Below are 115,343 nucleotides of genomic sequence, written 5' to 3'. Positions count from 1 at the left end.
TCCAGGCGGGGGAGGTGGTGCAACATAAGAAAATGCAGCAGAAGCGACTGCTGACTGATTTTCAGAATTGACCACCGCAACATCCACTGTTTTTTCTGTTGTCGATGCAGGAACCCTTCCTCTTAGCTCGCCCCCTGAATAATAAATTGTTTGGACCGGCTGGTTATCCATATGAATAACTGAGGAGCTAGTATAATTGGATCCTTTTACGACAATAAAATAGCCTCCGTCAAGGTTACCCTCTTTGGGAGTCACTGATGTTATTGTCGGAGCAGGAGGTGGTGGCGGAGCCAAATAAGTAAACGCATCAGCAGCAACGTACTCCTGTCCATCAGCATTGACAACTTTGATGTCCACGCTTTTTGAAATTGACGATGCTGGGACAGTCAATCTTATCTCTGTGCTAGAATAGTATGTTGATTGGACAAGCACATCGTCTAAATAAAGCTTTGCGGTTGAGTCAAAATTAGTTCCATAAATTCTAATAATATATCCACCTTGCATTGCTCCCTCATTTGGAGTTACAGATGTGATTGTTGGAGCTGCCTTAGGTGGTGGGGCTAAATAAGTAAAAGCTTTAGGTGCAATAGCTTCTTCACCGCTTGTATTCAATACCTTTACATCAACCACTCCACTTATACTAGATGCCGGAACAGTGGCACGTAGTTCAGTGCTGCTGTAAAATAGAGTCGCTGCTTTAACGTTATTTATAAACACCGACGAAGTACCTTCAAAATTAGTACCTTTTATCGTAACGATATACCCACCTTGCATAGTTCCTTCATTTGGAGTCACGCTACTTATAGTAGGGGTAGGCGGAGGCGGCGGACTCAAGTATTCAAAGGCTTGTGGTAATGTAGATTCTCTACCGAATTTATCTACAACTTTAACATCTACTTTACCTGGGATATTCGATTTTGGAGTAGTAAACGTTAATTCCGTACCACTATTAGATTTAATATCAACTCTTACAGAATCCAAATATAGTTCGGTAATTCCAATTAAATTAGAGCCCGTTACTTTTACCAAAGTTCCTCCGCTTTGAGGCCCTTCAACTGGAGTTAAACCATTGATCTCTGGTGGAGCCGGGAGAACATAAGTGAATGCATCAACTATAGCATCTTCTTGTCCATCAGGATTTACTACCTTTACATCAACCGTATCTGCGTTCTGCCACTGTGGAGTTCTTACTTTCAGTTGATTTCCACTATAGAAAATAACATTTTGTAGCTGTATGTCGTCAAAATAAACCTTTGCACCATTCTGAAAATACTCGCCTCTAATATCAAGCGTGAGGTTCCCGGTTACTTCACCTTTGTCAGGTGAAACACTTTCAATTACCGGCTTAGGATAAACATATTGATACCCGTAATCCAATACCGCTTCTTGACCATCAGGATTTACAACCTTCACCTTGACGGATTCCGCTTTGGCCCAACTAGGGGTTGTGACTGAAATTTCAGTATCCGAAACAAACTCAGAGGTAATCAATGTGTTGTTAAAATAAACTTTTGCCCCATTAATAAAATGGTTACCGTATATTGCTACACTTTCATTCCCTAGCGTTAGTCCTTGATTTGGGGATAAGCTTTCGACTTTAGGTCCAGGCACATAAGAAAACGCCTGATCCGCAGTTACAACCGTTTCATCTGGATTTGTTATTGTCACATCTACGGTTTGAACCGAAGCAGATGGAGGCGTATTGACCACTATTTGCTTCGATGTTGTAGAGACTACCGTTCCTGCTTGATCACCAAACTTAATTTCAGCTCCTGGAAGGAAAAAGTCCCCGGTTATTACGACTCTAGTTCCGCCCGCTAATGGACCGATATTCGGGGTAATGGAGGTCAGAACCGGATTAGCAACGTACTTGTAACCCGCTGTCGCAAACTGCCCATCCGCATTTGTTACTTTAATCGTAGTATCACCTTGGACACCTTTTGGAGCCGTAACAATCAGTTGGGTCGAATCGATATATTGAATATTTGTTGCTGAATTTGATCCAAACACAACTGTTGGATTTGGCCTAAAATGCTGACCAGAAATAACTACACTCTCCCCACCGTCGATTAACCCTCTATCCTTTACAACTGAAGTGATCTCAGGGGCAGGATACGATACTTTAATGGAAGGATGCGGAACACTAAACTGATGTGGGGCTCCGGCGTAATCCTTGTAAGTTACATTTATATCTTCTGCTCCAGTGGAAATATTCCCCGTTTTCCCACCAGTTTTATGGCGAATTTTGTAGGTCAAAGTCAACGTTTGTTCTTTTAATTCATTAAATTTGAATGTGATAGTATTTCCGTTGACTACAGGTTGAGGAATATTATGAGAATAAGAATCTGGGACAATTTCAAATTCTGAACCTACACTATCGGTTACAGTTACATCGTAAGCACTGGCTACCCCTATCTCATCAACAATGGCTTCATATATCTCTGCAAGTCCAACCGATCCCAATACAAAATGATGATGGTGAGCTGTTGTAGCCATTTCTTTCATTAACTGGTTTGGAGCGCTTGAATCTGGATTTTCATTTACTTTTAATAAGGCAATCGTATAAAATACAATTTCTTCACTTTTAGCTAAGTTTGCTTGCTCCAAGGCTTTTAACCGGGCATTTTCCACAGGGGCAGGCTCTGTTGCTTCCCCGTCAGTCAAAAGAAGTATAACCGGTTGGGCATCTGGTCGATGATTGCTTAAAAGCTCCCGCGATTTAGCAATAGCGCTTGTTGTATTTGTTCCTCCGCTAGCACGAATACCGTCGATGTAGCTTTTTAATTCATCCGGATTGTTAGAAAGATCCTTAAACTTAACATCGCTAGCAAAATCAACGATTCCGATTCGGTGTTTCGAAAAATCCACCAAGTCTATAAACCCTTTTGCGGCAGCTTTAGCGTTAGCCATTTTATCTTCGCCATTATTGTTACTTGGCAGCATACTACCGGAGCGGTCAATAATAAGTATAACATCATTTGGTTTCACAAAACTTGTGTCCCCAGAGCCTGTTACATTAAGTTGGACGTCTGTTTCACCACCCTCGAGGATTTCAGTGGGATTTACTGTTTTAGTAACCTTAACAGCCTCTGGATATCCCGCAGCTTGTGAACTAATGGGAAATTGCGTCCAAATTAGTACTGCTGCCAAAAGTATGTAAATATACTTGGCCAATGACCATTTCATTTAGCGAGCCTCCTTTTTTCTTCACTTTTTATAATCCACGAAAAAAGCATCCATTCTTTCATAATCGGATACTTTTCCGTATTGACTGGATGCATTTTTCTTTCTATTAAACTTAGTAAATTCCTCACCTAAGCCCTCTTTTTCTGATAGAATCATGCTAACGATTTGTTCATGCAACGTTTTGATCTCGATCAATTTCCCTCGGTCATGCTGTATGTTCCCCCGCTGTTGCAGTTGCGAAAAGAGAGCATCAATTTCACCGGCATTTGCCTCATAATTTTCAAATTTCGGTTCTCTTAATACCTCTTTATACAAATGTATAAGACGATCTTCAAGCGACTGGGATTCTTTCGAACTAACCATCCTCTAATTCCCTTTCCCGCTCTTCACTAAGAGAACCGCTTGTTTCCATGTCTCAAGCATCCCTTTAGCAAAATCAAGAGTCTCATCCAACAACGTCTCATCTCTATTTATGATAAATTGAGCTAAATAGTTATTGTAGAAGAGGTATAACTCCTTTAAGTTTTGAGAAATTTCATACTGCAGATCCAACGTTATAATCAATTCGTTAAAAATGCTCCTCACCTTGTGCAATACTTCGACCATTCTTTCATAGTTGCCTTGGGCGTATAGCTGCTTTGCCTTCAGTAATGACCTTACCGTTTCCTGATATAGCAAAAGAGTCAACTCTCCCGGACTCGCCGTTTCAACCTGAACTTTCAAGTATTGCAGTTGTTGTGCATTTTGCATGTCCAATCTCTCCATAGTTCTTTTTAATTGGGCTTAGAGTTCAAATCAACCGCCGAGTTGTGAAACTAGCCATGAGCTTTGTGAGTTCATTTTCTGAATGGCCTGCTCCATAGCGGCAAATTTTTTGTAATACCGAGTTTCAATATCCTTTAATTTTCGTTCCAAATCGGATTCCTTGTCGCCTAACTGCTTTAACTCTCGACCAAGTACACTGTCGTCAATAGCTTCAATAGATCCGCTACCAATTTTTTTAGTAAATTTATTAAGCTGGGCCGTAACTTCCTCATAAAGTCTATCAGCAAACCCCAGCTCTTGCCTTCTTTTCTTGATGTTTTCCGGGGTATCCGCGGGTGTATCCGAAGATTGTGTAAATAGTTGCTTCACTTCATCAAAACGGTTGTTTATCGCGTCTTGAAGTTTTGCTTCATCAATCTCCAGCTTACCGTTCTCTCTATAATCCTTTTTTACAGTGATACCAATCTGAGATAACATTTTCAATTGATCCCCGGTCGGTGTATCTAGCGGCAAATTTAAAGCCGATCGAAGAGATGAAAGTGTACCCGTGAGTAGATTGTCATTGTACAGCGTTCCGGCACGCGCCTTATTCTCCCACAATTCAATTTCCTTTTCGGACAAACTGCTTTTTTCTTCAGAAGTTAGAGGCTCATAATCGCGATTTTTTTTCGTTGTTGCAGCGGTTGAAAACAAATCAACAATTTCATTGTATTTTTCAACGAAATTTTTGATTTTATCTGCAATCCCGGATCGGTCAGTAGTGGCACTTATTGTTGCTTGTCCGCTTCCCCGGAGAGTTACTTGAACCCCATTGATCGAAACATTATTGGTGCTAGACTTAATTACATTACTTCCATTCACGGTATACTCCGCGTCCTCACCCGTTTTAGAAAGTTGAGCAGCGTCTAGGTTAAACACTTGCGCTAAAGCGTTTGTTGTTCCCTGCGGGGTTATCTCAATTTTCGAGGAAGAACCCGTTGTCGTAGAACTCAGATACAGTACGCCAGAGCTTTGATCAAAACTTGCTTTAACGCCCGTCGTTTTCGAGTTATTATTAATATCTTTTACAATAGAATCCAAAGTCGAGGTACCCGCCGTAATGGTAATATTAGCCGAACCGCTCGCCCCTGTGATGGTAACAGTCCCACCTGTTGTGACCGGATCCGAAGAGGATTGGGAGACTTTATTCCCGACAATCGTCGCTGAAGAAGCCAATTTAGTCACCGATATTGTACTTGTACTCGGATTAGCCCCTCCTGATATAATGTCCAGTACGCCGGTATTCGAAGAAGTAGCCTTTACGGTTTCAAAATTAGATTCAAAACGCAATCCATCTACAGCACTTCGAAAGGATAACAAAGCAGTATTCATTGATCGATACTCTTCCCGTTTCCAAAGTGTGTACTGTTTCTGTTTCAATACCTTGTCCAACGGCATTCGTTCGGCTCTCATTAAGTCCTTAATCAATGAGTCCGTATCAAGTGTACCGCTAAAGCCCGTTATCCTTATAGGTCCATTTATCCCCGCCATAACGCACCTCCCTACATTTTCTCGTCCACGAACACTCCAACTTGAAGACACATGTTATACACCATATCTAATAGTTTCTCCGGCGGAATTTCGCGAATAACTTTATTAGTTTCATTTTCAACGACAGTAACCATAATGGTATTCGTCTTCTCATGCAACTTCACCTGAATATGGGTCCCCATATCAGATAGCTTCTTGTTTAATTTATCCATAAGCTCAGGAACTGTATATTCTTCCTTGTTCTTGCCGCTTACCTGCTCTGATTGACTTGAAATTGCGGAGGTAAGATTATCATTTATCCCAGGGACCTGGAATGGAAATGAAGAGTTCGGTCCAACCTTCATTAGAGCCTCCAGTTCACATCAAAAATGGTTCTATAGTAAAAAAGCCGACCGGTTTCCCGGCCGGCTTAATGTAAAGATTAACGAAGCAATTGCAGAACGCCTTGAGGCTGTTGATTCGCTTGAGCCAACATCGCTGTTGCAGCTTGCTGAAGAATATTGTTCTTCGTGAATTCGGACATTTCTTTTGCCATATCAACGTCACGAATACGAGATTCAGCAGCTTGCAGATTCTCGGAAGTCGTTCCGAGGTTATTGATCGTGTGTTCCAAACGGTTTTGAACAGCACCGAGGTCAGAACGAATCGCAGAAACCGAGTTAATAGCAGCTTGAACGGAAGCCAAGTTTGCAGCAGCTGTCGAGTTCATTTCTGCAGATCCTTGCAAGTCAGTCAGACCGGCAATATCCAAAGAAGTTGCAAGAGCAGCTTGCAGATCAAGAGTGATCGTTTCTCCGCCGTTAGCACCCACTTGGAAAATCACGGAGCTTGTAGAGCCATCAAGCAATTTTTTAGTGTTGAATTGAGTTTGCGAAGCAATCGAACCAATTTGCTCAGTAAGTTGAGCAATTTCCGAGTCGATTTTAGCAGCATCTGTTGTTGTCAATACTTCGTTCGCACCCTGTACATACAACTCAGCCATACGTTGCAGCATCGCATGAGTCTCGTTCAGTGCACCTTCAGCTGTTTGGATCAGGGAAATACCGTCCAAAGCATTCTTGGAAGCTTGCTCCAAACCACGGATCTGATTGCGCATTTTCTCGGAGATTGCCAGACCAGCAGCATCGTCAGCTGCACGGTTGATTCTGTAACCGGAAGACAATTTCTCCAGAGATTTGCCTTGTTGTGTGTTGTTGAAAGACAATTGGCGTTGCGTGTTGTAAGAGCTGATATTGTGGTTAATACGCATGATAAAATTCCTCCTTGGAATGTGTTGGTGATTCGCATCCATGCTTCACCCATTTGTGATCGAGACCATAGCGTTCGGCCGTCACTGCTACGTCTTTCGACCAACTATTATATTTATCGGCGTTTTAACCTCAATGTTTATAGCATATTGATATTTTTTAATAGATTTTTTATTCCCTTTTTTGTGCTGCTACTTGATTTAAAATATTCTGGATGTCTGTGTTAAACTCTATAGCATGCTGATTCTGCTGTTTAATTGCCTCATAAATTTCTTCTCGATAAATCGTAACATTCGAAGGCGCATCGATACCGATCCGGACCTGATCTCCGTTGATTTCAATGACGGAGAGGACGATATTATCATTGATCATAATTTTTTGCCCCTTATTTCGCGACAGGATTAACATCAGACCCCTCTCCTTTCTTCCCTCCCAACAGCGGTTGTTTGGTTGTATAGTTTCCATGATCCAAAATGATCTGGGCAGCGATGTTTCTGGCTTTGTTCAGTACGATCGGAGCCTTTAAGTTACAGGTAATATCTTCAGCAGAACGGACGGTTACGATCACCATCACCTGAACCTCCTCCTCGCTTTGCACCCCCAAAGCTTCAATCCAATGAGGGTCCAGTTGAAATTCATACTCCTTGAAAAAAGCAAACGGGTCCGTCACGATAAACGTCAAATTTTCATCCTCAATGGATTGCAAAAATTCGAACGGATGTTGATTACCCTCAGATTGAATGATCACGTAGTTATGCAAGTCATTAAAGCCTAGTATAGGTCCTATAAAGGTTATTAATTGTTCTTCATCGATTTGGATAGGCCCAAATCTCTTGGTATTAACAATCATGCCTTCCGATCCTCCCTTTCTAACAACAATAGCTATAATGACACCTGTCCATTATAGCTATTGTATACCTGTCGTCAGACAACTGCATCCAGCTGTTTGCCCGTCGCAGACATAAATATAAAATTTTGATGAACCAAATACGGATTGACCTTGCCGGGATAGTAATCAATGATCGGCTTATGGGTCTCGGGATTAAAGGTAATTCCGCCCGGCGTGTAATTTGTATGCACTTGGCCCGGTATATAAGTAACATCCACATTGTCGTACCCCGGCTCCCCCGTAACCTCAACTCTCGGCCGATCTCCAAATACGCTGTCCCTTGCAATCTCTGCAAATGCGTTGCCGCCTTCATGAAAAGCCATCATTCGATCCCCGTTACGGGCAATATCTGCGATATTATGCATGGAGATTTGAAGAGAAGATTGCGACACACGATCCGTCATCTCCTCGAATCGGGCCTTGCCGAGTGCAGACCAAGCCTTTCTCGAATCAATCTCTAATACAGGACTAGTCCTCTCCATCTCAAGTTGACCGCGCTGCTGCTTCATGTTAAGTGATGGTCTTGGCTGCTCGATGCTTTGTTGCCCCTTGGTTATTTCAAGACCGATTATTGAATATCCTTGCTGAATCTGAATACGGGGAATATTCATTGGTATTCCCCCTTATCTTAGGAAGTCCATTAAGCTCGGACGAATAATCCGGGCCATCGTATCCAGTGATGCCTGATAAATACTTTCCGATGTTTTCAGGTCAATAATGACCTTGGAAATATCGGCGTCCTCCACCTTAGACTGGAGATCCATATAGTTAATATTCAAATCGCCTAGCCGACTGAGTGTAAACTCCAACCGATTCTGCTTTCCTCCCATTTCGGCCTGGGCCGTAATGGTTGTCTCCAAGTTTTTTTGCAAGGCCGGGATAGCATTCTGAATGCCGGCTGTATCATCTGCGAGCAGGGCCTTTTTCAGGTTATCCACGACGGCGAATATACCGGATGGATCACCGTGAGCACCGAATACTTGCTCTCCAAGCGTATTAACAGAGACAGTAATCCCCGCACCAACCTGATATCTTACTTCACCGTCGTCTAGCTTGTAAGCCGTTCCGATCGGATCATCGGGGAATGGCTTCTCATCCGTTCTTTCACCGTTAAATATATACTTCCCTTTAAACTGGGCATTGCCAAGGGAGATCAGCTGCTCATACATCTCTTCCACTTCAGCCGCAATATTCTCACGCGCATCCTTAGGAACTGTATCCGTTCCGCCTTGAACAGCTAACTCCGATAAACGCTGAATGATTTGCGTGACCTCGGTCATGACCGTGTCCCCGTACTTCAGCCACGAATCTGCATCCTCCGCATTCTGCTCAAACTGCGTCGTCGCCGTAATTTGGCTGCGGTATTGCAGAGCGCTGGCAACACCAACCGCATCGTCGGAAGGACGATTGATCCGGCGCTGGGTCATCATCTGCTCCTGGTATTTGTCCAGGCGTTTATAGTTACCTTGCAGTCCGCTCATCATGGTGCTAGTCATCATAGATTGCGTTATCCGCATCGTTCATTCCTCCTATCTGCCGACGATGCCGGTGCTGTTGATTAATTTATCCAGCATCTCGTCGATTGTCGTAACAACGCGCGCGGACGCGCTATAAGCATGCTGGAAGCGGATAAGATCGGACATTTCTTCATCAAGCGAGACGCTGCTGATCGACATACGGAGCGTGTCGGCGTGCTCTACAAGCAATCCCCCATTCTCCACCATTTTCTTAGCGTTACTGCTGTCCGTACCTAATTTGGAAATGACCGACTGCAAATATCCTTCAAAACTTGTAACATCCGTTACGCCGCCGTTATTGTTGTTCGGGTTAAAGCTGAATGTGCGTTCCGACAAGCCGGCGATCAATAAGGCCATACCGCCATTTCCCTTTAGAACGACTTCGGCCGTACTGCCGTCCGGGTTTGTCTTCATCTCCGTCCGTAGGGACGCTGCGATATTTTTCAAATCCGCTTGAATGGTGGTGCTTAATCTCATGTTCCCCGCTGTAATCGGTCCGCCGTCTGCCGACACGAAGAAATCCGTCCCTGCGGTTGCCGGTTCATTCAATGTATAACCCAGCTTATGCAGTCCGTTGAGGCCATCCACCGTATGCTTCGTGTCTTGGGCCAGCTTACGCGGATTGGTAGGATCCATCACCGCATTCGGGATGGAGACGCCTGGAGGCAGAATCGTGCCTGCCGGAAGCGTTACTTCCACTTTTCCGGTCGCGAGCGTATTTGCCATAATGTTAAGCTGGTTGATGTACGTTTCAACATGAATATCGCGGGACGTAACGTAGCCGGCAATCTCACCGCCCGTTAACGTAGTAGCAATCGCTGCGGTTACCGGGGTCGACGCCATATCATCAACTACGACCTGGTTTCCGAACGTCACCTGATACACATCGCCCGTTTCGGTCACGTTGACATTACCGAGGACGGAGAGCTGGTCGACAAGCAGATCCCGCTTATCCCTTAGATCGTTCGCGTTGTCGCCAAGCCCCTCGATCCGTTTAATACTTCGCGTCAGCTCCGCAATCTGATCGATATAATTGTTAGCTTCCTCCACCTTGGTGTCGATCCGGGACGTCAAATTGTTACGAAGCGTATCCAGCTGGGAGTATATGTGGTTAAACGTCTCCGTCAATGCGATCGCTTTCTGCTGAACGGCCATGCGGGCCGATAAATCCGTATCGCTCGGATTTTTGCTCAGCGTCTGCCATGCAGTCCAGAACTCTGCAACGCTTGCGCTTAAACTGCTCTCCGAAGGTTCGTTGAAAATCCCCTCGATATTCGAAAGCGTCTCCTGCTGAACGTTCCATGTTGACAAATTCGTGCTTTGATTCCGATATTCAATATCCAGTAGATAATCGCGTACCCGCCGGATACTCTCCGCTTCCACGCCCATGCCGAGCTGGCCCGCTGCCTGCGAGCGCTGCATTCCCGGAAAGGCAATCGGGTTAGATGCAACCAGACGTGTGGTCTGCCGGGAATAACCAGGGGTATTCGCATTCGTTACGTTATGGCCGGCCGTGTTAATCGCAGCCTGCTGGGCAATCAAGCCCCGCTTTCCGATTTCGAGCAAATGAAATGTAGATCTCATCGTACCTATTCCTTTCTTCTTATGCCCTGGTATCAAACATGCTTCGGCTTTTGCCTGCCGTACTCGGCTGGTTCGGATTCTGATATAGCATGTCATCTTCTGGACGGCTGACCAGCAGATTAAGGCTGTAGTCTATAAATGCAAGGGACTGTTCAATCAGTTCCCGGTTGATCTGATTCAATTCCTTAAGCTCCGTCAGCCTGTCCATTAATTGACGTTGTACATCCAGCAGCTCCGTCTTCTCATCCGGGTTAAATACAAGACGAGTCATTTCAGTAACCGTCAGCTGAAGCTGGGAGCGGATGCCCTTCTCGCGCAAAAAATCCTCTGCAGCGCCTTGTCGCAGCGCTTCCGTTTCCGCCACCTGCTTCAGCAGGCGGTTCTCCCTGTTCATGACTGCTGCCAGGCGTTCCACATCGTTCGCTATAATGGCTTGCTTCTTATCATTCCCCGCCTCGATCAGCTGCCGGTGCAGCTCGTCCTGACGCTTCATATAATCAATAATGGATCTTGCACTCACTTGGATTCACCCGATTTATTGTAGGTTTGAAAATACGGGAGCAATTTATCTACAAGACGGTCTGCAGGCACTTCATAGGTGCCGTTAGATACGGCTTCCTTCAAGCGCTGGATTTTCTCTGCACGCTCCGGATCCTGTACCTTGCTTTGTGCGCTCAGTTCCATCGCCTCCGGTGAAATCGATACTTCGTCTTTCTTGCGTTTCTTCTTATCGATATGCTGTAGCTCCCGAGATTCTATATTCCGTTGATACGAATTGACGCCGTTCACGCGTCCCGATTCGTTAATCTTCACGTTCAATCACCTCACTTAAAATAAAAAACCGATAAGCTTTACTAAGTTTATCGGTACGAAATGGAGCATAGTTAATAGTTCAAAAGTTAGTATTTACGCAGTTTATCGACTGCGCGATAAGTCTCTTTCCCTTTGCCGGACCCGGGCTGATGTTCCTGGTCGGTCTCAGCCGCTTGACGAAGCTCCCGCGTCAGTCTTGTCCTGCAGGACTCGCACATATTGCTCTCACGGATCAGCGTGCCGCATACCTCGCACGGATAAGCCATGTTGGGCGCATTGGCAATCGATATCCGGCCTTCCCTGATAAACCGGGTAATCTGGCGGATCGAAACCTCTGTCGCCTCCGATACTTCGTGAATCGTCGCGCCTTTCTGCTCCCGCAAAAAAGTAGCGCATTTCTCGTATTCCTTCTCAATCTCTTTCAAGCATTCCGAACACATATCCCGAAAATTCAATGCATACAATCTGCCGCACCGAGGGCAATTCCCCAGATTCATGCTAAACGACCTCCATGCTTATCTAGAACCTTTGATACCCCTAGATTACATGATATCAGGCCTTACGTCTATCTTCCGAATATAGAAATCATGAGATTTCCCATGCGCCCCATTCTAACCTCTTAAGATCGAGCCCAAGTTAAGCAATAAACTTCTATCGGTTGACCCAGGGCTTTTTCATGTTTTCGCAACGCCTCCGCGCAGGCGTGGACCGTGCTCCCGGTCGTATAAATATCATCGATTAACAAAACGCGAAGTGGAAGCAGCGCATCATTGCTCCTGTCCAGGACCCTATTCATCCGCTTCTCTGCTGAAGCTGCTGCGAGAGCCCGAGACAAAAGCTCGATTGCATGCGGGCTCGTAACAAATGCGTCCTCCATATCCCTCATTCGATCCATTCGGGTTTTAAAGCTCTGCTTATCGGTATGCCTTTTCCGCTGAAGCAGGCGAAGATACGGCACCTTTATCTGCCGGGCGAGTTCCGTTGCCATCGCCTCTGCCTGATTAAACCCCCGTTCCCGAAGCCGGACATCGCTGACCGGAACCGAAGTTACGGCATGGACCATCCAGCGGCTCATCTGCCCGACCCGCAGATGACGATTACGTCCCTCAGGGCTGAGTTCCCGCTCCATAAGCGCATAAGCCCGGGCCAGCATTCCCGCCAACAAACCGGCATACCGTTCATTTCCCCGATATTTGTATTGGGCCAGCCATTCGCGCATCAGCCCATTATACATAACCGCGCTCCGATTCAGGACAAAAGCCCGTTCGTTCGGCCCTGTACGGCTGCAATCCGGACACCCGATCGCCCTCCCGCAGGCCAAGCAGCGGGGACGGACGATCCAAGGAATCGCTCTGGCACAGGCATCGCATATACCCGCGAACTCCCGGTTTAATGGAGCATTCTTCCCGCAGGCAAAGCAAATCTGTGCAGCCGTGCCCAAAAAGCCGTGAGCCTTATCCAGAATCTGTTTGAGGGAGTGCAATATCACATCGATCGTCTCCTTCCAAAAAATTCGATTCGCGCGCGCATTCGTTCACGTAAAATCCCTATGTAAGCTCTATCCGCAGGTAACCCCCTTTACCCGCAATCCGGTTCATCTGCTTGATCTGGCGTACGGCCAGGCTTTGGCTCCGGGTCCATTGCGGAGCTGCGAACACCACACGCCCCGCCGGGTCATCCTTCGATCGCCCTGCCCGTCCTGCCATTTGGATGAGCGCGGCCTCGTCAAACAGATCGCTGTTGGCATCCACGATGTAGACGTCGCTCTTCGGTACCGTTACGCCCCGCTCGAGAATCGTTGTCGTGACTAGCAGCCGAATCTCCCTTTGGCGAAAAGCCATGACCTTGTCCGCACGCGCGGGATCGACGGAAGACGTTCCTTCCATCGGCATATCCGGCATCGATTGCTGCAGCAGCTCGAGGAAGGGGGCGATATGGCGGATCCGGGAGACGAACAGGAACACCTGAGCCCCGCGCGACAACGAAGCTCTCAAGCTGCGCACCAAGGGGAGCGGCAGCCGGCGCTGCTGCAAACAGCGGTGCACCGGAAAGATCTTTAGCTTGCGAGGAACCGGCAGCGGATGTCCATGGAAACGGGCCGGAACCTTGGCATGGGGCAATCGTCCCCTGGCAGCCTCCCGTTGGAGAGGAGCAGGAGGCGTCGCCGACAAGTAAATGTATTTGCCCTCTTTCTTGCAAGCATTCCGGGCGGCATAAGCCAGCATCGGGTCGTTATGGTAGGGAAAGGCATCGATCTCATCAATAACCACGAGATCGAACGCCTCCCGAAATCGTAACAGCTGATGCGTTGTTGCCAGGGTGATGCTCCCCCGTTTCCATCGCTCGGGGCTGCCGCCATACAGCGTAATGACCTGCTCGTCCGGAAAAGCCTTGGACAACCGCGGGGCCAGCTCCAGCACGACATCACGTCTGGGGGCCGCAACCAGAACGCGGCCACCCGCGTCCAATACGGCTTGTAGCAGCGGAAAGATCATCTCGGTCTTTCCGGCGCCGGTGACCGCCCAGATGAGAAACCGGGCGGGCCCCGCGGAGCCCCCTGCGGGCGGCTCCGCCAAGAACCGCAGCGCAGCGCCGGCGGCGGCGCTCTGCGCTGCACTCAGCCCCCATCGGCCCAAGGCCGCGGTGGGGGAACCCCCGTGCCGTGCCCCGGCCGGCCCCTGCTGCGCCATGCAGCAGCAGGGTGCAAGCGCGGCTGCGCCCCATCGCGAGGCAGGCCTCGCAATAGGCGCAAGCCGCCGAGCCGCACGCGGCGCATGCCGTGCGGCTTCGGGCCTCGCTGCCGCATCGCCGGCAGCGAGGGGCCATGGCCCGGCCGCGGCGGAGCCGGCCGGGCGGCACCCGCGGGGCGGGCTGCGCCAGCCCCGCTTCCATGCGCAGGCGGCCCAGCAGGACGCCGAGCTGGGCCGCGGAGCGCCAGCCGCCGGTGCCCCCGGCGGCTTCCGCCAGAAGAGCCTCGACCTCGCCGGCAAGCAAGGCTCGGCCCTCGATGGCGCAGATGAGCTGCTCAGCCTGCCTCATCAGCGCCGTCCATTCCTCGCTGCCCCTTGGCGTCCAGCCGGACAGCACCGCACGCTCGTCGAGCACGCGAACATCCTGCGTGACGGTCCTCCATCTCGCTTGATTCCGCTCGGGCTCCTCGCTGATGTAGCTTGCAATTTTTTTATCCACATAGCCCTGCCACTCGTCTCCCCCCCATTGATCCATTTCTTGAAGCGGTCTGAACGTATCCCGGACCACGGCGGCCCACCCCAAAGGGATCGAAGAAGCAAGGATAACCATACGATGCGGACGGTCGCTGATCTCTCTTTGCCCCTCTCCGTCTCCATACCACCATTGCAAATCCACCTGCATATCGAGTGAGAGATAGCATCGCCATGTGTCCAATGTCCGGACGGCATATACGATCATCTGCATATCCACGAACCCTCCATTAACCACTGATAATGTTGGAATCTGACAAAATCCAAAAACAACGAGGTAGAATCATCAAGGCAGCAACAAACTCGAGCCATATTAGAGATCGTAAATTCCATTCCACGCCTATTCCACCGGAAGGCATTTGTCACTCATCTTCACTGTACCGAGCGAGGCATGCAGCGAGTGATGCTTGGCGTTGCCGCCAGGCAGATTGAATGTATACCATTCACTGGCGCGTGGTCAGAGCATCAGCCGCCTGAATTTTCTCCACAACGCAAAAAAGCACCCTCCTTCCATCTGGAATCGGAGTGTGCTTCACGCCTCTTGTGTTCGTATTCTATTCCAAAAGCATCTTGGGACGAGTCGGCATCTCGATCGTTCATCCTTGGACATAAGGAATCCGGATCGCCTCGAGCGGGTTGCGCAGATCGATCGTCATGATCGGGGGGTCCCCCGACTCCCCATTGGTGTCATGTAAGGACGAATTGCCGGAGCGCCAAGTTCCGTACACCAGCTCAATGCCGGACATAGGCGTTAATCGTTCAACAATCCGCAACGTATCGTCATGCGACTGGTCATCAAGGACGGTGACGCGAATCCGCGTCCCGCTCATCAGAGCATATAATGAAAGGGCTCTCAAGTACCATTCCACCTGCCGCTCATGGTTGGACGTGATCAGCACGTAATGCATGCGCCGCTTGGTGTCTTTTCCGTTTCTACGTAGATGGCGAGCGTGAATAATATGAACCAGAAGGGCAGCTATGCCGTACACCGCAAGGATCCACAGCAAATGGGCAACCATGAGGCTCACCTCCTTCTCATATCCACACTATATGCCGATATGGAAGGGACGGTGACAGTATGTAACGAAACAGCCCACACCGAAACCTGCCGTGGCGGCTCAAAAGGCGTTCGCTTTCCGTTAAGAAAGGAATCCGCCCAGGCAGCCCTCCTAAGTTATACTCGTCCATGCGCTCCAAATGAGCGAAAATTACAGCGTTACCCAGCCATATTTAATGGAGTTGATAACGGCTTGCGTACGGTCGTCAACCTCCATCTTCTGCAAAATGCTGCTGACGTGGTTTTTAACCGTTTTTTCGCTAATGAACAGATATTCACCAATCATCTTGTTGCTCTTGCCCTCGGCCATCAGTCTCAGCACTTCGGCTTCGCGGCGTGTCAGCGGATTATTCTCCCCTGCCACAAACTTGACGCCCGCCTCGCGTGTACCGCTCTCAGCCATGGCGCCTGCCTCGTTCACGTAGGTCATGCGGCGGAGCTGGTGAATCAGTTTGCCTGTCACCTTCGGATGGATAAACGCATATCCTTCATGCACGGAACGAATGGCGTTGATCAGCGATTCAGCCTCCATATCCTTCAAGAGATATCCGTTAGCTCCTTTGCGAAGTGTCTCGAACACGTAGCTCTCGTCGTCATGAATGGAAAGAATGATGACCTTGATCTCCGGGAACATTTCACGCAGCTTTTCGGTTGCTTGAACACCGTTCTCGGTCGGCATATTGATGTCCATCAATACGATATCCGGCTTCACTTCGTTGCAGAACTCCAGCACCTGGATGCCGTCTCCGCATTCGCCGATGACGTCGATGTCGTCCTCCATATTTAAAATGCGCTTGAGACCCTCCCTAAATAACTGGTGGTCATCCGCTAATAAAACTTTAATCAGTGTATTCTCGTTTTCTAAGTGTTCCATCCCATTACTCCTTTCCCTTTTCTACGTTCGTCGGGATATGAATGATGATCTTCGTCCCTTGATTCTCGGCAGATTCGATCTCCATTCTCCCTTCGAGCAGCTCTACCCTCTCCCGCATGCCAATTAACCCAAAGTGGTCCTTGCTCTTCTGTTCCAGCAAGCCGACATTGAATCCCAGGCCATTGTCCTGTACGACAATCTTGACCAATTGGGCCTGGTACGTAATTTCCACCAATACATAAGTCGGGTAAGCATGTTTTGCAGCATTCGTAAGTGCTTCCTGCACCAAACGGTAGATGGCCGCCTCCATCGCAGAAGAGAGACGATGCTCTTTCCCCCGCGTTTCGAAGATCGTGCGGATTTTGGATTTTTCTTCAAAATCATGCACATATTTACGCAGCGTGGGAATTAATCCTAGATCATCGAGTGCCATTGGACGCAGATTAAAAATAACCTTTCGCATTTCCTCCAGGCTAGAGCGAACCTGCCCCTTCAAATCTACTATTTCGTCCTGCACCATCTTAAATTCCTGCTTAGCTAGCATTCTTTCTACAATTTCCGTCCTAAGAACCAGATTGGCAAGCAACTGTGCAGGACCATCGTGAATTTCCCGGGATATCCGTTTGCGTTCTTCTTCCTGGGCCAGGATAATTTTCAGACCGATGACCTGCCGGTTCTTCGCAGATTCGATAATGCGGGACACCTGCCCCAGCTCACCGGACAAGTACTCCAGCACCACGCCCATCTGGGATCCGATCGATTCGGCTCGTTCGACGGAATTCTCCACGTTGCGGACGCGCTTTTGCAGCTCATCCCGTCTTGCCTTCAGATACATTTCCTTCTCCCGGTAGATCATGAGATCCAGCTGCAGCTGTGTCGCCTTCTCGTACGCCTGCTTGATATCCTCTTCCTTATACCGGACGAAATCCCGGCTGACTTCCGTCAGCCGGATCCGGGAACGGCGATAGTTCAGTTCGAGCTGGTCCACTTTCTCCAAGGTTTCCGTCGTTTCCTTCAAAGTCCGCTTTAGTTCCTGATTCAGAGACACGAGCTCCTGCCGAGACGCCTCCAAAATTTCGAACATCTGGTATTTGCTGTCCTCCATCACTTTGATGGCATTCTTTATGACACGGTCGATGGCATCGGCTTGATAATCCACGCACTCTACTCCATTTCTAACGTTTCATATACATATCATACCATATCATGATTCGATCGTAACGGTCTTCGTGTTCTTGTCCCATTTTACTTTAAGGCCTAATTGCTCGGAAACGAGGCGAAGAGGGACCAAAGTCCTACCCCCTTGAACCATAGGAGCCACAGCAGCCGAATGACGCTTGCCGTTCAAAATAAATTCCTTCTTGCCGACGGTCAGCTCAAGCAGCATGCCGCCTCTCAATACGCCTACCCGCTGTGCGGATTGATTCCACGTTGCTTGTCCGCCAAAGGCGTCCAGCACATGCTTGATCGGAACATACGTCGTTCCGTTCTTCAGGATCGGCGCTGAATCAATCGCTACCTTGGAGCCGTTAAGCACGAGTGATTTTTGCCCGATCGTCATGACCGCCTTGCCTGTCGGAAGACCTTCGTTGCCCGCAACAGCCGGCATCGTAAACCGTATATCATCAAAGGATACCGAGCCTGTCAGGGCCCGCTCATCCTGTCCCTCATCCACGTTCACGACGTACATGCGCTTCAATTGGGCAGGGAATGCGATATTGTAACCGGTCAAGTCGATATTCAGCGTTTTCCAGCCGGTCCAGTCGATAGCCTTGGCCAAATCAACATAAACGGTCTTGCCGTTGTTGTCCTTCAGCTCAGCCCGGAGCCAGTTCAGGCTGCTTTCGCCTTCCACGTCGATCGCCATGGACGTTGCCTGTGCCGGAATTGTTTTACCGGTTGTACCGTTGAACTCGGCGTATGCATACATCTTCTGTCCAAGCCCGCCGGTCATATCATAGGTCAGCTTCAGCACCTTCGAGTCGGTGTGGCTTCCGCTTCCCTTCACGATGGATGCCGTACCGGTTACGGCAGGCACATTTGTTGTGAATTTGATCGGATAGCTTACATTTTCAAAATTCTCCCAAGTGCTCTCACCGGCCGCGGACAAAATGACAACCGTGCTAAAGCCGTCATATCTAGCGATCGCATATCCTACCTTGGTGTTGCTGTTTACGGATGTAACGGTCAGGCGGCCGTCTTTGACGCTGCCCTTAAACCCGATGAATTCCCACTTCAGCGCACTGCTTGGAACCTCCAGGCTTTGCCCTGATCTCGTTACAGCCGTTACTGGAACGGACACGCTCGTTCCTGCCTGAAGCGGCGCACTGGATACCGCCGTCGTCAGCGCTGCCAGATCATCGGCTCCCAGTACGTTCACCTGCATCGTTGCCTTCGTGCTGCCGCTAACCGCAGTCAGTGTGGATGTGCCCGGCTTCACTGCCTTAATGCTTTGGCCGTTGATCGCCAGATTACCGTTGCTGGATTTCCAGGTCGGTTTGATGGATCCCGCATCAATCGGGTTGTAATAGGTGTCGTAGCCCTTCAGTTCATACGACCCTGTCTGGCCGATCAGGAGCGTGCTGCTGCCACTAACCTTTAAGCCCTTTAAGTTGCCCTTAGGCGCCGTGGAGAACACGCCGAGCGCGTTTACGATGCTCCGCTGCGTGGTGCCGTATTCCGTAGGGAATGTCAGCTCCGTATTCATCTCGGCCAGCGGACGATTGACCATCGTGGTGGATCCGCCGCCATCCAGATTCATGCCCTTCCATACCCCGATTTTGCTCATGAAATCCTGCAGCTGCTGCAGGGTCATACCCGTGCTGCCGTCATTGCGCTCGGTTGCAATCAGATACGCATAACGGCCATCCTTCGAGTAGCCTACAGCCGTCCGGGCACGCGTGCCGCCGAGATCGTTGACGTTGCGGGAGAACGAAGCGGCTTTGCCGTTATCCACCAGAATCGTATGACCGCCGATCATCATTTGGAGTGAGGAAGGATCCAGCTTCTGACCTGATTTTTTAGATACTAGGGTGTAATCCGCCGTCAGCTTCTGACCGACTTCAAGGTTATTTTTCACGAATTCGGCAGCTGCTCCGTGAGTACGAAGAACATAGCTGCCTTCCGGGACTGCTGTCGGCAAGCCTGCCATAACGGATATGTCCGTAATGACGCCGTCCGTTACCATAACCTCTGTTGGTGTCGTCGAGCTATTTAATGGACGGTCAATGGCCTTCCAGGCGCTAGTGTACAAATACGCTGCGTTCACATGACTGAAGGTCGATCCGGTACCCTCCGGGTTGTAAGCTGTTTTGTTAATGCCTGCGAGCGGGAACGTTGCTCCATTCTCAGCCGTGATGCTTCCTGAAAAAGCAAACTCATCCAAGATCGGCTTGCCATCCTTGGTGACGGCAAATGCATACATTCCCTTCAGCGCGGATGGAGAGGACATGAGATCGCCATTGGACACTTGAGGACCCATTGGAGCCCCTTCGCGATTCGTAATGAAGAAGTCGCCGTTAATCGCGGCAACCGCCCCATGCTCCTTGGCCATACCGCCTGTGCTCTGTCTTGTTGTAAACTGGTTCCCCTTGCCTGCCATCACATCCAGCTTCACATACGGGTTGTTTAAGTCGACACGGACGACATTGGCAAGCGATTTCGCGCCGGTGCTGCTCGTATATTGATACTTCATCAATACAGCACCAGAGGTGATAATCTCTTCTCCAAGCTTCTTGACCGACGTCGTTGCCGCATAGGCGACGGAGGCTGGTGACAGCTTGTCTATCACAGGCAAACTGCCGCTAAGTACGGGGCTCACCCAGATGACCCCTGCCAACGTAACGATTAACCATTTTTTACCTACTGTCGTTTGGTTTGACTTCAGTGCTTTCCCCTGTCTTGCCATGTAATCGTAACTCTCCCATCTCTTTGTTCAACACATATGCCGAACATGTAAAGTCTCTAATTAATAGACTTCATTTTTGAGGAAAAGTTACGATTTTGTTATAAAAAAACGCTTGGGCGTATTCTACACCAACTCTTTCTGATTTCACAGGTGGATTTTTTGGTGGGATTGGATTCCCTGTCCTATTCTACTATATATTCGTGCAAAAATGACAGTTTTGTCATATAACCTCTTCCTATTTTACCATAAATTAAGCCAAAAAAGCTGATACCCTTAGCAGGCATCAGCTTTTTAAAAAGTTACTTTTTTGTAATAATCATTGTTTCGAATGATGATGCTTAGTTGGCTTGAGCTTGCTCCTTCAGAGCCTCAGCCTTGTCTACGCGCTCCCATGGCAGGTCGATATCGGTACGGCCAAAATGTCCGTAAGCCGCTGTTTGCTTGTAGATTGGGCGGCGAAGATCCAGCATGCGGATAATGCCGGCTGGACGCAGGTCAAAGTTATTGCGAACGAGCTCAACGAGTTTCTCTTCACTGACTTTACCGGTACCATAGGTATCCACGCTGATCGATACCGGATTTGCGACACCAATCGCGTAAGCAAGCTGAATTTCGCATTTGTCCGCCAGGCCGGCAGCAACGAGGTTTTTAGCCACGTAGCGGGCCGCGTAAGCCGCGGAACGGTCGACTTTTGTAGGATCCTTGCCTGAGAAAGCACCGCCGCCATGACGAGCGTAGCCGCCGTAGGTGTCGACGATAATTTTACGTCCGGTCAGACCGGCATCCCCTTGAGGACCGCCGATAACAAAACGTCCCGTTGGGTTAATGAAATATTTAGTTTCCGTATCCAGCAGTTCGGCTGGAACGACCGGAAGAATGACGTGCTCTTTGATGTCCTTCTGGATTTGCTCCAGCGTAACTTCCTCGGCATGCTGCGTCGATACGACAATCGTGTCCACGCGAACCGGCTTGTCGCCGTCGTATTCAATCGTAACTTGCGTCTTGCCGTCCGGACGCAGGTAGCTAAGCGTACCGTCTTTACGTACCTCGGACAAGCGACGAGCGATGCGGTGAGACAATGCGATCGGCAGCGGCATGAGCTCAGGCGTCTCGTTAGTTGCAAAACCAAACATGAGGCCTTGGTCGCCGGCACCGATGTTCTCGGTTTCCTTATCCACTTGGGAAGGATCACGACTCTCCAGTGCAGCGTTTACTCCCTGTGCAATATCGGCCGATTGCTCATTCAGCGATGTCAGCACCGCGCATGTATTGGAATCAAAACCGTATTTTGCACGTGTGTACCCAATTTCCTTCACGGTGTTACGAACGATGGATGGGATATCCACGTATTCTGAACTTGTACTAATTTCACCAATGACCAGTACCAGACCTGTAGCAACGGAGACTTCGCAAGCCACGCGCGCATTCGGGTCGTTAGCCAAAAATGCATCGAGTACCGCATCGGAAATCTGGTCACAAATTTTATCCGGATGTCCTTCAGTTACGGACTCTGATGTAAATAAACGTCGCCCTGTTAAAGACATGAGATCAACCTCCCATATAAATAGTATGTGAATATTCAAGAGGTCCTACACAAAAAATGAACCTTTTCCGACAGGAAAAGGTTTGAAATGTACAATCCTCAACATGCATATTAACGTATTTGTTACCAGGTGTCAATCCAGTTACCCGCCTGTTTTCAAGGATTTTCTTGGATGTTTTCAATGCGAGGCAAGTACGTAAATTTTCCTACATCGCTGTTGCTCCTGGATTTCTTACTAAGAATAAATAAGTTGAACTTAACGAGGTAGAGCAGCCGTGTGAAATGTTCTTACGATCGCTGTTGTTCGCAGATTTCTTTAATTTATCTGAACTCGATTGTGGTAGAAATCCTCTTACAAAGGCGACCACTGTCGTTTTCTTCAAAATCATTTCACACTCTTGCATTTCCCTCGTATTTCTTTTGCTCAACTTATCTTAATCCAGTTCAAGAACGATCACAGGCTTGTTCCAGATGAAGCTTTCTTTTAGAAATCTTTTACGGAAGTATTTTACTCCCTTGCTTGCATCTGTTTCTTGGTCCCTTCAAAACATCAGCTAAAAGTTATGAGGCCATTACAATCTGCCGAACAGACTCTGCTCTGCATTTCGTACAAGGCGCTTGGTAATTTCTCCGCCAACGGATCCGTTCTCACGGGAAGTGAGATGACCCCATCCTGGACGGCGGCTTGATGAGCTGCCTCCAATTGCTCCAAGTTCTGATCCAAATTCGGTATCTGCTCCATTCGAACCGCCATATCCCACATTCAAACCAAACTCAGCGGCAATTTCATATTTCATCTGATTCAGCATATGACGGCTTTCCGGTACAACCTGACGATTACGATTGCTGCGTGGCATAATGAAACACCTCCTGTAAATGTGATTACAGAAGTATTATTTGTTTAATATAAGGTACGCACACGTATTAAAGCTTGTCACTGCTGGCAATAATTATAGGAAGACCATTTATCACATTTAATTTGGCATGATGAAATTGAACAAGATATTTCATCCCTTGATTGCTTTATTTTATGGTATAACCGCCTCGTACCATGACAATGAGACCGTTCTTTTGCCCTTCCTTCACCTGAATGCCACGACCTTCACGCGGGAAGGAGAGCAAATGGTTCTTCGGCGCAGCTTGTCCATTGAGCAGGTCCTTACCATCCGTCAGATCGGCAACACCGTTGGAATCCTCGGTGTAAATAACGGCGTTACCCGAACGAACGATAAATTCTGCACCAGCATCAGCAATCAGAATTTTGCCAGGCTTCAAGGCAACGTTCTTCACTTCATCCGATCCTTGGGAAGGTTGCGTTGGAGTGGTTGGGTTCGTTGGGGTAGTAGGGTTTGTTGGAGTCGTTGTCCCTCCACCGCCATTTAGCGCTTTTTGGATTTGTTGATCGACGTAGCTCTTGGTCACGACCGGGTCGTCGGCTGTGCCGGGGGTGGTGCTGGCTCCGGATACTTGAAAGTTCCAAAGAGTTCCGACAAGAATACTACTTCCTACAACCAGTGTCCCGAATGCCATTTTATACATTTTTCGCATGATACTTCTCCTTCAATGAGTGTAATAAAAAACTGTCCGGAATTAATTCCGGACAGTTTAATAAGAACAAACAAATTAGTACTTAACTTCTTGGTAAACAGCATCTGCAGAATTGCCTTTGCTATCTACAATATACTTACCTTTTGCAATGGAGACTTGACCGCCAAGAGTTCGGTCCGTTGGGTTGAATGGCTTAGCAAGTTGTACTCTAACAACTGTATCGGATGCGTTGGTTGCACCTGTTACTTCAACAGCAGTACCATCAACATATACTTTAAATGCATCAGGTGTGTAGTAAACTGTAACTTTTTCATCAAACTCGATGTCTACATAAGTATTTCCTGTTACAGTTTTAGCTTCAACTGCTTTTGGTGCAATACCGTCTTCAATATCTTTACCAGTGAGTACCTCAATTTTGTGACCGAGGTTATCGGAAGTTTGAGGGTCTCCAACAGTTGTCACTTGACCAAGATTTGCTTTGTTCAATTCGCGGTCTAAAGTGAATTCAACAGTAGTCACACCGTTGTCATATTTAGGCTCGCCTGCAGTACCATGAATGTTTCCTGCGAAAGTGAAGTCGCTCGAAACAACCGAAGTAATGTTTCCGCTAAACTCAACCTTCACTTTATCAAGTGCAGTTGCTTTAACAGATTTCACAGGGATAGTTACTTTATCCGAAATTTTAACTTGAGAATCTGTCAAATAGTTTCCGTTAAGATCAGCAACGTTAACTACACGCAAGAAATTACCTTCCAATTCAGTCTTCCAGTTGCTGAAGTCCTTCTTAGGAATAGTAAGACGAACTGTCTCAGCATTTCTCAACGTAGGTTGTGGAGCATTCTTCGTTGGGAATACTTTATAAACATTGTTGACAACATAGCTGTATTTGTTGATTTCCAACGCAGATCCATTTCCTTCTACTGCAACAGCTCTGTTAAATTGAACATCGATGTAGAGATCATCGTTATCGGAATCAGAACTAATCCAAGCTCTCTCAACCTTAAGTGCAGATGTGTTAGTTACATCAATAGAGAGAGTTTGTGGCAACATTGTGTTTCCGATGGAAGCAGTATCGCGAATGTTCGCAACATCCAATGTGTACTTGCCAGCAGGCAGGGTACCGATGGACTTGATAACTACATGGTTTTTGTAAGTTTTACCATTCTTGACTTCGTAGGTTGGTACTGTTACTGGTTTACCGTTGTTGAAACCTTTATCAGTAACAACTTCGCCTTTAGAATTCTTCAGGACAAAGTTGTCGCGATTTTGGATGTCAGTCAAGTTTACATCTTCAGAGAATTCCAAAGTGAAGACTGTAGTGTTTCCATAAACGTCAGATTTTACGCTAGAAACAGTTGGACGCTCGGTATCAAGTACCGGTGTAACCTTAACATCACGGTTTGCAGAGTTGTCGCTGTAATCTCTTACACCTTCAAGGTAAATTGTGTTTTCACCCAGGCTAAGTTTCTTGCTGTCAGTGCTGAAAGTCAAGACAACAACGTTATCTTTAATTTCCACTTTATCAGCAGTCTTAGCGGAAGAAGTGTGGTAAACCTTGTCTACGGACTTCACGGATTCGTTGAACTCAACTTCAACTTTAGTCAAGTCTTTAGTTTTAACGGATACCACTTCTGGAGCTGCCTTATCTTCAGCTACAGTAAACTTCACGTCAACTGGGCTAACTTTAAAGTTAGCGTAGTCTTCAACGCCTTGGAGGCTCAGCGTGTGCTCACCAACAGCGAGATCAGTTGTAATGAAGGCAACGTTAGGATAGGTGAATTTCACCCAACCAGAAACTGCTTTGCCATCGATTTTGTAGTTCGAAATATTCGAAGCTGTTGTGGATTTAACCGGCTCAGAGAATACTACTTTGAAAGCTTTTGTTCCAAGACCTTTAACCTCAGTCACTTCAGGAAGTTGAGTGTCAACCGCTCTGAAAGTCAGAGTTTCGTTGAATGTTTTGGAACCATCGGAGTTTTTAACACCTTTGATTTCAACTTTAGTATCTTTCTGGCCTGGCAAGTTAGCGGAGTTTTCAGCAACCAACAATGTTACAGTACGCTTGTCAGCGGAAAGCTTAGCGGACTCGAAAGTAACGCCAGTAACTTTGTAGTTGTCTTCGTTCTCTGCAGTTTTAGCTTCTACTTCACCGTCGAACTTAACAACGAGTTCTTTGTAGTTAGTAGTAGATACAGATTCGATCTTAGTAGCTGCAGTCACAACCCAAGTTACACTTTCAGTGTAGTTGTAGTTGTTATGTGTAAATTTAACCTCAGTAGCCGTGTTAGCTTTCAGAGGAGTTTCAAGGGTTACTTTCACAACTTCATTGTTAGCAAGTTTGAACTCAACCACTTTACCGTCTTCTTTAACTTCGTAGGAAACTACTTTTGGTTTTTGTTGGGACAGGTAGATGTCATAAGCAACTTCAACCAGTTGAGCACGGGTAGCGTTCGCTTTAGGGTTAGCTTTAGCGTCTACCAGACCAGCGTTGATTGCTGCTTGAACATAACCTTTAGCCCAGTCAGAAGCGTTGTTGTTAGTTTCTGTTGGAATTTCAAGTTTTTGAGCAACAACGAGAACCTTCGCCATTTCTTGAACGGTGATTTTACCGTTGAAGTCGAAGATCATTTTCGTTGTGTTCTTACCTTGCATCAAACCAGCAGAGTAAACAGCTTCTACATAAGGAGCTGGCCATTTGCTAGCTTTGTAGTTCTTATCTTTGAAGGAAGCTTTGCCTTGGATTGGCTCAAGACCCATGATGCCAACCAGAACTTTCGCGAACTCAGCGCGAGTCATTTCCTTGTCAAGACCAGCAGATCCGTCTGGGTAGCCAGAGAAGATCTTAGCTTCTTTAAGTACGTCATACTTTTGTTGCGTGTTAAGTGCGTCGTCACCGAATGCAACAGAAGCAAACATGGAGAATGCCATTGCTGTAGACAGTGCTACGGATAAAATTTTCTTCATAACCTTTTTTTCTCCTCCTTGAATCATCACTTGATTGTTTTCTTTAATTTGGTAGCTCTTGTCACTCATTAGCCCTGCACCTCCTTTCCCGAGTTGAGCATAAATCATAAATGATGTCTGTGACGAGATCACAGAATCTTGTTAACGAGAGAACACTACATACTAGAATAGATTCCTAATCCTACCTAGGTATTATACAACGAGTCCCCAGCACCGTAAAGAACAATTTTCTAATTTATAGACAAGTTTCTTCTTCAGGTTAAACTTGGTTGCCTCATTGGGTTCTACATTATAAACGTTTAATTTTCCGAAAAGTTGCGGGGGTTGCAAAGTTTTTTTAAAAAAATTTTTCGAAGTTTTCGCACTTCCTCTAACAACAAGGGTTCTCCATGTTACGACAACAAAAAAAGACGCCCTAAAGGCGTCTCTTGTTGAATTCTATCGAATCTTCATGGCAAGCTGGATAATTTTTGCACGCATCTCCGGATCCTGATTCAATCTGCTGTACATTAAATCGATCTCCGCTTTATTCGAACGATATGTCTTGTCGTGTTTAATGGTTGTATGGGACCACTCGATCAGCGCATTCTCGGCTACGGTCAGTTCATTGAAGGAATCATGAAAGCCAGTCTCTAGTACGAGCCCCTCCATAATTTCTTGCGTTATCTCATTATGAGCGGCACGTGCCAGCTCAATTTTCTTCTCCATTACTTTGGCTTTATCTTCGAACTTCGTCTTCGCCTTCATGTAGTCGAGCTGCGCTTTGGATAAAATCGGCTTCATAAATTCATCTTCACCCTCTAAAAATAGTATGTGCTTTCGCTATTGTAGCGTATTCCATGCGAAATTACAAAAAATAGATTTTGGTAACCGCTTCTATTTACCGCTTATCGGAAGGCGCAATGCTTATGTCTGTCCTAGCATAGTCACCTTCAACGGATACAGCTGCTCACGAAAAACGAGAGCATCACCTGGAGATCCAGGCATATGCTCTCGTTCAACTGCAATCAGCAATTCTGGCTTACAACAGCTTCAATTTGCTCATCATGCGTTTCACCACAGTTGCGGTATCTGCTCTATTCATGACTGCATCCGGGTTAAAGTTGTACGTAGGTTTTTTCTCGCCTTCTTTCAGGCTATTGGCAACCCCAGTCAAAATGCCTGCTTTTGAAACGGCAAGAATGGCTGGATAAGAATAGTTGGACTTAATTTTGCCCACATCCTCAAACTGCTTCTGTAGCGTTGCCTTGTCTTTCTCGATCTCGCCCATTTTCAGGTTGAGCGCACGGGCAATAATGTTCGCCGCTTCTTCCCTTGACAGCTCCATATTTGGCGCAAAGCTTCGCGGAGCAATGCCTCGGATGATCCCTTTCCGTGCTGCTGTTTCGATATAACGATAATCCCACAAGGCATTTGCCGGGATTGTCTCCTGGTAAATGTCATCGAAGGTCAGCTTGTTCGAGCTGTTGTTAATCGGCACATCGTAATCCAGCGGAATATCGAGCAGCTTCACAACGATGGTTGCGAACTCACCGCGGGTCATCGGGTCATATACACCGAATGCGTCCTGCTTGGCCGCCTTCATATAACCTCTTGCCAGCATCAGCTCAATATCGTTCCGGGCCGTTTTATGTGAAATCGCATCGGAGTAGCTGTAACGCAGCGACTTGACGGCATAATAACCAAAACCTTTAAACGTAGCGGTGACTGTCTTTTTCTTGGAATCGACCTTGCCGCCGATATTGGTCCAAGTGCCCTGGGACGGGTTGTACCACCAGATACCCAGGTTGCCGGCAGCTGCATTAACCAACGCGGAATCATATTTTAGTGTAATAGTGCCTTTCTGGGAAAGCTCCATCCAGTTTTGCGGAATCAGGCGCTGATGGAATTCATGGCCCTTCGCGTATGGATGCGTAGCTTGCTTCACGTTGAAATCTTCAACATTGCTGCTGTAAGCGTTCAGCGAGCCCGCATCCAGCCAGTACAGCGGCGAAGCATATCCGAAATGAGGAGCCGGCGTGAAGCGGAACGCATTGCCGCTGTCACCAGGGATCAACGATAGACGTCCATCCATCTCTACTCCGTTTTCGATTTCTCCAATGCGATTGTATGCCTTGATTGTACGTCCATCAATCTGGTTCGCAATTCCGAATAAAATGTCATGCTCGCCAAGTAGGTTAATGGTCGGCACTTCGGCTTTCGGGTTGGAATTCGCTTGTTGGAGAACCGTTCCCTTCGGCAGTTGCAAGGACAGTCCACCCTTAAATACATTGATTTTGCCTGATTTCGAGATGCTTGCTTTATATTGAGAACCTTCTGTTGCATCATCCACATACTGCACGACAATTTGGCCGTTTGTCTTCTTGCTGCCTTGCTCGATCGTAAACTTAATGGTGTTTTTGCCGTTCTTCAGGTTTTTAACTTCCAAACGGAAAATGTCGCTGATTTCGGATTTTACCATTGGCTCTTTGCCAATGGTAACAGAGTCAGCTCCTTCAGCCTTAATGCTGACTTCTACGAAGTTCTGCTTCAGTACTCCTTCGTTCGGCAGCTTCGGTGACAACACTTGATAAGGCGCCCGTTCACGCGTGATTTCAATCGTATCCGTTGTCGTGACGGATTGAATGCGGGATCCAATCGAAATGGCCTGCAAACCTACCTCGGGCAATGCCAATTCTTTAAGCACAACTCGTACATTACTTGAGCTTGTGCCGGTTGTAATTGTGTAATACAAGTTGTGATCTACTTGGTTGATCGCATCAAGCTGTGTTTTCAAAGCGCCACCGGTGAGTCTCCATGTTCCGGTATTGTCTTGCGTAAACACGGCAAAAATCGTTGATGAAGGATGACTTAGCGTTACGGTCACTTCATCCGTATTATCGACTTCGAACCGAAGACCCATTTCTTTTTCGTAAGTTGTGAATGCATTTTTATCAGTTTCCGTGAACAGCTTGTCCGGATCAGATTCCGTTGGAGAGCCGACTGGGAACGGAATCATGTTTTTAATAACAGAACGGTTGTCACTGAAATACAGAAGCGTTAATCTCGTAGAAATTTTACCGCTTTTATCGGCTACAACCAAAGTGTTCGGTCCTGGAACCAGCTGTAAGAATCGATTTGCGGCTTGAGGTGACTCAACGTAATTGAATTCGCCATTGCTGCTAACTGGCAGATCAATCGTGTTGCCGTTCAAGGCCAAAGTTAGCCCTTGGGTACCGGTGTAATTCACGATACGGCCAGACACCTGGGTGAAGTCGGTGCTGTTTTTGAATAATTGGTTGTTGTACAGGTTATAAACATCAATATAGGAAGAGGACAGGAACGTTACCGGGATGACCTTCGTATCCGATACGCCGGATCCGTTGCTGACCTTAATGATCAGATTTTGCTGTCCGGAAGGCAAATTCGTAATTTTAAATACGGTGTTTCCGTTATACGTAAAGGTTGAAGCTATGTTTGCGCCTTTACTGGATTCAATCGTGGCGGTTCCCGCGTTTACTTGTTCTACCATTAAATAGAGAGGCAGTTCATTTAGAACCGTGTCGTTGCTGCTTGGAAAAATCGATTGCGAGCTAAAAGACACCGTACTGCCGCTCTCGGTTACGCCATATAATTGGTGGACCTGTTTGATCGTCGGCGCATTGGCATCGCGATACGTGAATGTCTTTTGTACATCATATCCGGTTGCGGTGTCCTTAATGTAGACCAGGTACTCCCCGCTTTGCGTAATGCTGACAGTTCCGTTCGTCGTAAAAGGATACATCAATGTATTGTTAAGAATGGAAGCTTGGCCCACGGTAGCTGTCAAATTCGCAATCGGTACGGTGGACCCAACCGGGAATACCCCTACTTCAAGCACCGGCGGAACCGGAGTAGCACCTGCAGCGGGAGCATCCACCACGACATAACCGGTGATTGTGCCGTTGACGTTCCCTGTTACGACAGCCTGTCCGTCAATGCTGGTGCCGCCGATTCTTAGGTCATTCGCCGTCAAGGATCCTGTCGGATGATATACGACCTGACGATGGATGGTCTGCGTCCGGGATTCGGAATTAACCACGATGACCAGGTCGTTGACGCCTTTCTTCAATTGAATACCTGCGGAATAGAACATATCGCCGCCGCCTGGATACATCGACTGTCCGTTTACGGTCACGCCTTTGGATCCGTTTGTAGCCTTAACGGAGATGCTTATCGTTTCGGTTGTAACGACAACAGGTCTCGAGCTGTTTTCCTCAAGAACCCGGCCGTCGCTCAGCGCGACTTCATAAACAGCCGGAACATCCGAAAACTTGACATAGGCTGTTGCGCTTACTTGCTGCCCTTGAGTGCTCATGCCCGAGACGATAATTTTGTTCACGCCCTGATTCAACTGAACGTTCAAGAACTCGAATGTGTTGGCCGCTTCGTCCAGAATCGGCTTAACACCCGTTCCGCCCGTCGTCGTATCATCAAAACGCTTAATTTCATAGGAAATCGTATTAGGGTTAACGCCGTTATACGTGCCCGACACCTTGATGGAGCTACGGTTTTCGGGCGTTGGCGAATTTGGATCTGTGCTCAGATTAGAAAAATGGAAAAATAAAGCCCCGTTTGCGGCGGAAGCCGGTAGTGCCGGTATCAATGAAAAGAACATCGCTACAGCCAGCAGCAGGCTAGCCATAGTATGAAATGGACGTCTCAACGGTTTTACCTCCTTGTTCGTTCGGACCTGCGGGTCCGCTTTGGGTGTTCGATCTTTCACTTGCTCCCCTCTCTTTCCCTGACAGTTGGTATTAACGCATAGTTCATATATCGGTCCCATACATTCAATTTTTTAGAAAAAAACACAAAAAAGCCTCACCCCTTTTCGGGTGAGGCCTGCATGTCCAATCGTATGCAAAAAGAATTAGAATAAGTTCTTATTTGGAGCGGCTTTCGGGATTCGCCTTCATCCGCATGCGGTTGATCAGGCCCAGGATCGGCCGTTTGGTCTTGCCTACAAGCCCGATAACCTCTGCGCCGATCTGCATGAAGCACATCATGACACAGATGACGACGAAGGTTACCCAGTTCGCCTCATACATGGCCGCCGAGGATTGAATGACGGCCAGAACGCCGAAGAAAGCGGCAATCACATAAATGATCAGCACCGTCTGGCGGTGGCTGAATCCAAGCTCGCGCAGGCAATGATGCAAATGGCCTTTGTCCGGCGCGAAGATCGGCTTCTTCTGAATTTTGCGGCGTACGATCGCGAAGAATGTATCCGACAGCGGCACCCCGATAATAATCAGCGGCGTAATGAACGATACGATCGCAATCTGCTTGAAGCCGAGCAAGGACAGCATGGCCAAACTGAACCCAAGGAACAGTGAGCCGGTATCCCCCATGAAAATCTTGGCGGGATGGAAGTTAAAGAACAGGAATCCGATAATTCCGCCCAAGAGCAGCAGGCAGAGCAGAGCTACGGTCGTATTTCCCATAAGGAACGCCATGACGGAAATCGTCCCGATCGCAATACCGGACACGCCCGCAGCAAGACCGTCGAGGCCGTCAATCAGGTTGATGGCATTGGTCACCCCGACAATCCAAAAGATGGTGAGCGGAATCGACACCCAGCTCTCGAGCGCCGAGTACCGGTCCTGAAACGGTATATTTACAAAATCCACAGTAATATTAAATCCGAACACGACAACGCAGGCCGCTGCAATCTGTGCCAAGAACTTGACTTTGGCCGACAGCTCAAATCGGTCATCCAGGGCTCCGATCAGTACGATCATGGAACCGCCGATCAGAAAAGCCTTCATAAAGTTGGCATCCCGCGGCGAAAGGCTATCCGGCAAGAAAGGAAGCACTGCAATGAGTCCGAGCACAAAAGCCAGATAAATGCCAAGCCCGCCGAGACGGGGCATGATTCGAGTATGAACTTTACGGGCATTCGGCACGTCGACGGCACCGATCTTGACCGCGAATTTTTTCACCAGCGGCGTAAGAACCAGAGCCAAAGCAAGCGCCACGATAAACCCGATGATGTATATCATTAACATGTAATCATTCGACCCCCAATATTGTCTACCGGTTGAATTATACTCCCTTCGGGTCCGAAATCCAATACCAATTTCCGGTGAAATCCCGGATATTCGCCATAGAAATAAGCGATTTAGCTTGTTTTCGTTACGTTTTCTCTCTCGCGCAGCACTTTCACTACAAATTTCGGCAGCGCAAGCATTCTTTTGTAACGGGAGGGCTCCTTCAGAAGCCGGTAGAACCACTCAAGGCGCAGCTTCTGAAATACCTTCGGAGCGCGCTTGAGCTTGCCGGAAATAATATCGAAGGATCCGCCGACGCCCATAACGACAGGAACCTGCAGCGCCTGCTTATGCTTGGCGATCCAAGGCTCCTGATTGTCCGCACCGCGAGCGACAAACAATATGTCCGGCGAAGCGGCCCGGATCTCCTCGATGACGGCGGCATCTTCCTCAGGTCCGAAAAATCCGTCCCGATACCCGCATATAATTGCAGCCGGATATTGCATTTGTAACCGATTGGCGGCTTCCTGAATCACTTCTGCCGTGGTTCCGAGCAAGTAAAACTTCCATCTGTAGGTTTCCCCGACCCGGAGCAATTCATGTAACAGATCGAAACCCGTAACACGTCCCTCCAGCGGATCGCCCCCTACTCCGGCAGCCCATACGATTCCGGTTCCATCCGGTACGATGATCTCGGCGCTTTGCATCATGGCTTTATACTCGGGATTATTCTCTGCGGTCATGACCATAATCGGATTGGCTGTAATGACCTGATGCGGTTTCCCGGACTTTACGGCCTCCGTCAGATATTTCACGGTATCCTTCATGTCCATCTTGGAAAATGGAACCCCGAACACGGAAACGGTTGGAAAAGGTTTTGTCTGGTTCATGATCTAATCATCCTCTGTGGCGTAAATATTCGACGATGCGGCGGGCCGGCAGAGCAGCCTCCCGCTTCAGCTCAGCGATGGGTGCTTCATGCTCCGTCACCCATGCTTGCCCGCCGTCAAGCAGCTTCACAATCTCGCTCTTCAACCTGTCCGGATCCAGAGCCTCGCTGCTTCCGACAGGTTCGCAGCCCAGCCGCTTCAAGAAATGGTCAATCTTCGGATCATAGGAGATGCCGAGCAGCGGCACACGCCGATTCGCCGCATAGATCAAGCTGTGGAGGCGCATACCGAGCACCACATCGCATCGGCTGACCTCCCTCAGCATATCCTGGGGCTGCTGCTCCTCTACATAGTAGCTGATCTCGGAGCCGTTCGACCTAACATCGCCGATCAGCTCGGCTATATACCGGGAGGCTTCCAGATCATCCGGCTTGTGGAACGGAAGGAAGCGGAGATGCACTCTTCGGCTTGCTGCCAATTCCTTCAGCCCATCCGCGATGCTCTGAAGCTCCTTGAGCTCAGGGTGCCAACGGCGAACCGAAATTCCAATCGTCGGAAGATGGCCGTCACCCTGATCAATCTGACCAGCGGATGCTCCTGCACCGGACGCCGACGGATGAGCCTCGAGCGGAGCAGCTTGTCCTTCATCCGCTGCGATCCGTCGTTCACCTTGAGTATCTTCCAGAGCCGCTCCATCCAGAACTCCATGGCTATGCTCCTGCTTGTCATCGGGGAGCGGAAGGCCCATGACCGGATCGGGAACAACCTGAATCGCATCTGCCGAAATTCCCATCGTCTGAAGGAGCTCGCCCGATTGGGTATCGCGAACAGAGATATACGAACATTTTCGGAACACCGAGCGGATCATTGGATGGAAAAGCTTTCGGTTTACCGGTCCGACGCCCTGTGCGTAAATAAACGTCGGCTTGCCCAGCCACTGGGCAATCTTCAAAATGCCAAGGTAATATGGAATCGTCTTCGGACTGGTCGCATCCTGCAGAAGGCTGCCTCCCCCGCTGATCAAACCATCGCTCTCCTTGATCGCTTGCCTGACCTCGCCCAGCCTCATCCGATGCACGGATTTCACGCCGTACATCGCCTCCGTCCATTCCGGATCGATTGAAAGGACGACCGGGTTGATGTTCACGCCGGCAGCCTGACCTTCCTGCTCGAGCGCGGTCAAAATCGACTTAAGCACGGCCTCGTCGCCGCTGTTTTTAAATCCGTAATATCCGGAAATGACTATCGTCTTAGAAGTAGTGGTGACCATCGTTTCCAGATCCTTTCTAATATCTGCCACGCCGCAATCGCAATCAAACCGATGATCAGGCCGAGTCCAAGGCCGAGCACCACGCGAATCGCCGAAATATAGATTGGCGTATGAATATGCGTAAACGTTCCGACCATCGACAACTGCCCCATGACGCCAATAATAAGCAGGTAGACCGCATGGCGGTATTTAAAGGATAGGAAGACGCCAAGCACCATCATGGGATGGGCCAGCAAAAATTCCTTGTTCCGCGGACGAACCCCAAAGGTGTTCTCCAGGAACGAGCGGAAGGCCATCTCGATCGGAGAAACAGCGCCTGCGTTGCCGGTCCGGCTTAAGTAGTACATGCCGACGATTCCAACGATGCCGGCCGCGATCACCCATGTGAGCGTAATCGGTGCCTTAAGCAGCTTCTGAATCGAGCTGTACGTAGATCCGCCCCGGTACAACACGACATAAACGGCAATCAAGGCGATCGGTGCCGCCGCCAGAAGGCTTACGCCGCGGAACTGATCCAGTACGAGCATATAGGTCACATTGTTCAGCAGCGCAACCACGACCGGAACTGCAGCGAGCGATATGATCGTTGTTTTCACCAGCAAAACAATGGAATGCGACACTCTTCGGCCTGCGCTCATGTCCGGAATGATCTTCTGCGTATCGTTGACCTTCCGAATGGCCAGTATGACGGCAACGGTCGGCGCACTGATGGCGGCAAACAAAGCGAGTGCCTGCTCGAGCAAGGTAGGCTTGAGGACGTACAGACCTGCGCTGCCAACCAAGCCAAGCAAGAAAGCCGGTACCGTCAGGAATGGGATGTAATACGAAATCATCAGCGTGATCAAGGCGATTGCGCCTATAACCGCTCCAAGCTTGAAGTAACGCTGCATGGAGGAGTCGGTGACTTTAAACGGCTCTGCAAGCCCCATCGTAAATCCGTTGTCTTCCATCTTCTGAATCGCTTGTCCCGTACCCGTCAATGCGTCGATCAGATTATCCAACGGATGGGTGATCGATGCTTTGGTCATGTCCCGGCTCGGCTCGGCATTCAAATAAAACATGCGGATATTCCGGTCCTTTGATGCGAGCGCAAACCGGTCCCCGATGGTTTCCGGGTCAAGATTAGCATCCCGCTCACTGAGGGAATAAATACGGGTGACGTTATAATCCGTCATATAAGCAAGCTGGGTAAATCCTTTTTGCGGACGCTTAATGTTTTCGATAGCCACAAGGCCGATATTGTACTGATTCAGGAGTTTACCGAAGGCGTTCAAACTCTTCTTATCGGCATTATCATTGAAGCCCTTGGCTGCATCACCTTCAAACAAAATCCGCTTGACGCCGATATCGGAGAAATACGCCATCAGCTGCTCGACGTAAGCCTCGTCATACGGCAGACTGTCGGATAGACGCGGCACTATGGTAAAGCCCTTGTCCCGCAGCATCGCAATCGTTATCGGATCCGGCGTCATCGGTTTAATGACGGCATTGGAACGAGGCGTTTCAAGAACAAGACCGTCCACAGCCTTTTCATAGTTCCATGCTCTCACCGGAATCCCCAGTCTCGAATAGGTCTCCTCAATGATTGGCTTAATCAGAACTGCGCTTTCCTCGCTATTAAACGCAATATACGTAAAGTTCTCATTCGGCGAAATCGTCGTTCCGGTTAAATCCGCTGCTTGCTGCGCGTCATAGACGGTAATTCGGCGGGATTTCACCAGCTCGTCGAGCGTGCTCTCGTAGAGCGCCATGCTCATAACGCCATTTTCCTTCAAGCGATCCAGCTGCTCGGATATGAAATCCTCCGGCTTGGCTTGGTATACCGACACATCCAATAAATCACGGTAATCAAATACCAGTTCTACATTCTTGGATGTTGATTCTGTCTGCAGCCGGTCATAGCCCACCGGCAGAGACGCTGCAACGCCCAGAACAACCAGAATCCACAGCCACTTCCGGGCTGCCGTGTTCCAGCGTTTCCATTTCTGAACCACGAAAGTACCTCCTCATTGAACCTACAGGGTTAGCGATGCGAAAAGCGATGCCTACAGTCTATCGGCATACGCTGCAACTCGCTTCGCTGTTAGCCTAAGTTTGTCCATCTCTAAATTCGTTTCTATTCCTTCAATCCGTCAGGCATCGACGCGAGCCATTACACGCTCAACCAGCTGTTGAATTTTCTCCTGCGCATCTGCAATGGAAGCTCCGCGAACGGCGAAATATACCTTAATCTTCGGCTCGGTGCCCGATGGTCTCAAGCAGAACCAGGAGCCGTCCTCGAGCAGATACTTCAGTACATTTTCTTTCGGCAAGCCGTCGAGACCGTTCGCGTAATCAAGCACCTGCTCGACCCGTATGCCGCCGATTTCCTGCGGAGGATCGTTGCGCCAATCTGACATTTTTGCCGCGATTTGCGCTACGCCATCCTTCCCTTTCAAGGTTCGGGACTCGAGCCTTTCCAGGAAATAACCGAACTGCTCGTACAGCTCCTGGAGTACATCATACAAGGTCTTTCCTTGTCCTTTATAGTAAGCGGCCGCTTCGCAAATCAGCATGGAAGCCAGCACCGCATCTTTATCGCGGGCATAATTGCCTGCGAGGTAGCCGTAGCTTTCCTCATAGCCGAACAAGAAGGTGTGGCTGCCGGACTGCTCAAACTGAGTCATTTTCTCGCCGATATACTTAAAGCCCGTCAACGTATTCAGCACTGCTGCTCCGTAATGCTCGGCAATGGCCGCGCCCATTTCGCTGGTTACAATCGTCTTGATAACCGCTCCATTGTTCGGCAGCTTGCCCGCATCCTTCAGCTGGCTCATCAGATAATGAATCATGATCGCACCGGACTGATTGCCGGTCAGCACGACATATTCTCCCTGACGGTTCTTAACGACGGCCCCCATGCGGTCGGCATCGGGATCGGTACCGATCAGAATATCAGCGCCCACTTCCTCGCCAAGCTTCATGGCCAGCGTAAACGCCTCGCGCTCTTCCGGGTTCGGAGACTTCACCGTGGAGAAATCGGCATCCGGCTGCTGCTGCTCCGGCACCACATAAATATGCTTGAATCCGATCGTTTCGAGGACGCGCTTAACCGGCTCATGACCCGTGCCATGCAGCGGGGTAAACACGATTTTGAAATCATCGGCAAGCCGGGATGCAATCGCCTCCCGATTCACGGAAACAGCGGCAACCGTATCGATAAAGGCTTGATCTTCAGCTTCGCCAAGCCATACTAGCAGACCCTGCGCTTCCGCTTCCTCCCTCGAAAGCTTCTTCACGGCGGCAAAGGAATCCACCTGCTGGATCAGGGCGATGACCTTCTCCGCTTCATGCGGCACCAACTGGCCTCCCTCCTGATTGTATACCTTGTAGCCGTTATACTCCGGAGGATTATGGCTGGCCGTGATTACAACTCCCGCCGAGGCACCCAGATGGCGGACGCTGAACGATAATTGCGGCGTGGAGCGCAAAGACGGATACAGCTTGGCTACAATGCCATTACCGGCAAGCACCAGAGCGGCCTCAAGCGCAAACTCCGGCGAGAAATGCCTCGAATCATGAGCGATGACCACCGAAGGCTTCCCTTCCTTTTGACCATGGGTATCGAGAATATATTGGGCGAAGCCTTGCGTAGCCCGTCCTACGGTATATTTATTCATCCGATTGCTGCCGGCGCCGATCACGCCGCGAAGTCCGCCTGTACCGAACTCCAGATCGCGGTAGAACCGCTCCTCCAGCTCACGGGTATCATTCTCCAGTGCACGAAGCTCCCGTTTTGTCTCCTCATCGACATAAGGGTCGTTTAACCAGCGCTGAACCGTATCCTTCGTTCTCTGACTCATCTCTGACATGAAAAAAGTCTCCCTTCAAGCAAGAATTGTCTGCAAGAGGCTGTTCAAAAAGCCGTCTTTTGATCACACGGGAGTGAATATGAAGACGTAATACTGATAAAACCGACTTTTTGAACTCGCACTGCATGGGCTATTCCTTGTCCGCAAGCGCGAACATAATTTCCCCCTCGGCAACCACGCGTCCGTCGACCGTTGCTGTCGCTTTTCCTTTTCCGATCATGCCCTTCAGGCGAATGATTTCAACTTCCAATCGGAGCGTATCCCCCGGCACGACTTGACCGCGGAACCGGAAGCCGTCGATCCCTGCCAGAAATCCCAGCTTTCCGCGGTTGCTCTCCACATTGAGAATAGCGACCGCACCGACTTGTGCCAAGGCCTCCACAATAAGCACGCCCGGCATCACGGCATATTCGGGAAAATGGCCGACAAAGAACGGCTCGTTGATCGTTACGTTTTTGATACCGACCGCGCGCTTGCCGTCCTCGATCTCCACAATTTTATCAACAAGCAGAAACGGGGGGCGATGCGGAATAATCTCTTGAATCTGTTTAATATTCAACATTCTTCAAAATCCTCCTTATGTACGTACCCGCCAAGCACAGCATTTGAAAACGCGGGCCTCGAACTGACGGCTGTCTTTCGTGCTATGCTCTTGCCAGCGAGCATTAGGGTAACCTTCATTGTTCATCTCTAAGTTGAGCTTTTCTTTTCAAGTATGCATAAAAAAACGGGCATGCGGAAAAAATGATGATATCCTTCACCACTGCAGAAGTGAAGGTTTCACATAAGGGGCTTTTTTCGCAGGACAGCTTTGTCGTTGCGGAGAAGGCCCTTTTTACGCATATGTGATTTCCTCATCAAAGAACCGATGTGCAAGTCCCATCCCATTATACCGTTTTACCCTAAAAAAAGAAAACTCCCGGATTGGGAGTTTCAGCTTATATTAACACATTATTTCCATCACGTACTGCACCGGCTAAGGTGCGAAAATCAGGTCAAAAACATGCCTCCAAGTGTCCCATTTAAACACTTCGCTAAGCTCCTGCTTGCCCAGCACGACATAACCGAACGTCATGCCGCCAAACAATGCCAATATGAGCAAAATCGGGATCATGATCCGTACGGCAATTTTCCACCCGGAAGTTTTGGAGCGCGGCTTCGCTGCTTCCTTACTCTTGGATTCCGCCTTGGTTTCACGTTTCGCCCCGCTTTTCGGTTCGCTCATGATGCCCACCTACCCTCGCATAGTGTTGGCAAGGTTCATCATAGTGTCGCTCGAGCTGAGTGCCCGCGAAGCCAGCTGATAAGCCCGCTGAACTTCCATCATTTTGGTCATTTCCTCCGTCAGGTTGACGTTGGATTGCTCTACATAGCCGGACAGGACCTTGGATTTTGCCGGATCAACCGGATTTCGCGGCGTCAGGTCGAACACATCCCCTTCGGCGAGCCCGTTGCCGAGCACGAACTGATTATCCCCTACGGATACAAGCCCCTCCGGACGATTCAGCTCGACCAGTTTCAATGTAGCCCCAGGTCTCCGACCAGCAGGCGTATCCAGGATGATCTGCCCGTTCTCATCGACCGCAACCTTGCCATTAGCCGGCAGCGAAATCGGACGATTATTAACGTCCAGCACCGGATAGCCCTGGGAATTCACCAGCAGCACATTCTCGGCGTTGTTCGGATCCGGCGAAACATCAAAAGCGCCTTCCCGGGTATAGACGATCGTTCCGCCTGCCTGAACGGCAAACATGGCTTGTCCCTCAATCATTAGATCGAGCGGGTTGCCGGTTTCCCGCGGAGCCCCTTGATCCATATTCATCCCGAGGGAGGATAACCTCATCCCGTAGCCAAGCGTATAGCCTAGCGGCGTTGCGCGCCCGGGCCGGTCAAAATCCTGATGATGCCGCTGCACCTGAGTCAGGACATCCTCAAAGGACGCCTCTCGCTTCTTATATCCGACTGTATTCACGTTCGCCACATTGTCTGCAATTACATCCAGCCGCTGCTGGAGCGCATTCATCGAGACCATGGCACTAATCATGGAGTTGTTCATTCCTTACCTCCTGTAGGCTTACCTAATCCTAAAACGAAATCTGCCGTCAGACCAGTTGGAGCTGCAGCCCATACTAGACTCGGCCAATCTCATTTACGGCCTTCTCCAGCGTCTTATCGTAATATTGCACGATCCGCTGATTCGTTTCATACGCCCGCAGCGCAGCATTCAATTCCACCATCGATTGCGTCGGATCCACATTGGAACCCTCGATGAAGCCTTGGCGGATCTCTCCGTTATCCGCAGCCGTCATGAAACGAACCTCGCCGTCAGGATCGGCCATGCGAAACACGCCGTTTCCTTCCCGGATCAGGCCATGAGGCTCGCTTACAATGCTAATGCCGAGGTAGGTGCCTGTCCCATTGCCGTCCGCGTCTATGATTTGCCCTTGCTCATCCACTGTAAAGTTACGGGCCGAGCCTGTCAATACAATCGGAGTGTTATTGTTATCCAGCACTTGATAACCGGCCTCGCTCAGCAGGCTGCCATCCGGGTCAACACGGAAGCTCCCGTTACGGGTATAACGGATATCCCCATTCTCGTTCCGAACGGTGAAAAAGCCTTCCGGCCGGTAAATAACGTCCCCATTCTCGTCCACATATCGACCCGAGGCGTCGAATTCATAATTCTCCCCCGTGGCCGGATTCTGGACGTTGAAGGATGATACCAGCGCAAAATCCGTGCTTTTCCCGGTCTCGCGTAGCGCTCCCTCGGTATATAAGGAGATGCTCTCCTCCGCATAGACACCGGTGTTGAACTTGCCGAGCTTCCGGTTCGAATTGGAGGGATCGTTTCCGCCGATCATGGAGACGAGCACTTCCGGGAATGAGCGCTGTACGCTATTGACCGCCTTATAACCGGTCGTGTTCAGGTTCGCAATGTTTTGGGTCACGGTATTGTGGCGCTGCTCCTGGGTCATCATCCCTGAAGCTGCGGTATAAAGTCCTCTTAACAATGAAGACACTTCCTTCCATATTAACGAATGTTAAGAACCCGGATGTCCAGCCATGGAGTTGGCTTATTCTTCGCTGCTTGTACACCGGTCCTTATCCAGATCCAGTCATCCTATCATCAATATAGATGAACAAACGAATTGGATATCGGGCAAGCACGTAAAATGTTCCTACAATCGCTGTTGCTTCCGGATTTCTTGTTCTTATCAATTCAACAAGGTAGAAATCCGGTCACAAAGGCGACCACTACCGTTTCTTCGGAATCATCATTTTTCTCCCTTGCCTGTATCTCATTCTTTAGTACATCCTATATTTATATCGGAAGGTTAGAATTTTTTCTTAACGACCTTGTCCAAATTATCCAGCATAATGCCCGTTCCCTTAACCACACAGTGCATCGGATCCTCCGCAACGAGAACCGGTACCCGGAGCTCCTCCGTAAGCAGCTCGTCCAATCCGTGAAGCAGTGCGCCCCCGCCTGTCAAAATGACGCCGCGGTCGATAATGTCAGCCGACAGCTCCGGCGGTGTGCGTTCCAATACGGACTTGGCGGCCAGCACGATCGAGGATACCGGATCCCATAGCGCCTCCTGTACCTCTTCGGAGGATACCGTTACGGTTAACGGGAGTCCCGATACCATATCCCGCCCCCGGATGTCCATTTCCGCTTGCCGTCCCCCCGGACGAACGGTGCCGATCGCAACCTTGAGATCTTCCGCCGTACGTTCACCGATCAATAATTTATATTTATGCTTAATGTACTTCGTGATCGCTTCGTCGAACTTGTCCCCCGCGACTTTAATCGAAGAAGCGGTGACAACATCGCCCATGGACAGGACGGCCACATCTGTCGTGCCGCCCCCAATGTCCACAACCATGTTACCGCTAGGCTGAAAAATATCCATGCCAGCGCCGATGGCCGCTGCCTTCGGCTCTTCTTCCAGGAACACATCTCTGGCGCCGCTGCGCTCAGCCGCTTCCCGAATCGCCTTCTGCTCCACCGACGTAATATTCGTCGGCGCGCAGATCAGGATACGGGGCCGGCTGTGCCAGCTGCGCGCCCCCACGCGATCAATAAAATACTTCAGCATCATTTCCGTTATGTCGAAGTCGGCGATGACCCCGTCCCTCAGCGGGCGGATCGCCGTAATGTTGCCGGGAGTGCGTCCGACCATACGCCGAGCTTCCTCACCGACCGCAAGGACCCTCTTCATGTCGGTCTCAATCGTGACTACGGAAGGTTCGTCTAACACTACCCCCTTCCCCTTAACGTGAATTAGCACGTTTGCCGTCCCTAGATCGATTCCTATATCCTTGCTCAACATCATGAAAAGCCCCCAAAGTGTTATTTTATGGTAAAGAGTCCTCATTCACTGCCCCGATATTCAATCGACAATTTCCAGCAATCCATGATAATTTACGGCAAGGCAGGTCCCATGATTCGATCCTATACCAGCATTTAACATATCATACTTTAGGGGAGGGATTCAACGTCATTCTAGCGACCTAAGCACTATTTCTCAGGATTTTGCCGTGGCCACCGGTTCACGATTGCTGCCGGATTTTTTGTACTTGATCTTCGTGGCTTCCCCGCCTCTTAGATGGCGGATGGATTTGTGGTATTCGAGAATGTGCTTCACCTGATCCGCCAGATCCGGGTTAATTTCCGGCAGACGTTCGGTTAAGTCCTTATGCACCGTGCTTTTGGACACGCCAAATTCTTTGGCTATAGTTCGAACCGTATGCCTCGTTTCCACGATACAGCGTCCGATTTTAATGGTCCGCTCTTTGATGTAATCGTGCACGCTCCCGCCTCCCTACTGTGTGGATAGTTTGGTACATTATATGAGGGGCATGACGGGATATTCGCGGTTTCACGGGCTGACAAGCTTAAGCAGACCCATTTATTTTCTGGACATGCCGGGACGAGGCCGGACCAAAAGCACGAAAACGCAAGGCGCAGCAAGGGTTGGACTTGCCTTCACAGCACGCTAGGAGGGGCAGCCGGATCCCCCGTTATGTTTCACCGGATATCCACGGCCCCATATGCTTTTCCTTCGGGACTTATTCGTAAAAAATCAACCGATCCTACAGGGTATGAAGGCGAATCTTTGTCCATCAGCTGCTGCTGCCTTTCAATATGTCTTGGTTCATTTCAAGCAGATAAAAAAAGGACAGGATCTGGATCCTGTCCGGTGTCGAGCGCGGTGGGCGCCGTTAGCATAATATTCAAATTATTTTTGCGGGAGCAGCTTCTCCGGGTTCACCAGCTTATCGCCTTCATACACCTCGAAGTGCAGATGATTACCGAGGTCCTTCTCAAGCTCATTGCGGCCGGCGGTAGCAATCGCATCGCCCTGCTTCACTTCAGCACCCTCGGAAACCTTCACCTCATTCAAGCTCTGGTACACGGTTCTCGTGTCACCCGATGTAACTTCCACCACGTTGCCGTTCAGCGGATGATTCTCCACGCGTGTCACTTTACCGGAAAGCGCGGCTCTGACTTCAAACGCTTGATCGTCGGCGGTTGCCAGATCAATCCCCAGGTTCGGGCTGAAGGTATCGTTATATTGCACCATCGCCTCTTGATGCGTTTCCGGGGACTCCTCATCAAAGTAAGGCTTAACCACACTTACCGCAACGTCATCCGCTACAGGCCAAATCATCGATTGCGCATTCGCGGTCACTTCAACAGCTTCTCCGTCTTTGCCTTCCGCAGCCGGCGTCTCCGAACCTACTACCGATCCAGATACCGTACTGTTTTCCTCTTGTGGCTTCAGCGTTTTTTGGCTGGCGTCCTGGTAGACCCACACGAGGGTTAGTATAATTGCCGCTGCTGCTAAGTATGCTGCCGGGAACACCCACCGTTTGGATAATGCTTTCTTCCACGAAGACGACGTTGCCGACGAATCTCCCTGCACAGTTTTAGGAGCTTCTTCGTGGGGTTTAGTATTTTTGTTTTGTTCATTCATTTGCAATCACCTCAGTAACCTATTGTTACCGGGGGTAAATCTTTTATACGTTATCTCACTATTATTTTTTTAAGAGGTTGTTCAAAAAGTCGTCCTTTGATCACGAAGTGAATCAAGAAGTAACTCGGCATCGAATCTTGAATTCAGCCGGGCCTTCCGGTGCTCACGTACCTAAAACGTACGCTCTGCTCCTCAGTCCCTGGCTTCATTCAACCTTCTCGGTGCTGAAAATCCGACTTTTTGAACTCTCTTTTAAAGACAGAAGATTGGAAGTTTGGTCAAACGAAATATCCGTATAGTAGTGCTTCAGGATGTCCTGGGCCTTGTAGCCTTCCCGGGCCATCCCTTCGGCCCCGTACTGGCTCATGCCAACCCCATGCCCGTTGCCGTAGGTCGTAATCTCGATTTTCCCGTCTATCATCTTAAAGCTGAATTGGCTGGATTTCAGCCCAAGCTTCTCTCTCACTTCACGCCCCGTAAACGTCTTGCCTCCAACCTTCAGTCTCTCGATCCGATGACCTTCCGTATATGAAAGAATCTTCACGATCGGCGAACCGCTCCCCTGCCCGCCTGCCGATACCGGAACTGCGCCATCCGTAAGCCCTAGCTTGTCTATGAACTCCGCTCGGGACATTGTTACGGTCGTTTTATACTTTGGTGAAATCTTGACATCCCACGGGCTCTCCACGCTTCGCAGATAGGGAATCTCATTCTTCCAATAATCCTCTGAATTTTCCGTAAAGCCGTTGCTTGTCGAGAAAAAAGAAGCCGTAATCGGCTCTCCTTGGTAGGTCATGACCATTCCCCTCGTCTCGTCCACGGCCCGTTTGAGCTTCGCCAGCTCCGCTTCCTTCCCTGCTTGCTTCCATTCCTTCTCCAGCTGATCTTGAGACAGATAGGCCTGGTGGCTAATCGTATCCGTCACCACGGCCTTGGGGTCCGGTACACCGCTGCGGTCGCCGGACAACAGCCGCTGCACGATATAGGTCCGTGCAGCGATTGCCTGTGCCTTAAGTGCCTCCGGCTGGAATTCCGCCGGCATTTCGGCGGCGAGTACGCCGACCAGGTAGGTTTCCAGCGGGAGCTCCTCCACGGTGTCCGTCCGCGTTAGATAGACGGACACCGTGGGCTCCTCCGCCGCCTGCGGCTCGGCGGAAGGTACGGGCGCCGGGCCCGGCGGGAGCGGCTCTGGCTGGCCGTTGCCTGGGGCAACGACCAGCAGCGGCAGCGCAAGCGCCAGGGCCAGCAGCCCGGCTATGGCCCAGACGGCAGGGTGCACGCGCACCCGCCGTCTTCCGGCCGCCGGGCGGCGCCGCGCGGCAAAGCCGCGGCGCCACAGCCCCCGGGGCCGCGCACGGAACGTGCGGCCCCCGCGGGGGCGCGGCCGTCCGCCGCCGCAGTGCGCGGCGGCCCGGCCGCGGGCTGCGGGCCATGCGGCATGGCCGCCGGCCCGCCGGGGCCCGGCGCAGCGCCGTGCGGTGCGCGTGCGCCAGCGGGGCTGCCGGGCGGCGGCGTCTGCGCCGCCCGAAGGGGCCGGCCGGACTTGCCGGAGGCGTCCGGCCCGCCGGGGCCGCGGTGCCCGCGCGGCCCCTGTGCCGGCTCGTATTGTTCCTCTTCGAGCCGGCCGGGCGAAGGGCGGCCCCCCTGGGCCTGCGGCTCAGGGGCTGCCGGGAACGCCCACTTCAATACCGGTGCGGCCGCGCCTTCCGTGAATTCACGATGCGCCTGAACATCATCCTCATTCGCTTGCACCGCCGGACCCAAAATTTGTTCCTTATCTGAAAGATGGACATTCATCCGATACTTGGAATCTTTCATTTGCGTTTCCCTCCTGACATCACTCTTCCAGCACTTTCGTTTCTACCTTTCGTACGCTCTACTTTATCTGTATGAAGCGAAGGGAATTGCTAGAACTGTTCTGAGAGAAAAGAAAGGGATTCAAATGGGGAGTAAACTGTCGGTATGAGAAACGGGGAGAGATCCTCTATCTGAGATCACATTCTTGTACGGGGCCATCAATAAATAAGAACAACCAATGTCGTATAAGAAGCTCCATCCCTACTTGTGAGCCCCATTATTGACGCTGCTTGAAAAATTAGATGGCATAGGCCTCCAGTACGCTTGCTTCAGTTATCTTTTTTATTACTAAAACATAACGCCTTACCAGTGATGAGAGTTCTTGCTGGATCGACGGAGAATACGAAAGCTCGCTGGACATAACAATTCTCCTAGAACTTCAGTATCGTTTCCGCTAGACCCACGCGATTCCGGATTAATCGAGCATAAGCTCCGATCCATAAACCATCCGGAAAGAAAGATCCCTGCGCGTTTCCCTGCAGCTGCGATCACTGCCTGGCCAAGTGCCTTTGCCGATTTGCGCATTTTTTGATATATAAACGACAAATGGCCTTGCCCTCAGGCAAAGCCATTTGCTACTCCGTATTAAATTCATGAATCTTGAATTAGAGAGTCTTCAAAAAACGAGGTCATTAAGCCCAGGTAGGCTGAACATTAAACAGTTTGCTGTCTTCCGCGTCGTCCGCAGGCTTCTTCGAAGCCTTCTCGGTGCCCGGCTCCTCCGTGGAAATTCTCCAAATGTCTGCGCCAAGACCCGACAGCTTCTCGGCTAAATTGACATAGCCGCGGTCGATATGCTGAACTCCGCCAACCTCCGTCGTGCCTTCCGATACCAAACCGGCCAGGATCAGAGCAGCTCCCGCACGCAAATCGGTAGCGGTCACTTTGGCTCCCTTCAGCTTGGCTCCACCGGTAACGATGGCAGAACGTCCCTCAACCTTGATTTCCGCATTCATCAGTTGGAACTCATCCACATGCATAAAGCGGTTCTCAAATACGGTTTCCGTCACGACACTTGTACCTTCCGACACCAACAGAAGCGCCATCATCTGAGACTGCATATCCGTCGGGAAGCCAGGATAAGGCAGCGTTTTAACGTCTACCGATTTCAGCGGTTTGTCCGCAATAACGCGAATGCCGTTCTCATCCGGCAGGATCGTAACGCCCATCTCCTCCATTTTGGAGATCACTGGCCCCAAATGATCCGCAATTGCACCCTCGACGTACACATCGCCCCCGGTAATCGCGGCGGCAGCCATAAATGTGCCTGCCTCAATCCGATCCGGTATGACATGATGCTTCACGCCGTGCAGCTGCTCGACTCCCTCGATCCGGATAATCCCTGTTCCGGCACCGCGAACTTTAGCGCCCATGGCATTCAAGTAATTCGCCAAATCGACAATTTCCGGCTCTTTCGCCGCATTTTCGATAACCGTGACACCTTCAGCCAAGGTTGCGGCCATCATAATATTTTCCGTTGCGCCTACGCTTGCGACGTCCAGATATATCTTCGCGCCGCGAAGCTTACCATTGCTCTTTGCTTCGATATATCCTTGTCCGAGGCTGATCTCAGCCCCGAGTGCTTCAAATCCTTTTAAATGCTGATCGATCGGTCTTGTGCCAATCGCGCAGCCCCCCGGAAGAGAAATCCGGGTTTGTCCGCAGCGTGCAAGCAAAGGTCCCATGACCAAAAAAGACGCCCGCATCTTCCGCACCCACTCATAAGGTGCTTCACATGTCGTTATGTGCTCTGCATTCACACGAATGACTTCATCCTGATATGTAATGCCTGCACCAAGCGACTCCAATACTTTACTGATTGTAATTACATCGTCAAGAGGAGGAGCGTCAATAATAACACTTTCCCCAACTTCCCCTAGTAGAGAGGCAGCGATGATCGGAAGAACTGAATTTTTTGCTCCGCTGACTTTGACGCTTCCGGTCAGTCTTTTGCCACCGCGGACGATAAATTTGCTCATCATGGTTTCCCTCCGCGTCCATAATATTCCTCAAGCATAGTTGTAGTGCATTTCCTTGCTAATTCCCTAAATTTCATCTTATCATTGTTATTTTCCGCTAAACAAGCGATCTTTGAACTATTTATGACATCTGATACGGCGTTTAGTCCAGGAACTGAAAAACTCATGATGCACTTCCATGACGCATCTGTTATCCACAGTATGGACCTATCGAAAGGTACCACGACTGACATGCAATTGTCAATGTGTAACCATTACCGGGAGAACAAGATAGTCCGGAAGTCATATCGTCCGCCCGATCGAATCCTTAACCTCAGTGTTCACATAATAAAATGTGTTTATTCGACATCTTCTTCAAGCAACCTAACAGAGATATAACCATTCGCACAATCATTCAAACAGGGGAGATATTTACAAATACCTAACCTTATGTACGGTTCAAAATTTCTTTCCCTAAGCTTGATGATGATACGCGGCTCACTCTTGCTTTAAAGCATATATCGGATCATTTGACTCCATGTAATATAGTCAATTAGAAATTCAGCAACAAAACGTCCTAATACGATGGCTAGCAGCAGATGCAGAAGCTTCCCCTGCGGTCCCTTCGGATGTCGGACGACCAAATCCAGTTTCAGATGTTGTAACGCCCACCATGCCAACGCAATACAAGCCAGGGAAACGATAATGGACATTAGTCCGTTAACCCCTACAGCACCGGAAATTGAATTGGATAAATCCTGATTCATGTTCCCTCCTCCATTCTTCAATTATCTGCCCATAAGGCTCGACTATTCTATAATACTTTGCCCGGACTGAAGAATCCAGCACTTTCTATCCGACATTTCCTCGGAAATAATAAAGATTGTCGACAAGATGATCAAATGTTCGGTCCAACGCAATTAGCAGAAGTCTAATCCCGGTATTGGCGTTTCTATTATGAACATTCATATTATGCGTATTTCCTCACAATTTAGCCTGTAACATTAACTATTCGCTTAGAATATACCATTGTTTGATCTTTTGATCATGGAACTATAATCCTTTTCTGATTAATTCGATTTCCAAATACTAGTAAAAATTGTTTTAAGTTTTTCCTATACAACAGTAATTATCCGTCACAAAAGATGCCGTATGCTTAAGCTCCCATTGCAGCATTCCCTCAAATTGCCTGTAGCTCCTGGAAGTGTTTTGCTCTCCCATGCCTGCAGTTCATCTTCTCCTATGCGTTCTATTGAATCTGTCTTAAGCTCTTTTTTTATGAAAAAAGCCTTGTTTTGATTCTTTGGTCACATGATTTCATCTATGAAAAAGAACCTCATTTCGAGGTTCCCATTGAAATTTCGGCTATTTATTTCTTTCAATTATACTGCCGTGGCAATATGAATCGTTCCGAAAGCAGGCACTGTTCCCGTCAGAAGCGCGGCCACCAACAAGTTGTCGACTGTGAGACTAAGACTGTTAAATCCAGGAATAACATAAGTGGTTACCGGTTCATTGACGCGGGTTAGGACGAGCCCCACCGCTCCTTCAGAAAAGTTGTTGACGATTATGGTGGCAGGATCGCCTCCTGTCAGGTTCTCGTAATAGGATTTACCGACTTGCGGCGCCAAATCAAATATTTGTTCCGGAAGCAATATAGCCATTGGAGTTACCTCCTCTCCTATTGGATGCTACAGTTTATGCTACGAATCTAGCAAAAGTTATGGATATTTGGTGCCTTATACCGGCATATTTTCATAGATTCATAATTTCCCCCTATCCGTTGGCTGATATTGTAGCTTGGGTCTAATCGTTCTGCAGCTTCTCCGTTTTTCGCGCAAAATAAAAAAGACAGCCCGCCGCAATAGCATTGCAGCCAAGCTGTCTGTACGATTAACCTTGGGTTACCTTAATCCGGTTCATCGCTCTTTGCAGAGCGAGCTCTGCACGGCGATGGTCGATTTCGTCCTGTCTTCCTTTCGCGTTCAAGCGGGCTTGCGCGCGCTCTTTCGCGGCTTCTGCACGCTCCCGATCGATTTCGTTCGCTCGCTCGGCGCTTTCAGCCAGGATGACAACCTTATCTTTGCGGACTTCGACGAACCCGCCTTGTACCGCAAACGGGGTGCGTTCATTACCGATCTTCACATAGACAGGAGCTATCTGAAGAGGCGTCACGAAAGGAATATGCCCAGGCAAAATGCCCAGCTCCCCTTCCACCCCGCGCACCGTAACACTGTTCACTTGCTCGGAATAAACGACGCGGTCCGGTGTTACGATTTCCAACAAAAAGGTGCTCACTTCCATCCCTCCTCACCGTTATCCGCGAATCACTCGCATACCAGGCTGCATGGCTGCAGCCCGATATGGTCAGATACACCCGCGAAGGTGTCCGGCTTACAGTGTTTTCGCTTTTTCAACTGCCTCTTCAATCGTGCCTACGAACAGGAAGGCAGCTTCAGGAAGGTGATCGTGCTTGCCTTCCAGAATTTCTTTGAAGCTGCGAATCGTTTCTTTAACCGGCACGTATTTACCCGGCATGCCGTTGAACTGCTCCGCAACGTGGAATGGCTGGGACAGGAAGCGCTGAACGCGACGTGCACGAGCAACGATCGCCTTGTCTTCCTCGCTCAGCTCATCCATACCGAGGATGGCAATGATATCTTGAAGCTCGTTGTAGCGGGCAAGAATTTGCTTAACGCCTTGAGCGACATTGTAATGCTCTTCGCCTACGACTTCCGGAGTCAGAATCCGGGAGCTGGAAGCGAGCGGATCTACCGCTGGATAGATACCCATCTCGGAGATCTTACGCTCCAGGTTTGTCGTAGCATCCAAGTGAGCAAACGTTGTTGCAGGAGCCGGGTCCGTGTAGTCATCCGCAGGTACGTAAATCGCCTGGATGGACGTTACCGATCCTTTTTTCGTTGATGTGATCCGCTCTTGCAGACGTCCCATTTCGGTTGCCAGCGTTGGCTGGTAACCTACCGCGGATGGCATCCGTCCAAGGAGGGCGGATACTTCGGAACCCGCTTGCGTGAAGCGGAAGATGTTATCGATAAACAGAAGCACGTCCTTACCTTCTTGATCACGGAAATATTCCGCCATCGTCAGACCGGTCAAGGCTACGCGAAGACGAGCGCCCGGCGGCTCGTTCATCTGTCCGAATACCATGGCAGTTTTGCTGATAACGCCGGAATCGCTCATTTCATGATACAGGTCGTTACCTTCACGGGTACGTTCACCAACACCTGCGAATACGGAGATACCGCCGTGCTCCTGCGCGATGTTGTTGATCAGTTCCTGGATGGCAACCGTTTTACCTACACCCGCACCACCGAACAGACCGATTTTACCACCCTTTTGGTATGGAGCCAGCAGGTCGATAACTTTAATACCGGTTTCCAGCATCTCCGCTTGCGTCGAAAGCTCGTCGTAAGCAGGAGCTTCGCGGTGGATTGGATTGTTAACTTCGGAAACAACGTCTCCCGCATTGTCGATTGGCTCGCCAAGTACGTTAAATACACGGCCAAGCGTTGGGGCACCAACAGGTACCGTGATCGGAGCACCCAGGTCGACTGCTTCGATTCCGCGTACCAGTCCGTCTGTGGAGGACATTGCGATACAACGTACCAGATTGTCGCCCAGATGGTTAGCTACTTCCAGAGTCAGGTTTATAGAACGGCCGCCTTCCAATGCGCCTTCAATTTTGATGGCGTTAAAGATCTCGGGAAGATGACCGCGTTCGAATTCAATGTCAACAACAGCGCCTTGAATGCTGACAACGCGTCCTTTTTTCATTGTTTGATTTTCCCTCCTACACACTCACTATGGCAAGTGCTCTTCTTAAACCGCATATTTCATGATCGATAGATTCCGATAAAATATCAATGATATTACTGCTGCGCGTTTGCACCAGCGACAATCTCCGAGATTTCCTGCGTAATCGCTGCCTGGCGGGCACGGTTGTACGTCAGGGTAAGCTCCGAGATCAGCTTGCTTGCATTCTTCGTAGCCGCACCCATTGCCGTCATTTTCGCGCCAAGCTCACTTGCTTTGGCATTTAACATCGCGCTGAAAATGAGGGTTTCGGCGTATTTCGGAAGAAGCACTTCAAGCACGCGCTCCGGTGAAGGCTCGTATTCATAGCTCGCTACCGAGACGCCGCCGCCGATGTTCTCCATCGGGAGAAGCTGATCGACCTGCGGATCCTGCGTCAACGCATTAACGAAGCGGTTATAGCATACGAACAGCTCATCGATCTTGCCGTTCTCGTATTGGCCGACAGCCGCATTCGCAATCGCCTTGATATCGCCGAAGGTCGGGCTGTCCGACAATTCGGTCAGCTCTTCCACAACCGGCATTTCTCTGCGGCGGAAGTAGTCGCGACCTTTGCGTCCGATGACGAAAATGCAGTATTCGTCCTTGGATTGGTGACGTTCCGCAATGAAATTAGACACTTTACGCAAAATGTTGGAGTTCGACGCACCGGCAAGACCGCGGTCGGACGTAATAACGAGGTAACCGGTCTTCTTCACCTCGCGTTTCTCCAGCATCGGGTGGCTGATTCCTTGGGTGCCGGCGGCAATGCTGCCAACCACTTCTTTCAGCTTATCCGAGTATGGAAGTGCAGCGGTTGCTTTCTCCTGGGCTCTTCTGAGCTTGGCGGCGGCAACCATCTCCATCGCTTTGGTGATCTGCTTCGTGTTTTGGATACTCTTGATTTGCCGTTTAATATCACGTAATCCTCTTGCCATGATTTCACCACCTTAAAGCTTTGGCGAAGCCAAAGCTAACTTCGAAAGCATAAGCTTAACTTTGGCAGAGCCAAAGTTACTTCGTAAGCATAAACCTAGCTTTGGCGAAGCCAAAGCTAACTTCGTAAGCGTAAACTTAACTTTGGCTGAAACCAAAGTTGCTTGTTAATCCAGCTCGCTTTGGCTTTAGCCAAAGTTACATTCCATATGATGAAAGAGGATACCGGACATTGCCGCCCGGTTCCCCTCCTTATGCCGTCGTCTTTTGATCACGAAGTGAATCAAGAAGTAACTCGGCATCGAATCTTGAATTCAGCCGGGCCTAGGTAGCTGCTTCCGAAGCATGTTTCCTTCGGAAACATTTTAGGTGCTCACGTACCCAAAACGTACGCTCCGCTCCTGACGTCCCTATCTTCATCCAACCTAAAGCGTTTTGAAAAAACGCACTTCGGAAGGATAAGCCGCGGCGCTGAAAATCCGACTTTTTGAACTCGCTTTAAACCGAAGCGGCAAAGCCCTTCTTGAATTGATCGATGGCTGCTTTCAGCGCGTTCTCGTTGTCTGCTGTCAGGTCTTTCGTATCCGTAATGGACTTCAGGATTTCCGGCTTGTTGCTCTCGATAAACGCCAGGAATTCCTTCTCGAAACGGCGGACATCCGCTACTTCGATGTCATCCAGATATCCTTTAACAGCGGTGTACAGGCTGACAACCTGCTGCTCAACGGACAGCGGCTGGTTGACGCCCTGCTTCAGGATTTCCATCAGCTTGGAACCGCGGTTCAGACGAGCGAGCGTCGATTTGTCCAGATCGGATCCGAACTGGGAGAACGCTTGAAGCTCACGGTATTGGGCAAGGTCGAGTTTCATACCGCCCGCAACCTTCTTCATCGCTTTAATTTGTGCGGAGCTACCAACCCGGGATACGGAGATACCTACGTTGATCGCCGGACGCTGACCCGCATAGAACAGGTCGGACTCCAGGAAGATCTGTCCGTCGGTGATCGAAATCACGTTAGTTGGGATATATGCGGATACGTCGGAAGCCTGCGTCTCGATGAACGGCAGTGCGGTCAAAGAACCGCCTCCGAGCTCGTCGTTCAGCTTCGCAGCGCGCTCCAGCAAGCGGGAGTGCAGATAGAATACGTCACCCGGATACGCTTCGCGGCCCGGAGGACGACGGAGAAGCAAGGACAGCTCACGATAAGCTGCTGCTTGTTTCGACAAGTCATCATAGATGATAAGGGCATGCTCGCCTTTGAACATGAAATATTCGCCCATCGCGCAGCCCGCATAAGGAGCGATATACTGCAGCGGAGCAGGCTCGGATGCGGAAGCGGTCACGATAATCGTGTATTCCAGCGCGCCGTGGCGGCGGAGCGTTTCCACAACCTGTGCAACGGTCGATTGCTTTTGACCGATCGCAACGTAAATACATTTAACGCCGCTGCCTTTTTGGTTCAGGATCGTATCGATCGCAACGGTTGTTTTACCTGTTTGACGGTCACCGATGATCAGCTCGCGCTGTCCGCGGCCGATCGGTACCATCGCGTCAATCGCTTTAATACCGGTTTGAAGCGGTTCATGTACCGATTTCCGGTCGATAACGCCCGGCGCGTTGCTTTCTACCGGACGGAACGCTGCAGCTTCAATCGGTCCTTTGCCGTCAAGCGGCTGGCCGAGCGGGTTTACAACGCGTCCAAGCAGCGCTTCACCGACAGGAACCTCCATGATCCGTCCTGTACGCTTAACCTGATCGCCTTCCTTGATCTCGGAGTAAGGTCCAAGGATAACGACACCGACGTTGCTCTCCTCGAGGTTGAGTGCAAGACCGGATACGCCGTTTTGGAACTCGAGCAGCTCCCCGGACATTGCATTCTCCAGGCCATATACGCGAGCAATACCGTCACTAACTTGAATAACCGTACCTACTTCGGAGACCGTGATATCGGATTTGTATTCTTCGATTTGACTTTTAATTAAAGTACTAATTTCTTCAGGTCTGATACTCAACGTTTTCACCCCTATCTACTATGCTCGTCTATTAAAAGACTTTTCGAGACGCTCCAGCTTGCCGGCAAGGCTTCCGTCATACAGCTTGTCGCCGATCACGACTTTCAAGCCGCCGAGCAGGCTTTCGTCTACCACATTGGTCACCCGGATATTCTGCTGAGCCAGCTGTCCGAATTCCGTGGCTACTTGTTCTTTTTCCTGATCGCTAAGCGGGTAGGTAGAATAGACTGTGGCATCCGCCATTCCCAGGCTGGCACCCTGAATCTTCACGTAACTGTTCAGAAGCTCGGCAAACATTTCCGTACGCCCTCTTTCAAGAAGCAGCTCGATGGTATTCAGCACAGGCTGCGAAACCTTTCCTGCTAACGCCCTTTTCAAAACGTCCATTTTTACGGACAGCGGAATATTCGGCGTGGAGATGAACTTCTGAATGTCCGCGTCTCCTTCGATCGCCGATACGACGGCGCGCAATTCCGCTTCCACTTCCAGACCCTTCTGCTGCTGAGCCGCCACGTCGAACAGCGCCCGCGCATACCGCTTGGCTGCTACTGTATTTTGGCTCATGGTCTGCCTCCTACCTCTTTAAGGTATTGGTCAACCAGTTCTTCCTGTGCTTTATCATTCTTAACTTCCCGTTCAATCAGCTTGGATGCAATCTTGACGGAAACGCTGCCCAGCTCGCTGCGGAGCTCTTCGACTGCCTTCTTCTTCTCGTTCTCGATATCCCGGACCGCTTCGGATTTGAGACGAACCGCCTCTTCCTTGGCTTGCTCCAGAATTTGCTCAGCCTGCTTGTTGCTCGTTTGTCTGGAACGCTCGATAATATCGTGAGCGTCTTGACGCGCTTGCTCCAGTGCCTTCTTCTGCTCTTCTACGTAAGCAGCCGCCTGCTGGCGGGTCTGTGCCGCTTCGTTCATCTGGCTCATAACCAGCTCACGACGCTGCTCCATGATGCCGAACAATTTGCTGAACGCAAATTTTTGAAGCAAAAAATAAAGAACAATAAACGAAATGATCGTGATTACGATATTTTCCCATAGAATGTTCATTGAGGTCACTCCTTTCCATCAACACGAAGTGCGGTGCCTAACAAAACGAAGGCGCGGATGGCATCGGCCCTCCCCGCCAAACCGTTGTATTGTTATTAAGAAAACATGATCAAGAACGCGATTACGGTAGCCGCCAAAGGAATAACCTCGACGATACCAACACCGATAAACATCGTCGTTTGCAATTGACCGCGTGCTTCCGGCTGACGAGCGATAGACTCAACTGTTCTGCTTACGATCATACCGTTACCCAAACCTGCGCCAAGAGCGCCAAGACCTACTGCAATAGCTGCTGCCAAAAATTCCATTGTTAAATATCCTCCTTAAAATTGGTTCATAATAGAGTGGTAGTGCTATAAATATATCTCTTTCGAAAAACACCGCTGTCACGGCGGATTCGTCCGAGTGAATCAATGCTCTTCATGAATCGTTGTTTGCGAAATGTACACCATGGTTAAGATTGTAAAGATAAACGCTTGCAGTGCTCCGATGAAGATACTGAAGCCTTGCCATGCAGCCATGAACGGAATACCGAAGAAGCCGGTTTTCAGAATGACCGTGATCAGAACTTCCCCTGCGAAAATGTTCGCATATAGCCGGATCGCCAGAGCGATTGGCTTCGCCAGGTTCTCAATGATGTTAAGCGGCAGGAAGATCGGGAATGGTTCGATATAGTGCTTCAGGTAATGCTTGCGGTTCAGCTTCAGGCCCAGGTAGTTCATGAGCACAAATACGACAAGCGCCAGCCCCGCAGTAACGGAAATGTCCGCTGTTGGTGATTTCCACCACAAGACGTGAGCGTAGTGTCCCGGCTCGAGACCAACCGTAGCCTCAATTGTCTTACCGAAGACTTTGAAATCTGCCGGCAAGTCGGTGATAACCGAGAACGGCAAGCCGAGCAGGTTCGCTACGAAGATGAATAGAATCAGAGTCAGGCCCAGCGATATGTACGCCTTCCCCTTCTTCAGATCCATAGCGCTTGCTACGACACCCTGCACAAATTCCACTACCCATTCCATGAAGTTCTGCAGTTTGGAAGGGTTTTCGACAGATAGATTCCGAACAGCCAGACGCACAAGCACAAAGACAATGATCCCTGTAACCAGCAGCATCATGACAGCGGATAGATCCAGACGGAATCCACCTAAATCAATAATCGGTGATTCATGCATAGAATTATTTTCACCCCTTTCCAAGTTAGCGCTGATCAATGATTGTTTCTCAAACTGAATACAATGCTGACAGGAATGGTCAACAATTGGGGGATGAACAGACCGGCGATAGCGCCGCCGAGCGACACCTGTTCGAGCTTCGCCGCGAAGACGACGATCAGAAAGCCGATGCATAGTCTCGTGATGAAGCCGAAGTTGTATCTCTTCGGTTCAGGATTGACAGCCAATTGTGCCAGCTGCTGCACTTTCATGGAAAGGAAGCGAACATTAAACAATCCCGCCGCCATGCCCATGATCATCCCCACGATGACGGGGCGATATTCCGGGTAAAGAGCCCATCCCAGAAACAAGGCAGACAATAAGAGCAATGATACTCTAAATACAGCGTTCACAATGGAAGTCAGATCATTCACTTTGCGCCCCCAGAAACTTTTTAATGAGAAGAGCAATATTCAAAATCCCTATAAAGAGCCCTAAAACGGTTCCAATCGCCAACCAGTATCTGGGCCCGTCCAGCCATTCGGCCAGCCACTTGCCTGTCAAAAAACCGATTACGATATACACGGCCAGTAATCCACCGGCCCCGCTGATATACAGCGCTATCAACCAAGGGTTGTCTTGACTATTCGGATTTTTCATATAAACCTCTAATCCCAACTCATTTTACTGAATATGACAAGACTTTGTCAATGAATCGATTTTTTGATTTTCCGTGTAAAATCGGGCGTTTTGGGCTCCCTAAACTGCGCAAAACGCCGCGGTAACCGTACAGTTCAACTGTATGCTGTCCCCTTGCGATTCAGAATGCGGCAAACTATGCCTTTGTGAACATTCTGTGAAATTCTTCGGGGCGTTCTTTGAGGATGCCAAAATGGTGCAAAATCGCATTGACAATCCGCTGGGAAGCTTGTCCATCGCCATATGGATTCGCCGCCTTGCTCATCTTCTCATACAGCGCATCATCTGTCAGAAGAGCCTTAATCCGACTATATACCTGCTCTTCTTCCGTCCCTACCAGCTCCAGCGTTCCGGCCTCAATGCCCTCCGGACGCTCGGTCGTATCCCGGAGCACCAGCGTCGGTACGCCGAAGGAAGGCGCCTCCTCCTGCATGCCGCCGGAATCGGTAATGATGAGGTGCGTATGCGGGTAGAAATTGTTCATATCCACCACATCCAGCGGATCAATCAGCTTGATGCGCGGATGGTCGCCCAGAATCCGGTGAGCCGGCTCCTTCACCGCAGGACTCGGGTGAACCGGATAGACGATCGCAATATCCTCGAACTCATTGGCAATGCGCTTCACAGCCTCGAAAATTTGACGATGCGGCTCCCCGTGGGATTCCCGGCGGTGCGCCGTCATCAGGATCAGTCGCTTGCCCTCGGCCCAATCCAGCACCGGATGCGTATAGTCGTCACGCACCGTATATTGGAATACGTCCGTAGCCGTATTGCCCGTTACATAAATGCGCGACTCCGGCTTGTTCTCTCTGCGGAGATTGTCCGCGGACCATTCGGTCGGCGCGAAATGGACATCCGCCAATACGCCGGTCAGCTGCCGATTCATCTCCTCCGGATACGGAGACAGCTTGTTCCATGTCCGAAGGCCGGCTTCGACGTGGCCGACCTGGATCTGCTGCAGGAAGGCCGCATAGCTCGCCAGGAACGTCGTCAGTGTGTCGCCGTGCACGAGCACGATATCCGGCTTAGCCTCGCGCAGCACCGGCTCAAGACCTTCCAGAACGCGAACGGTGATTTCATTTAATGTCTGGCGTTCCTTCATGACGTCCAGGTCATAGTCCGGAACAATCTTGAACACCTCAAGCACCTGATCCAGCATCTGTCGGTGCTGGGCCGTAACGCACACCACGGATTCAATATGCTCTGGGTGTCGCTGCAGCTCCAAAATGAGCGGCGCCATCTTGATCGCTTCAGGGCGCACCCCGAATATGGTCATCACTTTCACTTTAGACATGGCTGATATTACCTCTCCTTATCATCCTTGCTTCCGATCCCGCCGGCCTCCCTAGTCAGGCAAGCCGGTTAGCGGACAGTCAGCGGATTCTATTATTTCGTCCCGTAGAGCCGGTCTCCCGCATCGCCTAAACCAGGTACGATGTATCCATGGTCGTTGAGACCCTCGTCCAATGCAGCAACATAGATGTCCACATCCGGGTGCGCTTCCTGGACCGCCTTAACGCCTTCCGGCGCGGCTACGAGATTCATCATTTTAATCTGGGTGCAGCCCCGCTTCTTCAAGACGTCGATCGCAGCAATCGCGGAGCCCCCTGTGGCGAGCATCGGGTCGATTACGATCAATTCTCTTTCGGTCACATCAGTCGGCAGCTTCGTGTAGTATTCCACGGGCTGCAGCGTTTCCGGATCACGGAACAAGCCGACGTGCCCGACCTTTGCTGCCGGCAGAAGCTTGACCACCCCGTCCAGCATGCCTAAACCGGCACGGAGAATCGGCACCAACCCGAGCATGCGGCCCGAGATGACCTTGCCTTCGGTTTCGGCGACCGGGGTTTGGACGGAAATCGTTTCAAGCGGAACCTCCCGCGTGATTTCATAAGCCATTAATGTCGCGACCTCATCTACAAGCTCGCGAAAGTCTTTTGTGTTAGTCCGCATATCGCGAATAAATGTTAGTTTGTGTTGAATCAACGGGTGATCACAAATCACCAATTTTCCCATGTCAGGTCCCTCCGGTTGGATACAAATATGTTTTCAATATGGGCGTATAATATGGTAAGCTCCATAAATCCTGTCTATTATATCATTCCCTCCGGCCATTTGACACCCGCATAGGTCATGTTTCTTTCGACTCGAAGGGCACGTTAAAGCTCCTCGCCACCCACCCTATATACGGTTCCCATTTTTTCCAACAAAGATGCTCCTTCCAGGATTCAAACGACCTGCCTCTCGCAGCCGAAACCCTCCATATGCAAAAAAAGGGTATTCCTGCAGGTTCATAACCCTGAGGAATACCCACCCCGTCGATCCCGATTAGTACTTGAGGTCCGGATACAGCGGATACTGATCCGTCAGCTCGGCAACCATACGGCCTGCTTTCTCGAGCGTCGCCTCATCCTTCGGAGCCTTCAGCGTCATCGCGATGATCTTCGCGATGGTCACCATGGCCTGCTCATCCATGCCGCGCGACGTAACCGCCGGCGTACCGATCCGAATGCCGCTGGTAACGAACGGGCTGGTCGGGTCGAACGGAATCGCATTTTTGTTGACGGTGATGCCGATCGAATCCAGCACCTTCTCCGCATCCTTGCCGGTGATATCCAGATTGCGCGTATCCACCAGCATCAAATGGTTATCCGTTCCGCCGGAAACGATGTTCAAACCTTCCTCAATCAGCGTGTCGGCCAGTACCTTCGCATTGTTCACGACATTTTGAGCATAGGTCTTGAAGGACGGATCCAGCGCTTCGCCAAGAGCAACAGCCTTCGATGCGATGACATGCATCAGCGGTCCGCCCTGCGATCCCGGGAATACGGCCTTGTCGATCGCTTGCGCCCAAGCTTTTTTGCACAGAATCATGCCGCCGCGCGGCCCGCGGAGCGTCTTATGCGTCGTTGTGGTCACGAAATGCGCGTGCGGAACCGGATTCGGGTGAAGACCAGCCGCAACAAGACCTGCGATATGAGCCATATCGACCATAAACAGCGCGCCGACATCACTCGCGATCGCGGCCAGCTTCTCGAAATCAATGATGCGCGGATAGGCGCTTGCGCCGGCAACAATCAGACGAGGGCGATGCTTGAACGCCGCTTTGCGGACTTCATCATAATCAATGAGGAACGTGTCCTCTTGAACGCCGTAAGCCACGAAATTGTACAGCAGGCCGGAGGCATTGACCGGGCTTCCGTGCGTCAGGTGACCGCCATGGGCAAGGTTCATGCCAAGAACGGTATCGCCAGGCTTGAGCGCTGCAAGATACACCGCCATATTCGCCTGCGCGCCGGAGTGCGGCTGCACGTTGGCATGATCTGCGCCAAACAGTTCCTTCGCCCGGTCACGAGCGATATCCTCCACGATGTCGACACGCTCGCATCCGCCGTAGTAGCGTTTGCCAGGGTAGCCTTCCGCATATTTATTGGTGAGGACGGTGCCCATCGCTTCCATGACCGCTTCGCTGACAATATTCTCCGATGCAATCAGTTCGATATTGCTGCGCTGGCGCTTCAGCTCCAGCTCCATCGCTTCAAGTACAGCAGGATCGTTCTTACGCAAATGTTCCATCATTTTTATATCCTCCTATGATCCAAAATCTTACTATAAATATCCTGTTTCCGTATTACACAGGGCCAACTACCAAATGGGATGTGGGGCAAGTACGTGAAATGTTTCTACAATCGCTGTTGCTCCCTACAAACAAGCAAAACAGGATGTCCAAGCCGTTCCAATCGAATCAATTGCATGATCCGGAATCCGCATCCGGCACCTGGCGATAAACGGCCCGCTCTCCGCCGATCAGCTTCGGCCGGGTATAGGCGGCCGTAACCCGAGCCTCGCCGATATACCGCTCACTCGGCCTAAAGGGAACCGCCACGCTGCGCAGATGCATGCCGATCAGCGTCTCGCCGATGTCGATACCCGCATGCGCCTGAATGGATTCCGCCAGGCAAGGCTGCTTCATGCTGCGGTAGGCGCTGGCTGCCATGGAGCCGCCGGCTCCCGGAATCGGCACAGCCGCCACTTCCGTCAAGCCAAGCCGCTCGAGCAGCTCGCGCTCAACGACCAGCGCTCGGTTCAGATGCTCGCAGCATTGGAAGGCAAGCGAGAATCCGTACTCCGCCTGAACCTCGGCAATGCCGTCAAGCAGCTGCTGCGCCGTCTCCAACGCGCCGCCTGTCCCGATCCGCTTGCCCGCAACCTCGCTCGTACTCGCGCCGACGACCAGCACCTTGCCCGGTCCAAGCTTCGCCGTCTCGGCGAGCTCGCGGACGATGCGGGCGGTCTGCCCGTTTAAGGAAATGTTGGAAGCATCGCTCATGCCACAGTCCTCCCTTAATAGTCTCTACGTCGCTTCATGCCCTCGTCCCGCACAGCTTGTATGCGGGGAACCGTCCGGAATACAGCCCAAATGGCCTTACGGAAAGAAACGTCCTATCCGTTCTTTAGGTAACGTTCCTCGATCGCCTTGATCTTGTTGACGCGGCCGACATGACGCTCGCCGTGACTGAACTCGGTTGTCAGCCAGGTGCTGACGATTTCCGCAGCAAGACCAGGGCCGACTACGCGTTCGCCGAGCGCGATCACATTGCTGTCGTTATGCTCGCGAGTCGCTTTGGCCGAGAACACATCATGCGTCAGGGCGCACCGGATTCCCGGCACCTTGTTCGCCGCAATGCTCATGCCGATGCCGGTTCCGCAGATCAGAATGCCGCGATCGGCTTCGCCGGACACGACCTTCTCGCATACCGGCAGCGCATAGTCCGGATAGTCGACGGAATCGGAGCAGCCGCAGCCGAGATCCTCCACCTCATGTCCAAGGCTGCGAATAACCTCCATGATCTCCTCTTTCAGGCGAATGCCCGCATGATCCGTGCCTAGTGCAATTTTCATCGATGAAACCCCCTCATATGTTCGCTTTCGCGTGATTAGCTTGTTTCATTATAACCCAAATATCCCGCAAAAGACGAAAAAAGAGCAGTCGGCGCACACGTAGTGCTCCAATGCTCTTTGCCCAGGCGACCGGCCGTATACTCCGGTGCTCCACCGTGGTTTCATCCACTTCGTCGCCAGTTACACCGGAACTATTGTTGTTTCCCCTACATCTTAAATCAATCGTCCGGGAAAGGCAAGCGGCTTTTTTAGCCACGCCTGCAGCTGTGCCTTTTCCACTCACGCGCTCTGATGCCAGAGTCATAATTCATCCGCCCGCAGCAAGCGATTACGCCGGCCCGCCCGCATTCAGCTTGTCCAACAAACGAAAGAGCGCCGTCCGAATCTCGGCTGCGGTCGCTTCATACTCTTCCTTCGTGCCGCCGAACGGGTCCGAGATATCAAAGCTAGGAATGCGCTGGCGAAGCTCAATCAACCGTTCGCGATCCTTATCGCTGACATTTTGACCAAGCGCTCGGGCCAGCTCAATCGATGCGTACAGACTGTCTTGCTCCTGCAAATCTGCAAGCACCTTGCTGTCATCCTCAACATATTCCTTTAAGGTATGCATTTTATCGGCCGCGTGAGGAAACTGCCGAATGGCATATTGCTTATGCGATTGGGTTAGAGTCAGAACGAGATCAGCCCATTCCACCAGCTCTGAGGTGAGCGGCTTGGATACGAGCTCGTCCCGGATATCCTGATCCCGCAGTACGGATTCCGCATGATGGGACACCGGCATGCCATCTATCGCCGATACGCCGGCGGATCGCACCTCCAGCGGAATGCCCCGCTGCTTCGCCAGCTTGCGCAGCATCCCTTCGGCCATCGGACTGCGGCAGGTATTTCCGGTGCAGACAAATAGTATCTTTTTCACAGTCTTAAGGCTCCCTCCCGTCAGTATTAGGTCACTAGGGATATTGTATCAAATCTCATCACAAATTTCGCAACTTCTATATTACTCGGACAAATGATTCCACAAAAGTTACTACTCTGCCGGTCAACGAATTCCCGCATTCATCCTCATTTCATATCCGGTGTGCCTTACCGCCCGTATCAGACAATAAACATCACGCCGAACACAACCAAAATAAGTCCTCCCAGCATCTCGCCGTACTCGCCCAGCTTGCTGCTGACCTGACGGCCCAGCATCAAACCGAGAATCGACATCAAGCCGCCGACCACCCCGAAGGTTACAACGATCAGCGTTACATCATGCACGAACATGCCCAGCGATAATCCGACCGAGAACGAATCGATGCTGACGCTAAGCGAGAACAACAGCATACCCAGCAGCGCGGATGGATGAACGAGCTTGCCCTCGCCTCCGCGAAAAGCGTTATGGATCATATGGCCCCCGAGCAGAACCAGCAATCCGCCGGCGGCAAGCCCGGTAACCTGTCCCAGCAGCAATCCGACATAACGGCCGGCAGCCAGCCCCAGCAGAGGCATCAGCATATGAAACAGGCCGATCAGAAAGCTCATGCCCAGCATATGACGGTGGCGCAGCCTACCTCGCAAACCGACGCCGATGCCAAGCGAAAACGCGTCTAGCCCGAGTGCAACCGCCATGAGCAGAATCGCCGCAAGCTGTCCCGATTGGACAGACGCCTCCAACATGCCCATTCCCCCAAGTCTCATGGTCTTGTACACCATATGCGGACAAGGGATAAATGATTCCTGATCGGCTTTGGAAAAAAAGGCTGCGGTTAAAGATCCACGTCGATAACGCGATGCCCTGCCGCCTTCAGCAGCCGGTTCATCACCGCGGCGCCGAGGCCCTCTTCAGGGCAGGCTTCCGCAAGAATGAAGGTGGCGCCGGCCTCATCGAACCGGCGCAGGCCGGCGTACAGCCGGCGGGCCGCTTCCTCCGGCGCGGCCTGGCGGCCGAGCGGGACTGCCACGTCCGCGCGGTAGCGACCGATGTGCTCGTCGAACGACAGCACTCCGGTCACCTCGCCGCGGCGGGCGGCGGCCGCAAGCTCGGCCGCGATGCGGGCCGCTACCGCTTCGGCGTCGCGGCCCTGCACCACGCACATCGCGCCCTTCGGCGCGTAGTGCGTGTATTTCATGCCCGGCGAGCGGGGCGCCGGGCTCTCCGCCTCCCCGGCGGCGCTTGTTAGCGCCGGGTCGAGGCGCACGCTTGCCGCCACCGCGGCAAGCTGCTCGGCCGTGACGCCGCCGGGACGGAGCACCGTCACGGCACCGTCCTCGCCGGCTTGCACGACCGTCGACTCGACGCCGACCCCGGCAGGGCCGCCGTCAAGCACGCCGTCGATCGCGCCGGCCAAATCCTCCAGCACATGGCCCGCAAGCGTAGGGCTCGGCCGGCCGGAGCGGTTCGCGCTCGGTGCGGCCAGCGGGCAGCCGGCCGCGCGAATAAGCGCGAGCGCAGCCGGGTGGTCAGGCATTCGCACCGCGACCGTGTCCAGCCCCGCCGTCACACGGGACGACACGGCACCCGGCTTCACGGGCAGCACCAGCGACAGCGGGCCCGGCCAGAACGCCTTCATCAGCGCACGCTCGGTATCGTTTACCCGAAGCGCCAGGTCATCCAGCTGGGACAAATCCGATATATGCACGATCAGCGGGTTGTCCGAAGGCCTTCCCTTCGCCGCAAATATACGTTCAACCGCTTCCGTGCTTCCCGCATCGGCGCCCAACCCGTAGACCGTCTCCGTCGGGAAGGCGACAAGCCCGCCGCCTGCAAGCACCCGACCCGCTTCAAGCAGAGCCTGCTCCTCTTCCGGAGTTCGGCTGCCGGATTCCATCGATTCAATACCGATACGCCACACCTTCGTCGGTTGTGACTGCGGGTCAACAGGCTGTTCGTTATGTTCCAATTGGCGGCTGTCCTCGCGGCCGCTTGCAGTATGTTCCATTCCCTATCCCAAGCTTTCTGTTTATGAAGTATATTAACCATCAAGCACGCGCCTTGCTGGAGCTAATCCCAATGGCTTTAGAGTTGATACTTTTTGACATTTAAAAAAGCGCTTCGATTCTTCAGTCCCGTCCCGGGTCCCCACCCGGGCAGCCGGTCGCGCTAAAGAGAAAGCACTCTTCTAAATGAAAGTGTATCACACTCGACTCGAATTGAAAATCAAACAGCCTGCATGTCTTCCTATCAATCTTTCCGAATATCATCCTATGCATCCGCTAGATTATCCAAACAATCCTGCCACCCAATTCCAGATCCCGATAAACATATCCCATAAGAAAAACCGGACTTCAGGCTCGGTATCGCCCGCATTGACTGGCTCATCCGCCTGGCTCTTATCGGCTTGCGCCGAGACGGTCTGGACGCCGGCATCCGCCGGCTGCGCCGCCGCGTCTCCGCTGCCCCCGTCGATGAAGCACAGCGGCGGGAACAACACGCACCACCAGTTCTGTCCCTGTCCCTCGCCAAGCGTGATGCGCACCGCATCATAATCGCCTGCCGGATAGACCGTGCCGCCGTACAGCTTTGTCGGGAACGGTACGACGCCGAGTTCCACATTGTAGCTGTAGGTGATTCCCCGTTTTCTCAGCTCTTCACCGACCAGCTGGCGAATTTCCGGCAGATGCCGGCTCGTCAGCGCCTTAGCTTCCTCGAGGCTCTGCGGGTTATCCAGCTGCTGAACCCATAGCTGCATTTGCTCCACGACCGCATCGCGGATTTCCCGCTTCACAAGCTGATCGGAGGGACTGTCGGAATTGGCCAAGATGCGCAGCCGGATCGATTCCTGAGGAATCGGCCCCCCCACAACAAAAGCATCAATTCGCTGACCTTCCCACACGGTAATGACCATAAACATACAGGATAAGAGCAAAATCATTTTTTTTACGATAATACGGAGGGTTTCGCTATAATGGTTCATCTTGGACAACCGCCTCTCTATCAACCGATAATCTATGATGCTATCAGTATGTCCGGCCGCCGAAGATCTAAACGTGAATCTAGCAATTTGTTTAAAAAGATGATAGAGACGCCTCTCTCCCGTTACCCTGTCAGCCCTCCAATAGGTTACTTCCCTGCCTAGGGCTAATCACAGGCTCATTTCTTGTCCTTACAAAAAATAAAAGATGCTGCCCCGTATGGACAACATCTCTTCATAAATGTATTTGGAAATTTCGGGTATCCTGGTTCAAGACAGGCCATTTCGAATAGGATAGCCCCCCACCAGTGCACGTTGGCTACGGCTTACGCCTGTTTCGCCACCGTCGACCGGTGGGCATGCGGATCCGGCATATCCTCCTCGATTTCCCGGCCGTGCAGCTTCACGCTCATGGCTACCCCGAGGCTCGCCATGCTGATTACGAGCGATGTTCCCCCGTAACTGATAAACGGCAATGTAATCCCTGTCAGCGGCATGAGGCCGATAAACATCCCGATATTCTCAAAGATTTGGTATAAGAACATGGACACGATCCCTATGATGAGAAACGGACCGGCACGTTCACGCGATTCGAGCGATATCAGAATCATCCGATGGATCAGAATGAAATAGAGCAGGAGCAGCACGGAAGAACCGATAAACCCGTATTCCTCCGCAATCTGCACGAAGATGGAGTCGGAATAGGTATACGGTACCCGTCCCGATTGCACCGAGGTCCCCTGCATAAAGCCTTCCCCGGTCATGCCGCCGGAAGCGATCGCCAGCTTGGCATTGTGGGTGTGATAGCCGGCACCGGCGTTGTCCGTCGTCTCGGGCATCAGCCACGGGTCGATCCGGTCCAGCCAGTGCGAGCGGCTCCCTTCCTTCATGAAGGCTGTAATCTCGTCATGGTAATGAATGTAAGCCTGGATTCCGCCGAAAGCGGTGCCCGCAACGAGCACCAGACCGATCAGCGCATGCGATAATTTGACATTACCAATCCACAGCAGCCCCATCAAAATGATGACGTAGCTTAGCGCATTCCCCAAGTCGTTGATGCCCATGACGAGCACGAAGGGAATAAACGCCAGGAAGCCGACCGGAATGACATCCCGGATAAAGGAAAGCTGCGATTTATTTTTCTTCACCAGTATAAAAGTCAGGAAGATAATCAAGACCAACTTAAACATTTCCGCCGGCTGCAGGCTCGTAAACCCGAGATTAATCCAGCCCTTCGAGCCGTTAAGCGTTGACCCGAAAAACATAACGTACACAAGCAGCAGCAGGCCGCCGATATAAATGTAGGTCGCGTGTTTAATGAGAACGCGGTAATCCAATAGGCTCATGCCGAAGAAAGCGATAAAGCCCGCAACGTAAAAGATGAGCATCTTAATATGGTACCCGTTCCAATCAGCCGATCCGATGGTTACGCTGTATAAGGAAGTAACGCTGATGATCATCAGCATGACAAGGACGGTTACGACAACAAAGTCTATTTTTTTAAATTTCTGAAGCATGCCTTTGATCCCCCTGTGCCGGAGCTTATCGCTCCGATGTGCCTTACCGGCCATATAACGATCTGCCCGGATAAAAAGTTTGGGCTCTCCCGGCCCATACCTGGCGCATTAGCCATCGCCCCAACAGCCTTTCAAGGATGCGGGCGGACGATAAGACAGAATACGAACCTTATGAGCACGAACGGATCATGAGCATGAGAAGCCTGCACGGGAAGCAGCGGATTTCCGCAAGTAAACCCATGATCATCATATATTGTAAAAGAATTTCCCTCCGAACACAATTTAACGGGCAATTCCCAAAACATGCCTGTCGATTCCCGCCAAATCCGGGATCGTAACGATCTCGTCCCAATGACCGGCAGCCCGCAGCATATCCGCTACATCCTGCGCCTGGCCCATGCCCAGCTCGAAGGCGATCAGTCTCGGCGGCGTCGCAAGCAGCGGGAGCTGATCCATCATCACACGGTACGGATAGAGGCCGTCGGGCCCGCCGTCCAGCGCGGTTCGCGGCTCATGATCCCGCACCTCGGGCTGAAGCTCTTCAATGTCCCTGGCCGGGATGTACGGCGGGTTGGAGACAATCATATCCGGCGCCAAGCCGGCGAACGGCTCGAGCAGATTGCCCTGCCTGAACTCCACGTCGGCTCCGAGCCGGGACGCATTACGCCGCGCAACATCCAGCGCCTGCGGCGAAATGTCGCTCGCCAGCATGCGCAGCCCTTTCGCCTCCAGCGCCAGCGTTACGGCGATGGCACCGCTGCCGGTGCCGATGTCGACGGCGGTCAGTCTTTCGCCAGGCTGCGGTGCCAGCTGGTTTCCGTACTTCAGCACGGCCTCGACAAGCAGCTCCGTTTCAGGACGCGGAATCAGAACGGCCGGCGTCACCTCGAACGATCGCCCGTAGAACTCCTGCTCCCCGATGATGTATTGCGCCGGGACGCCGTCGGCCTTCCGGTTGATGACGTCCTCGAAATCGCTGCGCTGGTCCTCGGGAAAACCGTCGCCGAGGGCCACGTAATACGCCGTGCCGGTCAGCCCCAGCACATGCTCCAGCAGCAGCTGCGCATTTCGCTGCGGCTCCAGGACCCCGACCCCGTCTAAAAAAGAAGAAGCCTCCAGAAAGGCTTCCCGTATGCTGCGCTCCGGCGTCAATGCAAATTTGTTTCGCTCCAAAGCGTTATACTCCTTTATCCATCATTTCCGCTTGCTCTGCGATGGTCAGGGCGGAAATGATCTCCTCGATTTCGCCGTTCATCACCTGATCCAGCTTATGCACGGTAAGCCCGATCCGATGGTCGGTCACCCGGCTTTGCGGGAAATTGTACGTGCGGATCCGCTCGCTTCGATCTCCGGTGCCGACCTTGCTCTTGCGCTCGCCGGCGTACTTCGCTTCCTCTTCCTGGCGCATCATGTCGTAGATGCGCGCGCGAAGCACCTGCAGCGCCTTCTCCTTGTTGGAGTTCTGGGACTTGCCGTCCTGGCACGTAGCCACAATGCCGGTCGGGATATGCGTTACGCGAACCGCCGACTTTGTGGTGTTAACGGACTGACCGCCCGCACCGCTGGAGCAGAACGTATCCACGCGGATATCCTTATCCAAAATCTCGATATCGACTTCCTCGGCTTCCGGCATGACCGCCACTGTTGAAGTGGAGGTATGGATACGACCGCCGGATTCCGTTGCCGGAATACGCTGCACCCGGTGCGCGCCGCTCTCGAATTTCATTTTGCTGTAAGCACCGCGGCCGTTGATCATGAAGATGACCTCTTTAAAACCGCCGAGGTCGTTCATGTTCACGTCCATCAGCTCAACCTTCCAGCCCTGGGAATCGGCATAACGGGTGTACATCCGGTACAGATCGGACGCGAAGAGCGCCGCCTCGTCTCCGCCGGCTGCCCCGCGAATCTCGACGATAACGTTCTTGTCGTCGTTCGGGTCCTTCGGCAGCAGCAGAATCCGGATTTTCTCCTCCAGCTCCTGTTGGCGGGCGGAGAGCTCCTCGATTTCCATTTTCACCATTTCGCGCATTTCGTCATCGAGCTTCTCACCCTGCATGGTTTTTGCAGCTTCAAGCTCTTCCATTACATTTTTATATTCAACATAAGCCTCATAAGCAGGCTGCAGATCGGATTGTTCTTTGGAATAATCCCTTAGCTTCTTGGAGTCATTCGCGACATCCGGATCGCACAGCAGCTCGCTCAGCTTCTCGTAACGGTCCGCCAGGGATTGCAATCGGTCTAACAAGGAATTCACCTCTCTTACGTAATATTCCTGATTCTAGCGCCTATCGCTCCCTCGAATATGCGAAGCGTAAACGACTGTTTATTATACCATGAAACGGCGTATTTGACTAGAAGGGCATACGCCCGGGAAACACGGGAAACGTTCCCTGCACCATATGAGATATCCGCTTGGCAAAAAGACCATGATCCCATGCATCAACTGGCATGGAGCCATGGTCTACGTATCATAATATGCTACACGTTGAAGCGGAAGTGCATGACATCGCCGTCATTGACGACATAGTCCTTCCCTTCAAGCCGGAGCTGTCCGCGCTCCTTCGCGCCGTTCATCGATCCGGCGGCAACAAGATCGTCATAGGATACGACCTCGGCCCGGATAAAGCCGCGCTCGAAATCGCTGTGGATGACGCCAGCCGCCTGAGGGGCCTTCGTGCCTTTGCGGATCGTCCATGCGCGCACCTCCTGCACGCCTGCGGTAAAGTAGGTGTACAGGCCGAGCAGGCTGTATGCCGCTTTAATGAGGCGGTTCAGGCCGGATTCCTCCAGGCCCAGCTCTTCGAGGAACATGGCCTTGTCTTCACCTTCAAGCTCGGCGATTTCGGCTTCCACCTTGGCGCTGATCGGAACGACGGCAGCATTCTCGGCAGCCGCGAACTCGCGGACCTGCTGCACGTACGGATTGCTGTCCGCGTCAGTCACGCCATCCTCGCTTACGTTGGCCGCATACAGCACCGGCTTGAGCGTCAGCAGATGCAGATCGCGGACGATCAGCTTCTCCTCATCGGACAGCTCGACGCTGCGTGCCGGCTGATCATTGTACAGGGCTTCCTTCAGACGCTCCAGCAGCTCTACTTCTTGGGCGTACTGCTTGTTGCCGCCCTTCATGTTCTTCTTCGTACGCTCGATCCGCTTCTCGACGCTGTCCAGATCCGCCAGGATCAGCTCCAGGTTGATGGTCTGGATGTCGCTCACCGGGTTGACCTTGCCGTCTACGTGGGTGATATTTTCATCCTCAAAGCATCGTACGACGTGCACGATCGCATCGACCTCGCGAATATGGGCCAGGAACTTGTTTCCGAGTCCCTCCCCTTTGCTCGCACCGCGAACCAGTCCCGCGATATCGACGAATTCGAAAGCGGTCGGAACGGTTTTATTCGGCTGCACCAGCTCAGTCAGCTTATCAAGGCGCTCATCCGGCACCTCAACGACGCCGACGTTCGGGTCAATCGTACAGAACGGGTAGTTCGCCGATTCGGCGCCCGCCTGCGTTATCGCATTAAACAATGTGGATTTGCCGACGTTCGGCAAACCGACGATCCCTGCTTTTAAAGCCATTTATATGACAACTCCTTATCAGGTTACTCTATCACTTATATGCATTTTCTTTCAGAGGCTGTGGGGGTTTGCTCCCTTAAACCTCAGGTCCAAAACAATCTTATTAATTATAGCAGATACCCGATAGAGTTCAACACGTATTGCTGCAGATATTCCCGCGTGTTCCATAACGTTTCCTGCATGGCGATCAGTCCTGTCGTTATCGACCTTGCTTTGCGGTCGTTAGAGACATTCAGAACAGACCACCTTGCTTGTCGTTACAACCCTTGCTTGCGGATCAGGCGCGTCGTTGACCTTAACGACTCGATATCTGGAGCCCCGATCCCCAGCATCGCGGTTCGAAGCTCCAGCTCCGTCTGAGCGAGGCGCCGGTCCAGCGCTTCCTCGGAATCGACGGCAGGCCCGAGCAATCCCCGCCCAAAGCCCGCCAGATCAGCGCCCAGTGCAATCGCTTTGGCGGCATCCACGCCGCTGTTGAGCCCGCCGCTGCCGATCATCGGAAAATCCGGAACAGCTTCCCGCACCTCGACGATACATTCCACCGTCGGATTGCCCCAGTCGGCAAAGGCCTCCGCTGCGGCGCGACGTACCGGATCATTCGCCCGGAATTTCTCGACCTGGCTCCAGGAGGTGCCTCCCGCTCCCGCCACATCGATGAAAGCAACGCCCAGCTCCATCAGCATCCGGGCCGTCTCCCCGTCAATGCCCCAGCCGACTTCTTTAACCCCGACAGGAACCTCAAGGCTGCTGCACAGCTCTTCAATCCTGGAGGCAAGTCCGCCAAATCGCGTATTCCCTTCCGGCTGGAACACTTCCTGCAGGGCGTTGAGATGCAGCACCAGCATATCGGCACCCGCAATGTCGACCGCCCGGCGGCAATCATCCGTTCCGAAGCCGTAATTGAGCTGAACCGCCCCAAGGTTCGCGATGATCGGTACGCTTGGCGCCCGCTCTCTCACGCGAAAGGTCGGGGCAAGCTCTTCCTTCTCCACCGCTGCCCGGATGGAGCCGACGCCAAGCGCCCAGCCCCGGCGCTCCGCCGCTTCCGCAAGCCGCATATTAATTTCCCCGGTTGTCCGGCTCCCCCCCGTCATGGAGCTGATGAGAAACGGCGTCCGTGTTGGAATGCCAAGAAAGGAGGTGTCGAGCCTGATGTCCTCGAAGCTCACCTCAGGCAGCGCGCAATGCCGGAAGCGGTAGCGCTCAAAGCCTGAAGTAATGCCTACGGAGCCGACCTCTTCCTCCAGGCACAGCCGCACATGCTCAATCTTCCGCTCGCCGGTGGGGACATCCGGAAGCAGCCTGCCGCCGGATGACTCCAAGCCGTCTGCCCGATTACAAATTGCGGCAGGCTCCATCGTTCCGGCCCTTATTTTTTTCCATGCATTCATTTCCATAGCACCTCCTGTTTAAAAATTTTTGTGATCGATATTATGGCGGCTTGTAGGCTTGTCGAACCGATGGGTGCTCAGCCAGAACGATAAATCCGGACCGAACGAAATGCCTGTCCATACTGCGCCGCATCTGTCCGGCTTATTCGTGAATCATCACATATTAACGAGCTCCGCCCATGTTGTTATCCATATATTTCTCTTAAACGGCTGTTACACATCAGCCCAAATATTCCCTTGCACCCGAGCAACGCTACAGCAGCGGCGACATCAGCCGCGCCGCGGATTCGAGCAGCCGGGTCATGATGCGCTTCTTCCTCGTGCGGCTTCGGTCATACAGCACCGCGTGCTCCAGATCCTGCTCAAAATCGGCTACCAGCTGATTGACGCTGTCCGTATGAACGAGAAGAGCGTTCACTTCAAAATTCAGGTGAAAGCTGCGCATGTCCATATTCGCCGTTCCGATCGTGGCAACCTCTCCATCCACAATGAGCAGCTTGGAATGCATAAAGCCCTTCTCGTATTCGAATACCCGCACCCCCGCATCCAGCAAAGCCGGGAAATAGGAATGCGAGGCCAGAAACGGCAGCCACTTGTCCGGTTTCGACGGAAACAGGATCCGGACGTCAAGGCCGGACAAAGCCGCGACCCTCAGCGCCGTCAAAATATCTTCATCCGGGATAAAATAAGGCGTCGCAAGCCATACGGAATGACGTGCCGATGCGATCATGGAGAAGAAGATATGCTTGAGCGCCCGGCGCTCATTATCCGGTCCGCTGGCAATAATCTGCACGGCTCCGGAGGAGTGATCGACGAGATCCGGGGAGAAATACACCTGGTCTGTAGGCTGCTCTCCGGTCATATATTCCCAGTCCTGCAGGAACACAATTTGCAGCGTCCTGACGGCCTCGCCCCGGACCAGCATATGCGTGTCCCGCCAAAACCCGAAAACCTTGCTGCGGCTCAAATACTCGTCCCCGACATTCAAGCCGCCGATGAAGCCGACGGTACCGTCGATGACAACGATTTTCCGGTGATTGCGGTAATTGACCCGGCTCGTGAAGAATATCGCCTTCGGGCTGCCGAATACGGCTACCTTAATCCCCGCGGCTTTCATCTCCTCCAGGAAAGCGGGCGGCAGCTGCAGGCTGCCTACCGCATCGACCATGAACCGGACGGCAACCCCTTCCCTGGCCTTTCGCACCAGAATGTCCCGAATTTGGGTCCCGATGTCGTCAGGACGATAAATGTAATATTCCATATGAATATGATGCTTGGCCAGCTCCAGCTCGCGAAGCAGTGCCGCGAACGTCTCCTCTCCGTTCGTGAGCACCTTGGTATCCGAAGAGAACGAAACCGGCGCACGCCCGAGGCGGGTGGACAGCTGCAGGAGCTGCTGGTGCTCCCTTTTAAAACGGGAGATATCTTGGTTGCTGCGCCGAAGCACTTCGCTGGTATAGGCCAAGCCGTCCTTTTGCGCCTTCTTGTCATATTTTCTGCGTTTAAAATAGTTCTGTCCGAACAGAAAATAAAAAACTAGCCCTACGATCGGTACTAGTGCAAGCAGTAGAATCCAGGCCATTGTACTGGTCGGATGCCGGTTCTCCATGAAAATCATGAACCCGATCGAGACGACGGTCAGGGTCGAAAATATCCCGATGATAGTTCCTGTCGTCTTGCCGAAATAATCGATGCCAAAATAATAAAACGCGAATAATAACGCGGTAATCAGTACGGCCTGTATTCCCTTTCTCATATCCTTCTACCCCTTGCTTCATCGCTTCATCTCTCTTTTGTATGTACGATGCTGGTCAACCCATATTCTACATGATAAGTCTCGGGAACTAAAGCATGAACTAAAAAGCCCCTGTCCTCGTTAGGCCCAATAAAAAGACTATTGACAGAAGCAGCCCCGTTTGCTAAAAATATGACTAACGACCGTTAGTTAGGAGGATTGCGATGAGTGCCGCTGAGATAAAACAGTCCGCTCTGGCCCGCTTCGCCCAAGACGGCTATGAAGGAGCCTCGCTTAAACATATTGCCGATGATTGCGGAATAAAGAAGCCATCGATCTATGCTCATTTTTCCAGTAAAGAGGACCTGTTCCTGCAGGTGCTGGCCGATGTATTCGAGCGGCAGAAGCAGCGGATCGAAGACTATTTCGAGGAGCACGCCTCCCTTCCGCTGGAAGCGCAGCTGAAAGGATTTGTGGTGGATTGGCAGCAGATTTACGAACGGGATGCGGAGAGAAAGTTTTTCCTGAGAATGGTTTTTTTCCCGCCAAGCGCTCTGTATGACGATGTCATGAATCTCGTCTATCCGTTCCTGGATGAGCAGGAACAGAAGCTGTCGAGGCTTCTAGCCGCAGGCTGTCCGGTACAAGGACGGATCATTCGGCACCCTAGGCAGGCCGCCATTGCCTACCTTACCTTGCTCGACGGCATTGCCGTCGAGATGCTGTACGGCGGGGAAGCCCGCACCACTCGGCGGCTTGAAGCCGCATGGCCCGTGTATTGGTCCGGCGTGTCGAGAGAAAGATAACGATACTTCCCGATCAAACATCGGCCTGACGCTCCGGCGCGAAGTGGCACAATCCATAAAAGTTAGCGTCTTTGCGCAAAGGGAGCACTTCGTGTTAGTCAAGAAAAGGAGAGGAATCATCATGAATCGGAATTGGGTTTTTGTACTTTTGGCCGGCTTGGTCGAAATATTGTGGGTCATCGGCTTAAAACACGCTTCAAATACGTGGGAGTGGCTAGGAACCGCTCTGGCGATTGTCGCCAGTTTCTTTTTGATCATTGAGTCGGCTAAACGGCTCCCTGTGGGGACGGTATATGCGGTTTTTACCGGGATCGGCACGGCTGGAACGGTCGGCACTGAAATGCTGCTGTTCGGCGAACCCTTTAAGCTGATTAAGGTGCTGCTGATCGGAGTGCTGCTGGCCGGAGTCATCGGACTAAAGCTGGTCACCGCTGACAATGCCGAGCAAAACGGGGAGGTGAGCCGATAATGGCCTGGATCGCCCTTATTTGTGCAGGATTGCTTGAAATCGGCGGGGTGATCGGCATTAAGGGAGTGTCTCAGCGGAAGGGCTGGATCTATCTGCTGCTGATGTTCGCTTCGTTTGCAATCAGCTTCTCCCTGCTGTCGTTTGCCATGGAGAGCATCCCCATGGGTACGGCCTACGCCATCTGGACCGGAATCGGGACGGTCGGCAGCACCGTCACGGGCATGGTCCTGTTCGGCGAGCCGAAGGAATGGCGGCGTATCCTGTTCATCGCCATGATTCTGTGCTCTGCCGTCGGATTGAAGCTGATCACTTAAGCTACTTTCTTATTCGTAAATGTACGGTGGTTGCATGGTTAGCCATTGATGCTTGCGAGCGGATGTAGCTTTTATGCGGCGGAAACAAGTCCCTTTTGGGTACTTGTGTGGCGAGTATAGCCTCATGTGACGGTAACAAGTCCCTTTTGGGTTCTTGTGTGGCGAGTATAGCCTCATGTGACGGAAGTAAGTCCCTTTTAGGGACTTGTGAGGCGAGTATAGCCTCATACGGCGGAAACTAGTCCCTTTTAGGGACTTATGAGGCGGATATAGCCCCATGCAGCGGACTTTTCGGGACTTGTGAGGCGAATATAGCCCCATGCGGCGGAAGCAAGTCCCTTTTAGGGACTTGTGAGGCGAATATAGCCTCATGTAGCGGAAACAAGTCCCTTTTGAGTACTTGTGATGCGGATATAGCCCCATGCAGCGGAAACAAGTCCCTTTTCGGGACTTGTGAGGCGAATATAGCTCCATTGTTGCAGAATAAGTCCCTTTTGGGTTCTTGTGTGGCGAATATAGCCTCATGTAGCGGAAACAAGTCCCTTTTGGGTACTTATGATGCGAATATAGCCCCATACGGCGGAAGCAGGTCCCTTATGGGTACTTGTGTGGCGAATATAGCCCCATGTGGCGGAAGCAAGTCCCTTTTGAGTACTTGTGATGCGGATATAGCCCCATGCAGCGGAAACAAGTCCCTATTCGGGACTTGTGAGGCGAGTATAGCCCCATGTGACTGAAACAAGTCCCTTTTGAGTACCTGTGTGGCAAATATAACCTCATACGACGCAAACAAGTACCTTTTGAGTACTTGTGAGACCGATATAGCCCTATACAGCGGAAACAAGTCCCTTTTGGATACCTGTATGGCGGAAGTAAGCCCTTATTCATAACTAGTATAAGATCTTTAAAAAGAACGGCCTTTCACGAAAGTTGAAACGGCCGTTCTTTTTCCTTTATAATCGGAAATGACCGCAAGGTCAATAACGGAACTCTCAAGTTCCCAAGTGAGGTGAAATCAGGCTTGGCTGATAAAACGGCAGATAAAAGGCAGCAAATTCTCATCACTGCGATGCAGCTGTTTTCCGCGAAGGGCGCCTCGGAAACCTCCATGCAGGAGATCGCCGAAGTATGCGGGATGTCGAAAGGCAGCCTATATTTACATTTCAAATCCAAAGAGGAATTGGAAAAGAGCATCTACGAGCATATCATCGGCCGGATCAAGGATGAGATTTTGCGGGTGGATAACGATCCGCTCCTTGAACCGAGGGAACAGCTTCGCAAGCAGGCCGAGGTGCTACTTATCCATTTCATGGAGATTCGCGAATTTCTGCTGAAGCAGTTTCACGATCAGACGGTGCCGGGAAAGCCGCCGTTTGACAAGGATAACGCCCAGCAGGAAATTGTGCAGGCATTGCAGTGGTTTAACCATAAACTTCAAGTCATCTACGGGCCTGAAGCCGCTCCCTACACGATGGAGATCGCCATGCTCATGGGCGGTATATTGGGCACCTACATCCGGTTCCTGTTCATGCCGGACTTCCACCTGAATGTGGGACAAACAGCCGAACACCTTATTCAGCTGATGGACGACGTGATGGCAAGCATGCTTCGCCGGCGGCCGAAGCCGCTTATTCCGCTGGAGGTCGTTCTGGGGCAGAAGGATCTGTGTCAGGTCGACCTGCGGTCGCCGCGTCACCCGCTTATCGTGATTACGGCAATGAAGAATGAACTAAAGCAGCTGAAGCTTGATCACGAGCTCCGGCAAGACACCCTGGAGTCCCTCGGGATTATGGAGAAGGAACTGATCACCCTCCAGCCGAGCCGGGCGGTACTGAAGGGAATGCTCAGAAACCTTGAAGGAATCGAAGGTCTGGAAGACTTATATGAAGAGCTGAAGAATACCATCACGACCGTACTGGAAACCTACTTAGCACCTGGCGGAATGACATAGGAAGATTTGTTCAAAGCTAGAGACATAAGTTATGGAGAGGGGAGAAACCCGACGCATGAAAGGAATTATTAATTTTTCGCTGCGGAACAAATTTGCCATCTGGCTGCTAACCATCATCGTAACCTTCGCCGGACTATACAGCGGGGTGACGATGAAACAGGAAACAATCCCGGATATTAACGTGCCGTTCCTTAGCGTAACCGCTGTTTATCCGGGCGCCGCACCCGAAGGCGTTGTGGAGGAAGTTACCAAGCCGCTGGAGACGCGTCTCCGGAATATCGATGGCGTAAAGACCGTCACTTCCACCTCAATGGAGAATGCGGCAAATGTCATGGTCGAATTCGATTACGGAACCGACCTCGACAATGCGACAGCGGCCGTTCGCGAAGCCATCCAAGAGGTTCAGCTGCCGGATGAGGCCCAGAAGCCGACCATCTCGAAATTCAGCATGAGCTCGATGCCGGTGGTCTCGCTGAGTATTTCGAACAGCAATAACATGAAGCTCGACGAATTGACCCGCATTACCGAGAATGACATCGTGCCTGCTCTCGAGGATCTGGACGGCGTAGCTTCCATCCAGGTTGCCGGCCAATACGTCAATGAAGTCCAGCTGAAATTCAAGCAGGACGAAATGGATAAGCTTGGCCTCACGGAAGATACCGTGAAGCAGATCGTCCAAGCTTCCTCGCTGTACGTTCCGCTCGGCATGTTCGAGATGGATAAATCGCAAAAGGCCGTTGCGATCGACGGCGGGATCATTACCATTGATGATCTGAAGAACTTGGCGATCCCCGTTATTCCAGGCGGTGCAGGCGCGCAAGCCGGTGCAGGAGCAGGGGCTCCGAACGCAGGCGGCGCTGGTCAGCCGGGAGCTGCTGCCGGTCAAGGGGCCGGAGCAGGGGCAGGCGACCAAGGAGCTCCACAGAACGGCACGGGTGCCCAGGCAGCAACGCAGACAGGCGCAGGCGCTCAAGGTCAGGGACAAGGCGCCGCAGGCGCTCAGGGACAGAGCCAGGGTGCCGCAGGCGCTCAGGGACAAGGCGCTCCAGGCGGACAAACTGGCGCTCCTGCCGGCATCCCTACCGTGAAGCTGAGCGAAATTGCCGATATTAACGTCATCGGCACCTCGGAATCGATCTCCCGCACCAACGGGAAGGAATCGATCGGCATTCAGATCGTCAAGTCCAATGATGCCAACACCGTTGACGTGGTCAACCTGGTGAAGGATAAGGCCGAAGAACTCGGCAAATTGTATCCGGACATGGATCTGACCATTATGCTCGACCAAGGCAAGCCGATCGAAGATTCTGTGCATACGATGCTTTTCAAAGCGTTGTACGGGGCATTGTTCGCGGTCCTGATCATTATGATCTTCCTTCGCAATATCCGTTCGACGATTATTTCGATCATCTCGATCCCGCTGTCCCTGCTGATTGCGATTCTGTGCTTGCAGCAGATGGATATCACCCTGAATATGATGTCCCTCGGCGCGATGACCGTTGCCATCGGACGGGTTGTGGACGACTCGATCGTTGTTATTGAAAACATATACCGGCGCATGTCGCTTTCCACCGAGAAGCTTTCAGGCAGGGAGCTCATCAGCGCCGCCACCCGCGAAATGTTCGTGCCGATTATGTCCTCGACCATCGTAACGATCGCGGTATTCCTGCCGCTCACCCTGGTCAGCGGCATGGTAGGCGAACTGTTCATGCCATTCGCATTGACGATGGTATTCGCGCTGCTGGCTTCTCTCGTCATTGCGATCACGCTCGTGCCGGCCATGGCCCACAGTCTCTTCCGCAAGGGACTGAAGAACAAGCATGACCATGCGGAGAAGCCGGGCGCGATCGCCAAAGGCTATCGCTCCATCCTGAAATGGTCCTTGAATCATAAGGCAATTACCTTCCTGATGGCGGTAGCTCTGCTGGTCGGCAGCCTGTTCCTTACAAAATTCCTGGGCGTCAGCTTCATTCCGGAGCAGGAAGACAAATACGTAATGGTGACGTATTCCCCTGAGCCGGGCGTCCTGCTCAAGGATGTTGAGCAGCGTGCGCTGAAAGCCGAGAAGCTGATCATGGATCAGCCGGGCGTGGAGAAAATGCAGTATTCCATCGGGGGCAGCAATCCGCTTGGCATGGGCTCTGCTAATTCGGGATTGTTCTATATTATGTATGAATCGGACACCAAGAACTTTGAGGATGTCAAAACAGCCCTGATTGAAGACCTGACGAAGGCCGTTCCGGAAGGAACCTGGGCCAACATGGACATGGCCGGCGGCTTTGGCGGCAACCAGCTGACGGTGAACGTGTTCGGCGATTCCCTGGATCAGATCAAGCCGGTAGCCGATCAGATTGTGGAGCTCGCCAATAAGGACACCGCGACATTCGATAACGCCGAAACAAGCTTGTCCGAGGCGTTTGAGCAGTACACGCTGGTCGCTGATCAAGAGAAGCTGAGCTCGCTCGGTCTCACCGCCGGACAGCTCGCCATGAAGCTTAGCCCGGTACGCGAACGTCCGGTGCTGACAGAGGTAAACATTGAGGACAAAACCTATAATGTCTACATCGAAGCCGATACGACCACTTACAAGAGCATCAAGGAGATTGAGAACGAAACCGTAACATCCCCGCTTGGCATCGAGGTGCCGATCAAGGACGTTGCCGAAGTCGAGGAAGGAACGACTCCTGATACAATCACACGCATCGACGGTAAAATGGTTGTGACGGTAACTGCCGACATTTTGACCAATGACGTTGGAACAGCATCCAGCAACTTGGAAGCTGAAGTCGATAAGCTGGAAATTCCGGACGGCGTCTCCGTACAATTCGGCGGAGTTACGGAACAGATCAATGAAACGTTCGGGCAGCTGGGTCTCGCCATGCTGGCCGCGATCGCCATCGTGTATTTCGTTCTCGTTGTCACGTTCGGGGGCGCGCTCGCTCCGTTCGCGATTCTGTTCTCGCTGCCGTTCATCGTCATCGGGGCGATTATCGGTTTGCTGGTGACCGGCGAAACGCTTAACGTTTCCTCGCTGATGGGCGTGCTGATGCTGATCGGTATTGTCGTCACCAACGCGATCGTTCTGATTGACCGCGTAATTCACAAAGAGCGCGAAGGCCTCAGCACTCGCGAAGCGCTGCTCGAGGCAGGGGTCACCCGTCTTCGTCCAATCCTGATGACCGCACTCGCGACCATCGGCGCTCTGCTCCCGCTCGTATTCGGATGGGAGAACAGCGCAGGAATTATCTCTCGTGGACTCGGCATCACGGTAATCGGCGGCTTGATCAGCTCCACGCTGCTGACGCTTGTCGTCGTACCGATCGTGTATGAGTTCTTGATGAAATTCCGCAAGAAACAAGTTGCCGAATAAAACGGCTCGTCTATAACAATAAGGGCATCATTCAGGTCTGCTAAGACTCGAATGATGCCCTTTTGTTCATTCTATAGTATGCTTTCGGACCGAGTGCAGCCATCCAGACTTTCACATTCGCTCCATTTTATCCGCTTGGTTAATGTACTAGCTCCGCCTCACGGGATTGCCTCCATACCCTCAGCATCCGCAAATCCTGCACGAGAAACTCCTCCAGCAAGCGGAACAATGCGCGATAAAGCGGACTATCAGTCGAAGTCTTCATATCCTCACAGAGCGAGGGCACCCACGCCAGCAAATGCTCCTCCAAAAATTGTTCCTGTGCGGCCATCAGCTTCAGCAAGCCATCCTCGCCATAGCAATTATTCAGCATCCGGTCGTGGAGCACCGTCATGAATTCCAACTCGATCGCCAAATGATCGTCGGCCTCTCCGTGCAGTTTGTTAAACGCGACGCCGACCGTCTCATAACACTCGGCAACATCCCGAACGCAGCCGCTCTTCGTATACTGCGATTCGGACAGCGGGCGCTGCTTGTTCCGCTCGAGCAAACGGCGGTATTCCACCCCTTCGTACTCGCAGATCTTAACCAGCTCCTCGGGTGACCGGCCGCATAAATAATTCACCAGGTCGGCTCCCCCTTGGGTGCCTTCCGCTGCTTTGCCGATCCCGCTTCCGCGGCTCCATTCCGCAATCATAGACAAGCTGGGCGAGTTGCCCATAAAATCGATCAAAAGCTCATAAACCGTCCCTCGGTTTTCCAGCCACCGGTGACAGACGTCAGGTACCTCCAATGTTTGAACAGGTGATATCGCCATTTCGAACCTCCTAATGGTAACCTCTCTTGTTGGATATGATATCCATGACAGTATAGCTTAGATGATTGTCTATTGAAAGTGATTTGAAATGATTTCCGAAAGTTTCGGAAAATTAAGGAAACTTTCGGAAAATGAGAATGCCGCGACTTCCCTGCTTCCAAGGGGAGAAAGCGGTTATCTGCAGCTTCATTATAACAGGCAATGGTAAACGCTTTCTGTGAGACCGATCACAGGCTCATGAAATCTGATCCCGGCTTGTCCTATTAAAAACAGGGCTTACCCTCATTGACTCCTGTTCGGGGAATGGCTACAATGTGACCATGTCATGCAACTAAAGGGGGATTTCAATGATTGAGCCGCTGACAGACTCCTTCGGTCGGATCCATGATTATATCCGCATCTCGGTCACCGATCGATGCAACCTGCGTTGTGTCTATTGTATGCCGGAGGAAGGAATGGAATTCCAGCCCCACGATCAGATTATGAGTTATGAAGAAATTGCAGCTGTCTTGCGCGTGCTAGCCCCCATGGGTGTGTCTAAGGTTCGCTTGACCGGCGGCGAGCCGCTGGTGCGGAAAGATCTTGAAGCCTTAGTCCATATGATTGCGAGCATTGATGGAATTAAAGATATATCTCTTACTACAAATGGGTTGCTGCTGCCCTCCAAAGCCAAGCTTCTGAAGGAAGCAGGACTGACCCGCATCAACATTAGCCTGGATTCGCTTCAGGAGGAGCGCTACGCCCGAATCACTCGCGGCGGTAGTGTGCATAAGGTGCTGAAAGGCATCGAAGCCGCTTATGAAGCCGGACTCGACCCGATCAAATTGAACATGGTGCTGATGAAGGGCTTCAACGAGGATGAAATCCGCGACTTTATCGCCATGACTCTGGATCGCCCGCTGCATGTCCGGTTTATTGAATACATGCCGATCGGCCATGCCTCCGAGGAATGGCGGGACTCCTACCTGCCGCTTAGCCGGGTCAAGGAAGTGTGCGGCGAGGCGGGCTGGGAGGTTCGGGAGGAGAAGGGTCCTTCCGGCAACGGCCCGTCCCGCAATATGAAGGTGACCGGCGCCGTCGGCACCTTCGGCCTGATTCATCCCGTCAGCGACCATTTCTGCGATTCATGCAACCGGCTCAGGCTGACGGCGGACGGCAACATTAAGGCCTGCCTGTATTGGTCCGACGAATTCAACGTCCGCCGGGTCATCGATGATCCGGTCGCGGTGGCGGACCTGTTCCGCAAGGCCCTCGGCGCCAAGCCCCTCAACCACGAGATGGCCCTCGCGCTCGAGAAAAAAACGCAAAGCCATACCCCGACCGTACGGCGCATGTCGCAAATCGGGGGATAATATCGAACGATAAATTTATCAACGATGGCTGCCGCACGATGCTCAGCATCGACGTTTGGACGGCAAGCCAATGACACGTCAAAGCTTTCAACATTTGCAAAAAGCCCGGCTGATATCCAATCAGCCGGGCTTTCTTTGATTCCCCTGACCTGCGCTTTCTTTGATTCCCTTGATCTGCGCTGCCGCCTTCGGATCCATGTACGGACTTTTCGTTGATCAGCACCAGGTTCATTTTCCCTATTCCTCTTTCCCTTTTCCCCTTCCTTTTCCAGGGACCTGAACTTTCAGCGGCTCATCGCAGCTCTTAATCCTCTGCATCCATACGGCAAGCTTCCTCGTAATCCTCCGGGCGGTTCATGTTAAAGACCGCTTTGCGTGGGGAGCATCCCATCAAGGCTTCCAGCTGGTCCTCCGGCACGAGCAGCGCATCCAGCTCTTCGACCCAATCGGTCATGCGCAGCTCCCCCTCCTGCAGTCTTCGCTCGAGACCAGCAGCCGTTTCCTTCCGGTACAAGGCCAGCAGCGGATGAATTCTCCCTTGGATCACCGGAATAACCGCTTCCGGCCCGGCTGCTGCCGGATCCCCTTGGCCCTGCCCAGCTTCAGCGAGACCGAGCAGCGCACCTAACAATGCCGGACTGATGAACGGCATGTCACATGCTGCGACCATATTCCATGGGCGATCGGACGCCAGCAGGGCAGCATGAATCCCTGCCATCGGCCCTTGGCCGGGATAAACGTCCGGCACGCATTCCACTCCGAGATGCCGAAACGAATCCGGATCATTGGCCGATAGGAGGATTCGCCCGCAGACTTGTTCCAGGCACCGAACGGTTCGCTCAATCAGGCTTTCTCCGTTCAAGGACAAAAGCGCTTTGTTTGCCCCCATTCTACGGGAAGCCCCGCCTGCAAGAATAATGCCTGCCACCCGCTCGGACGGACTGCTGCGTCTCCACTCCCCAACCTCCATCATGTTCAGACCCCTTTCTGATATACAAGTTGACTACAGAATCCTCCAATTGGTAATTAAGTTAATTAAGGTTAAACTAACAAAAGATGGTTTGTATCCCTTTTCAATGCGTGATACATTGGAGAAGGTAAGCGGTGTGGTTATGCCGCAAACATAATGCATTCGGTTTGAAAGGAATGACCTGCTTGCGGAATATGGATAAAGATCAACCTTCTCTTACATCGCTCAAGCTGTTCAACTTCTTCATTTACGGAACGATGGTCATATTCACCGGTTTCTTTCAGCTGTATTTGCAAGATATCGGCATGAGCAAAATCGAGATCGGCAGTCTGATGGCCATAGCTCCCTTCGTGTCGATCTTCGCCAACCCCTTCTGGGGTTACTGGGGCGACCGGACAGCGAATATCAAGCGCGTGCTTCTGATGATGATGACCGGCACGCTGCTCCTGGTTCATTTTGTCTTCCAAGCGAATACGTATGCCATGATTTATATGGCCATGATTCTGTTTTATTTTTTTCAGACCCCGATGTTCTCGCAGACCAATTCGCTAATATTGACCTATATCGACGGAACCCGGCACAAGTTCGGCTCTTTCCGGCTATGGGGCTCGCTCGGCTGGGCCCTGACCGCGATCGCAGCCGGCCCTGTCATTGATCAGCTTGGCTCTGGACGTATTTCCATCGTCTTCTCGATCATGCTGTTCGTGGCGGCCATCTTCATCTTCACGCTTCCCGGCGTGCAGAAGACGACCGGGTCAGCTACCGTAACGCTGAAGGGATTAAGCCAGCTGTTTTTGAATTCGTATTTTGTCTGGTTTATCGTTTTGGGCATTTTGGTATCCATCCCGAATACGGCCAACAATACGTTCATGTCGCTGTATATTTTGGAGCTCGGCGGCACGACGCAGACGGTGGGGCTGGCCATCTTCTTTTCTTCGGTGTTTGAAGTTATCATTTTCCTTGTCCTGGACCGGTTCTTGAAACGGAAGATCCATGTGCTGGTCGGCTGCCTGGCGGTCGTGAGCCTGCTCTTCGCCCTTCGCTGGCTTCTGATGGCTGAAGCGAGCAGCCCGGTTCATGTAGCCTTGATCCAGCTGCTTCACTGCGTTACCTTCGGCGGTTACTTCTATGTCGGCGTCCAGCTTACGATGCTGTTCGTCCCGAAGCCGTACCGGGCATCCGGACAAGCGATCTATACCTTAAGCTGGAGCGGGATTTCCGGCGTCGTCGGCGGTCTCGCCGGCGGCTGGATGTTTCAAAACTTCGGCGCCCAGACGATGTACCGCACGGGGATGATGCTCGCGATCATCGGCGTCATCGGCTTCGGCTGGATGTGGTACAATCTGCACAAGCACGGGTACCAGCCGCGGCAGCCCGATGAACTGCCGGACGACGCGGAGGAGGAATACTCCACCGTCTGATCCTCACTCGTGTACTTTCATCTCAAGGCTTGACCTTGGCACGGGATGTACCCTGGAATATCCGCAGTATATGACAAGACTCGAAGACGCCGCCCAGCGGATCTTCGAGTCTTGTTGGTTAAGGGGGGCTGTGGTAACCGTTCTGCATCACAGTGCCCTGAAATGCTTAGCTTTTCGGGAGCTGGAACGAGCTCTTCAGCGAGACGACCCGGTTAAATACTGGACGCCCAGGCTGCGAATATTTCGTATCGACATTGAAGTAGCCATGACGGAAGAATTGGAATTTATCCTGCGGCTTGGCATCCTTCATATTCGGCTCCACGAACCCGTGCACGATCTGAAGCGAATTCGGGTTAATATCGTCAAGGAAGGATTTCTCCGCAGCAGCTTCCGTGCTCTCCTCCGTTTCACCGATGGCCTCCTGCGTCAGTTCCGGCTCGGCTTCAGCCTCCTCGTCCTTGAACAGCGGCTCATACAGGCGGAATTCGGCAGGCACGGCCTGGCTCGCTTCGACCCAATGGATCGTCCCTTTGACTTTACGGCCGGTAAAGCCGGTGCCGCTCTTCGTCTCCGGATCATAAGTGCAGTGTATTTCGATGACCTTCCCGTTCTCGTCCTTGATGACATCATTGCATTTGATGAAGTAAGCATGCTTCAGACGGACCTCGTTGCCCGGGAACAGACGGAAATACTTGCTCGGAGGATTCTCCATGAAGTCCTCCTGTTCGATGTATATTTCACGGGAGAACGGAATTTGGCGGGAGCCCATCTCCGGATTTTCCGAGTTGTTCTCCGCCTCCAGCCATTCCACCTGACCTTCCGGGTAATTGGTGATCACGACCTTGAGCGGATCCAGCACCGCCATCGTCCGCGGCGCCTTCAGCTTCAAATCCTCCCGGATGAAGTGCTCCAGCATTTGACGGTCCACCGTGCCGTAAGCCTTGGAGATCCCGGTCTCATAGACGAAGCTCCGAATCGCCTCCGGCGTGTAACCAAGCCGGCGAAGGCCGGAAATGGTCGGCATGCGCGGATCGTCCCAGCCGTCCACATACTGCTCGTCCACCAGCTGCTTCAGCTTGCGCTTGCTCGTTACGGTCTGGGCAACGTTCAGCCGTCCGAACTCATATTGGCGCGGCGTGCAATCCATCTCGCATTCGGCGACCACCCAATCATAGAACGGGCGCTGATCCTCAAATTCCAGCGAGCAGAGGGAATGGGTAACTCCTTCAATCGCATCCTCGATCGGATGGGCGAATGCATACATCGGGTAGATGCACCACTTGTCGCCCGTATTGTGATGATGCGCGTGGGATATGCGGTAAATAACCGGGTCGCGCAGATTGATGTTCGGCGATGCCATGTCGATCTTGGCGCGCAGCACCCGCTCGCCGTTGCCGAATTCGCCCCGGCGCATCCGTTCGAACAGCTCCAGATTCTCTTCCACGCTGCGGTCGCGGTAAGGACTGTTTTGACCCGGCTCCGTCAGCGTCCCACGGGTCTGCCGAATTTGGTCGGCGGTTTGATCGTCCACGTATGCCTTCCCTTTCTTAATGAGCAGCACCGCGCGATTGTACATTTCCTCGAAATAGTCCGACGCAAAGCGCAGCTCTTCCCAATCGAAGCCGAGCCACTTTACATCCTCCTTAATGGAGTTTACGTACTCGATGTCTTCCTTCACCGGATTCGTGTCGTCGAATCGAAGATGGGTCCGTCCGCCGAACTCGTCGGCCAGCGTAAAATTAATCCAGATCGCCTTGGCATGTCCGATATGCAGGTAACCGTTCGGCTCCGGCGGGAAGCGGGTGACGATCTCCTTCACCTTGCCGGACTTCAGATCTTCGGCGATGATATTTTTTATGAAGTTGGAGGGGGTGCCCCGGTGGTTCTCCACGTTGATCAACCTTTCGTCCTGTAATTTCCGTCTATCTCCTGTATAAACGTGTTTCCCTTAAATATACCTGTAATATCCCGATTGTTCAAGGAAGGCGGGCGCTTCCAAGGGATAAGGCAGTCCTTTCAAATAAACCGGATATATGCGCTGGGAGCCCTTATAGCCCCTGCTGCCCAGTGGATGTGAAGCTTCGCTGGGCAAGCCAGCAAAAAGCGGGCAATCGGCGAGTAAGCCAAAGCTTCTGCCGCGGCACTACATATGCTTTGACGGGGTGCTGTGGAATGAGGTAGCATGGATACAAAAACAGCCGACAGGAGGCATTCCTTCATGAGACCGATCAAGCTTGCCAAGGAACAGCGCGATCTGCTGATCGAAGAAGTTCGCCATTATTTCGAAACCGAGCGCGGCGAAACGATCGGCCATCTAGCTGCGGAAGGCATCTTGGACTATTTTGCGGCAACCCTGGGACCTTACATTTACAATCAGGCACTTAGCGATTGCAGGCAAGTCGTAAATGAGCGGATGATTACGCTGGAAGAAGACATTTACGCGCTGGAAAAAAACACGAACACGAAGCGAACCCGCTAAAGCTGCGGACAAGGATCAACACAAAAGAGGGAGATGCGAGATGTTTGGAAATGCGCTTGACGAGCACGTCGAGCTGCGTCCGCTTGCGATCGAGCATGCGCGGGCGCTGTTCGAAATCACGGACCGTTCACGGGACCGGCTGCGGAAGTGGCTTCCCTGGGTGGATTCCGTACAGGAGGTTAACGATACCGTCAACTATATAAAAGGAGCCATGAAGCAGGCTGCGGAAAACGGCGGCTTCTCCGCCGGCATCTGGGTGAGAGAAGAGCTGGCGGGAACGATCTCCTTCCATGAGATCGATTGGAACAACCGCTCCGTCGGCCTCGGCTACTGGCTTGATCAGCAATTCACCGGACAAGGGCTGATGACGAGCGCTTGCCGGGCTTTCACGGACCATGCGCTCATGCGGATGGGGCTGAACCGGGTGGAGATTCGCTGCGCAACCGCCAACCACCGCAGCCGGGCAATCCCGGAGCGGCTGGGATTCGTCCTGGAGGGCGTTATCCGCGAGGCGGAGAAGCTGCCCCAGGGCTACGTCAACCATGCCGTCTACGGCATGATTCAGAGCGAATGGAAGCGGCTAGGCTAGATTGGAATTTTATTTTATTATCGAACGGGGGCAGGACGCAGCATCCAGACATCCGGCGAATCGCCAAGGTCATGGATGGAGGCGCCTGTCCCCTTTTACTGCCTAAGTCATAGCCTGGAAACCTATCCAGTAAAACTTCGCGGACCGCTTCTAGCTTGAGGGTGCGGTCGGCAAGCTGCAGGGTGCAACGCCGATCAAGCTTTCGCTGAATTAGGATTCCCTTAATTTCTCCAGCGACTTTGCGAACTGCCCCTTCAAGCTTGCAGCCAGCTCCTCCAGCTCCAGCATCCGGCTTAGCGCCTCCTCATCCTTGCGGCCTTCCTTCATCACGCGCAGCACTTCCCGCACCGTTACACCGGAGCTGCGGCGATCCAGCCGGGTCACAGGGGAATCCGCGCTAACCTCGCCTTCCTCCAGGACGCGGAAATAAAACCCGCTGTAGCCCGTGTTCAGCACCCTGGCCGGCATATCCTTCACCCCGTGCTTGTGCGACAGCTTGAAGCACGGATATCTGGGCTGGCTGACCTGCAGGACTGCTTCGCCAATCCGAAACACATCGCCGATGCATACCTGGTCCTCCAGGAGGCCTTGCAGCGTTAAATTTTCCCCGAAAGAGGCATACGGCATATCCTTGCCCAGGGATCTTCGCCAATATGGATAGTGCTCGTATGGATAAGCGCACACCGCCTTGTCCGGACCTCCATGATTCACGAGATCGGCCTGACCGTCCCCTTCGAAATTCACATTGCTTAAAAATACCGGTCCTTGCACAGGCTGCTTATAGATTCCGGTTGTCAGAGCCTTGCCCTCATAATCCACCGTGACCGGCTTCCCTACATTCAGCGAAACGATTCCCAACGTCATGGCAACTTTACCTCCGTCTATCTGATCTTTTCATCATACTATATGAGGTTGTTCAAAAAGTCATCATTTGATCACAGGGCAACTCTAAAAGGCATATTCACATCGGCGCTTGCTCAACCTCCAGAGTCCGACACGCATACCGGTTATGACGTTGCATAAGGCCTGTACGCATCCGGATATGACATTGCATAAGGCCTTTACGCCATACCGGATATGGCAATGCGTAAGGCCGGCCGGATACAGCAAACGGCCCGGCAGCAAGCGCCGGGCCGTTCATCCCAAACCGCGCCCATCGCCGGGCCGGATGCTGAGCATTCCTGATATTTTTATAAAAAGCAGCACATCCATATATCATCCACATACCGGCCATCCACATAAAACTCCCGGACCAGCCTTCCCTCTTCCCGGAAACCGCAAGCGCGGTAGAAGGATAAGGCCGCAAGATTCGAGGACAGCACCCGGAGCCTCAGCTTGGCAATACCCTCTCCACTCGCCAGCTCCTTGGCCGCCTCGATCAGCTGCAGGCCGATGCCTTGGCGCTGATAGGACGGATGGACCGCAATATTCAGCTCCATCACATGGCGATGGCTTGCCAGCCCGCTGGGAGAGCGAAAGCCGACATAACCGCATAATATATCTTCGCAAGCCGCTACCAGCTGGCTTCCGGGAGGGCAATGCAGCAGAAACTGCTCCCTCGAGGTCCAATGCAGCGGCTCGGGGGCCGTATTCCTGTTCCACACCAGATGGTCCAGCTCCATCAGCTGGGCGGCGTCCTTCATCTCCGACAAGCGGATGGTGACGATTTCCTGACTGGCTTTCACCCTAGCATCCCCTCACTTTAAACAGCGCGTACCTCTTTATTATAACAGGTGGGGGCGACCGCTGCAGGGTAAGGCTCGGGTTGCAACAGCCTATCCTATATCGTTCGATCCTGCCGAGAGAACAATGGCAGCGGGGACCCTATGTCCAAGCAGAACCGGAATCCCCTACACACGGTATCTCATTGTACTCATCTATAACAACGGGTAAATTTCTGTCCAAATTGCATCCATGATCTCCTGCATTCGATCTTCCCGGCTATTCACCGCGATGACCGCATCTTTGCCGGGGAGAATGATGCATAGCTGGCCGGATGCCCCATCTGCACGATAGGCATCGTGAGTGCACATCCAAAATTGGCAGCCATACCCCTGAGCCCAATCGGGGCTGCCCTGCGTATCGATCTGTTTGGAGGATGCGAATCGTATCCACGCTTCAGGCACAATCTGTTGTCCTTCCCACAATCCGCGCTGCAGCAGAAGCTGGCCAAAAATGCTGAGTTCCTCATTGCTGATAGATAAGCCCGCACATCCCAGCGTCACACCCAGCGGGGATGACTCCCAATGAACATTTTCTATACCCAAGGGCTCAAACAGGCGTGGAGTCAGATAGTCCCTTACCGTCTCGCCTGTCGCCGCCTGGAGCATAGCCGAGATCATAAACGTATCTCCACTGCTGTATGTAAACATGTCGCCCGGCGTCCGGTCAAGCGGTAGCGACATATAGTACTTAGCCCAATCCTTCTCTTTCAAGGATGCTCTTTCGTTTGCCCATAAGGGCGGCGAATCATGGCCCGAAGACATTCGAAGCAAATTGTATAGTGTGATGTTGCCGGGATCGAGAGACGGCTCCAGATTGTCAACTATCGAAGAGTTACTATTAAAAAATTCACCCAGCCGGCTGTTCAGCGCGAGCTTGCCTTCCTCAATGGCCAGGCCGACGGCCATACAAGTAAAAGATTTGCTAATAGAATGCTGAACACGCCGTTTGTCCTCCGTCAAATCGTACTTCCCCCACAGCCGGCCGTTTTGACGAACCCGCGCTGAGTGAACCTGCAATCCTCTGTCTGCGATGTAATCAATAAAGCCGGTTAATGAATGATTAGACATGGATTTACCTCCTATCCGATTAGGCATATTCGCTTCTGTCTCGTAAGACCGCAGCCCCTGAAAGGGTCTTCAGCAAGATTCATGCTCTCATCTCAGAATAACATGTTTCAACCCCAATAGAAACGTTTCAACAAACGATGATTTTTTTGCTAATACACGATTACAGGAATCCCTTGTATCCCCAATAAAATGAAAGCGTTTTCTATGGCGAAAATACACTCCATTTAGGGAAAAATATAGATTTCAGTCCTTAACTGGATCATTTCTCATGAAAAATTATAATTTTTAAAAACGATATTGACAAAGATTTGATGTGCAATTATGATGTTATCGAAACGATTCGATAAATCGCTTTCATGAAATAACGATCATATCTTGAATCACATCGGTAACGGAACTGACAGGTATCTTCAGCAGTCCCGCTTGGATATTGCGGATATCGGGGGATGCTTAGATCCCTCCGCCTATTTGCCTAGATCGTTCACACTTGAAAGGGGTTACTTATGGCGCATATTACGATAGAGACCGGCTCCCCCACTTTATGCATGACGACAAGCATCCATGTCGTGTCGCCCGTGGAATCAGGCAAACCGCCGGATTACACACTCTATCTTCTTCATGGAGCAGGCGATAACGCAAGTACTTGGCAGCGCCTGACTACCGTTGAGCAATACGCACATCAATACAACTGCACCGTCATTATGCCGGAGGCAAACCGAAGCTACTATACAGACATGACGTATGGGCTTAACTATTTTTATTACATTACCCAGGAGCTCCCGAAGTTTTGCAGCCGATTGTTCCAACTGAATGAGGAGCGGGCCCGTACCTTTATCGCCGGCTTGTCCATGGGCGGATACGGAGCACTTAAATGTGCGTTAACTTATCCCGGACAATACGCAAAAGCCGTTTCGTTATCCGGTGTAACCGATATTCGGAAGAGGATTCACGATATGGACATGCCTCCCGGTATGGTCAAGGAAATGCAGGCCGTATTCGGTCCGGAGCTCGACATCAAGCCGGATCAGGATCTGTACAAGCTCGCGGAAGCGGCACTTGCGCAGACCGGAAAGCTGCCCCCGATCCTCTGCTGCTGCGGAACGGAAGATCCCTTTATCGAGATGAACCGCGAATTTGCCGCGTACCTGAGACAAAGCGGTTCCGACTTCCACTACGTGGAAGGACCCGGAGCGCATGAATGGCGATTCTGGGAGCAGCATCTGGAAACGGCATTTGATTTTCTTTTTAACGACAAGACTCAAGAAGAGTGAGGAGATGCCACTTGAAACCTGCAGCCTTAGGGCCCACCAAGAAACCGCACGGACGCTCAAAATTCAAGAAGCTTGCGTCTGAAATCAAAAAAAACCGAATGACCTACACCCTGCTGATTCCGGGGCTTGTCTGGCTGATCATCTTCGCCTACATGCCGATGGGCGGCCTGTCCCTCGCATTCAAGGACTACAAGGCCAATCTGGGGATCCTGGGGAGCCCTTGGGTCGGATTCGAAAACTTTAAGTATGTATTCCGGGATCCGACCTTTATCGATGCCGTCTGGCGTACGCTCTACATTAACATTATCAAGCTGGCGGTCACGTTTCCGGTTCCGATCATTCTCGCACTGATCCTGAACGAGCTGCGGATGAGCCGGATGAAAAAGGCCTTCCAGACGGTGCTGACCTTCCCGCACTTCCTGTCCTGGATTATCGTCTCCGGTATTGTCATCAACGTGCTCGCTTATGACGGCCTGGTGAACAGCACCCTTGCGATACTCGGTCTGCCGACCATCAACTTCCTCGGTTCGGAAAGCAACTTCATTCCGATGATCCTGCTCACGGATATCTGGAAATCCGCCGGCTGGGGAGCGATCGTCTACCTCGCCGCCATATCCGGTATCGATCAAGACCAGTATGAATCGGCTCAAATCGACGGAGCTACACGTATGCAGCAGATGTTCCGCATTACGCTGCCTAATATTATGCCAACCGTGACGATCATGTTCATCCTTTCGGTAGGCGGACTGATGTCCTCCGGCTTCGATCAAATATTTAACCTGGCGAATGCCGCGACCAAGAACGTATCGGAAGTGCTGGACGTCTACATTTACCGGATTACGTTCCAGTCGTCAACGGACTTCTCGTTCTCTACGGCGGTCAGCTTGTTCCGGTCTCTCGTCAACATGGCGCTTCTGCTTATTGCGGACAGAGTAGCCAAAAAAATGGGCGGAGACGGTTTATTCCGTTAAGAAAGGAGTCGAAAAGAAATGAGCACCATTACTTCAAGTCCCAAGAGGACGAAGTTTCGCAAGAACAAGATGAAGATGACTCTTCTCGATTATATTTTGCTGGCCGTGCTTCTCGTACTGGCTCTGCTGATCGTGATTCCGTTCTGGAATGTCATTATGATCTCGTTCTCCACGCCAAAAGAATACGCCGATAACCCGCTCATGATGCTGCCTGCTAATCCAACGCTGGAGAATTATAAAGCGCTGTTCGCCGACGGAAGCATCTTGACCGGCTACTGGAACACCTTCAAGCTCCTGATTATCGGTTTGCCGCTCAGCCTGTTCTTAACCATTACGATGGCTTATGCGCTCAGCCGGAACAAGTTTCCGGGCAAAAAGCTGATCTTTATGCTGGTCCTGTTCACCATGATCTTCAACGGCGGGATTGTTCCGCTCTATCTCATCATGAAGGCTCTGCACCTGACCGGAACGCTCTGGTCCGTTATTCTCGCAGGCAGCTTCAGCGCCTTCAACATGATTCTGATGATGAACTACTTCCAGGGGCTCCCGGAATCCTTGATGGAATCCGCCCGGCTTGATGGGGCCGGAGAATGGAAAATCCTCTTCTCCGTCGTCCTGCCGCTGGCCGCCCCGATTATTGCGACCATTACGCTGTTCTACGGCGTAGCCATTTGGAACAGCTGGTATGACGCCATGATCTTCCTGCGTAAGGCGGATCAGCTCCCGCTCCAGAACGTGCTGCGAACGATCATCGTCGAATCGCAGACCAACGCCTCCAACGCTTCAAGCGTGGATGCTGCCGGGAAGTCCAACTTCTCGACCGGTATGAAAATGGCGGCGGTATTCGTCAGTATGGTACCGATTATGTGCTTCTTCCCGATGCTTCAAAAGCATTTTGCCAAAGGGGTATTAACAGGGGCTATCAAGACCTGATTAATGCATAGATTTCAGCCAAAAAAATCTAATCATTCATGGGGGTAGAACATGAAAACGAACAAACGGCTGTCGGCTAAATCCATTCTGTTGCTGCTGCTGAGCATGAGCCTTGTGCTTGTGACCGCATGCTCGAAGGGAGACTCCTCAAGCAGCGGAGAAAGCGGGAAAGACGAGAACGGGAACTACAAAGATAAGCTGAAAATTTCCGTAGCAAGCACCGTTACGGTCAAGGACGGCGATATGGACAACGAGTTCCACAAGTACTGGATGGACAAGTACAACATCGAGTGGGATTACAACTTTGTCGAGTGGGATTCCTGGGGCGAGAAGCTCCGTCTATGGATCAACTCGGGCGATTTGCCTGATGTGGCTGTCTGGGATTATGTTCACGGCGATGCGATGAACTACATTGATCAGGGTCTCTTGTACAAATTCCCTGATGACTGGAAGGAACGCTGGCCGAACGTTGCGAAGGCTTACAGCCTGACTGGACTTGGCGATAAGCTGGAAGAGCTGACTGGTGGAACTTACATTCTGCCAAGACCGGTATACTTCGAGAACAAACCAGCTGATCCGCTCACGAACCAGATTGGCGTTATCGCTATTCGCAAGGACTGGGCAGAAGCAGTCAATTTTGAACTCAAGGATGCTTACACAACGAGCGAACTCATGGAATACGCCCGTCTGGTGAAAGAGAAGGATCCGGGCAAGGTGGGATCGAAGCTCGTTCCGATTTCCTACAAGCCTGATGATGTCCTGACGAACATCATGATGCCGAACAGCGCACATTCCCGTGTGGAATCGGCGTTCTATAAAGGTGAAGACGGCAAATACAAGTGGGGTCCGGCAGATCCGGAGACACTTACCGGCCTGAAGCTGGTTCAGGAAGCATACAAGGAAGGCCTTCTGAATCCTGAATTCTATACCTGGAAGAGCAGTGAAGCCAGCAACAACTTCCGTGTGAACGGCACGGCTGCTGTCATGAGTCTCGGCGGACTGGCTTCCTACCGTCAAGACGTGGACAAAGACATGAAGAAGAACCTGAATCTGAACAGCGATGACGTTGTTCATACCGCTATCGTCCTTGGCGAAGACGGCAAGTACCGCAATCTGGAGCAGGTTAACTTCTGGTCCGCCCTGATCTTCTCGCCGGATATCAGCAAAGAGAAATTCGAGCGCGTTATGGACCTTGTTGATTTCTCCGTCACAGAAGAAGGACAAATGATTCTGAACATGGGCTTTGAAGGAACCGACTGGAAATACGGTGAGAACAAAGAATTGATCAGCCTCCTTCCCGAAGGAACGAGCGTCGGCGACAAATATCCTGGACGCTTTGAAGGTCTTTACCTGCTTGGCGACGATTTCAGCATGATCAACCCTGCAATCAAGCAAGAATACCGTGATACGGCAGTCAAGCATTACCAGAACAAAGCGAAGTTCGGCAAGGAAGGCGGCGCGCTCGCTCTGTACGATTGGGATGTCCAGCTGTATGATTCCAAGGCTAAAAACCAGGCAACCTTCAATTACGCTGAAGAATACACCAACCTGATTCTCCAAGATGGAGATTTGGAAACGAATTGGAAGAAATGGGTTGAGAGCAAGCAATCTCTTGTACAACCCGTCTTGGATGAACTCAATAACTTAAAAAAGTAAAACAAACAGCTTCAAACTAGAGTTGGCCTGAGGCATTCGCCAGCGGTACAAGTCCTTTGAACCCGGTGTGCAGGATTTCAAGTGCAGCCGGGTTCTTGACTTCTGCCCTGCTCATTCTTCTGAATGAGGAGTTTGCACAACTACATGCCCATCCATGTTTTGTGCATGCTCCTGAGAAAGGAGATAGAGACATCAGTCAACCCGTTCTCATTCTATTTATTCTCGTAGATATAAAGAAGTGGAGGGAAATACATGGACCAGAAGCAGTTAACCGACCTTTTAACAAAGATGACGCTAGAAGAAAAGATAGCACAGTTGCTGCAGCTTACATCTAATCTCCATGAAGGCACGGAAGATCAGGGTCAAATTACAGGGCCCATGGAGGAAATGGGGCTCACCACAGACATGGTCCGTGCCAGCGGTTCGGTTCTCGGTCTGTCAGGAGCCGCTTCGATCATAGCATTACAACAGAATTATATGAAGAACAGCCGTCTCGGGATTCCGCTCTTGTTTATGGCTGATGTGGTGCACGGGTTTAAGACCATCTTTCCGATCCCGCTTGCCATCGGCTGTTCCTGGGATCTCGAGCTTGCCGAGAAAAGTGCAGAAATTGCCGCACGGGAGTCCGCCGTCTCCGGCATCCATGTCACGTTCGCTCCAATGGTTGACCTGGTACGCGATCCGCGCTGGGGACGAGTCATGGAAACAACGGGCGAAGACCCGTATTTGAACAGCTTGTTCGCCAGAGCTTTTGTGCGCGGGTACCAGGGAAGCGCGCTGGCGGAGGATAACGAACGCCTGGCCGCCTGCGTCAAGCACTTTGCCGCGTACGGGGCTGCGGAGGGCGGCCGTGATTACAACACGGTGGACATGTCGGAGAGACAACTGCGCGAATATTATCTCCCTGCTTATAAGGCCGCGCTGGATGAAGGCTGCGAAATGGTGATGGCCTCTTTCAATACCGTTGATGGCATTCCTGCTTCCGGCAATGAGAAGCTGATGCGCGGTATTTTGCGTGATGAGTGGGGATTTGACGGGATTCTCATATCCGACTGGGCATCCATTCGGGAAATGATCGCCCACGGGGCCGCAGAGGATGACCGTGAAGCTGCCTACCGGGCGATGCGCGCAGGCGTCGATATCGAAATGATGACCCCTTGCTACGTCCATCATCTTCCGAATTTGATCAAGAGCGGGCTCATCGATGAATCGCTGATTGATGAGGCCGTCATGCGTATTCTGCAACTGAAAAACAAGCTGGGATTGTTCGAAAATCCGTTCCGGGGAGCGGATCCGGAACGGGAGCGCGAGCTGCTCTTCTGTGACGAGCATCGCCAGGCAGCTTACGATCTGGCGGTGAAGTCCAGCGTCCTGCTAAAAAATAACGGTGTTCTTCCTCTTCAACCTGATTCCAATGTCGCTTTGATCGGCCCTTTTGCAGACCAGGAGGACATCCTCGGATGGTGGTCCTGTGTCGGCGCCAAGGAAGATGCCGTAAAGCTGGGCACGGCCATGAAAGAACGCATCAGCGGCAAGCTGACCATCACCGCCGGATGCAATTTTGACTCGATGGACGCAAAGCAGCTGGAATTGGCACTGGACGCTGCCCGTGAAGCAGATGTCATCGTTCTGGCACTCGGCGAAGAATCCGAAATGAGCGGTGAAGGCGGTTCACGCACGGATATTACGCTGCCGATAGCGCAGCTTGAGCTGGTTCAACATCTGAAGCAGTTAAACAAGCCTATTGCTGCTGTCATCTTTAACGGCCGTCCACTGGATCTGCAAGGTATTTTCGATGAAGCGGATGCCGTGCTTGAAGCTTGGTTCCCGGGCAGCGAAGGCGGTGCAGCCATTGCCGATCTGCTGATCGGCCGCATGAATCCGTCCGGAAGGCTCACCATGTCCTTCCCGCAGTCCGTCGGTCAGGTTCCGGTTTATTACAACGTCTTTAACACAGGCCGTCCTATGGACCCTTCCAAAACCGGCGAACGCTATGTATCTAAATATATCGACAGTCCTAATGAGCCTCTGCTCCCGTTCGGCTACGGCCTGTCTTATACCACCTTTGAATTCGGTGAGCTTCAATTGTCCAGAAGCGAGATCACAGCAGATCAGCACCTTACGGCGCGGATTCGGGTGACCAATACGGGTGCAAGAACGGGTGTTGAAACCGTTCAGCTGTATATACGGGATATGACAGGCGAAGTCGTTCGGCCACTGCGCGAGCTGAAAGGGTTCCAACAGCTGGAGCTTCAACCGGGCGAGAGCAAAATCGCCGAATTCACCATTAGCGAAGATATGCTCCGTTACCATCACAGTGATCTCAGCTTTACTAGTGATCCGGGCCGCTTCCAACTGTTTGTCGGTCCTAACAGCCGGGATTGCCTGCAGGCTTCCTTTAAGCTTGTATAAATCTATTACAATATCGATTTTTTAAACTACATCACAACTGCCTTGGCATAGCCGCCGGACATGGCGGTTACTGCCAGGATAGGAGGAGTGACCTACTTTATGACAACCATTACAAAGGATCTGATTCACATTCAGGCGGGCGATCTTTGCTTTAGTTTCTGGCAAAGCGGTGACTTATATAAAGCCGTAAGCGGAAATACAATGATCAATCAGCTGATCTCCAGTCCGCTGGACGGCTCCATGAACAATATCTATTTGCGAATTCACAATGAAGCGGGCATAACCAGTTATCCCCTGCTCGGTATTCATTCCTCCAGTAAAGTAAGCACGGGCAAAGGAATGATCGTCTGGGAGGGTACAGCGGAAGACGTGGAATACAAGGTTTCGTTCGTACTCCAGCCGGAGGGCATCTGGTTCTGGGATGTTCAGACCCGTGGACAAGGCCAAGTCATTGACATCATCTACGGACAGGATGTAGGAATTGCTGACATTGGAGCGGTTCGCAGCAATGAAGCTTATCTGTCCCAATATATTGATTACCGCGTCTTTGAGCACAGTGAACAGGGTTATGTGGTATGTTCCCGCCAAAACCAACCCCAAGGCGGTGCCTTCCCTTATCTCCAGCAAGGTTCACTTTCGGGAGCTTCAGCATATTCAACGGACGGCTTTCAATTCTTCGGACTGTCGTACAAGGAAACGAACACGCCGGTCTGCCTGAATCAGGAGAAACTGGCCTGTGAAGTGTACCAATATGAATTTGCCTATACCGGACTCCAGTCTGAACAGAAGACCTTGAACGGTGAAGAGCGTTTTGTATTTTATGGCCTCTTTAAAGGAGATCACCCGGCTGCTGTTGAGGAGCTTGAATACTTAACGGAGGTTCAGCAAGCTTGGCAGTCCTATGAGAATCAGACTTCCAAGCATAAGCTCGAGCCCCTCCCCGCCACTCGTCTTAAACCGTACATCGGCGAACCGCTGCAAGCGCTCGAGTTGTCCGAAGAAGAAATCAATGCGCGTTTTCCAGTAGGCAGCAGACATCAGGAGGAGCGAAATCAGGGTAACCTGCTGGCTTTCTTCACAGATACCTATGAACATATCGTTCTGAAGCAAAAAGAAATGCTCGTTGAACGCCCGCATGGGCATATTCTGTTGAGCGGCGACAACCTGAAGCTCGGTGCTGAAGTGATGGCAACTACCTCTTTCATGTACGGCATCTTCAACTCCCATGTCGTGGTTGGCAACACGAATATGAATAAAATGATGAGCAATTCCCGCAGCGCACTCAATGTGCCAAAAACGTCGGGCCAGCGGATTTATGTAGAAAAGGACGGAACGTATCATCTGCTGACGATGCCGTCTATGTTCGAAATCGGCTTTAACTATGCTCGCTGGTACTATAAAACGGAAGACGACATGCTGATCATTACGAACTATACGGTGCTGGATGCCCCCGAAGTGCGGCTGCATGTCCGATCGGAGAATGGAATCCCGTACAATTATCTAGTCACGAATCATGTGACGATGAACGTTAATGAGTACGAAACTCCGGTACACATGACAGAAGAAGCCGGAGTGCTGACGTTCCACTCCGATACGAATCCTGTATCGGCCAAAGCTTATCCGGAATTGCAATACCGCCTTTGGGTTGACGGTGCAAAGGTAACGGTTGGAGATGAAACGACGATGGCCGACGGTGTGGCACCGGGCTCCTCTTCCCTGGTAACCCTCCGTCTGGATCGAACAAACGATTGGACGCTTACGATCCAAGGCCTGCTGGAGGGCAAGACCATTACAGACCGGCCGCGCAGCGCATCCGAAGAAATCATTCGTTACCGCGAATACTATCGCCGCGTCATGAACGGCTTCCATCTCTCGCGTCCCGGAGATGATGCAAATTCATTATTCAAAGTAAACGCACTAGCCTGGTGGTATACGCATAATATGTTCGTCCATTACTCGTCTCCTCACGGCTTGGAGCAATACGGAGGCGCAGCCTGGGGAACACGTGATGTCTGTCAGGGACCTGTCGAATATTTTATGGCTACACAAAAATATGAGCAGGTGAGAGATATTCTCAAAATGGTATACTGTCATCAATACGAGGATGGCGGAAACTGGCCGCAATGGTTTATGTTTGACCGGTATTTCGCCATACAGCAGGAAGAGAGCCACGGCGACATCATTGTATGGCCGCTGAAAGTACTAAGCGACTATTTAACGGTCACGCAGGATTTCAGCATCCTGGATGAACAAGTTCCTTATACTTTGAAGCATTCTTTCCAGTTCACGGAGAATAAAGCGTCGATTCTGGAGCATGCCAAAAAAGAAATCGAATATATACGCAGTCATTTTCTGCATGATACCCATCTATCCTCCTACGGAGACGGTGACTGGGACGATACCCTCCAGCCTGCCAATGCGCAGCTTAAGCAGTTTATGGTCAGCAGCTGGACAGTAGCCCTGACTTATCAAACGATGAAGCAGCTCTCTGCAGCTCTGCGATCGTTTGATCAAGAACTGGCAGGCACAATATCTGATATTGCAGCAAATATCGGGCAGGATTTCAAGAGGTACATGCTGAACAATGATGTTATACCTGGATTCCTCTACCTCGAGGATCCGGAACAACCTAAGCTTATGTTACACCCTGAGGACCAGGACACCGGTATACAGTACCGGCTGCTCCCCATGACCCGCAGCATGATTGCCGAACTCCTCGAACCGGAGCAAGCCCGTTCCCATTACGAGCTTATTCAGAGTACATTGCTGTTCCCGGACGGCGTGCGTCTGATGAACCGTCCAGCCTCTTATAAAGGCGGCGTTAGCACACATTTTAAGCGGGCGGAACAGGCTTCCAATTTCGGGCGCGAAGTAGGCTTACAATATGTCCATGCCCATATCCGTTACATCGAAGCGATGGCGAAGCTTGGACATGGAGAGGATGTATGGAAAGGGCTTGAAACGATTAACCCTGTCGGTATCCAAGAGGTGGTACCGAATGCGGCAATTCGCCAGAGCAATGCTTATTTCAGCAGCTCTGACGGCAAGTTCAATACCCGCTACGAGGCTCAAGAGCATTTTGATGACTTGCGCAGCGGAAAAGTGGAGGTCAAGGGCGGCTGGCGAATTTATTCCAGTGGACCGGGGATCTACATGAACCAGTTAATTTCAAACGCCCTCGGCATCCGTCAGGATCGCGGCGACCTGGTATTGGATCCGGTTATACCCGTCAGCATGGACGGACTTCATTTTGACTATGAATTCGCCGGTACCAAGGTAACCTTTATCTACCACGTTACGGGCAACAGCATCAGCCGCGTTGTGATGAACGGGACCGAGCTGACAGCTGAGCGTATCACTAACCCTTACCGAGAAGGCGGTCTACGCGTTTCCAGACAGCAATTCGAACAGATGATTCAGGGACGGAACAGGATTGAAATCTTCATGTAGTCTGCAATCCCGCCAGGGATTGGTTTATGAACGAAGGAGCGAGCAAAATTGGTAAGTATTAAGGATATCGCAAAAAAAGCCGGTGTTTCGATATCGACCGTATCTTATGCCCTCAACGGCAGCAGTAAAGTGACGGATGAGACGAGCTCTCGAATTTTGGCCATCGCTCAGGAACTGAACTATATACCGAATGCGGCAGCCAGAACGCTTAAAAAGCGAGAGTCCAAAATCATAGGCGTCTTTCTGACGGATTTCAAAGGAGAAGTGTACGGAGATCTGCTGGATGGCATGAAGGAAGTCGCCAACACGCAAGGCTATGATCTGATTGTATGCAGCGGCAAGCAGTCCCACCGAATGCTTCCCGAGCGGATGATTGACGGTGCCATTATTCTTGATCAGGCCTTCGAAAGCGAAGAGCTGCTGGAATATGCGGATCGCAATCACAAAATCGTTGTTTTAGACCGCGAGCTCGATCACAAAAACATCAATCAGGTGCTTCTAGACAATAAAGCAGGCGCTACGCTCGCTATGGAATATTTGATCGAACGCGGGCACCAGAAGATGTATATCGTTACCGGTCCGCCGGGATCCTTCGACTCCATGCAGAGAATGAAGGCCGTTAAACAGGCCCTGGACCGTGTAGATCACATCGAGTGGATCGAAATCGAGGGAGATTTCAAGAAAAGCGGCGGTGAAAAAGCGGCTAAACAAATCATAGCGGACTATAAGGATCCGGTAGCCGTATTCTGCCTAAATGATGAGATGGCCATCGGGCTTTGCAACCAGATAACCGAAAATTCTTCTCTGGTCATTGGCGAGCAGATTCATTTAATCGGCTTTGATAATATTGAGCTGACCCGCTATATGCAGCCGCGCTTGGCAACCATCGATTACTCCAAACGCAAGTGGGGGGCCCTTGCAGCCGAGCAGCTGATCAAGTTGATCGCTGGGGATACCGTTGAGAATGAACGCATCTACGTCACCCTGGTCGAAGGCGAATCGGTTGGATACGCCGTCAAATAATTTAACAGTACTGATATAAATATCTAAAGAGGGGTGTCCCAAAAGAAAATTTGGAACCCCACAGCAATAAAGTAGGATGGTATTGGAAAGAAATTAAGGAGCTAAGCGATTTATTCTCGCTTAGCTCCTTGTCTTTTGGCGTCGACGGAGGCATTGACGACTTGAAATTCAGCAGGTCACCGGCCTGCTCTCTATCCAACCTTATTAGCATTCGGCTTGCTTGAAGCAATCCCCTATAGCGGCAGGGTTTCCTTCGAAACGCCTCGTTGCCCGTCCACCTGTAAACGGCCGTCATCACCCAGGATGACGCTGCGGCTGATCCGGGCATGGACAACAAACGAGGCGAAAGACAGCACCGCCGTGGCTGCGGCCAGCCAAGCCACCGGCGTCAATCCGCCGCCGTCATACATCGTGCCCATCGCGTACGGGCCAAGCACCCGCCCGGCTGCCCCCATTCCTCCGGCTACGCCGATGTAGAACGGGGCCGCCCGGCCGGCCCGCTCCGATATGAACGCCGGAATCGCCGGCGAGATCAGCATTTCGCCAAGGGTCGCCAGCACCATCGCCAGCACCATGCCCGGATAGCTGTGCATGGCGACGATGACAAGGTAGGCGGACAAATAGAATAAGGCGCTGACGGCCATCTGGCTGCTCTCCGTCCGGGCGAACCAGCGCTTGATCAGCTTGGTTACGGGCTGTGCCGCAAAGATCAGAATGCCGTTAAGCGTCCACAGATAGCCGTAAGCAGTCTTGGACATCCCTTCCGAAATGATGAAGGGCGACACGCCCGTGTTCCAGATGGAGTTGCCGAACCAGAGAAACAGCGAGCCAAGCCCCATATAGAGGTAAATGCGCGTGTGCCCGAGAAGTGCCCATGTCCCTGGCCCTGCTGCGAGAGGCGCCCTCAGCTTCGGGTGCCGGTCTTCCTGCTGCACGGCGCCGCCATCCAGCTTGGTCAGATAGGACAAGAAGAAGATGGCGAAGCCGAGCGAGGTCACGCCGTTCAGCACAAAGCTCAAGTGATACGAAATTTCCGCCAGAAATCCGCTCATGGCGGTGCCCAGGGCAACGCCGATATTATTCGCTACATAGATCACATTAAAGAGCTCCCCGCGCCGATCGGCAAACCGGAAGCCGATAAACGCCTGGATCGCCGGCATCGATACGGCATTGCAAAAGCCGATGAAGCCCATCATCGCCACGAACAAGCCCCATAAGCCGTTAATGAACGGCAGGGTGAACAAACCCAGCGCATTCAAGAGGAGAGAGCCCACGATAAGCCGTTTCACGCCAACCCTGTGATACAAGCCCCCGCCCACCAGCTGACCGGCGATTCCTCCAAGCGATTGAATCAGGATGACGAAGCCTGCATCCTGCATGCTCCGTCCCAATTCGTCGAACACGTACATCGTGGTGAGCGGCCACATGAGCGAGCCGCCGGCCGAGGCCACGAGACTTGCCACAAGAAAACCTTTTACTTCCTTAGGGTACTGCTCCAACCATTTCATCGTCTCAATCTCCCAGCAGCCTCGCAAGCAGTATTCAGCAGTTAATGCCATGATCATTATCCAAATAAAAAAGCCCTTGGCGGGCTTGAATAGGTATCACTCGCAGGGCAATGGGCAGGATGCCACTCCCGCTTCTGCTGCAGCTTACATAACCTGTAACTTTGTGCTTGCCCAATCTCTAGTATCGCCGAAAGCGATGTAATTTCGCAAGCACATTTAGTGACGCTTTAATCGAGCAGCGAAACAGGACCGCTTCAGCGGCCCTGCTGCTCCATTTTCCGCTCATCGCTCCGGTGCCCCCGTCTCCTCTTCGCAGGAATCCGGATTTGTACCGAGGTTCCGATGCCGACCCGGCTAAAGATGCTTACGCCATACTCGGGGCCGTAATGCAGCTTCACCCGCTCGTCGATATTCCGAATGCCGCAGCCGACATGGCTGTGATCCCCCGGATCGAAGATCTCGCGGATGCGTTCCGGCTTCATGCCCAGACCATCGTCGATGACCCGGTAGAGGATCGTGTCCCCCTCCTTCTTCACCAGCACCCGGATATGAATCCGGTCTCCGCTCCAAGCATGCTTCAGCGTATTTTCGATGAATGGCTGCAAAATCAGCTTAACGGTCTCGTAAGGCCAGATGTCCGGATCGATGTCGAAGGCAACATCCATCCGCCTACCGTATTTCACCTTCTGGATATCCAGATAAGCCGAAGCCTGTTCGATCTCCGCGGCGATCGGGATCATCGTTCGGCCGGAATTCAGCGTCAGCCGGTAAAACTGCGCCAGCTGGACCACCATCTGCTGAAGCTTCTCCGTCTCGCCGAACTTGGCCAGCTGATTGATGGACGACAGCGTGTTATACAAGAAATGCGGATTGATCTGCGCCTGCAGCATCTCCAGCTCCGCCTCCTTCTTCTGAAGCTGGGTAAGATACACCTTATTGATAAGCGCTTCGATATCTTCCCCCATGGCGTTGAGCGCATCGGCGATCTGCGGAAATTCTCCCCGTCCCCGGTATTTGATCCGCTTGTTCAGGTTTCCTTCCCGAAAGGCGTTCAGCACGGACACGATCTTCGTAATTCGAATGGACAGATACCGGGACATGAGAAATCCCGTCAGGACGAATAGAATGACGCACGCCAAACAGATAAGAATAAAGACGGTGCGTACGCGCTTGGCCTCCTGCTCGATAATGTGAAGCGGGACCTCCGCAACGAGTCTCCAGGACTGCTGGGGAAGCTGTTCCTCCAAGACCAAAGCATTGTTCTTGGCGTCTGCCGCCGGTAGCGGGTCCATACCGGTTTTAAGACCATGGGCTTGAACGCCCCCGCCCGGTCTCCCGGAGGAATAAAGGACGTTCCCGGAGGCATCGACCACCGTCAGCGTGCTGCCTTCTCCCAGCTTCTTGTAATCTACGCTTTCGAACAACTCGGACAGGCGGACGCTGAACCGCATGATTCCCACTTCCTTGATCTCGAGCAGGTTCCCCATATCCACGATCCGCCGGATCAGCGAAATTCTGCCGTCCGTTTGATCCTCCTCGACCTGCCGCCACAGCATGGTTTTGTTGTAGCTCTCTTCAGGAAGCTCTTCATACCAGCGCTTATTATAAATGCGCTCCATATGATAGACATTGTAGGTTTGTTCACTGTAATCTTCGCGTCCTCCCCACAGCCGGTATATTTCGTCCAAGCTCTTATTATGGAAGTATACGGACAGCCTTAGATTCAGTCCGATTGCTTTGGAGGCGCTTTCCAATTTCGGGATGATGACCTTATTCATCCGGTTATAATTGTCCATCCGCTCGTCCATCCGCTTCACGCTTTGGATCAGGCTTGAGTCATTGTATAAAGTCGCGGAGGTTTGAACGATATCATCGACCTTGTAAGCCACATTATCCCGGATCTGTGCCAGCGTCCCCTGAATATTCTTCCGGGTCTGCCTCCGCATGCTCTCGTCGTACATGGTCTGGGATATATAAAAGTTCGCGGAAACCAAAAGGATAATAAACGCCAGATACGACAGCATCAGCTTGTAACCGATCGGTATGTATCCCGTCCCGCTGCCTTTGCGTTGTCCGGGTTGAAGGAATCGGCGGATCATTCGCTTTCTCTCTTTCGGTATTCCAGCGGTGTGATGCCGAATTTCTCCTTAAACTGCCTGCTGAAATAAGGAAGATACCGGTACCCCACCTGATCGGCCACTTCATAGATTTTCATGCCGGGCTGCTTTAACAGCTCGCAGGCCTTCTCCATCCGAAGCTGCACCAGCAGCTCATTGAACGTATGGCCCGATTTTTCCTTGATTAAATACCCGATATGGCTCGGTGAAAAGGAAAAATGCTGGGCGATATCCCGAATGGTGATATTTTCGCTCATATGCTCCTTGATAAAGCTGATCACGCTCCGGATGAACTTGCTGTCCTTGCTGTTTGCCTTCTCATACAGCTTCTCCGATATTTCGAACATGCGCCGGACCAGCCAGCCCCGGATATCGTTCACCGTCTCAAACTGCATCAGAATATCCAAGTGCTGCATCTCCATGCCGAGCAATTCGAACAAATCCTCATCTTTGCTGCTTAAATATTGATCAAGCTTCCAGATGATATAGCTGGACATATTGTGTACGGTAAATCGGGAACGCAGTCTCTTGACCGAATCAAACCATTTATCGAGCTCATCGCAAATCCGGACCAGCTCGTAATCCTCCATCGCTGCAAGCAGGCTCTTCATCCGTTCATCCAGCATCCGGGCATCCAGCATGGCCGGCTCGGCCCGTACATCCTCGTACTTGATCACGGTGCCCTTGCCCAAAAACATTTTGCCCTCCACCGCCTCTACGGCCTGCCTGTGCGATGCTTGAAGATCATCCGGCCCTTTAGCGGTTCCGCCGATTCCAGCGGTGACGGTTGCAGGCAATTGCCGACGGATCCGGTCAACCAAGTCCCGTACCATAGCGTCGGACTCGGCTTCCTCCAACAGCAGCGCGATCCGCTGGGAGGACAGCTTGCACCAAGTGACGATCCCGAGGGCCAATACGCTGTCCTGCACATGCTGCAAAAACTTGCGGGTCGTCTCCCGCTGCGAGGACATCCCTCCCGCCTGCTCCCACGGCAAATTGTCCAGCTCGATGACCGCTACCCGCACCGGCCAATGCATCCGGTCAAGCCCGTACGATACCATCTGTTTGGCCAGTGCTTCGCTGTCATCACTGTCCTCCCGTTCCAGCAGCCTTATCAGAATGTCGCTTTTGACAATCGGGATCATTTCCTGATAGGCCGTTTCCACTTCGCGCTGCTTGATCTCTTCATCCAAATCCCGCTTTGCTTTCAATAAAGAGGATACCAGCTCGCTATCGTTCATTGGCTTCAGAACATAGCTGTATGCCTTGAGGGATAACGCCTGCTGAACATAACTGAACTCCTGATAGCCGCTGACGAATATGATCCTGATGCTCGGCTTGCGTTCAAGCGCGATTCGGGCCAGCTCAAGCCCCGACATATAAGGCATATTTACGTCACTGACAAGAATGTCGATGTCTTCCTTCTCAATGATGTCGCATGCCGACAAGGCGTTGTTCACACTCCCCCTCACCACCATATTCAGGTCGGACCAAGGGATAAACCTCCTCATTCCCTCCAAATCAAGCTCCTCATCATCGACCAACAGAACCTTATACATGCCATCCCCCCTGTTCGAAATCGATCACAAAAGGAGGCCGCGGCGCTTCTGCGAAAGCCGCTGTGCTTTCCTGCCTGCGCCTGCGCCTGCTCCTCGCTCTTCCGTTCGTCTCTCTCTGCCTGTAAATTCCGTGATGTTTAACGCTCTCTTGCCGAAACCGGCAGTTACGTCTAACCACAAAGCCCTGTCTTTTGAAGCATCCTCCATCAAAACGGAGATATCCCAAAGAATCCACCCGCGGATTCTTTGGGACGTTGGGATAAGAATGGATAATATGTCCAGCAAGAGAAACTAGATTATTTCTGCATTTTGGCGAGGTTTTCTTGCCATTTGACCGTACGCCATTCCAGGAGCCTGTCATAACCCAGATCCATCAAGTCTTTATTGCCCTGGTCGAGGATTTTGTCGACTTCCTCGTCGCTTGCAGCCATGGACGACTTGGCATAGATCTCAAGGAACAATTCATCCACCGAAGTCCGGATAATGCCTTCCTCGGAATCGGTTGGCGGATTCAGTCCGGTAAACTCGGTCACATTCAATTGAGTCGGCCAGGTGATGGTCTGCTGATAACGTGCGACCCAGTCCTGCTCCTCAACCGGAAGGCTCTCCATGTACTTCCATTTGGCAGGGTCGATATAGCTGGTATTGCCCACGAACATCACTTTATCATTCTTGGTTTGAATCTCCGCCACTTCTTTCGGATCATAGTTCTCCGTGAAGTTCGGCTTGCCTTCTTCATCAAATCCTTTCCAGTTCTTCCCTTCCGGACCGAAGAACTGGACATTCATGCCTTCAGGTCCGGTATACCAATCAAGGAATGCAAAAATGGCTTCAGGGTCTTCGGCAGCCGTCGTGATATAAGCGGCATTCCAGCCGAAGCTGGTATACGTTCCCGGGTAAATTTTGTTCTTATCCAAACCTTCCTTCCGGATCGGCCAAATCATGAAGTAGCCGGCATTCGGATCCGTCTTGGTTAATTCCTTGTGCGCCTCGCTGGCGAAGAGCGTAGGGTTCGCCGAAGCATAGACGGCTACTCTTCCGGTCATGACCTTCTCCTTAACCTGATCCTCCGTCTGGTTGAACGCATCCTGGGAGATCAGCTTTTCCCGATACAGCTTGGAAATATATTTCTGGGCTTCGCGGAATACCGGATCGGTTAGCAGCGATGTCAGCTTGCTGTCTTTCGGAACCGCCAGCAGATTCGCGTTCAGGTTCGTGTAGCTTGCTCCTTCTCCAAACGCGGTGTACAGCACGCCCAAACCTTGTCTTTCCTGGGCCCGATGCGGCTCGAACGGCACCACTTGGTCTCCGTACTTTTCTTTTACCTTGACCAGGTAGTTGTAGAGATCGTCGGTTGTTTCCAGTTTGGGTGAACCAAGCTCCTCATAGATTTTCTTGTTCACGGCATATCCCGCATTTCCGAAAGGACGGGAGGAGTACCAGTTCGGAAAGCGGTACAGCTTGCCGTCTGCCGAACGGAGCAGGTTCAAATCATCTCCCATCCAGGTCTTCAGATTCGTGTACTTATCCAGATAATCATCATAAGGAACGAGCTTGCCGGCCTTCTCCAGCCGGTCCATGTCCGGGTGGTCCCGGTCCGTCCAGATCATGTCAGGCAGATCATCGGAGGCCATCATGGCGCTCAGCTTTTGCGTATGGGCTCCGGCAGCTTTGATCATGTCAATCTTGACCTGCTTCTCCTCGCTGAGATATTTACCGATCGGCGTGCTTTCCCATTTAGGGAAGTCGGTATCCTGGTAATGGGCGTATGCGCTGAACTGGAGCGGCTTCTCTCCCAGCACCCACTTATCTTCTGTATTTTCTTTAGGCGGTTCATTCGGCTGTTCATTGGTCTTCGGTGGATTGTTTGTTGGCGGCGGCGAGCCTTCGTTGGACTTGGTGCATCCCGTCATGACGGTAACGAGCACCAGCAGCGCCGATGCCATGACCAGGAGCGGCTTTTTCATCTTGCTCATTCTCTTAACCCCTCTCATTCTCGAATTATATATGTTCAAAGCTGTTCGCCTTAAACCGATGCCAGGATTACTCTTTCAGCGAGCCTACGAGCACGCCCTTGACAAAATACTTCTGTACGAAAGGGTACACGAGGATAATCGGAGCGGTGACCACGATCATCATCGCCATCGTCAGCGATTTCGAGCTGGTGTTCTTGGAGCTTTCGATCAACGCAAGCGCGCTGCTGTCGATAGCGGAGCTTTGCGCGGTTTTGATATTGGCGTTCAGGGTCTCCCGCAATATCGTCTGGATCGGCAGCAAATCCTCGTTGGTGATATAGATGCTTGGCAGGAACCAGTCGTTCCAGTGACCGACCGCCGTGAGCAGCGCCAAGGTCGCGATGACCGGCCCCGAGAGCGGAAGCACGATCCTGAAAAAGGTCCCCCAATTGCTGCACCCGTCAATATGCGCAGACTCTTCCAGGCCGACCGGCAGCCCTTTAAAGAACGTGCGGAAGATGATCATATTCCAGACGCTCACCATAGAAGGAATGATAAACACCAGGAACGTATCCATCAGGCCGAGGGACCGGATCAGAAGGTAGGTCGGGATCAAGCCTCCGCTAAAGTACAGGGTGAATATAAAGAAGGTCATGTAGAAGCTCCTACCATACAAATAAGAGCGGGTCATTCCGTATGCCACGATAGCCGTCATCAGAATCGAGGTGGCGGTTCCGACGACCGTCCGGGCGATCGAGATCATAAACCCGTTGATCAGACGCTCATCCTGCAGGATCACCTGGTAATTCTCCAGCGTGAATTGACGCGGCCAGAACGTGATGCCTCCTTTGGAGGTATCCACGCCGACGTTGAAGGAGATCGCCACCGCGTTCCAGAATGGATAGAGCGCTGAGAAGGCCAATAAACCAAGCAGAACGTATATGACGGCAAGCATGACCTTGTCTCCGAAGCTGATTCTTTTTAACATGCTGTACCTCCTAAGCTTGCGAATCTTACCACAGACTGTTGCCGGATCGGCGGGCCATGTAGTTGGCAATCGTCAAGAGCGTGACGCTGACGATGGCTTTGAATAGCCCGATGGCGACAGCATAGGAATAGCGGTGTGTGCCTAGCCCCACGCGGTAGACGTACGTATCGATAACATCGGACACCGGCCTCAGCACCGGATTCGTTGCGAGAAGCAGGATATCCTCAAATCCCGCATTGACCAGGTTGCCAATGGCAAGAATCATGAAAATAATGACAACCGGCATGATGGAAGGCAGCGTAATGTTGAAAATCTGCTTGAATTTGCTTGCGCCGTCGATATCGGCTGCTTCATACAGTGCCGGGTCGATCCCTGCGATGGCAGCCATAAACACAATGGAGTTGAACCCGATTTCCTTCCACACATTCGCCGAGATTAGAATCGACCAGAAATATTCCTTCATGCCGAGGAAGTTAATCGGCTCGTTGATCAAACCTACGCTTTTCAGAAGCATGTTGACGCTTCCATTCTCTGTGGACAGCATCGACATCGTCAGACCGGCCACGATGACCCAAGATAGAAAATGAGGCAAATAGGTAAGCGTCTGGACCGTCCGTTTAAAGAACATATGGCGGACTTCGTTCAGCATAAGCGCCAGCAAAATCGGTGCCGGGAAGCCGATAAAGAACTTTAGCAAACTGATGACGAGGGTATTGCGGATCAGCCGCTCAAACTCCGGCGCGTTGAAGAAGGCTTCGAAATGCTTGAAACCGACCCATGGATTCTCCCAAATTCTCGAGCCCGTAAACAGGTTGTAATCCATAAATCCGGTAATCACCCCGTACATCGGCAAATATGAGAATATGAAGACGAGGATGACTCCGGGAATGACCATAAGCTGGACATCCCATTGTTTCATGAAGCGGCGCAAGAAGCTGGAGCTGTGGATTCGGGGCCCCGGGGTAACCGTTGCCGGCCGCTGTTTCGGTGCAGATTGGGACATGTTGTTCCTCCCGCTTGAAAAATATAGTCAAGGCGCATGCGAACATCCTTGCGACACACGTTAACGCCAGCCTAAGGGCTGCGGTCTTTCGGACTTAAGGACATTCTAACCTTGGCGATGGGGTGAAACTATATAACAAACCCGCGATTTTTTATACTTCTGACGGATGATCGGTACGGACACAGCTTGAAAAAGTATAAAGTCTGCCTGCCCACGGCATAAAAAAAGATGCCGCCTAATGATAGACGGCATCTTGATCTTATCAATTACTTTTTTTGTATCGGTTAAATGGATCGTTTCAGGGCATTGCCCATCGCATTTGAAGCACTGCACCCCGCGCATTCATTTAGCTCCGTACCGCTTACGGCATTCGCGCATATTCCGATATCGGGGAGAGGCCTCCCCTTCGGCTTATGTGCGCTTGATCTCGACAACGGTCGAGAAGAAGGTTGCCCCCTCACCCATGTCTGCCAGCCTGTCCGGCGTAAGGGCATTGGCCCGCTGCTTCCGGCCCTCGCCTTCCCACCAGAGGCCTTGGCTGACCACGGTGCCCGGCAGCATCTTATCCACCACTTTGGCGCGAGCCTCGTAGGTTCCGCGATCGTTGAACACAACGACCGGATCGCCGTCGGCAATCCCGCGCTGCTCCGCATCCTCGGGATGGATCTGGAGCGTCGGCTCCTTCTCCATCTTCTGATGCTTCTCGACATTTGCAAAGATCGAGTTCAGGAAATTGTGGTTCGGCGGAGAAATGAACATCAGCGGATACCGGTTCCCCCGTCCGCGCCGCACCCCGTCATAACCTTCCTTCAGCGGCACATAGGTCGGCAGCGGCGGAAGTCCGGCTTCCGCCAGTCTGGCCGAATACAGCTCGATCCGTCCCGAAGGGGTCGGAAGCCGGTCCAGGAAGCTCTCGAGAGGCGTCATGTCCAGCTTGACATGGCGCTCTGCCTTCAGCCTGTCCAGGGTCACTCCGTTTAAATACGGATTATCGGGATTATCAAGCGCACGGGCAATCATCTCTTCTTCCGATTCCCGGAAGGCTTCTTCCTCAAAGCCCATTGCCCGGCCGAGCAGGGAGAACAGCTCAACATTGCTCTTGCTTTCCCCCTGCGCCGGAATAACCGGCTCCTGAAGCTGAACGTATTGGTGCCAGTAGGAGGCGTACAGGTCCGTGCTTTCAAAGGAGGAGGTGGCCGGCAATACGATATCCGCATACTTGGCCGTGTCCGTCATAAATAAATCGTGAACGACCGTGAACAGATCCTCCCGTGCAAAACCCTCTTTCACGCGCTCCGTATCCGGAGCAACCACCAGCGGGTTGCTGCAGTAGACGAATACCGAGCGGATCGGCTTCTCGGTCATGGCCAGCGCTTCCCCGATCCGGTTCATATTAATCGTGCGCGCACCCGGGTTCGGCCGCAGATCCGGCCGTTCCAAAGCCTCGCTGTTCATGCTGTTGTAGCCCCCGTTTGATTTGGCGGCCCCGCCGCCCCGCTTGAGCCACTGCCCGGTCAGCGCCGGCAGGGCCGCAATGCTCCGTACCGTCATGCCGCCGTTATCATGATGCTGCAGACCGTTGCCGATGTGAATGTAAGACACGCCGGCACGGCCATACAGCTCGGCCAGCTTCGCCACATCGTCGGCCGGAATGCCCGTTACGGAAGACACGTATTCCGGCGTGTACGTCTTCACATGCTCCCTCAGCTCCTCATGGCCGATCGTATAACGTTCCATGAACGCCTCATCCACCAGCCCGTCCCGGAACAGGACGTGCATGATCCCGACGGCAAGCGCGGCATCCGTACCGGGATACAGCGGAATGAACCAATCCGCCCATTGGCCGGTCTGATTTTTATGAACATCGATGACGACGACCTTCGCGCCCCGCTTGCGGGCTTTTTCGGCGAGCACCACCTGATGCATGTTCGTGCTGACGATATTGCCGCCCCAGACGATGATCACATCGGCGTTCACCGTGTCTTCAGGGACCGTCCCCCCGTTGAAGCCCATGACCGATTTCCAGCCT

At 51.7% G+C, this 115,343-nt stretch carries 97 protein-coding genes and 1 riboswitch (2 of these 98 cut by a window edge); of the genes, 16 read left to right on the top strand and 81 right to left on the bottom strand.

Going from position 1 to position 115,343, the window contains the following annotated elements; genetic code table 11:
- From NST44_RS07730 to cls, 68 genes are all read right to left on the bottom strand, one after another.
- A protein-coding gene (locus NST44_RS07730; protein WP_007132296.1) for an IPT/TIG domain-containing protein crosses the window boundary here: on the bottom strand, nt 1-3,186 show its 5' portion. 1,053 nt of this gene lie to the left of the window's left edge; 3,186 of the gene's 4,239 nt are visible here — the first part of the coding sequence; its start codon is at nt 3,184-3,186; its stop codon lies off the left edge, out of view.
- Nucleotides 3,187-3,207: 21 nt separating this feature from the next.
- Nucleotides 3,208-3,549: a hypothetical protein gene (locus tag NST44_RS07725; protein WP_007132297.1), complete on the bottom strand. Its 342-nt coding sequence runs from the start codon at nt 3,547-3,549 to the stop codon at nt 3,208-3,210.
- A gap of 3 nt (nt 3,550-3,552) precedes the next feature.
- Nucleotides 3,553-3,936, bottom strand: a complete 384-nt coding sequence (fliS, locus tag NST44_RS07720) for a flagellar export chaperone FliS (RefSeq protein ID WP_007132298.1) — start codon at nt 3,934-3,936, stop codon at nt 3,553-3,555.
- Between the two features lie 45 nt (nt 3,937-3,981).
- Nucleotides 3,982-5,481, bottom strand: coding sequence for a flagellar filament capping protein FliD (gene fliD, locus NST44_RS07715; RefSeq protein ID WP_340898684.1), 1,500 nt, complete (start codon nt 5,479-5,481; stop codon nt 3,982-3,984).
- Between the two features lie 11 nt (nt 5,482-5,492).
- A complete protein-coding gene (locus NST44_RS07710; RefSeq protein ID WP_007132300.1) occupies nt 5,493-5,825 on the bottom strand; it encodes a flagellar protein FlaG in 333 nt (110 codons plus the stop codon).
- Between the two features lie 77 nt (nt 5,826-5,902).
- Nucleotides 5,903-6,730, bottom strand: coding sequence for a flagellin N-terminal helical domain-containing protein (locus NST44_RS07705; RefSeq protein WP_007132301.1), 828 nt, complete (start codon nt 6,728-6,730; stop codon nt 5,903-5,905).
- Nucleotides 6,731-6,899: 169 nt separating this feature from the next.
- The gene (locus NST44_RS07700) at nt 6,900-7,100 is read right to left on the bottom strand and encodes a carbon storage regulator (protein WP_312889535.1); all 201 of its coding nucleotides are present in this window, start codon (nt 7,098-7,100) and stop codon (nt 6,900-6,902) included.
- 13 nt (nt 7,101-7,113) lie between these two features.
- Nucleotides 7,114-7,578 (bottom strand): flagellar assembly protein FliW, encoded by a 465-nt coding sequence (fliW, locus tag NST44_RS07695; protein WP_007132303.1) that lies wholly within the window; start codon nt 7,576-7,578, stop codon nt 7,114-7,116.
- Between the two features lie 74 nt (nt 7,579-7,652).
- A complete protein-coding gene (locus tag NST44_RS07690; protein WP_007132304.1) occupies nt 7,653-8,228 on the bottom strand; it encodes a DUF6470 family protein in 576 nt (191 codons plus the stop codon).
- Nucleotides 8,229-8,240: 12 nt separating this feature from the next.
- The gene (flgL, locus tag NST44_RS07685; protein ID WP_340898680.1) at nt 8,241-9,134 is read right to left on the bottom strand and encodes a flagellar hook-associated protein FlgL; all 894 of its coding nucleotides are present in this window, start codon (nt 9,132-9,134) and stop codon (nt 8,241-8,243) included.
- A gap of 12 nt (nt 9,135-9,146) precedes the next feature.
- Nucleotides 9,147-10,718, bottom strand: coding sequence for a flagellar hook-associated protein FlgK (flgK, locus tag NST44_RS07680; RefSeq protein WP_340898678.1), 1,572 nt, complete (start codon nt 10,716-10,718; stop codon nt 9,147-9,149).
- 19 nt (nt 10,719-10,737) lie between these two features.
- A complete protein-coding gene (locus NST44_RS07675) occupies nt 10,738-11,238 on the bottom strand; it encodes a flagellar protein FlgN (RefSeq protein ID WP_340898675.1) in 501 nt (166 codons plus the stop codon).
- A complete protein-coding gene (gene flgM / locus NST44_RS07670) occupies nt 11,235-11,531 on the bottom strand; it encodes a flagellar biosynthesis anti-sigma factor FlgM (protein ID WP_028405620.1) in 297 nt (98 codons plus the stop codon). Before flgM ends, NST44_RS07675 begins: the two co-directional genes overlap by 4 nt.
- A gap of 86 nt (nt 11,532-11,617) precedes the next feature.
- Complete coding sequence (locus NST44_RS07665; RefSeq protein WP_007132309.1) at nt 11,618-12,028, bottom strand: TIGR03826 family flagellar region protein; 411 nt, start codon at nt 12,026-12,028, stop codon at nt 11,618-11,620.
- A 122-nt stretch (nt 12,029-12,150) separates the two neighbouring features.
- The gene (locus tag NST44_RS07660) at nt 12,151-13,020 is read right to left on the bottom strand and encodes a ComF family protein (protein WP_340898674.1); all 870 of its coding nucleotides are present in this window, start codon (nt 13,018-13,020) and stop codon (nt 12,151-12,153) included.
- Nucleotides 13,021-13,078: 58 nt separating this feature from the next.
- Nucleotides 13,079-14,026: a helicase-related protein gene (locus tag NST44_RS07655; RefSeq protein ID WP_340898673.1), complete on the bottom strand. Its 948-nt coding sequence runs from the start codon at nt 14,024-14,026 to the stop codon at nt 13,079-13,081.
- A complete protein-coding gene (locus tag NST44_RS07650) occupies nt 13,956-14,990 on the bottom strand; it encodes a hypothetical protein (RefSeq protein ID WP_340898672.1) in 1,035 nt (344 codons plus the stop codon). The genes NST44_RS07655 and NST44_RS07650 overlap by 71 nt, the downstream gene beginning before the upstream one ends.
- Before the next feature lie 358 nt (nt 14,991-15,348).
- Nucleotides 15,349-15,771, bottom strand: coding sequence for a hypothetical protein (locus tag NST44_RS07645; protein ID WP_213615917.1), 423 nt, complete (start codon nt 15,769-15,771; stop codon nt 15,349-15,351).
- A gap of 189 nt (nt 15,772-15,960) precedes the next feature.
- The gene (locus tag NST44_RS07640; RefSeq protein ID WP_007133256.1) at nt 15,961-16,683 is read right to left on the bottom strand and encodes a response regulator; all 723 of its coding nucleotides are present in this window, start codon (nt 16,681-16,683) and stop codon (nt 15,961-15,963) included.
- 4 nt (nt 16,684-16,687) lie between these two features.
- Nucleotides 16,688-17,842, bottom strand: coding sequence for a sensor histidine kinase (locus NST44_RS07635; RefSeq protein WP_213615919.1), 1,155 nt, complete (start codon nt 17,840-17,842; stop codon nt 16,688-16,690).
- A gap of 45 nt (nt 17,843-17,887) precedes the next feature.
- Nucleotides 17,888-20,590: a stalk domain-containing protein gene (locus tag NST44_RS07630; RefSeq protein WP_213615921.1), complete on the bottom strand. Its 2,703-nt coding sequence runs from the start codon at nt 20,588-20,590 to the stop codon at nt 17,888-17,890.
- A gap of 338 nt (nt 20,591-20,928) precedes the next feature.
- Nucleotides 20,929-22,134, bottom strand: coding sequence for a methionine adenosyltransferase (gene metK / locus NST44_RS07625; protein WP_210093993.1), 1,206 nt, complete (start codon nt 22,132-22,134; stop codon nt 20,929-20,931).
- A 571-nt stretch (nt 22,135-22,705) separates the two neighbouring features.
- On the bottom strand, nt 22,706-22,990 hold the full coding sequence (locus NST44_RS07620; RefSeq protein WP_210093994.1) for an alpha/beta-type small acid-soluble spore protein: 285 nt from the start codon (nt 22,988-22,990) through the stop codon (nt 22,706-22,708).
- A gap of 166 nt (nt 22,991-23,156) precedes the next feature.
- On the bottom strand, nt 23,157-23,681 hold the full coding sequence (locus NST44_RS07615) for a hypothetical protein (RefSeq protein ID WP_210093995.1): 525 nt from the start codon (nt 23,679-23,681) through the stop codon (nt 23,157-23,159).
- 75 nt (nt 23,682-23,756) lie between these two features.
- Nucleotides 23,757-26,714 carry an Ig-like domain-containing protein gene (locus tag NST44_RS07610; protein ID WP_210093996.1) on the bottom strand — a complete coding sequence of 986 codons (2,958 nt, stop codon included), beginning with the start codon at nt 26,712-26,714 and terminating at the stop codon, nt 23,757-23,759.
- Between the two features lie 369 nt (nt 26,715-27,083).
- Nucleotides 27,084-27,428, bottom strand: a complete 345-nt coding sequence (locus tag NST44_RS07605; protein WP_007133263.1) for a hypothetical protein — start codon at nt 27,426-27,428, stop codon at nt 27,084-27,086.
- A 238-nt stretch (nt 27,429-27,666) separates the two neighbouring features.
- Complete coding sequence (locus NST44_RS07600; RefSeq protein WP_210093997.1) at nt 27,667-31,329, bottom strand: S-layer homology domain-containing protein; 3,663 nt, start codon at nt 31,327-31,329, stop codon at nt 27,667-27,669.
- 217 nt (nt 31,330-31,546) lie between these two features.
- A complete protein-coding gene (locus NST44_RS07595; protein WP_007133265.1) occupies nt 31,547-32,671 on the bottom strand; it encodes a glycosyltransferase family 4 protein in 1,125 nt (374 codons plus the stop codon).
- Nucleotides 32,672-32,784: 113 nt separating this feature from the next.
- Nucleotides 32,785-33,543, bottom strand: coding sequence for a WecB/TagA/CpsF family glycosyltransferase (locus NST44_RS07590; RefSeq protein WP_007133266.1), 759 nt, complete (start codon nt 33,541-33,543; stop codon nt 32,785-32,787).
- A 7-nt stretch (nt 33,544-33,550) separates the two neighbouring features.
- On the bottom strand, nt 33,551-34,813 hold the full coding sequence (gene csaB, locus NST44_RS07585; protein ID WP_340898662.1) for a polysaccharide pyruvyl transferase CsaB: 1,263 nt from the start codon (nt 34,811-34,813) through the stop codon (nt 33,551-33,553).
- Nucleotides 34,786-36,807 carry a DUF5693 family protein gene (locus NST44_RS07580; protein ID WP_144868384.1) on the bottom strand — a complete coding sequence of 674 codons (2,022 nt, stop codon included), beginning with the start codon at nt 36,805-36,807 and terminating at the stop codon, nt 34,786-34,788. The genes csaB and NST44_RS07580 overlap by 28 nt, the downstream gene beginning before the upstream one ends.
- Before the next feature lie 138 nt (nt 36,808-36,945).
- Nucleotides 36,946-38,664, bottom strand: a complete 1,719-nt coding sequence (locus NST44_RS07575) for a phospho-sugar mutase (RefSeq protein WP_028405635.1) — start codon at nt 38,662-38,664, stop codon at nt 36,946-36,948.
- 130 nt (nt 38,665-38,794) lie between these two features.
- Nucleotides 38,795-39,226, bottom strand: a complete 432-nt coding sequence (fabZ, locus tag NST44_RS07570; protein ID WP_007133270.1) for a 3-hydroxyacyl-ACP dehydratase FabZ — start codon at nt 39,224-39,226, stop codon at nt 38,795-38,797.
- Between the two features lie 414 nt (nt 39,227-39,640).
- On the bottom strand, nt 39,641-39,889 hold the full coding sequence (locus NST44_RS07565) for a DNA-directed RNA polymerase subunit beta (RefSeq protein ID WP_007133271.1): 249 nt from the start codon (nt 39,887-39,889) through the stop codon (nt 39,641-39,643).
- 9 nt (nt 39,890-39,898) lie between these two features.
- On the bottom strand, nt 39,899-40,720 hold the full coding sequence (locus tag NST44_RS07560; protein WP_007133272.1) for a flagellar hook-basal body protein: 822 nt from the start codon (nt 40,718-40,720) through the stop codon (nt 39,899-39,901).
- Nucleotides 40,721-40,793: 73 nt separating this feature from the next.
- Entirely contained in the window at nt 40,794-41,675 is an 882-nt protein-coding gene (locus NST44_RS07555) for a flagellar hook-basal body protein (RefSeq protein ID WP_007133273.1), read from the bottom strand.
- Between the two features lie 324 nt (nt 41,676-41,999).
- Complete coding sequence (locus NST44_RS07550) at nt 42,000-42,998, bottom strand: rod shape-determining protein (RefSeq protein WP_028405638.1); 999 nt, start codon at nt 42,996-42,998, stop codon at nt 42,000-42,002.
- 195 nt (nt 42,999-43,193) lie between these two features.
- On the bottom strand, nt 43,194-43,478 hold the full coding sequence (spoIIID, locus tag NST44_RS07545; protein WP_007133275.1) for a sporulation transcriptional regulator SpoIIID: 285 nt from the start codon (nt 43,476-43,478) through the stop codon (nt 43,194-43,196).
- Between the two features lie 429 nt (nt 43,479-43,907).
- Nucleotides 43,908-44,645, bottom strand: coding sequence for a M23 family metallopeptidase (locus NST44_RS07540; protein ID WP_028405639.1), 738 nt, complete (start codon nt 44,643-44,645; stop codon nt 43,908-43,910).
- A 205-nt stretch (nt 44,646-44,850) separates the two neighbouring features.
- Nucleotides 44,851-45,930 carry a stage II sporulation protein D gene (gene spoIID, locus NST44_RS07535; protein ID WP_340898651.1) on the bottom strand — a complete coding sequence of 360 codons (1,080 nt, stop codon included), beginning with the start codon at nt 45,928-45,930 and terminating at the stop codon, nt 44,851-44,853.
- 1,204 nt (nt 45,931-47,134) lie between these two features.
- Nucleotides 47,135-48,481 carry a UDP-N-acetylglucosamine 1-carboxyvinyltransferase gene (murA, locus tag NST44_RS07530; protein WP_028405641.1) on the bottom strand — a complete coding sequence of 449 codons (1,347 nt, stop codon included), beginning with the start codon at nt 48,479-48,481 and terminating at the stop codon, nt 47,135-47,137.
- A 488-nt stretch (nt 48,482-48,969) separates the two neighbouring features.
- A complete protein-coding gene (locus NST44_RS07525) occupies nt 48,970-49,227 on the bottom strand; it encodes a DUF1146 family protein (RefSeq protein WP_007128772.1) in 258 nt (85 codons plus the stop codon).
- A gap of 615 nt (nt 49,228-49,842) precedes the next feature.
- Nucleotides 49,843-50,124 (bottom strand): hypothetical protein, encoded by a 282-nt coding sequence (locus NST44_RS07520; RefSeq protein ID WP_007128773.1) that lies wholly within the window; start codon nt 50,122-50,124, stop codon nt 49,843-49,845.
- A 229-nt stretch (nt 50,125-50,353) separates the two neighbouring features.
- Nucleotides 50,354-50,758 carry a F0F1 ATP synthase subunit epsilon gene (locus tag NST44_RS07515; protein WP_007128774.1) on the bottom strand — a complete coding sequence of 135 codons (405 nt, stop codon included), beginning with the start codon at nt 50,756-50,758 and terminating at the stop codon, nt 50,354-50,356.
- 96 nt (nt 50,759-50,854) lie between these two features.
- On the bottom strand, nt 50,855-52,255 hold the full coding sequence (gene atpD / locus NST44_RS07510; protein WP_007128775.1) for a F0F1 ATP synthase subunit beta: 1,401 nt from the start codon (nt 52,253-52,255) through the stop codon (nt 50,855-50,857).
- Nucleotides 52,256-52,350: 95 nt separating this feature from the next.
- Nucleotides 52,351-53,211: an ATP synthase F1 subunit gamma gene (gene atpG, locus NST44_RS07505; protein WP_007128776.1), complete on the bottom strand. Its 861-nt coding sequence runs from the start codon at nt 53,209-53,211 to the stop codon at nt 52,351-52,353.
- 496 nt (nt 53,212-53,707) lie between these two features.
- Complete coding sequence (gene atpA, locus NST44_RS07500; RefSeq protein ID WP_007128777.1) at nt 53,708-55,222, bottom strand: F0F1 ATP synthase subunit alpha; 1,515 nt, start codon at nt 55,220-55,222, stop codon at nt 53,708-53,710.
- Nucleotides 55,223-55,240: 18 nt separating this feature from the next.
- Entirely contained in the window at nt 55,241-55,786 is a 546-nt protein-coding gene (locus tag NST44_RS07495; RefSeq protein WP_007128778.1) for a F0F1 ATP synthase subunit delta, read from the bottom strand.
- Nucleotides 55,783-56,271 carry a F0F1 ATP synthase subunit B gene (gene atpF / locus NST44_RS07490; protein ID WP_007128779.1) on the bottom strand — a complete coding sequence of 163 codons (489 nt, stop codon included), beginning with the start codon at nt 56,269-56,271 and terminating at the stop codon, nt 55,783-55,785. Before atpF ends, NST44_RS07495 begins: the two co-directional genes overlap by 4 nt.
- A 95-nt stretch (nt 56,272-56,366) precedes the next feature.
- Nucleotides 56,367-56,579, bottom strand: coding sequence for a F0F1 ATP synthase subunit C (atpE, locus tag NST44_RS07485; protein WP_007128780.1), 213 nt, complete (start codon nt 56,577-56,579; stop codon nt 56,367-56,369).
- Between the two features lie 102 nt (nt 56,580-56,681).
- The gene (gene atpB, locus NST44_RS07480) at nt 56,682-57,443 is read right to left on the bottom strand and encodes a F0F1 ATP synthase subunit A (RefSeq protein ID WP_007128781.1); all 762 of its coding nucleotides are present in this window, start codon (nt 57,441-57,443) and stop codon (nt 56,682-56,684) included.
- A 35-nt stretch (nt 57,444-57,478) separates the two neighbouring features.
- Nucleotides 57,479-57,856: an ATP synthase subunit I gene (locus NST44_RS07475; protein WP_007128782.1), complete on the bottom strand. Its 378-nt coding sequence runs from the start codon at nt 57,854-57,856 to the stop codon at nt 57,479-57,481.
- Entirely contained in the window at nt 57,849-58,082 is a 234-nt protein-coding gene (locus tag NST44_RS07470) for an AtpZ/AtpI family protein (protein ID WP_007128783.1), read from the bottom strand. The genes NST44_RS07475 and NST44_RS07470 overlap by 8 nt, the downstream gene beginning before the upstream one ends.
- A gap of 175 nt (nt 58,083-58,257) precedes the next feature.
- Nucleotides 58,258-59,415, bottom strand: a complete 1,158-nt coding sequence (wecB, locus tag NST44_RS07465; protein WP_007128784.1) for a non-hydrolyzing UDP-N-acetylglucosamine 2-epimerase — start codon at nt 59,413-59,415, stop codon at nt 58,258-58,260.
- A gap of 92 nt (nt 59,416-59,507) precedes the next feature.
- Nucleotides 59,508-60,137, bottom strand: a complete 630-nt coding sequence (upp, locus tag NST44_RS07460) for a uracil phosphoribosyltransferase (RefSeq protein ID WP_007128785.1) — start codon at nt 60,135-60,137, stop codon at nt 59,508-59,510.
- A 312-nt stretch (nt 60,138-60,449) separates the two neighbouring features.
- A complete protein-coding gene (gene glyA, locus NST44_RS07455; protein ID WP_007128786.1) occupies nt 60,450-61,700 on the bottom strand; it encodes a serine hydroxymethyltransferase in 1,251 nt (416 codons plus the stop codon).
- 166 nt (nt 61,701-61,866) lie between these two features.
- On the bottom strand, nt 61,867-62,451 hold the full coding sequence (locus tag NST44_RS07450; RefSeq protein WP_028405644.1) for a TIGR01440 family protein: 585 nt from the start codon (nt 62,449-62,451) through the stop codon (nt 61,867-61,869).
- Between the two features lie 113 nt (nt 62,452-62,564).
- On the bottom strand, nt 62,565-63,023 hold the full coding sequence (gene rpiB, locus NST44_RS07445; protein WP_213615933.1) for a ribose 5-phosphate isomerase B: 459 nt from the start codon (nt 63,021-63,023) through the stop codon (nt 62,565-62,567).
- 112 nt (nt 63,024-63,135) lie between these two features.
- Nucleotides 63,136-63,217: riboswitch (ZMP/ZTP riboswitch) on the bottom strand.
- Between the two features lie 134 nt (nt 63,218-63,351).
- Nucleotides 63,352-63,939 carry a low molecular weight protein arginine phosphatase gene (locus NST44_RS07440; RefSeq protein ID WP_144877968.1) on the bottom strand — a complete coding sequence of 196 codons (588 nt, stop codon included), beginning with the start codon at nt 63,937-63,939 and terminating at the stop codon, nt 63,352-63,354.
- A 179-nt stretch (nt 63,940-64,118) separates the two neighbouring features.
- Nucleotides 64,119-64,682 carry a manganese efflux pump MntP gene (locus NST44_RS07435; protein ID WP_210094001.1) on the bottom strand — a complete coding sequence of 188 codons (564 nt, stop codon included), beginning with the start codon at nt 64,680-64,682 and terminating at the stop codon, nt 64,119-64,121.
- 89 nt (nt 64,683-64,771) lie between these two features.
- A complete protein-coding gene (locus NST44_RS07430) occupies nt 64,772-65,833 on the bottom strand; it encodes an L-threonylcarbamoyladenylate synthase (RefSeq protein WP_245255814.1) in 1,062 nt (353 codons plus the stop codon).
- 390 nt (nt 65,834-66,223) lie between these two features.
- Entirely contained in the window at nt 66,224-66,919 is a 696-nt protein-coding gene (gene spoIIR, locus NST44_RS07425) for a stage II sporulation protein R (protein ID WP_340898623.1), read from the bottom strand.
- A 323-nt stretch (nt 66,920-67,242) separates the two neighbouring features.
- On the bottom strand, nt 67,243-68,433 hold the full coding sequence (locus tag NST44_RS07420) for an FtsW/RodA/SpoVE family cell cycle protein (protein ID WP_007128793.1): 1,191 nt from the start codon (nt 68,431-68,433) through the stop codon (nt 67,243-67,245).
- Nucleotides 68,434-68,715: 282 nt separating this feature from the next.
- Nucleotides 68,716-69,606 carry a peptide chain release factor N(5)-glutamine methyltransferase gene (gene prmC / locus NST44_RS07415; RefSeq protein ID WP_007128794.1) on the bottom strand — a complete coding sequence of 297 codons (891 nt, stop codon included), beginning with the start codon at nt 69,604-69,606 and terminating at the stop codon, nt 68,716-68,718.
- Nucleotides 69,607-69,610: 4 nt separating this feature from the next.
- A complete protein-coding gene (gene prfA, locus NST44_RS07410; RefSeq protein ID WP_007128795.1) occupies nt 69,611-70,678 on the bottom strand; it encodes a peptide chain release factor 1 in 1,068 nt (355 codons plus the stop codon).
- A 233-nt stretch (nt 70,679-70,911) separates the two neighbouring features.
- A complete protein-coding gene (gene ychF / locus NST44_RS07405; RefSeq protein ID WP_007128796.1) occupies nt 70,912-72,012 on the bottom strand; it encodes a redox-regulated ATPase YchF in 1,101 nt (366 codons plus the stop codon).
- Between the two features lie 257 nt (nt 72,013-72,269).
- Nucleotides 72,270-73,370, bottom strand: a complete 1,101-nt coding sequence (gene fni / locus NST44_RS07400) for a type 2 isopentenyl-diphosphate Delta-isomerase (RefSeq protein ID WP_445670725.1) — start codon at nt 73,368-73,370, stop codon at nt 72,270-72,272.
- Nucleotides 73,371-73,656: 286 nt separating this feature from the next.
- Nucleotides 73,657-75,159, bottom strand: a complete 1,503-nt coding sequence (cls, locus tag NST44_RS07395) for a cardiolipin synthase (RefSeq protein WP_007128798.1) — start codon at nt 75,157-75,159, stop codon at nt 73,657-73,659.
- A gap of 203 nt (nt 75,160-75,362) precedes the next feature.
- Here cls and NST44_RS07390 point away from each other — a divergent pair, with 203 nt between their 5' ends.
- From NST44_RS07390 to NST44_RS07370, 5 genes are all read left to right on the top strand, one after another.
- Nucleotides 75,363-75,944 (top strand): TetR/AcrR family transcriptional regulator, encoded by a 582-nt coding sequence (locus tag NST44_RS07390; protein ID WP_028405655.1) that lies wholly within the window; start codon nt 75,363-75,365, stop codon nt 75,942-75,944.
- Nucleotides 75,945-76,065: 121 nt separating this feature from the next.
- Nucleotides 76,066-76,413, top strand: coding sequence for a DMT family transporter (locus tag NST44_RS07385; protein ID WP_007128800.1), 348 nt, complete (start codon nt 76,066-76,068; stop codon nt 76,411-76,413).
- On the top strand, nt 76,413-76,727 hold the full coding sequence (locus tag NST44_RS07380) for a DMT family transporter (protein WP_007128801.1): 315 nt from the start codon (nt 76,413-76,415) through the stop codon (nt 76,725-76,727). Before NST44_RS07385 ends, NST44_RS07380 begins: the two co-directional genes overlap by 1 nt.
- 1,021 nt (nt 76,728-77,748) lie before the next feature.
- Nucleotides 77,749-78,678: a TetR/AcrR family transcriptional regulator gene (locus tag NST44_RS07375; protein ID WP_340898614.1), complete on the top strand. Its 930-nt coding sequence runs from the start codon at nt 77,749-77,751 to the stop codon at nt 78,676-78,678.
- A 55-nt stretch (nt 78,679-78,733) separates the two neighbouring features.
- On the top strand, nt 78,734-82,048 hold the full coding sequence (locus NST44_RS07370; RefSeq protein WP_340898612.1) for an efflux RND transporter permease subunit: 3,315 nt from the start codon (nt 78,734-78,736) through the stop codon (nt 82,046-82,048).
- Nucleotides 82,049-82,187: 139 nt separating this feature from the next.
- Here NST44_RS07370 and NST44_RS07365 read toward each other — a convergent pair whose 3' ends face one another.
- Nucleotides 82,188-82,865, bottom strand: a complete 678-nt coding sequence (locus NST44_RS07365; protein WP_340898611.1) for a TorD/DmsD family molecular chaperone — start codon at nt 82,863-82,865, stop codon at nt 82,188-82,190.
- Between the two features lie 347 nt (nt 82,866-83,212).
- On the opposite strand from NST44_RS07365, the gene moaA reads away from it, so the two are divergent.
- Entirely contained in the window at nt 83,213-84,217 is a 1,005-nt protein-coding gene (gene moaA, locus NST44_RS07360) for a GTP 3',8-cyclase MoaA (RefSeq protein WP_028406676.1), read from the top strand.
- 304 nt (nt 84,218-84,521) lie between these two features.
- Here moaA and mobA read toward each other — a convergent pair whose 3' ends face one another.
- Entirely contained in the window at nt 84,522-85,190 is a 669-nt protein-coding gene (gene mobA, locus NST44_RS07355; protein WP_251535778.1) for a molybdenum cofactor guanylyltransferase, read from the bottom strand.
- Between the two features lie 182 nt (nt 85,191-85,372).
- Here mobA and NST44_RS07350 point away from each other — a divergent pair, with 182 nt between their 5' ends.
- Nucleotides 85,373-86,608, top strand: coding sequence for an MFS transporter (locus tag NST44_RS07350; protein WP_432806739.1), 1,236 nt, complete (start codon nt 85,373-85,375; stop codon nt 86,606-86,608).
- A gap of 166 nt (nt 86,609-86,774) precedes the next feature.
- On the opposite strand, the gene NST44_RS07345 is transcribed toward NST44_RS07350, so the two are convergent.
- Entirely contained in the window at nt 86,775-88,508 is a 1,734-nt protein-coding gene (locus tag NST44_RS07345; RefSeq protein ID WP_340898610.1) for a glutamine--tRNA ligase/YqeY domain fusion protein, read from the bottom strand.
- 318 nt (nt 88,509-88,826) lie between these two features.
- Here NST44_RS07345 and NST44_RS07340 point away from each other — a divergent pair, with 318 nt between their 5' ends.
- Both NST44_RS07340 and NST44_RS07335 read left to right on the top strand, forming a co-directional pair.
- Entirely contained in the window at nt 88,827-89,087 is a 261-nt protein-coding gene (locus NST44_RS07340; RefSeq protein WP_028406672.1) for a DUF2164 domain-containing protein, read from the top strand.
- Between the two features lie 40 nt (nt 89,088-89,127).
- Entirely contained in the window at nt 89,128-89,676 is a 549-nt protein-coding gene (locus NST44_RS07335; RefSeq protein ID WP_340898608.1) for a GNAT family N-acetyltransferase, read from the top strand.
- 210 nt (nt 89,677-89,886) lie between these two features.
- On the opposite strand, the gene NST44_RS07330 is transcribed toward NST44_RS07335, so the two are convergent.
- The 3 genes from NST44_RS07330 to NST44_RS07320 form a co-directional block, all read right to left on the bottom strand.
- Nucleotides 89,887-90,540: an MOSC domain-containing protein gene (locus tag NST44_RS07330; RefSeq protein ID WP_007128812.1), complete on the bottom strand. Its 654-nt coding sequence runs from the start codon at nt 90,538-90,540 to the stop codon at nt 89,887-89,889.
- 326 nt (nt 90,541-90,866) lie between these two features.
- Nucleotides 90,867-91,361: a GNAT family N-acetyltransferase gene (locus tag NST44_RS07325; protein WP_007128813.1), complete on the bottom strand. Its 495-nt coding sequence runs from the start codon at nt 91,359-91,361 to the stop codon at nt 90,867-90,869.
- Between the two features lie 192 nt (nt 91,362-91,553).
- Entirely contained in the window at nt 91,554-92,468 is a 915-nt protein-coding gene (locus NST44_RS07320) for a serine hydrolase domain-containing protein (protein ID WP_210094014.1), read from the bottom strand.
- Nucleotides 92,469-92,971: 503 nt separating this feature from the next.
- On the opposite strand from NST44_RS07320, the gene NST44_RS07315 reads away from it, so the two are divergent.
- From NST44_RS07315 to NST44_RS07285, 7 genes are all read left to right on the top strand, one after another.
- Nucleotides 92,972-93,739 (top strand): alpha/beta hydrolase, encoded by a 768-nt coding sequence (locus tag NST44_RS07315; protein WP_340898603.1) that lies wholly within the window; start codon nt 92,972-92,974, stop codon nt 93,737-93,739.
- 11 nt (nt 93,740-93,750) lie between these two features.
- On the top strand, nt 93,751-94,710 hold the full coding sequence (locus NST44_RS07310) for an ABC transporter permease (RefSeq protein WP_007128816.1): 960 nt from the start codon (nt 93,751-93,753) through the stop codon (nt 94,708-94,710).
- A gap of 18 nt (nt 94,711-94,728) precedes the next feature.
- Nucleotides 94,729-95,643, top strand: a complete 915-nt coding sequence (locus NST44_RS07305; protein ID WP_340898600.1) for a carbohydrate ABC transporter permease — start codon at nt 94,729-94,731, stop codon at nt 95,641-95,643.
- A 51-nt stretch (nt 95,644-95,694) separates the two neighbouring features.
- Entirely contained in the window at nt 95,695-97,299 is a 1,605-nt protein-coding gene (locus NST44_RS07300; protein ID WP_007128818.1) for an extracellular solute-binding protein, read from the top strand.
- 252 nt (nt 97,300-97,551) lie between these two features.
- A complete protein-coding gene (locus tag NST44_RS07295; RefSeq protein WP_340898598.1) occupies nt 97,552-99,711 on the top strand; it encodes a glycoside hydrolase family 3 N-terminal domain-containing protein in 2,160 nt (719 codons plus the stop codon).
- A 99-nt stretch (nt 99,712-99,810) separates the two neighbouring features.
- On the top strand, nt 99,811-103,161 hold the full coding sequence (locus NST44_RS07290) for a GH36-type glycosyl hydrolase domain-containing protein (RefSeq protein ID WP_340898596.1): 3,351 nt from the start codon (nt 99,811-99,813) through the stop codon (nt 103,159-103,161).
- 48 nt (nt 103,162-103,209) lie between these two features.
- Entirely contained in the window at nt 103,210-104,184 is a 975-nt protein-coding gene (locus NST44_RS07285) for a LacI family DNA-binding transcriptional regulator (RefSeq protein ID WP_007128821.1), read from the top strand.
- Nucleotides 104,185-104,417: 233 nt separating this feature from the next.
- On the opposite strand, the gene NST44_RS07280 is transcribed toward NST44_RS07285, so the two are convergent.
- From NST44_RS07280 to NST44_RS07250, 7 genes are all read right to left on the bottom strand, one after another.
- On the bottom strand, nt 104,418-105,692 hold the full coding sequence (locus NST44_RS07280; RefSeq protein WP_007128822.1) for an MFS transporter: 1,275 nt from the start codon (nt 105,690-105,692) through the stop codon (nt 104,418-104,420).
- Between the two features lie 254 nt (nt 105,693-105,946).
- The gene (locus NST44_RS07275) at nt 105,947-107,791 is read right to left on the bottom strand and encodes a cache domain-containing sensor histidine kinase (protein WP_340898594.1); all 1,845 of its coding nucleotides are present in this window, start codon (nt 107,789-107,791) and stop codon (nt 105,947-105,949) included.
- A complete protein-coding gene (locus NST44_RS07270; RefSeq protein WP_007128824.1) occupies nt 107,788-109,368 on the bottom strand; it encodes a response regulator transcription factor in 1,581 nt (526 codons plus the stop codon). The genes NST44_RS07275 and NST44_RS07270 overlap by 4 nt, the downstream gene beginning before the upstream one ends.
- A gap of 296 nt (nt 109,369-109,664) precedes the next feature.
- A complete protein-coding gene (locus tag NST44_RS07265) occupies nt 109,665-111,344 on the bottom strand; it encodes an extracellular solute-binding protein (RefSeq protein ID WP_007128825.1) in 1,680 nt (559 codons plus the stop codon).
- A 67-nt stretch (nt 111,345-111,411) separates the two neighbouring features.
- Complete coding sequence (locus NST44_RS07260) at nt 111,412-112,311, bottom strand: carbohydrate ABC transporter permease (protein ID WP_144877950.1); 900 nt, start codon at nt 112,309-112,311, stop codon at nt 111,412-111,414.
- A gap of 25 nt (nt 112,312-112,336) precedes the next feature.
- A complete protein-coding gene (locus NST44_RS07255; protein WP_007128827.1) occupies nt 112,337-113,314 on the bottom strand; it encodes an ABC transporter permease in 978 nt (325 codons plus the stop codon).
- Between the two features lie 411 nt (nt 113,315-113,725).
- Nucleotides 113,726-115,343: the 3' portion of a molybdopterin-containing oxidoreductase family protein gene (locus NST44_RS07250; protein ID WP_340898589.1), read on the bottom strand. It continues 446 nt past the right edge of the window; 1,618 of the gene's 2,064 nt are visible here — the last part of the coding sequence; the start codon falls outside the window, past its right edge — the gene reads right to left on this strand; its stop codon occupies nt 113,726-113,728.

The sequence above is a fragment of the Paenibacillus sp. FSL W8-0919 genome, from assembly GCF_038003785.1.
GTDB classification, from domain to species: domain Bacteria; phylum Bacillota; class Bacilli; order Paenibacillales; family Paenibacillaceae; genus Paenibacillus_AQ; species Paenibacillus_AQ lactis.
Note: the sequence above shows the minus strand (reverse complement) of the source record. Positions and strands in the feature narration are given on the sequence as shown.

Coding starts and splice junctions, on each gene's coding strand:
- NST44_RS07725 (WP_007132297.1), bottom strand. CDS start 3,549: ATGGTTAGTTCGAAAGAATCCCAGTCGCTTGAAGATCGTCTTATACAT.
- fliS (WP_007132298.1), bottom strand. CDS start 3,936: ATGCAAAATGCACAACAACTGCAATACTTGAAAGTTCAGGTTGAAACG.
- fliD (WP_340898684.1), bottom strand. CDS start 5,481: ATGGCGGGGATAAATGGACCTATAAGGATAACGGGCTTTAGCGGTACA.
- NST44_RS07710 (WP_007132300.1), bottom strand. CDS start 5,825: ATGAAGGTTGGACCGAACTCTTCATTTCCATTCCAGGTCCCTGGGATA.
- NST44_RS07705 (WP_007132301.1), bottom strand. CDS start 6,730: ATGCGTATTAACCACAATATCAGCTCTTACAACACGCAACGCCAATTG.
- NST44_RS07700 (WP_312889535.1), bottom strand. CDS start 7,100: ATGATCAATGATAATATCGTCCTCTCCGTCATTGAAATCAACGGAGAT.
- fliW (WP_007132303.1), bottom strand. CDS start 7,578: ATGATTGTTAATACCAAGAGATTTGGGCCTATCCAAATCGATGAAGAA.
- NST44_RS07690 (WP_007132304.1), bottom strand. CDS start 8,228: ATGAATATTCCCCGTATTCAGATTCAGCAAGGATATTCAATAATCGGT.
- flgL (WP_340898680.1), bottom strand. CDS start 9,134: ATGCGGATAACGCAATCTATGATGACTAGCACCATGATGAGCGGACTG.
- flgK (WP_340898678.1), bottom strand. CDS start 10,718: ATGAGATCTACATTTCATTTGCTCGAAATCGGAAAGCGGGGCTTGATT.
- NST44_RS07665 (WP_007132309.1), bottom strand. CDS start 12,028: ATGAATCTGGGGAATTGCCCTCGGTGCGGCAGATTGTATGCATTGAAT.
- NST44_RS07655 (WP_340898673.1), bottom strand. CDS start 14,026: ATGATCTTTCCGCTGCTACAAGCCGTATTGGACGCGGGTGGCCGCGTT.
- NST44_RS07645 (WP_213615917.1), bottom strand. CDS start 15,771: ATGGTTGCCCATTTGCTGTGGATCCTTGCGGTGTACGGCATAGCTGCC.
- NST44_RS07640 (WP_007133256.1), bottom strand. CDS start 16,683: ATGGAACACTTAGAAAACGAGAATACACTGATTAAAGTTTTATTAGCG.
- NST44_RS07630 (WP_213615921.1), bottom strand. CDS start 20,590: ATGGCAAGACAGGGGAAAGCACTGAAGTCAAACCAAACGACAGTAGGT.
- metK (WP_210093993.1), bottom strand. CDS start 22,134: ATGTCTTTAACAGGGCGACGTTTATTTACATCAGAGTCCGTAACTGAA.
- NST44_RS07620 (WP_210093994.1), bottom strand. CDS start 22,990: ATGCCACGCAGCAATCGTAATCGTCAGGTTGTACCGGAAAGCCGTCAT.
- NST44_RS07615 (WP_210093995.1), bottom strand. CDS start 23,681: ATGCGAAAAATGTATAAAATGGCATTCGGGACACTGGTTGTAGGAAGT.
- NST44_RS07610 (WP_210093996.1), bottom strand. CDS start 26,714: ATGAGTGACAAGAGCTACCAAATTAAAGAAAACAATCAAGTGATGATT.
- NST44_RS07605 (WP_007133263.1), bottom strand. CDS start 27,428: ATGAAGCCGATTTTATCCAAAGCGCAGCTCGACTACATGAAGGCGAAG.
- NST44_RS07595 (WP_007133265.1), bottom strand. CDS start 32,671: ATGTTAATGATATACATCATCGGGTTTATCGTGGCGCTTGCTTTGGCT.
- NST44_RS07590 (WP_007133266.1), bottom strand. CDS start 33,543: ATGAACCAGACAAAACCTTTTCCAACCGTTTCCGTGTTCGGGGTTCCA.
- csaB (WP_340898662.1), bottom strand. CDS start 34,813: ATGGTCACCACTACTTCTAAGACGATAGTCATTTCCGGATATTACGGA.
- NST44_RS07575 (WP_028405635.1), bottom strand. CDS start 38,664: ATGTCAGAGATGAGTCAGAGAACGAAGGATACGGTTCAGCGCTGGTTA.
- fabZ (WP_007133270.1), bottom strand. CDS start 39,226: ATGTTGAATATTAAACAGATTCAAGAGATTATTCCGCATCGCCCCCCG.
- NST44_RS07565 (WP_007133271.1), bottom strand. CDS start 39,889: ATGAGCGAACCGAAAAGCGGGGCGAAACGTGAAACCAAGGCGGAATCC.
- NST44_RS07560 (WP_007133272.1), bottom strand. CDS start 40,720: ATGAACAACTCCATGATTAGTGCCATGGTCTCGATGAATGCGCTCCAG.
- NST44_RS07550 (WP_028405638.1), bottom strand. CDS start 42,998: ATGTTGAGCAAGGATATAGGAATCGATCTAGGGACGGCAAACGTGCTA.
- NST44_RS07540 (WP_028405639.1), bottom strand. CDS start 44,645: ATGAATGAACAAAACAAAAATACTAAACCCCACGAAGAAGCTCCTAAA.
- murA (WP_028405641.1), bottom strand. CDS start 48,481: ATGAGCAAATTTATCGTCCGCGGTGGCAAAAGACTGACCGGAAGCGTC.
- NST44_RS07525 (WP_007128772.1), bottom strand. CDS start 49,227: ATGAATCAGGATTTATCCAATTCAATTTCCGGTGCTGTAGGGGTTAAC.
- NST44_RS07520 (WP_007128773.1), bottom strand. CDS start 50,124: ATGGCTATATTGCTTCCGGAACAAATATTTGATTTGGCGCCGCAAGTC.
- atpD (WP_007128775.1), bottom strand. CDS start 52,255: ATGAAAAAAGGACGCGTTGTCAGCATTCAAGGCGCTGTTGTTGACATT.
- atpG (WP_007128776.1), bottom strand. CDS start 53,211: ATGGCAAGAGGATTACGTGATATTAAACGGCAAATCAAGAGTATCCAA.
- NST44_RS07495 (WP_007128778.1), bottom strand. CDS start 55,786: ATGAGCCAAAATACAGTAGCAGCCAAGCGGTATGCGCGGGCGCTGTTC.
- atpF (WP_007128779.1), bottom strand. CDS start 56,271: ATGAACATTCTATGGGAAAATATCGTAATCACGATCATTTCGTTTATT.
- atpE (WP_007128780.1), bottom strand. CDS start 56,579: ATGGAATTTTTGGCAGCAGCTATTGCAGTAGGTCTTGGCGCTCTTGGC.
- atpB (WP_007128781.1), bottom strand. CDS start 57,443: ATGCATGAATCACCGATTATTGATTTAGGTGGATTCCGTCTGGATCTA.
- NST44_RS07470 (WP_007128783.1), bottom strand. CDS start 58,082: ATGAAAAATCCGAATAGTCAAGACAACCCTTGGTTGATAGCGCTGTAT.
- wecB (WP_007128784.1), bottom strand. CDS start 59,415: ATGTCTAAAGTGAAAGTGATGACCATATTCGGGGTGCGCCCTGAAGCG.
- upp (WP_007128785.1), bottom strand. CDS start 60,137: ATGGGAAAATTGGTGATTTGTGATCACCCGTTGATTCAACACAAACTA.
- glyA (WP_007128786.1), bottom strand. CDS start 61,700: ATGATGGAACATTTGCGTAAGAACGATCCTGCTGTACTTGAAGCGATG.
- NST44_RS07450 (WP_028405644.1), bottom strand. CDS start 62,451: ATGAGCGATGCTTCCAACATTTCCTTAAACGGGCAGACCGCCCGCATC.
- rpiB (WP_213615933.1), bottom strand. CDS start 63,023: ATGAAAATTGCACTAGGCACGGATCATGCGGGCATTCGCCTGAAAGAG.
- NST44_RS07435 (WP_210094001.1), bottom strand. CDS start 64,682: ATGTTGGAGGCGTCTGTCCAATCGGGACAGCTTGCGGCGATTCTGCTC.
- NST44_RS07430 (WP_245255814.1), bottom strand. CDS start 65,833: ATGGAATCCGGCAGCCGAACTCCGGAAGAGGAGCAGGCTCTGCTTGAA.
- spoIIR (WP_340898623.1), bottom strand. CDS start 66,919: ATGAACCATTATAGCGAAACCCTCCGTATTATCGTAAAAAAAATGATT.
- NST44_RS07420 (WP_007128793.1), bottom strand. CDS start 68,433: ATGCTTCAGAAATTTAAAAAAATAGACTTTGTTGTCGTAACCGTCCTT.
- ychF (WP_007128796.1), bottom strand. CDS start 72,012: ATGGCTTTAAAAGCAGGGATCGTCGGTTTGCCGAACGTCGGCAAATCC.
- fni (WP_445670725.1), bottom strand. CDS start 73,370: ATGGAGCCTGCCGCAATTTGTAATCGGGCAGACGGCTTGGAGTCATCC.
- cls (WP_007128798.1), bottom strand. CDS start 75,159: ATGAGAAAGGGAATACAGGCCGTACTGATTACCGCGTTATTATTCGCG.
- NST44_RS07390 (WP_028405655.1), top strand. CDS start 75,363: ATGAGTGCCGCTGAGATAAAACAGTCCGCTCTGGCCCGCTTCGCCCAA.
- NST44_RS07385 (WP_007128800.1), top strand. CDS start 76,066: ATGAATCGGAATTGGGTTTTTGTACTTTTGGCCGGCTTGGTCGAAATA.
- NST44_RS07380 (WP_007128801.1), top strand. CDS start 76,413: ATGGCCTGGATCGCCCTTATTTGTGCAGGATTGCTTGAAATCGGCGGG.
- NST44_RS07370 (WP_340898612.1), top strand. CDS start 78,734: ATGAAAGGAATTATTAATTTTTCGCTGCGGAACAAATTTGCCATCTGG.
- NST44_RS07365 (WP_340898611.1), bottom strand. CDS start 82,865: ATGGCGATATCACCTGTTCAAACATTGGAGGTACCTGACGTCTGTCAC.
- moaA (WP_028406676.1), top strand. CDS start 83,213: ATGATTGAGCCGCTGACAGACTCCTTCGGTCGGATCCATGATTATATC.
- mobA (WP_251535778.1), bottom strand. CDS start 85,190: ATGATGGAGGTTGGGGAGTGGAGACGCAGCAGTCCGTCCGAGCGGGTG.
- NST44_RS07340 (WP_028406672.1), top strand. CDS start 88,827: ATGAGACCGATCAAGCTTGCCAAGGAACAGCGCGATCTGCTGATCGAA.
- NST44_RS07335 (WP_340898608.1), top strand. CDS start 89,128: ATGTTTGGAAATGCGCTTGACGAGCACGTCGAGCTGCGTCCGCTTGCG.
- NST44_RS07330 (WP_007128812.1), bottom strand. CDS start 90,540: ATGACGTTGGGAATCGTTTCGCTGAATGTAGGGAAGCCGGTCACGGTG.
- NST44_RS07320 (WP_210094014.1), bottom strand. CDS start 92,468: ATGTCTAATCATTCATTAACCGGCTTTATTGATTACATCGCAGACAGA.
- NST44_RS07315 (WP_340898603.1), top strand. CDS start 92,972: ATGGCGCATATTACGATAGAGACCGGCTCCCCCACTTTATGCATGACG.
- NST44_RS07305 (WP_340898600.1), top strand. CDS start 94,729: ATGAGCACCATTACTTCAAGTCCCAAGAGGACGAAGTTTCGCAAGAAC.
- NST44_RS07300 (WP_007128818.1), top strand. CDS start 95,695: ATGAAAACGAACAAACGGCTGTCGGCTAAATCCATTCTGTTGCTGCTG.
- NST44_RS07295 (WP_340898598.1), top strand. CDS start 97,552: ATGGACCAGAAGCAGTTAACCGACCTTTTAACAAAGATGACGCTAGAA.
- NST44_RS07290 (WP_340898596.1), top strand. CDS start 99,811: ATGACAACCATTACAAAGGATCTGATTCACATTCAGGCGGGCGATCTT.
- NST44_RS07280 (WP_007128822.1), bottom strand. CDS start 105,692: ATGAAATGGTTGGAGCAGTACCCTAAGGAAGTAAAAGGTTTTCTTGTG.
- NST44_RS07275 (WP_340898594.1), bottom strand. CDS start 107,791: ATGATCCGCCGATTCCTTCAACCCGGACAACGCAAAGGCAGCGGGACG.
- NST44_RS07270 (WP_007128824.1), bottom strand. CDS start 109,368: ATGTATAAGGTTCTGTTGGTCGATGATGAGGAGCTTGATTTGGAGGGA.
- NST44_RS07265 (WP_007128825.1), bottom strand. CDS start 111,344: ATGAGCAAGATGAAAAAGCCGCTCCTGGTCATGGCATCGGCGCTGCTG.
- NST44_RS07260 (WP_144877950.1), bottom strand. CDS start 112,311: ATGTTAAAAAGAATCAGCTTCGGAGACAAGGTCATGCTTGCCGTCATA.
- NST44_RS07255 (WP_007128827.1), bottom strand. CDS start 113,314: ATGTCCCAATCTGCACCGAAACAGCGGCCGGCAACGGTTACCCCGGGG.